Below are 112,139 nucleotides of genomic sequence, written 5' to 3' on the forward strand. Positions count from 1 at the left end.
TCCAGCATCGTCCTGGCGGTTGCCGTCACCGGTTGCGCGATGGGAGGGCAGCGCTCTTCCTTCGGCGGCCGGTCCGACAACAGCCACATCGGCACGGCCATTCGCGCCCAAGCCGCGCTCGAGCAGGGTGACGCCGTCTCGGCCGTCTCCTTCGCCGAGCGCGCGGTCGAGAACAGCCCGACCGACGCCGGTTTCCGCGCCTTGCTCGGAAACGCCTATTTCGCTGCGGGTCGCTTCCGCTCCGCCGAAGCCGCTTACGCCGACGCGCTGGCGATGATTCCGACGCTTCCGGGCGTTCCGCTCAAGCTGGCGCTGGCCCAGGCCGGGCAGGGCAAGGGCGATGCGGCCATGGCGACCCTCGACACCTATCGCGACTCGATCGACGCGGCCGATGCCGGCCTTGCGATGGCGCTTGCCGGTCGTCCCGGCGGGGCGGTTGAGGCGCTCGACCTTGCCGCCCGCGCGTCCGGCGCCGATGCCCGGGTCCGCCAGAATCTCGCGCTTGCGCATGCGCTCGCCGGGGACTGGGTCCGCGCCCGCAGCGTCGCGGCGCAGGACGTTCCGGGCGACCAGCTCGAAGCCCGGATGGCCGAATGGGCCAAGCTCGCGCAGCCCGGCCAGGCCGGCGCGCAGGTGGCGGCGCTGATCGGCGTCTCGCCCGCAGCCTCCGATCCCGGGCAGCCCGTTCGCCTTGCGCTCAAGACGCCCGACCCGTCGGTCCGGACCGCGATGGCCGACGTACCGCCGGCTCCGGTCGCGGAACCCGCTGCACCGGTTGAAGCCCCGGTCGCCGTCGCCAGCACCGCGCCCGCGCCGGCGCTGATCGCTCCGGTCGCCGAGCCGATGCCCGAAATGGCCGCCGCTCCGTCGGAGACCCAGGTCGCGACCGCCGCGCCCGACGTGGTCGAGATGGTCGACAGCCTTCGTGCCGAGCCGGTCCGCCCCAGCGGCGCGTTGCCCAAGGTCGCCGAGCTTCGCCGCTCCGCCGCCAGGCGCTTCGGCCAGAGCAAGGCCGTGGTCCAACTCGGTGCCTATGCCACGCAGGCGGGCGTCAAGATGGGCTGGTCGGTGGTCCGCAAGCGGCATCATCAGCTCGGCGCCTACGTTCCGGCGAGCGCCCGCTTCGACGGTCCGCGCGGGACGGTCTACCGCCTGAGCCTGCGCGGCTTTGCCAGCGATGGAGAAGCCCGCCAGCTTTGCATGCAGCTCAAGGCCAGCGGCGCCAGCTGCTTCGTCCGCAATGCCGCGGGCGATGCGCCGGTGCAGTTCGCCAGCCGCTAGGCGCTCGTCACCAGCAATTCGAGGACGGCCATCCGGGTCGCTACCCCGTTCGCCACCTGGCGGAGGATGAGCGACCGCCCGGGGAGATCGGCGACGGTGTCGGCGATCTCCACCCCGCGGTTCATTGGCCCGGGATGGAGCACCACGGCTCCCGGCGCGGCCGAGGCGAGGCGTTCCTCGGTCAGCCCGTAGAGCTGGAGATATTCGCCCGGGGCGTCGCCCAGCTCCTCGTCGAGGCGTTCGCGCTGGACCCGCAGCATCATCACCGCGTCCGCACCCGCGATCGCCTCGTCGATGGTGAGCGCGGTCATATCCTCGGGCAGGAGCGAGGGCGGTCCTGCCATCCGCACCTCGGCGCCGAGCCGCGGCAACAGCAGGGCATTGGAACGGGCGACCCGGCTGTGGCGGATGTCGCCGACGATCGCGATCCGGCGGCCGCGAAGATCGCCGAAATGCTGCCGGAGGGTCAACGCGTCGAGCAGGGCCTGGGTCGGATGTTCGTTGGTGCCGTCGCCGGCATTCACCACCGGACAGTCGACGAGCGCGGCGACCTCGGCCGCGGCGCCATTCTGGCGGTGCCGGAGGACCAGCGCGTCGGGTCCCATTGCGCCGAGGGTCCGCCCGGTGTCGGCCAGCGTTTCGCCTTTCTTCACGCTTGAATGCTCGACCGAAAGGGTGATCGCCTGGGCGCCGAGGCGCGCTGCCGCCTGGGCGAAGCTCATCGCCGTGCGGGTGCTGTTCTCGTAGAAGCAGTTGAAGATGGTACGACCGGCAAGGACGTCGCGCCCCGCCCTGCGATCGGAAGCGAATTCGGCTGCCCGGTCGAGCAGCGCGCTGATCTGGTCGTCGCCGAGCGACGTGATGGACAGTAAGTGCACGAACGCTGCTGCTAGCGTGCGGGCGGCGACATGCAAAGGGCGTCGAGCGCGCCCTGGAGGATATGCGCCGCCGCCATCTTGTCGACCGCCTCGGCTCGCTTGGCGCGGCTGACGTCGGCGGCGATCATCGCCCGCTCGACCGCCTGGGTCGACCAGCGCTCGTCCCACAGCAGCAGCGGAAGCGCGAGCGGCGCCAGGTTGCGGGCGAAGGCGCGGACCGACTGGGTGCGGGGGCTGTCGGTGCCGTCCATGTTGAGCGGAAGGCCGACCACCAGCCCGGCCACGCGGTGCCGCTCGCAGAATGTCCGCAGCGCGGCGAGGTCGGCGGTGAACTTGGTCCGGCGGAGCGTTTCGGCGGGACCGGCGAAGCTCCACCCGGAATCGCACAGGGCAAGGCCGACCGTCTTGGTCCCGACGTCGAGGCCGGCAAGGACGCCGCCCGCGGGGAAATGCTCACGGAATTCCCCCGCGATGGCGGTGATCAGCGCTCCTGCCATGCCTCGACCCGCTCCATCGCGTCACGCCGGATGTCGGCCCAGAACAGCGCCATGTCGTAGACATGATAATTGTTGCCCGGGAGGACATAGGGACCAAGCGCCGGCGGCTTGTCGTCGGCGAAGCTCAGCGACAGGAAGCCGCCACGGCATTCGGCGCCGACAAGGCCTTTCTCGAGCGTGGCATCGGCCAAGGTGTCGTCCGTCGGAATGAGCGAACCGGCATTGGCCGATGACGCGGCCTTGCCCGACTGATGCCCGCTGATCGGATTGACGCAGAGCAGGTCGCTGCGCTGCCGCCTGACGCCGGTGAACCCGGTCGTCCCGTCATAGACGGCGGCGAAAGGTTCGATGTTGGCGGGCTCGCCGAAGCTCATCCAGCTGAGGATGCAGCCGGCCTGTCCGCGGCTTTCGCAGGAGGGAAGGCCCATGGCCGGGACGTCGGCGGTCTTGCTGACCGGCCAGCCGACGACATAGGCCGCGACCACCCGTTTCGCGAGCGCGGGATCCCTCGCGATCCGGTCGCGCAGCAGGTGCGTCAGGTGGAGCGCCCCCTGGCTGTGGCCGACGAGGATGATCGGGCCGGTCGGCACCTGCGCGAGGAAGCGGTCGAAGGCCTTCTCGACGTCGCCATAGGCAAGGCCGAGCGCGGCGGTCGCATCCTTGCCGGTGTCGAGGAAGCTGCCGAAGGCGGCCTGGCGATATTTGGGCGCATAGACCTTGGTGAAGCTGAACGCGCTCGCCTGGCTGCGGACGAACAGCTGGGCCCGGTTCTGGCTTTCCTGGTCGCCGAGCGGCGCATTCCAGCGGTCGCGTTCGAGATAGGTGGTTGGGTGGATGTAGAAGGTCGCGGCGTAGCGGCCGGGCACGTTCTCGGGTGGCGCGCCTTTCGGCATCCAGGCGTCGGCGGGGCCCGGCGGGACGGTATCGGGCAGGTTGAGCCAGTTCTCGACCCGCACATAATTGGGGCCGGTGTCGCCCTTGGGCGCCTCGAACGGCACGGTTGGAAGGGACTGCTTGATGAGGACACTGCTGCCGAACTGGAACAGCGCAAAGGCGCCTGCGACCACGATCAGGGTCAGCAGGAAGATGACGATCAGGAAGCGGCGTGCGCACATGGCCGCGGACCTAGGGGAGGGGTGGCGGCCCCGCAAGGCGGTCCATCAGGCCCGGCGGAGGACGAAGAAATAAGGATCGTCGAAGCCACGGATGTCCATCGCCCCGAGCAAGATTTGCTCGTCGACCCGGCGGAAGCAGTCGACGATCGGCAGCTGGTCGTAGAGCATCGCCGCCGACGCCACCCCGCGATAGCTGACGACGCGGAGGCGGGCGCGGGGCTTGCCCGTCCTGAGGAGCGGCAGCACGAGGCGGAACAGCGCAGCGCTCAGAGGTGAACGGGCGAGCCTGGGAAAACGTCCGATCAGCCCGAGCGGGATCAGCCCGGGGTTGGCCGCGAACAGGCGATTGCCGCGCTTGAACAATAGCGGATCGACGTCATCGAGGTGGCGACATTCCTTGCCCCACCAGCCCGACGGCTCGAGCAGCCCGTCGAAGGCGTGACCCGTCGCCAGCTCGCTTCCCCTCCACCTCCCGAGCAAAGCGTCGGGCGCCACCGGCGGAAGGCTGTCGAAGAAGCTGGTTGCGTCGGTCAGATCGGCGCGGGGCAGCAAGGCGGCAAGGCGATCAGCGGCGGCGGTCACGGCCCCGAGCCTATCATCGCGAGCAGTCCAATTCACCTCCGGTTCAAGCGGCAGGGCAAATGAGGGTCGAGACCGGGGGCGGTTGTCTGGAGCGTTCCCATGTCCTTGTCTCAGCTACGAAATCTCGCGCTTGCCGCCGTCGGTGCCGCAAGCCTCGCCGGTTGTGCCAGCTTCGATCCCTATGGCGGTGTCGGAGTCGGGGTGGGCTACGGTTCGCCTTACTACGGCGGTTACGATAATTACGGCGGCTATGGTGGATATGGTGGCTACGGCTACGATCCCTATGCCGGCTATGGCTCGTACGGATCCTATGGCGGCTACAGCTCGCCCTACGGCGGCTGGTACCAGAATTATTATTATCCAGGCACCGGCACCTACGTCTACGATCGCCAGCGCCGCCGTTATCCGATCAGCGATGCCCATCGCCGCTACTGGCAGCAGCAGCGCGCGATCCGCGCGAACAATCCCGCCGTCCGCGAGAATGTCCGGCAGTATCGCGTCGAGCGTCGTGACGATCGCCGCGATTATCGGGTCGAGCGCCGCGAGGATCGCGCCGCCGTCCGCAACGGTCAGGTGACCCGCGAGGAATATCGCGCCGATCGGCGTGATGATCGCCGCGACTATCGCCAGGACCAGCGGCAGGACCGCCGCGAACTGCGCCGCGAAAACCGCAAGGATCGCAAGCCCCGCTAGGCGCTGAGCGCCCCGCGTCGGCGAGAGGGAGTTGAAGGCTCGGCTCCCCCTCGCTAACGCCGCGGCCATGTCCGTCGATACCGCCACCGTGCGGCACATCGCCAAGCTTGCGCGCCTCCAGATGAGCGACGCGGAAGTCGAGGCCTTGGTGCCCGAACTCAACAACATCCTCGGCTGGGTCGAGCAGCTCGGCGAGGTCGACACCGCCGGCGTCGAGCCATTGGCCACCGTCATCGATCAGAAGCTCCGGCTCCGCGACGACGTGATCGACGACGGCAATGTCCGCGACGCGGTCCTCAAGAACGCGCCCGATGCCCAGCACGGCTTCTTCGCCGTTCCCAAGGTGATCGAATAGTGGCCGAGCTCACCACCCTCACGCTGACGCAGCTCCGCGACGGCTTCCGCGCCGGCGATTTCTCCGCGCGCGAGATCGCCGACAGTTTCAACGCCGCAGTCGCCGCCGCCCGGGCATTGAACGCCTATACGGTCGAGACCCCCGAGGACGCCCTCGCCTGCGCCGACAAGGCCGACGCCGCGCGCCAGTCGGGCGACCTGAAGCCGCTTTCGGGCATTCCCCTCGGCATCAAGGACCTGTTCGCGACCGAGGGCGTCGACACGACCTCGGGCTCGAACATCCTCAAGGGTTTCAAGCCGCCCTACGAGAGCACGGTCTCGGCCAAGCTCCGGGCCGACGGCGCGGGCATGCTCGGCAAGCTTAACATGGACGAATTCGCCATGGGCTCGTCCAACGAGACCAGCGCCTATGGTCCGGTCATCAGCCCCTGGAAGCGCAATGACGGCGGCAATGCCGCTCTGACTCCTGGCGGAAGCTCGGGCGGATCGGCGGCGGCGGTCGCGGCGGGCCTCGCGCCGGGCGTCACCGGCACCGACACCGGCGGGTCGATCCGCCAGCCCGCGGCCTTCACCGGCATCACCGGCATCAAGCCGACCTACGGCCGTTGCAGTCGCTGGGGCATCGTCAGCTTCGCCTCGTCGCTCGACCAGGCCGGCCCGATGAGCCGCACGGTGCGCGACTGCGCGATCCTTTTGGAATCGATGAGCGGCTTCGATCCCAAGGACGCGACCTCGCTCGACGCGCCGGTCCCGGCCTGGGAGCAGGGTTTGTCGAGCGATCTCCGGGGCAAGCGCGTCGGCATCCCGAAGGAATATCGGATCGACGGCGTTCCCGACGAGATCAACGCTTTGTGGGACAAGGGCATCGACTTCCTGCGCGATGCCGGGGCCGAAATCGTCGAGATCAGCCTGCCGCACACCAAGTATGCGCTTCCGACCTACTACATCATCGCGCCGGCCGAGGCCTCGTCGAACCTCGCCCGCTATGACGGTGTCCGCTACGGGCTTCGCGAGGCGCCCGACGGCGGCAACCTCGATGCCATGTACGCCGCGACCCGCGCCGCAGGCTTCGGCGCCGAGGTCAAGCGCCGCATCATGATCGGCACCTATGTGCTCTCGGCCGGCTTCTACGACGCTTATTTCACCAAGGCGCAGCGTGTCCGCGCGCTGATCAAGCGCGACTTCGCGCAGGCCTTCGAGAAGTGCGACCTGATCCTGACCCCGACCGCGCCGAGCGCGGCCTTCGGCTTGCAGGAAAAGACCAGCGACCCGCTGGCGATGTATCTGAACGACGTCTTCGCCGTTCCCGCCAGCCTCGCCGGCCTGCCGGCGATGAGCGTGCCGGGCGGCCTCGACAGCCAGGGCCTGCCGCTCGGCCTGCACCTCATCGGCCGCGAGATGGACGAGCAAGGCGTGCTCAACGCAGGCCTCGCGATTGAAGATCGCGCGGGCTTCACGGCCCGGCCGGAGAAGTGGTGGTAAGCCTTGGCTTGGCTGGGCGAACTTGTCGGTCAGACGATCCTCGATGCGATCGTCGAGGGAATTGGCAGGGCACTCGGTCTCGGTCGCAAGAAGCGTAAGATCGCACATTATGAATCTGACCGGCGCTCGGGGAAGAGAGCGCGGCGAAGAAAGCGTGGGAAGCATGACTAACTACCGCATCAAGGGCGAAACCGGCGAATGGGAGGTCGTGATTGGCCTCGAAGTCCATGCGCAGGTGGTCAGCCAGGCCAAGCTGTTCAGCGGCGCCGCGACCGCTTTCGGGGCCGAGCCCAACACGCAGGTGAGCCTGGTTGACGCCGCCATGCCCGGCATGCTCCCGGTCCCCAACCGCGAGTGCATCCGCCAGGCCGTCCGCACCGGCCTCGCGATCGACGCCAAGATCAACAAATGGTCGCGCTTCGACCGCAAGAACTATTTCTACGCCGATCTTCCGCAGGGCTATCAGATCAGCCAGCTCTACCACCCGCTGGTGGGCGAGGGCGCGATCACCGTCCTCACCGACGAGAAGGACGAATCGAGCGCGCGCACAATTGGGGTCGAGCGGATCCACGTCGAGCAGGACGCGGGTAAGCTGATGCACGACCAGCACCCGACGATGAGCTACGTCGACCTCAACCGCTCGGGCGTCGCGCTGATGGAGATCGTCTCCAAGCCCGACCTCCGCTCGCCCGCCGAGGCCGGGGCCTATCTCCGGAAGCTGCGGGCCATTCTCCGTTACGTCGGCTCGTGCGACGGCAACATGGAGGAAGGCTCGATGCGCGCCGACGTCAACGTCTCGGTGCGCAAGCCCGGCGAGCCCTTCGGCACCCGCACCGAGACCAAGAACGTGAACAGCGTCCGCTTCGTCCAGCAGGTGATCGAGATCGAGGCGCGTCGCCAGATCGAGATCCTCGAGGAAGGCGGCGAGATCGTCCAGGAAACCCGGCTTTACGATCCGGACAAGGGGGAGACCCGGTCGCTCCGCTCGAAGGAAGATGCGCACGACTATCGCTACTTCCCCGACCCCGACCTGCTCCCGCTCGAGCTCGACGACCAGTTCGTCGACGACTGCCGCGCCTCGCTGCCCGAGCTCCCCGACGCCAAGCGCCAGCGCTACGAAGGCGCGGGAATCACGCCGTACAATGCCAGCGTGCTGACCGCCGAGGTCGAGACCGCCCGCTGGTTCGATGCGCTGCTCGACGCCGGCGCCGAGCCCAAGCAGGCGTCCAACTGGGTCAATGCTGAACTGTTCGGGGCGCTCAATCGCCTCGGCAAGGACATCACCGACTGCCCGGTCTCGCCTACGCAGGCCGCCGAACTCCTCGGCCTCGTCGCCGACGGCACGATCAGCGGCACCATCGCCAAGACCGTGTTCGAGAAGATGCTCGAAACCGGCGACGGCGCGAACGCCATCGTCGAACGCGAGGGCCTCAAGCAGACCAGCGACACCGGCGCGATCGACGCCGAGATCGACAAGATCCTCGCGGCCAACGCCGACATGGTTGCGCAGTACAAGGACGGCAAGGTCCAGCTGTTCGGCTTCTTCGTCGGCCAGACGATGAAGGCGATGGCGGGCAAGGCCAATCCGGGCGTCGTCAACGAGCGGCTGAAGGCGAAACTGGGCTAGTGACCCGGCCGGCGGCGGGGTAGGAGGGTGGCCATGCGTCACCTCCTCCTCGCCGCCGCCGCCACCTTCGTCGCCGCTCCCGCCATCGCCCAGGTCCCGGCGAAGGCACCCAAGCTGATCGTTGCCATCTCGATCGACCAGTTTTCGAGTGATTTGTTCGAGGCTTACCGGCCGCACTTCACCGGCGGCCTCAAGCGGCTCGCCGACGGCGGCGTGACCTTCGCCAACGGCTATCAGAGCCACGCCGCGACCGAGACCTGCCCCGGCCACTCGACCCTCCTGACCGGGCGCCATCCGGCCGCGACGGGGATCGTCGCCAATGACTGGACCGACCAGAATGCCCCGCGCGCCGACAAGTCGGTCTATTGCGCCGAGGATGAGCGCGTCGCCAGCAGCAGTTCGTCGAGCTATACCGTCAGCCCGCTCCACCTTCGGGTGACGACGCTCGGCGAGCGGATGAAGGCCGCCAATCCGCAGAGCCGCAACGTCGCCGTCGCCGGCAAGGACCGCGCGGCGGTCATGATGGGCGGGCATGTCGCCGACCAGCGCTGGTATTGGGACGGCAAGACCTGGGCGACCGATCTCAAGAATGCGCCCGTCCCGCGCACCATCACCGCCTTCCTCCCGGCCTTTGCCGCCGCCTTCGCCCAGCCGCGTGCGGGGCTCGCGCCGCCTGCGCTCTGCCAGGCCCGTGCCACGCCGTTCCAGGTCAGCCCGACGCTGACCGTCGGCAACGGCACGCTGGCGCGCGGCGCGGGCGACAATCGCAATTTCCGGGCGAGCCCCGAGATCGACGGCGCGACGCTGGCGATCGGGCTTGGCCTCGTCGGCGAGATGGGTCTCGGCAAGGGGCCGGCGACCGACGTGCTCAGCCTCAGCCTGTCGGGCACCGATTATGTCGGCCACAGCTATGGCTGGGGCGGGCAGGAGATGTGCCTCCAGATGCTCGCGCTCGATCGCGAGATCGCGGGTTTCCTTGCCGCCCTCGACGCGCAGAAGCTCGAGTATGCGGTCGTGCTGAGCGCCGATCATGGCGGGCTCGATCTGGTCGAGCGACTCCGCGCCGGCGGGATGGCCGACGCAGCGCGGCTCGATCCAGGCTTTACCGTCGAGGCGATCGGCAAGCAGCTTGCCGGTCGGATCGGACGTACCCAGCCGGTGCTGCTCGGCGGCTCGGTCGGCGACGTCTGGATCGACAAGACGCTGTCGGCGGCCGATCGCCGCACCGTCGAGGCGGGTGCGCTCGCCATCGCTCGGGCCCATCCCCAGGTGGAGGCGGCCTTCACGGCCGCGGATATGGTTGCCACCCCGATGCCGAGCGGTGATCCGTCGCAGTGGACCCTCCGCCAGCGCCTCCGCGCGAGCTTCGATCCGGCGCGCTCGGGCGATATCCTGATCGCGCTGAAGCGCCATGTGGTGCCGATTCCCAGGCCCAGCACCGGCTATGTCGCCGGCCATGGGTCGCCCTGGGATTATGATCGGCGCGTCCCGATCATCTTCTGGCGTCCGGGCCTCAAGCCCGCCTCGCCGAGCCAGGCCGCTGACACGGCCGACATCCTGCCGACGCTGGCCAGCTGGGTCGGGCTTCCGATTGCCAAGGACAGCATCGATGGCCGCTGCCGGGGCGAAGTGGCGCGCTGCCGCTGACCGAAGCCGGCGGCAGCGCTCCCTGATCGAAGGTTAGAAGACCTCGAACAGGCCGGCGGCACCCATGCCGCCGCCGACGCACATGGTGACGACGACATACTTGGCGCCGCGACGCTTGCCTTCGAGCAGGGCGTGGCCGGTGAGGCGCGCGCCGCTCATGCCATAGGGGTGGCCGATCGAGATCGCGCCGCCGTTGACGTTGAGGAGTTCGTCAGGGATGCCGAGCTTGTCCTGGCAGTAGAGGACCTGCACCGCGAAGGCCTCGTTCAGCTCCCACAGGCCGATGTCCTCGACCTTGAGGCCGAAGCGGTTGAGGAGCTTGGGCACCGCATAGACCGGGCCGATGCCCATCTCGTCGGGCTCGGTGCCGGCGACCGCCATGCCGACATAGCGGCCGAGCGGCTCAAGGCCCTTCTTCTCGGCAAGGCTCGCTTCCATCACCACGCAGGCCGAAGCACCATCGGAAAGCTGCGAGGCATTGCCGGCGGTGATGATGTTGTCCGGGCCCATCACCGGCTGCAGCTTGGCGAGATCCTCGAGCGTGGTCTGCGGGCGATTGCCCTCGTCCTTGGCGAGGGTGACTTCCTGCATCGAGGTCTCGCCCGTCTCCTTGTTCTTGACCGCCATGCGCGCGGTGACCGGCACGATCTCGTTGTCGAACAGGCCGTTTGCCTGCGCCTGCGCGGTGCGCTGCTGCGAACGGAGGGCATATTCGTCGCACCGCTCGCGGCTGACCGAGTAGCGCTTGCCGACGACTTCGGCAGTCTGGATCATCGGCATGTAGACCGCATTGTGCATAGCCAGCAGCTCGGGGTCCGAGCCGAGACGCATCTCCGGGGTCTGGACGAGGCTGATGCTCTCGACGCCGCCCGCGACGCAGACGTCCATGCGATCGACGATGACCTGCTTGGCGGCGGTGGCGATTGCCATCAGGCCCGAAGCGCACTGGCGGTCGATGCTCATGCCGGCGACGCCGACGCCGAGCCCGGCACGGAGCGCGGCGGTGCGGCCGATGGTGGTCTGCACGCCCTGCTGGAGCGCGGCGCCGATGACGCAATCCTCGATCTCATCCGGGCTCACGCCGGCGCGCTCGACCGCGGCGCGGATGGCGTGGGCGGTCAGCGTCGGCGAGGGAGTGGCGTTGAACGCGCCGCGATAGGCCCGGCCGATGGGGGTGCGGGCGGTGGAGACGATGACGGCATCACGAGCTGCGGTGGGCATTGGGGGCTCCTTGAGGGGTGCTTCATGGGTGGCTTTAGCGAACCGGTTTCCACCCGTCATGCTGAACTTGTTTCAGCATCCATCCCGTCGTCGCGATGTCGTCGCGGGTTGAGAAATGGACCCTGAAACAAGTTCAGGGTGACGGGAAATTCGTCACGCGAAGACCTGGCCGATCCACACGGCGTTGAGGGCGGGCTTGTCCTCGCCTTCGATCTCGACCGTGACGTCGTGGGCGAACTGATACTGGCCCGGACGCTTCTCCTCGAAGCTGACGAGGGTGAAGCGGCCGCGGACGCGCTTGCCGGCGCGGACGGGCGACAAGAAGCGGACCCGCTCGAAGCCGTAATTGACGCCCATTTTCGTGGTCTCGGGCACCAGCATCACGTCGGCGGCCATCCGGCTCAGCAGCGACAGGCTGAGGAAGCCGTGGGCAATGGTCCCGCCGAACGGGGTCTGGGCGGCGAGCGCCTCGTCGACATGGATGAACTGATGGTCTTCCGTGGCGTCGGCAAAGACGTTGATCCGGTCCTGCGTGACCTCGATCCAGTCGGAGACCCCGAGCTCCTCGCCGACCTTGGACTTGATGGTGTCGATCGATGCAACGGGCATGGCTGACCTTCCGGATGACGGGTTCGATGTTCCCTGTCAGGTGGAAGAAGCGCGCGGCCTTAGCAAGCCCGCTCCACGCTCAGCCTAGCGCGCCGCCGCCGCTGCAGGTCGCGGCCGTGCGGGCCAGTCGATCAGCTGCCCCGGCCTCGCCGCCTTGCGGGCCTGCGCGATCCAGCTCTCATAGGCTGCGACATCCGTATAGACGCCGGGCACGCCCGGAATGCCGCAGCCGCGCCCGAAGGAGACGAGGCCGACCAGCACCTTTTCGCCGCTGGGCAGGGTCCGGATGAGCGAACCGCCGCTGTCGCCCTGGCAGGCATCGACCCCGTCGGCGCCCAGCGCGCAGAGCTGTCCCCGGCCGACCTCGCTGGCGCCGGCAAAGGCCGCGTTGCCGTTGCAGACCGCGGCAGGTTTCATCAGGAGATTGGCTTCCTGAAGCACCGGGGTCGCCATCTTCGCGCCGCCGAAGCGATTGCGGAACTTGGCGCCGATCGCGGTCTCTGTGGTGTTGCCCCAGCCGAACACCGTGAGCGGCTCGGCCGTCCCCACCGCGGGATCGCGGCGGCGCGGCAGGCGGATGGCGCGAGCGCCCTGGTTGGCTGCCTCACTTGTCTGCGCATCGGGCTCGAGGACGAGCAGCGCAATATCGTTGCGCTGGTTGCTGTCGTAACCGCCGTGGCGGACGGCCGCGGCGATTCTCCACGTCGTCCCCCCATCACGAATGTCCTGCGTCCCCGTGCGGACCCTGCGGGTCTGGAGGAACGGGCCGGGCGGCGGATCCTTGACGCAATGAGCCGCCGTCAGGACCAGCCGCGGCGCGATCAGCGCGCCGCCGCAATGGTGCGTGCGCTGGTAGGGTTTGAGAGCCTGTCCGTAATTGTCGAACTCGCGCCGAAGCTCGAGCGGGGAAAGCGGGGCGGCGCTGGCCCCCGCCTTGTAGATCTGGACTTGAAAGGGCGCCGCCTCATCCTCCGCCGGCCGTGCGCGGGTCAGCGCTTCCGGCGGGTCCCAGAGGTAACGGAATGCGCGCCAGGCGGCCTCCGCTGCGGCATCCGCTTCGTCTTCGGGCGTGGTCGTGTAGCGTGGCCGCACGAACATGTCGTGATAAGCGCGATCCGGCTCGACGCTGCCGACGTAGGTCTTCAGCCCGTCGAGAAACGCGACGGGATAGCGTCCAAATCGGCCTGCGAGCTTCTCCACTTCTCCGTCGTCGAGCTTCCCCAGCAGCGTCACGAAACGGCGCCGCGTCTCCTCGGGCGCGGCGAGCAGCCCGGCGATAACGAAGCCGCGTCGGCCTTCGCCGAGCCTGTTCGTGAAGAGCCGCAGGCGCTCCTGTTCGGCCGGGGTCAGCCTCGTCAGCCAGATGAGCCAGGGCGGCCGCTCCGTAAGCTCGAGTTCGGGCGCGACCAGGTCGTCCGGGGCAGGCTGGGCACCGGCACGGGTCGCCGCCAGGAAGGCGAGACACAGGAGGCCAGCCGCGGCCGGCCAGCGATGCGGCGTCATCTTACCGGTCGTCGGGATTGGTCCGCATGTCGGCGGCGCTGCGGTCATCCGGATTGGTGCGATCGTCAGGGTTGGTGCGATCATCAGGATTGGTGCGGTCGTCCGGGTTGGTCCGGTCGTCAGGGTTGGTGCGGTCGTCAGGGTTGGTGCGGTCGTCGGGATTGGTGCGCTGGTCGGCGCCATTCCCGATCATCGAATTCGACGGCACCGCGGCATTGGCCGCAGCCTCGGCGGCGGCCTGGTTGGCATCGTCGCTCGCCGCTTCCTTCGCAGTCTTGCCGCATGCGCCGAGGGCGGTGGTCAGCAGCAGGGCGGCCGTCAGTCGGGTCAGGGTGCGTCCAGTCACGTGCATCTCCTTTTCGAACAATATCGACGGTCTCACGAGAAGCCGAGCCGCTGGGACAGTGCCGCGAACCGTGGATCGGCGCGGCAGGGATTGAGGAAGGGGTCGTTGCGCAGGCGCACGAGACCGGCGTCGCGGGCCGCCAGCGCCTGGTCGAGCTGGTCGAGCGCGGGCCCGACCTCGCCCCAGAAGGCGAGGATCTGGGCCTGCTGGTAATGGCTCTCCGGGCCGTGTTCGGCGACCAGTTCGGCCATGGCGGCCTTCGCCTCGGCGGTCCGGCCGCGCTTATGCTCGGCCATGGCGAGCCCGCGGAGCCGCGAGACATCGTCGGGCTCCGCCGCGAAATAATCGGCCGCGGCATTCGCATCGCCCCCCATCAGCGCGATGTCGCCAAGCAGGGAGCGGATGATGCTGCCCTTGGGCCGGAGATCGAGCGCGGTGCGAAGCGGGGGCAGGGCCGCGTCATAGTTTGCGGCGGCGAACTCGAGCAGGCCGGCATTGCGGAAGACCGTGGCGTTCAGCGGATCCAGCCGCTGCGCCCGCCCGATCGCCTTGCGACCGTCGTCGAAGCGTCCGGTCCGACCGGCGAAGACGGCAAAGGCCGAAAGGATGTCGGCATTGCCGAAGCCGAGTTCGAAGCTCCGCTGGTAGGGCTGCTCGGCAGCCCGTGCGTCGAGGTCGCCGTTGATGATCGCAAACCCCAGCGCACCATGTCCTTCGGCCATGTCGGGGGCGATGGCGACAGCCCTGGCGGCGGCCTTCTTTGCCTGGCCGTAGAGGCTTTCGCGCTGGTCCGCCTTGGCGCCATTATTGGCGGTGGCGGTCAGCACCCGCGAGCGGGCGGCATGCGCCGCGGCGTAGCGGGGATCGCGGCCAAGGGCGGCATCGAAGCGAGCGAGGGCGGCGCGGTCGCCCTCGGCCCCGCCAGCCTGGCGATAGAGCGCCATGCCCTTGAGATAATCCTCGAACGCCGTCGGATCACCGGTCCCGCCAACACGGGCAAGCTCGGGCGACTTCTTGAATACACCAGCAAGCAGCGAATCGGTGACCAGCGAGGCGATCTCCGCCTGCACCGCGAGGACGTCGGCGGCGACCCGGTCGAAGCTTTGCGCCCAGCTGTCGAAGCCGGTGCGGCCGTCAATGACGCGGGCGTCGATCCGCAGCGTCTGCCCGGCACGCCGGACGCTGCCTTCCAGGAGATAGGCGACCTGCAGGCGGCGGGCGATGGTCTTGGCGTCGGGCGGATCGTCGCGAAAGCTTTCTGAGCTCGTCTGCGCTGCCACTTCCAGCATTGGATTGCTGCTGAGGACCGAGCGCAATTCCTCCGCCAGCCCGTCACTGAAGAAGCCTTCGGCGGGATCGAGATTGCGGAAGGGCATGACCGCGATGCTGTTGGTTCGTGCGGTCGCGACGGGTCGCAGCCATTGCCAGGCACCGACCCCGGCCAGTCCGAGGACGGCGACTCCGGCCGTCCCGGCGAGCAACTGGCGACGATCAACCCCGCCTTCCTCGACGACGCCGGTCCGGCTGAGATGCTTGCCCGCCATGATCGCGGCGATCTCGTCGCGGAGGGTGGCGATGCGGTGGTCACCGGGGTCGCCCTTCCAGCCGACCAGCGACAGCGCCTGGACCTCGCCGAAGCCGAGCGGCGGCTCGACCCGATCGATCCGGACGGGGAGGTAGACGTGGCGGCGCAGCGCGCGTGTGGCCTCGTCGTGGACGAAGCCGCCCTTTTCGCCGATCGAGCGCCTCGACCAGACGACGATGACGCAGCGCGCGGCATCGAGCGCATCGCTGATTTCCTTGCGCCAGCCGGTGCCGGCGCCGATCCGGGCGTCCCACCAGACCGTCAGGCCGCCGGCTTCGAGCGCGTCGACGAGCGGCGCGACGCGGCGCCGGTCTTCAGCCTTGTAGGACACGAACACGTCGGTCACCGGGCGCCCCCTGCGGACGGCTGCTTGAAGCAATGTGCGGGAAGGGACCGGGCTTGGCAATAACGGTCGAAAACGGCGCTTATTTCGCTTTCTGGCCGTGACTTGCGTCGCGCCACCGGGGATGTAGTCTCGGCGCCTCATCCGGGGGGATAACCAGATCATGACCCATGCGTATCGGCTGCTGCTGTCGGCTGCCCTGTTGGCACTTGCCGTTCCAGGCGCCGCCAGGGCGCCCACCCCGCCACAGGAGGCGGGCCAGTCGATCGCTCAGTTCAAGAAGGGCCTCAGTCCCCAGACCGGGATCATCGCCATTCCCGAGGCCAAGGCGCGGCTGAACCTCGGACAGGCCTATTATTTCCTCGGGCCGAACGATGCACGAAAGGTGCTGGTCGACGCCTGGGGCAATCATCCGGATTCGGCCGAGGGCGTGCTCGGCATGATCTTCCCGGCGGGGGCGGATTTCTCCGACAGCTGGGGGGCGGTCGTCACCTATGAGGAAACCGGCCACATCACCGACGCGGATGCGGCGAAGGAAGATTATGCCGCCGTCCTCAAGGAGCTGCAGGAAGCGACCGAGGCGTCCAACGAGGCGCGCGTGAAGGCGGGCTACCAGAAGTTGCACCTCGCCGGTTGGGCGCAGGCGCCGACCTACGATCCCGCGAAGAAGGTGCTGGTCTGGGCCCGGGACCTTGCCGCCGACGGCGAGGCCGAGCACAGCCTCAACTATGACGTGCGCTCGCTCGGGCGGACCGGCGTCCTCAGCTTAAACATGGTCGACGGCATGAGCCGGCTGCCGGTCGTCAAGGCCGCGGCGGGAAGCCTCGGCTCGACCGTGCAGTTCGACGATGGCGCGCGCTATGCCGATTTCGTGCCTGGCACCGACGAGGAAGCGGGTTATGGGCTTGCCGGGCTGGTCGCGGCCGGCGCCGGCGTCGCTGCGGCCAAGAAGGTCGGGCTGCTCGGGCTGCTCCTGGCGTTCGGCAAGAAGTTTGCCGTGCTGGTGGCGGTGGCGCTCGGCGGCGCATGGCGCTGGCTCAAGGGTCGCTTCGGCAAGGATGACGATGCCGACGGCGAGCCACAGGAATAAGTGACGATGGCCGACGACGACTACGTCTATGACGAGGAAAGCGGTGAATGGCTGCCGGCGGCCGAGCTTGCCGAGCGCAAGCGCGCCGCCGCGGCGGTGGAGGTGCGCGATTCGGTCGGCAACCTCCTCGCCGACGGGGATCAGGTGACGCTGATCAAGGACCTCGACGTCAAGGGCGCCGGCCAGACACTGAAGCGCGGGACGCTGATCAAGTCGATCCGATTGACCGGCGACAGCCAGGAGATCGACTGCAAGTTCGACGGCATCCGCGGCCTCGTCCTGCGCGCGGAGTTCGTCCGCAAGCGCTAGGGCGTCCCCCCATGCCGGGGTCTCGGCGCGTGCCTTTAGAGGGCAGCACGAAGCCCGAAAGCGCTCGGCCGATCGGCACCGAGGTCACAAAGGTCTTGAAGTGGCCGCGCCAAATTCCGCCTAAGTTGACAAAGTTTACATAGGGCGGGGGGTGCGGCGTCGTATCTTTTCCTCTTTTCGCTGACGCGGGATGCAATTTCGAGCGCCGCGAGGTCGCAATGATCAACGAGTGGAAAGAGCCTCGCGGCGAACCGCTCCGGTGAGTTGAGCAGGTGAAATCCTACTTTGCAAGCGGTGGTGAGAATGTCCGCTTTGGGTGGAAAGCGGACACTCGGCATGCCACGATGACGCATATGAGAACGCCGCCAATCGTGGGTCGCCGCTGGTGGCTGGCAGGGCCGGTCATCATCGCAGTTGCGCTTGCCTTATGGCAGACCCAGTTCCGCTATGGCTGGCTTGAAATGGCGCTCGGAAGGTCCGCGTGGCTATTCTGGATTGCTGTCATTGCATGGGGTGCATTGATTGCGGCCGCGATCCGCCAGCACCGGGCATGGTGGCTGCTCATTACCGCCCCTGTCGTCCTTTACCCGGCTGTAATGGCAGCAGGTTTGCTTGGAGCGTGTGCTGGCGGCGATTGTCTCTGAGCATCAGCGGGAACGCCCGCAACGGGTCGGGGGCAGAGTTCGGCCAGAATGTCTGCAACGGGTGGAAAGCGGACATTGCAGATTGTGTGGTCTGACATTTCTCCTAGGCTGGTTGGATGGGAGTAGAATATCTGCACCTTCGCCCAGAAGAGACTCCACCACCAAGCCTCAGGAGCGAGCCGTTTCGAGCGGTGATCGTTTCCGACGAGGCAGTGTCCCAAGAATGGCGAAAACTCATCGCCGGTTGGCTGGTAGACAGCGGTTGCTTGTATGTCGTGGCTTGGGGCGTCGAGTGCGAGGAGTGGCACGACACAATCGATTGGTCTGTCCTTCAGGCTTTCGATTTTGATGACATCCCCCACGACAAGTTTGTGATGCCGACCTGGCATGACGATGAGCCATTATCCGAAGCGCTATGGTTCGCGGGACATGTGGCGCTCCACTCTGAAATTGACCTTAAAGAGACTCTGATCGTTCACGTCTCCAATGCACAAAAGCGAGATGAGATGATGGCGACCTATCTAAAAAGCCAGTTCTTGCCGGAGGAATGATTTCCGCAACGGGTGAAAAGAGGACATCATCTTCGGTAGCGGGAGGCTTGTCATTTTCCTGCCTTGCTACCTTTGCTCTCGTGCTACTGGCCGTTCCGCTCAGTGGCTGCGACAATGGAGACATTGTCGGAGGTGTTACGAAGCCTGACCTGTCGATAGCGGTTAGGATGGCAGCGGACCCGAAAGGGATTGGTGAACCCGCAAACCTGCTGAGTGAGAGCTGCGTGAAGCAGCAGCCGATTGTCGAACCAATCGACCAACGATGGTTCTGCCGCTTCACGTTCGAAACTCGCACCGGTATCCAAGACTGCTCCGCAACCCTATCCGTGCATGCAGACGACCATTTTGGCGTTTGGAGAACGGACAGGGATGGTCTCGACCCTTCAACAGGTGAATATCAGTCCGGAACCAAGTGTCGCACTCGGCCCCGCGCCTGAAACTTGATGTCCGCACTGGGTCGAAGTCGGACGCTCAGCCGCAATGTCGCGAATGGGTAGAAAGCCGACATCTAAGCGCGAGACCTAGCGACTGCGTCTCAGCATCGCCTTAAGCCCCGCAAACAGCAGATAGATTGCCGCACCAGCGCAAGGCAGTCCAATGCTCATGAGCAGAGCGAACACCTTTCTCATCTCGTAATCCGGCACCGGCGCACTGAGAAACTCGTAAGCCCACCAAGCTACCCAGATCAGAAGCAGACTGAGTGCGATGCGCTTGGATGTGAGCCTCATGTCGTCAGCATCACAGTCTAGGCCAATGTCCGCAATGGGTCGAAAGCGGACATTCGGGCCGAAGGTCGAAGGCGGCCATTCTTCGGTCGCCATAGGGTGGCTTTGTGCCGGGCGCCGAGGTCGTCCGTCGGGGTCAGGTCTGTTGCGGGACCGCGTAGGGCATGACCAAAGTCCCGTCGGGGGCGGCGGTGAAGGTGGTTTGCGTGGGGTAGGCGAATTCGATGCCTTCGGCGGCGAAGCGGCGGAGGAGGTCGAGGATGATCGCCGCCTTGGCCTGGAACAGATGGTCCTGGTCGAGGCCTTCGTGGCGGAAGACGAGGTCGTGGTCGAGGCTGCTCGCTCCGAAGGCGGTCATGACGCAGCGCTGGAGGTGGCAGCCGGGCTGGCTTTCGACCGCCGCGCGAGCGAGCGCGGGGACCGCCTCGAGCTTCGCCGGCGGGGTCTGGTAGGTGAGGCCGAAGCGCAAAGTCTCCTGGCGGTCGCTGCCGCCGGCGAGATTGCGGATCTCGCGCTCGAGCAGCTTGGTGTTGGCCATGATCACCGCTTCGCCGGTGACGCTGACGAGGCGGGTGGTCTTGAGCCCGATCTTCTCGACCGTGCCGGTGGTGGTGTCGAAGCGGATCGTGTCGCCCCGGCGGAAGGGTTTGTCGAACAGGATCGAGAGCGCGGCGAAGAGGTCGGAGAAGATGCCCTGCGCGGCAAGGCCGATGGCGATGCCGCCGATACCGAGGCCCGCGACCAGCGCGGTGACGTTCACCCCGAGATTGTCGAGGATGACGATGAGCGCGATGGCGAAGACCGCGACGCTGACCAGCACGCGGATGACGCCCATGGCATTGCCGACCGCGGTTTCTCCCGGCCGCTCGCCGACCCGGGTCCCGATGACCCCGAGGATGAGCTCGCGCGCCCAGATCGCGGCCTGGAGCGCGAAGGCGACGATGAAGGCGACGTTGCTCAGCCGCTCGATGCGGGCGGGCGGGCCGGCATAATTGAGGACGATGTCGATCGCCGCGATCGCCATGAAGGCGAGGCTGGTCTTGCTGAGGACTCGTCCGATCACGCCGGACCAGCCGAGCGTGCCCGGGTCGCGCCGGACCATCCGGTGACCGACGGCGCGGGCGATGATCATCAGGCCGACGAGGCCCACGGCAACGAGGGTCCCGACCAGCAGCGCCTCGCGGCTCTGCCACAGCCAGTCGGCGAGTTTCTGAAGCTCCGTCATGGTGCGGGAGGGATGGCGGGGGCGGGCGAGGGGGTCAAGCGCCGGGCGATCAGGCCGCGACCACCTCGTCGACCTTCTGCGGCGAGGTCCGGGCGGCCTTCACCACCTCGTCGACGGCCTTTGCCTTGCGCTTCTTCTTGCCCATCAGCCAGTCGAGCAGACCGACCTCGGCGCTCGACAGATATTTGCGCGACCGCGGCCGTTCGAAGCGACCGAGCGGGAGCTTGGGATTGTCGCGCGCGGCGTCGATCAGCTTGGGATGCACATAGGATTTGCGGCTGATCGCGGGCGTGTTGCCGAGCGCCTCGGCGACCGGCTCGAGCACGGTCTTGAGGCTGATCTTGCGGACCTCTTCCTCCTGGGCACCGAGCATCTGCTCGAACGCGATGACGCTCGCACCCCAAGTGCGGAAATTCTTGGCGGTGAAGTCGCCGCCCGTGCCTTCGCGAATATAGTCGTTCACGTCGGCGCTGGTGATCGGGCAGGGCTCGCCCTCGTCGGTGAGATACTGGAAGAGGTTCTGGCCCGGCAATTCGGTGCATTTGGCGACAATGCGCTTCAACCGGCTGTCCGAAATGGGAAGCTCGTGGGTGATGCCATGCTTGCCCTTGAAGCGCACGAGCAGCTTCGACCCCGCCTTGCGGAGGTGGCGGCTGCGCAGGGTGGTCGCGCCGAAGCTCTTGTTGCTCCTGGCATATTGCTCGTTGCCGATGCGGATATGCTCGGTGTCGAGGAGGCGCACGACGGCGGCGAGCACCGCCTCCCGGCTGGTAGCGCGGAGCTTGAGATCCGCCTCGACCTTGCGGCGAAGGCGCGGAAGCGCGGCGCCGAACTCGATCGTGCCGAGATATTTGCTCTTGTCCTGCCGGCTCCGGAAGGCGGCATGATAGCGATATTGCTTGCGGCCCTTGGCATCGCGGCCGGTCGCCTGGATGTGACCATTGGGATAGGGGCAGAACCAGGCGTCGGTGTAGGCCGGCGGAAGCGCGATGGCGTTCAGCCGGTCGATCTCCTCGCGGTCGGTGATGCGGTCGCCCTCGGGCGAATAATAGGCCCATTTGCCCTTGATCTGCTTGCGGGTGATCCCCGGCTGATCGTCGGTGCAGTGGCGCAGGCGGGTGGGTGCGGAAGAGGCCATCTTGAGGCTGAAGCGCCGCAAGCCTAGGGGTTGTTCCGCATGCGGCCCAAAGTCCTGATCATGGCGAGCGACGGGTTCGAGCAGGACGAACTGTTCGTTCCGCTCGAACGGCTTCGCGGCAAGGGGTGCGCGGTCAGCCTCACCGCTCCGGCGACGGCCCCGATCCGCGCGACCGTGCTCGACGATCCCGGCGAGTGGATCACGCCCGACCTCGCCATCGCCGAGGCCCGCGCCGACGAATGGGACGCGCTGCTTCTTCCGGGCGGGCTCATCAATCCCGATCACCTCCGCGCCCGGCCCGAGGCCGTCGCGCTGGTCCGCGCGTTCGTCGCGGCGGGAAAGCCGGTCGGCGCCATCTGCCATGGTCCCTGGCTGCTGATCGAAGCCGATGCGCTGCGCGGTCGCCGGGCGACCTCCTGGCGCTCGATCCGCACCGATCTTCGCAACGCCGGCGCCGCGGTGGAGGAGGGGCCGGTGGTCACCGACGGCCCGATCGTGACGGCGGTCGGACCGGCGGATTCCGCCGCCTTCGCCGACGCGCTGCTCGCGGCGATCATGGCAACGAAAGGCTAACCATTGTCGCTTACCCCTTCGTCCATGGACGGGAGCGGGGAAGACTGGATGGGCTGGAGCGCCGATGGCGTTGCAGCCGCAATCCTTGGCGCAGCGATTGGAACGGCCTTGCTTCTGCTCGGCTGGCCGCTGGTCGGCGTCGGCGTGGCGGCGGTGAGCGGGCTGATGACGCTCGCGCTCCTTCGTCAGGTCAAACCCGAGCCGCGGCGCTTCCGCCTGCGCTCCTTTGCGCTGCCACCGGTCGCGATCGTGGCAGAGGCCGACGCCGAGCCCGCGCCAGCCTCGCCGGTGCTCGAACTGATCGACGTCCTGCAAGACGAAGTCGCGCCGCTGGTCCTAGAGGATCGGCTCGATCCGCCGCAGGAGGACAGCCGCGTCGTGCAGCTGTTCGCGGCACGCGCACTCCCGACCCCTGGCGAGCTTCGTCAGCGGATCGAGGCCCATCTCGGCGAACGGCAGGACAGCCGCCCGGCGCCGGTGCTCGAACTCGAAGTGGATGCGGCGGCCGCCCTGCGCCAGGCGCTCGGCGAACTCCGCCGCAACCTCGCCTAGTCGTTCAGGGTCAGCGCCCCGATCTCCACCTCGACCGACCCGTCGGGCCGGTGGAGGAGGGGAGCGGTCACCGATACTTCCGCGACGAAACCGCGGGGAAGGTCGAACTCGGCATCTTCGAGCCCGGCGAGCCAGAGATCGGCGAACGCTGCCGCATCGTCGCCCGACACGGTGAAGCTCGCTTCATGCCGCTCGCCCTCCAACGTCAGCGACTGCCAGTCCGTTGTCGACCATCTACTAAGAAAAATCCTATTGCGGTCCTCGCCTGCCCGTTGCAGAAGCAGACGGAGCAGGGCCATCGCATAGGCCGTCATGCGCGGCCGGTTCATTGTCCCTGTTCCAGATAATCCCGCACTCGCCGAACCGTCTCAGCCCTCGGCTCTCGCCCTCGGCGAAGGTCGAAAACGAAGCGCGGATCCCGCATCACCTCGCGGCCGAAGCGGGCCGGGCTCTGGTTCGAACTGTTAAGAAATCTTTCAACGTCTCTGAGTAAATACACGTCTTGGCCCCCCGACCAATGACGACTCGGCTCATTTCTTGTCCCAGCCGCCATCCTACATGTCTAGGGGTTTTCCTATGATTGCGATGTCCAGTCCGCCTGACAGTCCCCGCGAGGTGCTGGCGCGCCTGTGCGCGGAGCGGGGCGAGGATTTCGCAGGCCTGTCGCGGCTGATCGGACGCAATGCCGCCTACATCCAGCAGTTCATCCGGCGCGGGACGCCGCGGCGACTGCCCGAGCGCGAGCGCGCCATCCTGGCGCGTCACTTCGGCATTCCGGAGCAGTGGCTTGGGGCGAGCGGGACTCCGCCGCCTCCCGACGCGCTCGTCGCACCGGCGGCGATCGAGGGAGGAAGCGGCGCCGACGTCCGGCTCGGCTTCCCGCGCGCCTGGCTCGAGGAACTCGGCAGCGATCTTGCCTGCCTCCGCCTCGCGTTGGTCGACGGCGACGCAATGGCGCCAACGCTTCAGGGCGGGGACAGCCTGCTGGTCGACCTCGGCGACGCCGCGGGGCGTCTCCGTGACGGGCTTTATCTCCTCGACATGGACGGGACGAAGCAGGTGCGCCGGCTGACGCTTCACCCGATCAAGCGGATGGTGACCGTCCAGGCGGACAATCCCGCTTACGCCGACTGGCCCGGGCTCGATCCCGCCGATCTGACGATTGTCGGCCGCGTACTATGGACCGGACGGCGGCTGCGCTGAGCTAGCGGCGGGCGCGGAGCCATAGGAGCAGCGCGATCAGTCCGCCGATCCCGACGCCTGCAATCGTCCCGATGCTCGGTTCGCCAAGAGCGATCCCGGCGACCGCGCCGACGAGGAAACCGACGAGGATGAGGCATCCTCCGGCATAAGCGGGCTTTTCGAGATCAGGCTGCATGGCGCGCCTTTGGCAGAGCCGTGCGCGAAGGCCAAGAAAACAAGGTGAATCCTTTCTCAATCCTGTTTGTTGGGCCGCTCTTACGGGCCCGGGGCGTAGCAGGCTCCCTGCAATGCACGCCTATATCGCCTCCCGCGCCGCTCTCGCGGACGCCGTCCAGCTGATCGACGTCTTCGGCGACGATGCCGCGCTCGAGGCGGCGGTGCGGGCCGAAGGCGCTCGGGACCTCGGCAACGTCCTCCGCTTCTGCCATTGGCGCCAGATCGAACGGGTGATCGTCGCCCTCTCGGCCGGCGCGGATGCCGCGACCATCCATTAGGTCGCACGCTTAGCAATTGACCTTGCCTTCCCGCTCGGCTTCCTTCGCGGCCGAACAGGGGGAGGCATGTCGTCTTGAGCAGCTGGAAGTATCGCAAGTCCGTCACCGCGCATGACGAGCTGCCCGAGCATCATCGCCTCGCCCGGACTTTGTCGTGGCCGCATCTCGTGGCCCTCGGCGTCGGCGCGATCGTCGGCACCGGCATCCTGACCCTCATCGGGGTCGGCGCAGGGAAAGCCGGTCCCGCGGTCATCCTTAGCTTCGCCATTGCCGGCCTGATCTGCGCCTGCGCCGCGCTCGCCTATGCCGAGGTCGCGACCATGATTCCGGCCTCGGGCTCGGCCTACACCTACAGCTATGTCGTCTTCGGCGAACTCATCGCGTGGATCATCGGCTGGAGCCTGATCCTCGAATATAGCCTGGTGGTGAGCGCCGTGGCGGTCGGCTGGTCGGGCTATGCGACCGGCTTCCTTGCCGGAACGCCCTTTGCGCTGCCGCCCGAATGGGTCGCGGGGCCCCATGCCGGCGGGATCCTCAATCTTCCCGCGGTCTTCATCATCGCGGTCGTCGCGCTGATGCTGAGCGCCGGCACCCGCGAGAGCGCGACGCTCAATGCCATCCTCGTCGTCATCAAGATGGCGGCGCTCGCGCTCTTCATCGCCGTTGCCCTGCCGCACTTCAACGCAGCGAATTTCCAGCCCTTCATGCCGTTCGGTTTCCCGCGCTCGGGCGCGAGCGGCTCGGAAGTCGGCGTCATGGCCGCCGCCGCGATCATCTTCTTCGCCTTCTACGGGTTCGACGCCATCGCCACCGCCGCGGAGGAAGCCAAGAATCCCGGCCGTGATCTCTCCATCGGGATCGTCGGCTCGATGGTCGTCTGCGTCGCCATCTACATGGCGGTCGCCGCTGCCGCCATCGGGGCGCTGAGCTTCACCCGCTTTGCCGACAGCCCCGAGCCCCTGGCGCTGATCCTTCGCGAGATCGGGTCGGGCTGGGCGGCGCGGATCCTCGGCGCGAGCGCGGTCATCGCCCTGCCGACGGTGATCCTCGCCTTCTTCTATGGGCAGAGCCGGATCTTCTTCACCATGGCCCGCGACGGCCTCCTCCCGCAGCCGCTGGCCAAGGTCTCGAAGCGTGGCAGCCCGGTGCGGATCACGCTCTTTACCGCAATCGTGGTGGCGGTGATCGCCGGCCTCTTCCCGCTCGACGAGATTGCGGCGCTCGCGAATGCCGGCACGCTCGCCGCCTTCGTGGCGGTCTGCGCGGCGATGCTGGTGCTGCGGCGCCGCTCGCCCGACGCCGAACGCAAGTTCCGCGCGCCGCTGGCGCCCGTCATCGGGACCGTCGGAATCCTTGGCTGTCTCTATCTCTTCTGGAGCCTGCCGCAGAAGACGCAGCTCTATTTCCTCTCCTGGAATGGCATCGGCCTGGTGGTCTACCTCGCCTGGGCCCAGTTCCAGGCCGCCAGGGTTCGTCGGCTAGCCGCCTGAGGCGGCCCGCCGGGCAGGGTCAGCCGCGCGGCGATCCCAGCTTGCGGTGAAGGCCGGCAAGGTCGCTTCGACCCCAGTGGCTCGCCCATGGGCTGTCGCTCGACCGGTCATTGCGAAGATAGTCGGGCGCGACCCAGCGCGCGCCGGCGATCTCGGGTCGTGCCTTCGCCAGGTTGCGCACGTCATAGGCTGAGTGGAACTTGAGTCCCGCGGCATCACCATGCGCCCAGACGACCGTCCCGAAGATGGTGCCAGCGTCGCCGAGGTCGAGCAGGAGTTCGGCGCCGACGGGGAAGGCCGCCGAAGCCTCGATCAGCGCGCCGCCGCTCGAGATGTTGCGAAGGCGGACGGGGGTCGTCTCGTGCGCATAATGGACCTCGCCGCTCCAGATGAGCGGATGGCGAATCTCGCGCTCGTCATGGTCACGCACATCGTCCGCAGGCGCATCCGCTTCCGCCGCGGGGGCGGCAGGCGGTGGCGGCGCGGGTTCGACGGCGGCGATCGCGACGTCCGGAAAGGAGCGCTGGAGCACCACGCGGAGCATGTCCGCCAGTTCCTCGGTGCCGGTGTCGACGCAGGTTTCGTGCGCGAATTCGAGCCCGATCCGTTCGCCCTTGATCCAGCGCACGGCGCCCTCGACCCGGTGCCAGTCCCCGAGCTGCAGCTCGACGCGGTCCCACAGGCGAAGCTTCTTGGCGCCCTCGATCATGGCGCCGCCACCCGACAGGTTGACCAACGTCACCTTCTGGCTGCGCCCCTTGTGATTGAGGATCGCGCTTTCCTGGTCGAGCCGGTGGCGGTCGCCGTCGCGATGGTCGGACTGGCGATGGGTTTCGCGCGGGATGACGAGCTCGGTGAAGCTCTCCTCCTCGGCGACGGGCATGTCCGCTGGGCGCGGGTCCTTGGTCTTGAGCAACGGCGTCTCGGTGCGCTTGCCGCGCAGCAGCCTGTCCCGGAATTCGTTCATGCCTGGCCGCCTTTGCGCCTCCTGATCGAGGCCGGACAGTAGAGCGGCGGGGTTACCAAAGGGCTAAGCTTGCCTTGCCGGCCCCTCCAAAACGGATCGGGCCGGAGCCTCGGGACATCACTGCCCCGGACCCCGGCCCGACCGTCAATCCGCTTTGAGCGCGGATCAGCTCGAATAATACATGTCGAATTCGACCGGGCTGGGGGTCGTCTCCCAGCGCAGCACTTCTTCCCACTTGAGGTCGATGTAGGCATCGATCTGGTCGGACGAGAAGACGTCGCCCTTGAGGAGGAAATCCTTGTCGGCGGCGAGGCTGCTGAGCGCCTCGCGCAAGCTGCCGCAGACGGTCGGCACGCTGACCAGCTCGGCGGGCGGCAGGTCGTAGAGGTTCTTGTCCATCGCCTCGCCCGGGTGGATGCGGTTCTGGACGCCGTCGAGCCCGGCCATCAGGATCGCGGCATAAGCGAGATAGGGGTTCGCCATGGCGTCGGGGAAGCGGAACTCTACGCGCTTCGACTTCTCGCCGGTCCCGTAGGGAATGCGGCACGAGGCCGAGCGGTTGCGGCTCGAATATGCGAGCAGCACCGGCGCCTCGAAGCCCGGGACCAGCCGCTTGTAGCTGTTGGTGGTCGGGTTGGTGAAGGCATTGAGCGCCCGGGCGTGCTTGATGACGCCGCCGATGAAGTAGAGCGCGGTGTCGGACAGGCCGGCATAGCCGTTGCCCGCGAAGAGGGGCTTGCCGCCGCTCCACAGCGAGAAATGGGTGTGCATGCCCGAGCCATTATCCTTGGCGATCGGCTTGGGCATGAAGGTCGCGGTCTTGCCATAGGCATGGGCGACCTGGTGCACGACATACTTGTAGACCTGCATCCGGTCGGCGGTCTGGACCAGCGTGCCGTAGGTCAGGCCGAGCTCGTGCTGCGCAGCGGCGACCTCGTGATGGTGCTTGTCGCAGGGAAGGCCCATCTCGAGCATGGTCGAGACCATCTCGGCGCGGATGTCGACGGCGCTGTCGACCGGGGCGACGGGGAAGTAGCCGCCCTTGGCGCGGGGCCGGTGGGCCTGGTTGCCGCCCTCATATTCGCGGCCGGTGTTGGTCGGCAGCTCGATGTCGTCGAGGTGATAGTAGCTGCCGTTATAGTCGTCGCCGAAGCGGACGTCGTCGAACATGAAGAATTCGGCTTCCGGCCCGACATAGACGGTGTCGGCGAGGCCGCTCGCCTTCAGATAGGCCTCGGCGCGCGTGGCGCAGGAGCGGGGATCGCGCGAATAAAGCTCGCCCGTGGCCGGCTCGACCACGTTGCAGCAGACGATCATCATCGGGGTGGCGCTGAACGGATCGACGTAGATGGCATCGAGATCCGGCTTGAGGATCATGTCGCTCTCGTTGATCGCCTTCCAGCCGCCGATCGACGACCCGTCGAACATGAAGCCGTCCTCGAGCATGTCCTCGTCGATCGCACCCGCGGCCATGGTCAGGTGCTGCCACTTGCCCTTGGGATCGGTGAAGCGAAGATCGACCCACTCGATCTCCTCATTCTCGATGCGCTTCATGATGGACGCGGCGGTGGCGGAATCGGCCATGAGAATCACTTCCTCGCTGGGATACTGGACTGGCTCCGCCTTTCGGGCGGCGGACGGTGGAGGCCAAGGGCGGGGTGAAGATTTCGCGTGGGCGAAAAGCGGAACGAATTCGCTTGGCCGTACTCAGAAGATGAGGAGGTGCGGACCGGCGGCGGCGAGCCCGATGGCCGGAAGGAGACCGGCAAGCGTGGCGGCGGCAAAGACCGGCGTCCGCATGGTCGTCAGCGCGGCTCCGGCGGTGATGAGGGGGCCTGGTGCGCCGACGACCCGGAGCCCGACCACCGCGGCCGGCCCATAACGTCCAAGCCGCGCTTCGAGGACTTCCAGCCGGGCGCCGAACCGCGAGCGAAGCCGCGCCGCCCCGAACCGCCGGGTAAGCCCGAACAGGAGCAGGCTTCCGGTGAGCGCGCCGCCCGCGACCGACGCCACGCCGAGGCCCGGACCCAGCAGCACACCGCTGGCCAGGCTCATCGGGATGAGGAGCCCTGGGATCGAGCTGGCCGTCAGCAGGGTGGTCGCGAGGAAGATAAGCAGGGCACCGCCAATTGCGCCGCCGATGAGCGGCATGAAGGCAAGGAGATCGAGGTGCAGGGCGGCAAGGTCCATCGCGATTCTCCAATGCCGGATAGGGGCCTGCGTTCCGTCGGGGTGGCCATTGGCCGCCGCAGCTTCGCCACGTCTTGCCTCGACCGGGCGGCGGGCTAAGGACCGGAGCCATGGGAAGCGAGACAAACGGGCGGATCGAGGCGCTCGAACACCAGCTGATGCGCGCCTGGGCGACCGGCGATCGCAAGGTTCTCCGGGCGCTGTTGTCGCGGCGGTTCCGGATGGTGGTGGCGGCCGGCACGCCGGTGCTGCTCGACCGCAAGAGCATGCTCGAGGCGGCGGGCGAGCGCTGGCGCCTCGAGCGCTATCGCTTCGGCCAGGCCGTCTATTCGCGCGAGGCCGAAGGGGTCGCGGTGTTCGCCGCCGAACTCGAGATGGAAGGGGCCATCGAAGGCCGGAGCGTCGAGGGGCGCTGGTGGCAGGTCGACGTGTGGAAGAAGGGCGGGCTCAGCCGCAAGTGGAAGCTGCTCGACCGCCAGCTCGCCCGGATCGACGGGGAGCATCAATTCCCGCAGGCGGTCCGTTCGCTCCAGCTCTGGCGCTAGAAGACGCGGCGCTGGGCCGCGACGAGCATCCGCAGCAGCATGGCCACGGGGCGTGGCACTCCGACCTTGCCTTCGAGCCAGAGCGAGACCGCCGAGCGGCTGACACCGATCGCATTGGCGAGCTCGTTCTGCGTCCGGTAGCCGAGCGCGCGCATGTGGGTGCGCAGCTCGTCCGGGCTCATCGAGGCAAGGCGGGGATCGTTCGACACCTTCAGGCTCAGATCGCGTCCGTGCCCTCGTCGCCGGTGCGGATCCGGACGGCATGCTCGACCGGCGAGACGAAGATCTTGCCGTCGCCGATCCGCCCGGTGCGCGCGGCATTGGCGATTGCCTCGACGACATTGGCGGTCAGGCTGTCCTCGACCACCACCTCGATCTTCACCTTGGGCAGGAAGTCGATGACATATTCGGCGCCGCGGTAAAGCTCGGTGTGGCCTTTCTGGCGGCCGAAGCCCTTGACCTCGGTGACGGTCATGCCGCTCACCCCGACTTCGTGAAGTGCGTCCTTCACGTCGTCGAGCTTGAACGGCTTGATGATCGCTTCGACCTTCTTCACTTCATCCTCCCCTGGGGCTGATGCCACCTTAGGCGGCGTCTTGGCTTTGCCGCAATTCCCCGGCAAGCGCCCCGCCCATGCGTCAGGCAATCATTCTTTCCGCAGGCCAGGGATCGCGGCTCGGTTCGCTGACCACCGACCGGCCCAAGTGCCTCATCGAATTCGGCGGCCGGACCCTGCTCGACCGCCAGCTCGACACGCTCGCGGCGAACGGCATCGAGCAGGCGATCATCGTCACGGGCTTTCGCGACGACCAGATCGAGGCTGCGCTCGAGCGGCGCCGCGCGGCCGGGGAGGGGCCGGAGACGCGGACCGTCTTCAACCCCTTCTACAAGGTGGCCGACAATACCGGCTCCCTCTTCATGGCGCGCGAGGCGCTGAGCGGCGACACTTTGGTCTGGAACGGCGACACGATGGTTTCGCCCGCGCTCATGGCGAAGGTGGTGGCGAACGACCGGCCGGGCATCTGCGTCACCATCGACCGCAAGGCCGAAGGCTATGACGCCGACGACATGAAGGTGGTCGAAGAGGGCGGACGCCTTCGCGCCATCGGCAAGCGGCTGGCGAGCACCGACGGGGTCAATGCCGAATCGATCGGCCTGCTCGCCTTCCGCGGCGACGGCGCCGAGCGCTTCCGCCATGCGATCGAGGAGGCGATGCGCTCGCCCGAGGGGACTCAGATCTGGTATCTTCGGGTCATCCACCACCTTGCCCAGTCGAGCGACATCTGGACGCTGTCGATCGAAGGCGAGGAGTGGGGCGAAGTCGACTTCCCCGAAGACGTCGCGGCGGCGGAGAAACTGGTCGCGAGCTGGTAGCTCCCCTGCGCAAGCAGGGGCCCAGTGACCTTCAAATAAAAAGCGAAACTGGGCTCCTGCCTTCGCAGGAGAACAGCTTAATAAGGTGGGCGGTCCAGGCCCTTGGGGCTTTGCGTGAAGATCTCGCAGCCGTCCTCGGTGATCCCGATCGAATGCTCGAACTGGGCTGAAAGCGAGCGGTCGCGGGTGACCGCGGTCCAGCCGTCGTCGAGCATCTTGCAGTCGGCCCGACCGATGTTGATCATCGGTTCGACCGTGAAGAACATGCCGGGCTTCAGTTCGGGGCCCGTGCCCGCGCGGCCAGCGTGGACGACTTCCGGGCTGTCGTGGAACAGTCGGCCGAGACCGTGCCCGCAGAAGTCGCGCACGACCGAGTAGCGGTTCTTCTCGGCATGGCGCTGGATCGCGGCCGAGACGTCGCCAAGACGGTTGCCGGGACGGGCCTGCTCGAGGCCAAGCATCAGGCATTCGTAGGTGACGTCGACCAGCCGCCGTGCCTTCACCCCGACATCGCCGAGCAGGTACATCCGGCTCGAATCGCCGTGCCAGCCATCGAGGATGGGGGTAACGTCGATGTTGACGATGTCGCCTTCCTTGAGCGCCTTGTCGGCCGGGATGCCGTGGCAGACGACATGGTTGATCGAGGTGCAGCAGCTGTGGGTGTAGCCGCGATAGCCGAGCGTCGCGGGGACCGCGCCCGCCTCGCGCATCATGCGATAGACGAAGGCGTCGATCTCGGCCGTGGTGATGCCGGGAACCACGATCGGCGCCAGCGCATCGAGGATCTCGGCGGCAAGCCGGCCCGCGGCCCGCATCCCGGCAAAGCCATCCTCGCCATGCAGCTTGATCACGCCGCTGCGCGCCTCGCTGCGATCGTCCGCCGACACCGTCACATATTGAGTCATTCCTGCTATCTAGGGGGTACAAGGCCAAATGTCGAAGGAGCGCGGGGGTGCGGCGCAGAAGCTTCCTGAAAGCAAGCGGTGGCGTTGCCCTGACCGGCTGGTCGGCGCGCAGCGCGGCCGCCGATCTCCCCACCCGCCGCGACCTTGGCGGCGACGTCGCGATCGTCCGGCAGGCGCTGACCCTGCACCCCGGCCTCCATCGCTACCAATCTCCCCGCGAAGCGGAGCGACGGCTCGAAATGTTTGCCGCCGAATATATTCGGGCGGGCGACATGGCCGGACGTTATCTGGCCCTTGCAAGGCTGACCGCCGCCATCCGCTGCGGGCACAGCTATGGCAACTTCTTCAACCAGAAGACGGCCGTGCAGACCGCTCTGTTCGACCGGCCGACCCGCCTGCCGTTCCTGTTCAACTGGGTCGACCGGTCGATGGTCGTCACCAGCGACCCCTCCGGCACCCTTGCCAGAGGAACGCGCATCACGCGCATGAATGGCTTGGATCCGGCCATGCTGCGCGACCGGCTGATCCCGCTGACCCGCGGCGACGGCCACAATGATGCGAAGCGCGTGTCCCTCCTCGAGGTGCGGGGCGACGACGAGTTCGAGACGTTCGACGTCCTGCAAGGGCTGGTCGCGCCACCGCCGAGCGGCACCCATCAGCTGGAGGCCCTCACGCCGGGCGGCAAGCGCCTGGCCCTTGCCCTTCCGGCCATCGCTCTCGCCGCGCGCCAGAAGATGATGCGCGCGTCCCCGCCCGATCAGGACGGAGCGGTCTGGTCATGGGTGATGCGGCCCGATGGCATTGCGGTGCTGACCATGCCCGGCTGGGCCCTGTGGAACAGCAAATGGGACTGGAAGAGCTGGCTCTCTGAGCGCCTCGACAGCCTGGAGCGCGCCCCCGGTCTCGTCATCGACCTTCGCGACAACGAAGGTGGCGACGAGAGTTGCGGCGCTGCGATCCTCGCCCGCCTGATCGACCGGCCGGTCGCTACCAATGATTGGGAACAGCGCCTTCGCTTCCAGCGCACCCCTCCGGCGCTCGATCCCTATCTCGATACGTGGGACCCTTCCTTCCGGACGCTTGGCGAGGGTGCGGCCGCATTTGGTGGCGGCTTCTATCGCCGGCCTCCGTCCGCCGAGGACGCGATGCTGGTTGCGCCAGCGGGCAAACGCCTCGGCCTGCCGGTGCGCGTGCTCGTGTCGCCGGTGAACAGCAGTGCGACCTTCCAGTTCGCATCGACCGTGCAGCGCCTCGGGCTCGGCCGCCTCGTCGGCGGTCCCACGGGTGGAAACCGCCGCGGCATCAATGGTGGAAGCTTCTTCTTCGTCCGGCTCCCCGCAAGCGGCCTCGAATTCGATCTTCCGCTAATCGGCTATTTCCCGCGATCCCCGCAGCCGGACGCCGGCCTCATGCCCGACCTGCTGGCCCGGCCGGGCATCGCGGACATCGCGGGCGGCCATGATCGGGTCCTCGCGGCGGCACTTGTCGACATCGTCCGAGGGTGAGGTTGCGGGGCGGCGGGGCAGGGCCTAGCTGCCGGGCCATGGCTTCGACCAAGACCTATACCGCGGCCCTGTGCATCATCGGCGACGAGATCCTCTCGGGCCGGACCCAGGACAAGAATGTCGCCCAGATCGCGACCTGGCTCAACGTGCAGGGGATCCGCCTTGCCGAGGTGAGGGTCGTCCCCGACGTCGAGGAGCGGATCGTCGAGGCGGTCAACCAGCTGCGGGCGCGCAACGACTATCTCTTCACCACGGGCGGCATCGGCCCGACCCACGACGACATCACGGTCGACGCGATCGCGGCCGCGCTCGGCGTGCCGGTGATCGTCCATCCCGACGCCCGCGCCATCCTCGAGCGCTATTACGAGACACGTGGGGGCCTCACGGAGGCGCGGCTGCGAATGGCGCGCGTGCCGGGAGGGGCCGACCTCATCGTCAACAAGGTCTCGGGCGCGCCCGGCATCCGCCACGGCAATATCTTCATCCTCGCCGGCGTGCCGCATATCACCGCCGGGATGCTCGACGCGCTGACCGGGACGCTCGAGGGCGGGCGTCCGCTCGTCAGCGTGACCATCGGCGGAATGGTCCCGGAAAGCGAAGTCGCCGACCTCCTGCGCGAAACCGAGCGCGCCCACGAAGGCATCGCGATCGGCTCCTATCCCTTCTTTCGGGAGGGCAAGGTGGGCGCCAATTTCGTGATCCGGTCCGAAGATATGGAAAAGGCCGAAGCCGTTGCCGGCCTCCTTTCCGCGAGCATGGAGAGCGCGGGCTATCTGGTGGTGCCGGGCGGCATCTGAGCTGCCCACCAGTCGGCATAAGGCGTATTCCTGGCGAGGTGGCGGTTCCAGTCGGGGGCGCCGTCCTCCCACCAGACGGGGCCGCGCTCGCCCAGCGCCCGTTTCGCGGCGTCGACCCGCACGCGGTCGCGCTTGCGCCGCGCATCCATCAGTTCGCGCACCAGATGCTCGCGCCGCTCGGGATCGAGCGCGGGATTGCTGAGGCGCCAGAGGCGACCCCGGACAACGAAATAGCGGCCGTCCGGGGTGCGGGGATATTCGTCGCTCAGGCGCCCTGAACCCCGGCCTTCGGCGGCACGATCTGGCTGTGCGCGACCACCGTCCAGTCCTCGTGTCCGCGCCGCATCAGGGTCGAGCTCGCATAGCAGCGATAGCGCTCGTCGCCGCGCGATGCCTCGACCTGATAGCCGATGACGATCAGGCCCTCCTCGGGGCGGGTGACCTTCTGGTCGGAGAAGCGCACCTCCTCCCACCGGGGCGTGTCCTTCACCGCGGCCTTGGCCTGGTCGCGGGTGAAGAGGAACGGCTCGGCGGGGAGGGCCATCACCACATTCTCGTCGACGAGGCGGTCATAGACCTCCGTGCCGCCGTGCCAGAGCTTCTCTTCCATCGCCCAGATCCGCTCGTCTTCCATGCTTCGTCTCCTTCTTCGAGGAGGCAACGGTCCGGCGCCGGCAGGGTTCACCCGGCCTTTCGGACAGGAGCGTTGATTTAGTAAGGATGCTTACTATATGCGGCGTCCATGGAACAGCTGGCCTGGGATATTGGCGAGACCTCGCATGCGCTTCGCCGCGCCTTCGATCGGCGCGCCGCCGCGCTCGGAATCACCCGCGCGCAGTGGCGGGTGCTCGCCCATCTCGACCACAATCCAGGGCAGCGGCAGGTCGAGCTTGCCGACCGGATGGACATCGAGCCGATCACGCTCTGCCGGATCGTCGACAAGCTTGAGGAGAATGCGCTGGTCGAGCGCCGCCGCGATCCCGGCGACCGTCGCGCCTGGCAGCTCTACCTGTGCGATCAGGCCAAGCCGCTGATCGCCAAGCTCCATGCGGTGGCCGAGGATTTTTCGGCTGACGCTTTCGGTAACATCGATCCGGCGGAGATCCGCGCGGCGCAGGCCCTGCTCGCCAGGGTGCGCGCGAACGTCGCGGGCATGGACCCGCGCAGCAGCAATACGAACAGGGCATTGGCATGAACCAGGAAACGAGGATCGGCGCCGCCGAGGAAGTCGAAGCGCCCGCGGGCGTCGCGGCAGGCAGCGACAGCGGAGCGTCGGCGAAGGCGCCCAGCAAGGCGAAGCGCATCGCCCTGATGCTGGTTGTCCCGCTGCTGCTGCTCGTCGGCGGCGCCTATCTGTGGTTCTCGGGTCAGGGCACCGTCTCGACCGACAACGCGCAGGTGAAGCAGGACATCACCAGCGTCGGCGCGCAGGTGAGCGGGCCGATCGCCGAGGTGCTGGTCAAGGAAGGCCAGCGCGTCCAGGCCGGACAGATCCTCTTCCGGATTGATCCCGAACCCTATCGCGTCGCTTTGATGCAGGCCGAGGCGCAGCTGGCGCAAGCCCAGCTTGCCGAGCGGCAGGTGGTGACGCAGGCGCAGGGGACGGGCTCGGACATCGCCGGCGCGCAGGCGCAGCTGACGATCGACCAGCGCGCGTTGAGCCGTCAGGCCGAGCTGCTCGCCAAGGGTTTCACCACCCGCGTCCGCTACGATGAGGCGCTGGCCGACGTCGAGCGCGACCGCACGGCGCTGGCCGATGCGCAGGCGCGTGCCGCCAATGCCCGTGCGGCGATCGCGCCCTCGGGTGATCAGCCGAGCGAGCAGGCGGCCCGCGCCGCCATCGCCCAGGCCCGCCTCAACCTCAGCCGGACCGAGGTTCGAGCCCCGACCGCGGGCGTCGTCTCGAATACCGACCGGCTCCTTCCGGGGCAGCAGGCGGTGCCGGGCATCGGCCTCCTCTCGCTGGTCGCGTCGAGCGATGCTTGGATCGAGGCCAATTTCAAGGAGAAGGACCTCGAGGCGATGGCCCCGGGCCAGGCGGTTGAAATCGCGATCGACGCCTATCCCGGGCTGAAGCTCAAGGGCCGGGTGCAGAGCATCGGCGCGGGGACCGGCAGCGAGTTCGCCATTCTCCCGGCGCAAAATGCCAACGGCAACTGGGTCAAGGTCACCCAGCGCGTGCCGGTCCGCATCCGCTTCGAAGGCAAGCCCGCCCGTCCGATGATCGCCGGCCTCAGCGCCGACGTCACCGTCCGCACGGGCGACTGAGGCAAGGACCGCGCGCGAAGCGCGTCGTCGAAAGGCACTAGGCGTGGACCAGACCAGAGCCGCCACCCCGCTCGATCCGATGCGGCATTTCCTCGTCACCGTCGCGGTGATGCTGGCGGTGCTGATGCAGGTGCTCGACACGACCATCGCCAACGTCGCGCTGCCGCACATGCAGGCGAGCCTCGGCGCCACGCAGGAGAGCATCAACTGGGTGCTCACCAGCTACATCGTCGCCTCGGCCATCGCCATTCCGATCGCCGGCTGGCTGGCCGAGCGTATCGGCCGGCGCAAGCTGCTGCTGATCGCCGTCGTCGGCTTCACCGCGGCGAGCATGCTCTGCGCCATCGCCACCTCGCTCCCCGAGATGGTCGTCTTCCGGATCCTGCAGGGGATCAGCGGCGCCTTCCTCGTGCCACTGGCACAGGCGACGATGTTCGACATCAATCCCCCGGCCAAGCATGCGCAGGCAATGGCCCTGTTCGGCGGCGGCATCATGATCGGGCCGATCATGGGGCCGGTGCTCGGCGGCTGGCTGACCGACAGCTTCGACTGGCGCTGGGTGTTCATCGTCAACCTGCCGGTCGGGATCCTCGCCACCTTCATGCTCTGGCGGACCATGCCTGAGAGCCCGACCAGCAGGCGACCCTTCGACCTTGCCGGCTTCGCGCTGATCGCCCTGGCGCTCGGGTCGCTGCAGATGTTCCTCGACCGCGGCGAAAGCCAGGACTGGTTCCAGAGCTGGGAGATCATCATCGAGCTCGGGCTCGCGATCGCCTTCTTCTGGATGTTCACCATCCACACGATGACGGCGAAGCATCCGATCTTCGAGAAGCCGATGTTCGCCGACCGCAACTTCGCGACCGGGCTATTGTTCATGGCAGTGACCGGCGTCCTGCTGCTGGCCGGCCTCGCGCTGCTGCCGCCCCTGCTTCAGCGGCTCTACGGTTATTCGGTGCTCCAGTCGGGCGTGCTGACCGCGCCGCGCGGAGTCGGGACCCTCATTTCCATGCTCGTCGCCGGAAGGCTGGTCGGCAAGATCGACAGCCGTCTGCTGGTGGTCGCCGGCATCTCGCTGATGGCGACCAGCCTGTGGATGATGACCGGCTTCGCGCTCGACCAGCCGGCCGGACCGGTCATCTGGTCGGGCGTGGTCCAGGGGCTCGGCATCGGGCTGATCTTCGTGGTCATGCAGAGCCTCGCCTTCGCGACCCTCGCCCCGGCGCTTCGCACCTCGGCGGCTTCGCTCCTCAATCTTGCCCGAAACATCGGCGGCTCGGTCGGGATCGCGATCGTCGGCTCGCAGCTGGTGCGGATGACGCAGGTCGCCCACGCCGACCTCGCCAGCCATGTCACCGACAGCACCATCCCGACACTCGACCCCGGGCTGCTCGAGCGGATCGGGCAGGGCGGTGACGTCGCCCTCGCCGTCATCAATGCCGAAGTCACGCGGCAGGCCCTGTTTATCGCTTATCTCGACGATTTCTGGCTGATGATGTGGGTCACGATCGCCGCTCTTCCGTTGGTGCTGCTGTTGCGCAAGGCCAAGAGCGATGGCGGAGCGCCGGTACACGCGATTGCCGACTGACAGGAGAGAAGACCCCATGCAGACTCGTACGCTCGGGCCCAATGGCCCCACGGTTTCCGCCATCGGCCTCGGCTGCATGGGAATGAGCGAATTCTACGGGACCGGCGACGATGCCGAAAGCATCGCCACCATCCACCATGCGCTCGAGCAGGGTATCAATTTCCTCGACACGGCGGACATGTACGGCCCGTTCAAGAATGAGGAACTGGTCGGCCGCGCCATCGCCGACCGCCGCGACCAGGTTTTTCTCGCGACCAAGTTCGCCAATGTCCGCGGCGAGAAGGGCGAGTTCCTCGGCGTTCGCGGCGATCCCGATTATGTCCGCTCGGCCTGCGATGCGAGCTTGAAGCGCCTCGGGGTCGAGACGATCGATCTCTATTATCAGCACCGCGTCGACCCGAACGTGCCGATCGAGGACACGATCGGCGCGATGGCGCGGCTCAAGGAAGAGGGGAAGATCCGCTTCCTCGGCATGAGCGAGGCCGCGCCCGCGACCATTCGTCGCGCCCATGCGGTTCATCCCATCACCGCGCTCCAGACCGAATACAGCCTGTGGAGCCGCGACGCCGAGGCCGAGGTGCTCCCGACCGTGCGCGAACTCGGCATCGGCTATGTCGCTTATTCGCCGCTCGGCCGCGGCTTCCTGACCGGCGAGATCAAGGCGCCCGAGGACTTCCCGGACGACGATTATCGCCGCTTCCACCCGCGCTTCACCGGCGAAAATTTCGAGCGCAACATCGCCATGGTGCACGAGCTTCAGAAGCTCGCCGCCGACAAGGGCGTCAGCGCGGCGCAGCTCGCGCTCGCCTGGGTGCTTCATCAGGGCGAGGACATCGTGCCCATCCCCGGGACCAAGCGCCGCAAGTGGCTCGACCAGAATATCGCGGCCGTGGACCTCGAGCTCAGCGCCGACGAGCTCGCTCGGCTCGACCAGATCCTGCCGCCAGGCGCCGCCGCGGGCGACCGCTATCACGCGCAGGGCATGGCGACGGTGAATCGGTAGTCACGAACTGTTCCCCGGCGAAGGCCGGGGCCCAGTGACTTTCGAGGCACTGGGCTCCTGCTTTCGCAGGAGAACGGCTAGGACGCGGACATGACCACCACCACCCACCACTTCACCGCCTCCGACGGCGTCTCCCTCGCCTGGCGCGAGACGGGGGAGGGGCGTCCGGTCGTGCTCGTCCATGGCCTGTTCTCGGACGCGCACCTCAATTGGGTGAAATTCGGCCATGCCGAAAAGCTCGTGGACGCGGGCTTTCGGGTGATCATGCCCGATCTTCGCGCCCACGGCCTCAGCGACAAGCCGCACGATCCCGCTGCCTATCCGCCTGGCGTCCTCGGCCGCGACCTCGTTGAACTGGTCGCGCACCTCGGCCTCGCCGACTTCGACCTCGGCGGCTTCTCGCTCGGCTCGCGGACCAGCGTGCACGGAGTTGCGCAGGGCCTGACACCGCGGCGGCTGATCCTCGCCGGCATGGGGCTCGAAGGCTTGCTCGGCTGGGAGAAGAGGCATCACTTCTTCATCGAGGCATTCGAGAAGTTCGAGACCGCCAGCCGCGGCGACCGGCACTGGTTCGCGGTCCAGTTCATGAAGAGCCAGAAGGTCGACCGCGTCGCCGCCCGCCTGCTCCTCGAGAGCAACAGCCATGTCGACGAGGCGATGCTGGCGCGGCTGACCATGCCCACGCTCGTACTGTGCGGCGACGACGATCGCGATAATGGCTCGGCCCCCGCGCTCGCCGAAGCGCTGCCCAATGCCTCTTATGCCGAGATTCCCGGCACCCACACGACCTCGGTCACGCAAAAGGCGCTCGGGCAGGCGATGGTGGACTTCTTGACGGGCGAGTGATGCGGGCGCACGAACGCCGCCAGTTCCTCAGATGAAGGCGTCAACCGCATGAAATTGGCCGCTTCCGTTTCAATTCTCGCACTTTCCCTCGCCGGTTGCATGACCGCGCCCGACGGTACGCCGCGGATGACTCAGGCGCAGACCGACGCCATGGTCGAGGCCGCCCCGGCCGACGCCGATGCCGCCGTCAGCGCGCGCACCCCGGAGGGGGCCCGCCAGTTCATCGCCAAGGTCGAGAAGGATCTCTTCGACCTGTCGGTGATCGGAAGCCGCGCCTCGTGGGTCAACTCGACCTACATCACCGACGATACCGATGCGCTCGCCGCCTATTTCGGCACCATCGGCACCGAAAAGGGTGTCGCCTACGCCAAGGAAGCGGCCGAATGGTCGAAGGTGCAGGGGCTCGACCCCGATACCGCCCGCAAGCTCAACATCCTGCGCGGCGCGCTGGTGCTGGCGGCCCCGTCCACGCCCGGCGCCGCGGCCGAGCTCAACAATATCTCGACCAAGCTCCAGTCGACCTACGGCAAGGGCCGGGCGACGCTCGACGGCAAGGTCATCACCGGCGACGTCGCCGAGGAGCAGATGGGCGAGCTTCGCGATCCGAAGCGGACCGCCGAAGTGTGGACCAGCTGGAACAACAATGTCGGCCGCCCGATGCGCCCCGACTATGTCCGGATGGTCGAGATCGCCAACCAGGGCGCGAAGGAGCTCGGCTACGCCGACACCGGCGCCATGTGGCGCTCGGGCTACGACATGACACCCGAGGAATTCTCGGCCATGTACGACCGGCTGTGGAGCGAGGTGAAGCCGCTCTACGACCAGCTCCACTGCTACACCCGCACCAAGCTCAACCAGAAGTATGGCAATGCCGTGCAGCCTGCCAACGGCCCGATCCGCGCCGATCTCCTCGGCAACATGTGGGCGCAGGAATGGGGCAACATCTACGACGTGGTCGCGCCCAAGGGTGCCGGCGACGTCGGCTATGACGTGACCGAGCTCCTGAAGGCCAAGAAGAAGACTCCGGTGGACATGGTCCGGATGGGCGAGGGCTTCTACACCTCGCTCGGCTTCGCCCCGCTGCCCGCCAGCTTCTGGACCCGCTCGCAGATCGTCCGTCCGGAAGGCCGCGAAGTCGTCTGCCACGCCTCGGCCTGGGACCTCGACAACAAGGACGACCTGCGCATCAAGATGTGCACCAAGGTCAATGGCGACGACTTCGTCACCATCCACCACGAGCTTGGCCACAATTTCTACCAGCGGGCCTATAACCAGCAGCCCTATCTCTACCTCAACGGTGCCAACGATGGCTTCCACGAGGCGATCGGCGACTTCATCGCGCTGTCGGTGACGCCTGAATATCTGGTCCAGATCGGGCTGCTCGACCGCAAGAAGGTGCCCGACGCGAGCAAGGACACCGGCCTTCTGCTGCGCCAGGCGATGGACAAGGTCGCCTTCCTCCCGTTCGGCCTGATGGTCGACAAGTGGCGCTGGGGCGTGTTCGACGGCTCGATCCCGTCGAGCGGCTACGAGGCCGGCTGGAACCAGCTCCGCCTCCAGTATCAGGGCATCACCCCGCCGACCCAGCGGACCGAGGCCGACTTCGACCCGGGCGCGAAATATCACATCCCGGGCAACACGCCCTATGCGCGCTATTTCCTCGCCCGGATCCTGCAGTTCCAGTTCTACAAGGCGGCCTGCGACATGTCGGGCTGGAAGGGCCCGCTCCACCGCTGCTCCTTCTACGGCAACAAGGAGGTCGGTCAGCGGCTCGACGCCATGCTGAAGCTCGGCGCGTCCAAGCCCTGGCCCGAGGCGCTCGAGGCCTTCACCGGCACGCGCGAGATGAGCGGCAAGCCGATGCTCGAATATTTCGCGCCGCTGCAGCGCTGGCTGGAGCAGCAGAACCAGGGCAAGACCTGCGGCTGGTAAATGAAAAGGCCCTCTCTCCGTCGCGGGAGAGGGCCTTTTCTTCTTTTCAGCTCATTCCTGCCGCGCGGATTCGCCGGCGCGCCTCGGCGGTGCCGACGTCCTCGTCGTTGCGACGCGCCAGCAGGAAGGCCCCGACCGCGGCGCCGCCCACGAGGGCTGCCGTCGCGACCGGGTGCATCTGCGCCTCGAGGAATAGCGACGTCTTGCGGGTGAAGGGCTCCTGGTTACCCGCCACGCGGCCGTCGACGCGGTGCTCGAAGAGATTGTCGCTGGTCCCGGGCGCGGGCGGAATGTCGCTCGTCTGGCTGAGTTCGCCGCCGATCAGCTCCATCCCCTTGTCCGCAAGCCGCGGCAGCGAGGGTGCCAGCGCGGTCAGCGCGAGCCCGCCACCACCGACGATCAACGTCCGGCGCCGGTTCTCGGCGGCGAAGCAGATTGCCTTGGCGACCAGCGACGCATCGTAGAGGGGCGGGGGCAGGCGGGCAGGCTTGTCGAGCTTGTTGCGGGCATGCTCCGGATACATGGTGTCGATCGCCGCGGGCTTGATCAACGTGACGCTGATCGACGCGCCTTCCTGCTCGAGCTCCATCCGCAGGCTGTCGGTGAATTGCATCACCGCCGCCTTCATCGCGCAATAAGGGCCCTGGAGCGGGATGGCGCGGTTGCTGAGCACCGAGCCGATGTTGATCAGCGCCCCGCCCGAGCCGCGGAGGTGGCGCACCGCCACCATGCTCGCCTCGACCAGTCCGAAATAGCCGACGTCGAACACGCGGCGATGTTCGTCGAGCGCTACATCCTCGAGGCGGGCGTAGATCGCCGCGGCGGCATCGTTCACCCAGCTGTCGATCCGACCGAACCGTTCGATCGCAAAGGCTGCAAGCCTGTCCGCCGCGCCCTCGTCGGCGATATCGAGGTCGAGCGCGGTCGCGTCACCACCCTTGTTGCGGATCGCGACCACCGCTTCGTCGAGCGCTTCGCTGTTGCGCGCCGCGAGCACCACCTTGGCACCGCGTTCGGCCGCCCGGCGTGCGGTCGCGAGACCGATCCCGCTCGATGCGCCGACAATGACCATCACCTGGTCCGACAAGGGCTTCAACGACACCGCCATCAATTTCTCCGCCTTAAAGGAAAGGGGCGCCGGGTGACCCCGACGCCCCTCATACAATCACCGAACCGCGCTCAGGCTCCGTAGGCGATGCTGCCCACCTTGCTCTGATCGTCGGCGGTCTCGTCGAGCCCGGTCGAGCCCGACTTTTGGACATTCGGTTTGGCCTTGTCGGCACCGACGACGGGCGTGGTCGAGCCGCTGCTGCTGCTCGTGTCGTTCGATTGCGAGAGCTTCGCGGCGGCGGCGCTGCTCGGGGAGGCGGTGGCCATTTCCGAAGTCCGCGCGCCGCGGGCGCTGTCCTGCGTTTTGGTGACCGTCGCGCTGCCGGTGTCGCCTTCCTGGCCCCACTTCATCAGCGGCTTGTCGCTCTTGCCGCGAGTGAGGAAGAAGGCGGCGGCGCCGGCTGCCACCGTTGCGGCCGCTGCGGCGGCATAGGGGCGGCTCTTCACGCCCTCGACGATGCGGTCGCGCTTGCGATCGCGGCTGTTGCTGCCGTGGGCGCGCGCGCTACCGCCGTGGGTGCGCTCGCCATTGTTGCGACTGTCACTGCCTGCCATGCCATTTCCTCCGTTACGCGTAGGGATCGGCGGGGAAACGAAACAGGCAGGTGTTGGATGCCCCGTTTGCGACGGAGCGAAGGATAGCGTCGCCCCGGCGCGAACCGGGGCGACGCTGATGCTCAGAGCTGCTCGAGCAGGGTCTCGGCGCTCGACGCCTTATATTCGCCCGGCGCCTCGACGTTCAGCTGCTCGACCACGCCGTCGTTGACGATCATCGAGTAACGCTGCGAGCGGACCTGGCCCATGCCGAACTTGGAGCCGTCCATGGTGAGGCCGAGCGCGTCGGCGAGCTGGCCATTGCCGTCGGCGATCATGGTGATGTCCTCGCTGCCCTGGTCCTTGTTCCAGGCGGCCATGACGAAGGCATCGTTGACGCTGGTGCAGGCAATCTCGTCGACGCCCTTGGAGCGGAGGTCGGCGGCCTTCTCGACATAGGACGGAAGATGCTTGGCCGAGCAGGTCGGGGTGTAGGCGCCCGGGACCGCGAACAGGGCGACCTTGCGGCCACCGAAATAGTCGCCGGTGGTGGTCGGCTTGGGCCCTTCGCTGGTCGCGATGGTGAGCGGCACGTCGGGAAGGCGGTCGCCGATCTGGATTGTCATTGGGGAGGCTCCTTGGCTGAAGGTCGTCGTGGCGGCCGCTCTACTAAGCGTTCGTTTCACCAACAAGACTTGTGCCGCGCCGCGGCAATGCCAAGATGTCGGGACATGGCCGCGGATCCCCCGTTTCTTTCCGGAAAATTGCTGCTGGCGATGCCCGGTATGGCCGATCCGCGCTTCGAGCGATCGGTGACGGCGCTCTGCATCCACGACGAGAATGGCGCGGTCGGAGTCGGCATCAGCCACAAGCGGGCCGGGATTCGCCTGCGCGGGCTGCTGAAGCAACTCGACCTCGATCCCGGCGTCGCGCCCGACGAGGCGATCCATCATGGCGGCCCGGTCGAACCGGGAAGGGGGTTCGTTCTCCACAGCAGTGACTGGGGCGGCGAGGACACGCTGCAGGTCGTCGGCGCGTCGGGCAAGCTGTGGGCGATGACCGGGACGATCGACGTCCTTCGCGCGATCGCCGAGGGCCGGGGACCGAGCCGCTGGCTGGTCGCGCTCGGTTATGCCGGCTGGGATGCGGGCCAGCTCGACGAGGAGATGACCCGCCACGGCTGGTTCGCCGCTAGCGGTCGCCCGGAAATCCTGTTCGACACGCCGACCGACGAGCGCTGGGCCGCCGCCTTCAAGGCCGAGGGGATCGACCCCCGCCTTCTCGCCAGCGAGACCGGCGCGGCCTGATCCGCCCCGCGACGACCTTCGGGCCGTCCAAGTTCAAATGCGCAAACGAAGAAGGGCCCCGGTTTCCCGGAGCCCTTCCCGTTGCTCGAGGCCGTGAGGCTTAGAGCTTGACGTTGACGTTGGCGAAGAAGCTCCGGCCCACCAGGTCGTAACCCGAGTAGAGCGGCGCGTTGCCGACGGCGTTGAAGATCCCGCTGGTGATCCGCGGCGGGGCCTTGTCGAACAGGTTGCGGACGCCGACCGTGAACTCGAAACGATCCGACACGTCGAACTGAACCGACGCATTGTGAAGGAAATAGTCCTTCGTATCGAGCAGGTAATTGTCGCGGTAGAACTGCTCGGTGGCCGGATCGACCTCGCCGGTCAGGTTGTCAAAGGCGAGATACTTGTAGGTCTTGCCCTTGCTGCCGCCGATCCAGTCCAGACCGTAACGGAAGGTGATGTGCTTCGTCGCATAGGTCGCGTCGAAGTTACCCACCCAGTCCGGCGTGGAGACGATGCCGTTGGCGTCCGAGAGGAATTCCTCGGGGAACAGGCGGCTCGACTGCTCGGTGTACTTGGTGACGTTGGCGTTGAGGATCAGCGTGCCCGGCCCGACCGCCTTGGTCGAGAAGCGCCCGTTGAACTCGTAACCCTTCACGATCGATTCCGACAGGTTCACGAAGCTGCTGACGACCGTCAGCGCGTTGTTCGAATCACGCGTGACGAAGCGGCAGAAGCCGGCGTTCGGGTCGAAGTTCTCGGCCGTGTAGCAACGGTTGAGGATGGTCTCGCCGGAAAGGTCCGACACGCCGTTCTCGACCTTGATGTTGAAGTAGTCGAGCGCGAGGCTCAGCTGACCGATCGAGGCCGGGATCGGAGGACGGGCGACGACGCCGACCGACCAGTTCTTCGAGGTCTCGGCTTCGAGGCCCGCATCAGCGCCACCGACCCGGAAGACGGTGATGCCGCTACGCTGCTCGAAGTCCGGCGCCAGACCGACGGCCGCGCAGTTGCGGGCGAGGATCTGCTGGGCCGGCGACTGCGCACCCGGCGCCGGCAGGGCCGAGCAGGGGTCGCTGTTGCTGCCGAGGAAGCCGCTGGTGGCACCCAGGAACTGCTCCGCAAGCGCCGGGGCGCGATAGGAGGTGCCGTAGCTGCCGCGGAAGCCGAAGCCACGGACCGGCTCCCACTCGCCGGCGATCTTGTAGGTCGTCTGGCCGCCGTACGACTTGTAGTCGGTGTAGCGGACCGAGCCGTCGACGTTCAGGCGGTAGAAGCCCGGCGTGTCGCGGAGGATCGGGACGAACAGTTCGCCGAACACTTCGCGGACGCTGTCGCTGCCAACGGTCGGCGTGCCGGCGGTGAGGCCGAACAGGTTGCCGTTGATGCTGTTGGGATCTGGCTGATCGTTGATGCGCTGCTTGCGATACTCGGCGCCGAGGGCGAGCTGGACGTCACCGCCCGGCATCGCGAACAGCGGACCGTCGACACCGAACGCGGCCGTGGTCTCGCGGAACTTGGTCGTGCCAATCGTATTGTCGACGATATAGTCGCGGAACGCTTGCGGAAGCTGGCCGCCGATGACCGCCGCGCTGAGCGCCGGAGCGGCAACGCAGTTGGGGATCGAGGCCTGCGCCGCGCAGCTGAAGCTGCCGTCGGCATTCTGGACGACGTTGAGCGAGGTCGCGAGACGATCGGTCAGGAACGATTCGATCTCGTAGGTCGCGTCGTTCCACGACTTGCCGAGATAGAGGTCGTAGCGCCAGTCCTTGAAGAAGAAGTCGCCGCGGATGCCGCCCGAGGCGCGGACATAGTCGACTTTCTGGCGGCTGTCGGTGAGGCCGTAGCCGATGAAGGCGCGGGCCGCGATCGTCTGGCCGCTCGAGGTTTCCGTCGGGTTGGCGAAGACGCCGTCACGAAGGTCCGCCGGGAGCAGCGGGCTGCCGGTCAGATAGTCGAGGCTGAGCTGGCGATAGAGCGGCGACGACGACTTGCGGCGGGTGGCCAGAAGTTCGCCGTACAGCTCCGAACCGCCGAGGACGCCGAGGTCATAGGTGCTCGACAGGTAGCCGGTGATGATCTCGGCACCGGTGATCAGGGGCTCGCGCTCCTGCTGCGGATCGAAGGTGTCGCGGTCGTAGAAGCCGACGCCGAGATAGCCCGGGAACGGACCGGTGGTCTGGCCGGGGGCCGGGACGAAGCGGTTGAAACGGCCCGGGAGGCCGCTGGTGCGACCGATGCCGTCACGGGTCGGGATGCCGAGCGTGTTGATGGTCACGCCGCCATTGTCGAGCGTGAAGCAGGCCGGCTCGCCGGTGACGGGATCGATATAGTCGCCCGAACCGAATTCCGTGCCTTCGCCGCTGAGGAAGCCACCGATCGGGCAGCGGAAGAAGTTCGACTGGTTGCGGGCCAGCGCCGAACGCTTGCGATACTCGACCGAGCCGATGACGCTGAGGCGCGGAGCCTGGATGCCGAACGAGGCGGCGATGCGACGATCAACGCCGGCGCCGAGCTCGGGGACATTGACCTGCGCGTCGATGTTGAGGCCGGTCAGCTTGCGGTCGGTGATGATGTTGACGACGCCCGCGATCGCGTCCGAACCGTAGATCGACGAGGCGCCGGCCTTGAGGACTTCGATGCGCTCGACGATGGCGGTCGGGAGGACATTGAGGTCGGCCGCGAGGACCGAACCGCGGCTGCCGCCCGGCGCCAGGCGGCGGCCGTTGAGCAGGATCAGGGTGCGGGCCGGCCCGAGGCCGCGCAGGCCGAGGGTGTTGGCGCCGGTGCCGCCGTCGGTGACGTAGCCGCCGAACGCGTTGTTGATCTGGCCGGCGCCCTGGGTGACGGCGGCGCTCTGCAGCGCGTCGGTCGAGCTGTTGAAGCCCGACTGGGTGATTTCTTCCGCGGTGATGACGGTCAGCGGCTCGGTGGTGCTGAATTCGTCGCGACGGATGCGCGAACCGGTGACGGTGACCGTCTGGTCATTCTGCGCGCTGGTGTCGGCGTTGCTGAGCGTCGAGGCCGGATCGCAGACGCCATCCTGGTTCTCGTCCGGGCAGTCCGGATTCTGCGTCTGGACCGGAACGTCCTGTGCCGTCGGGGCCGGGGTGGTCGCGTCCTGCGCCGCGGCGGGCGAGGCAATGAGAGCGCCGAGCGCGAGCGCCAGCGTCGAGGTGGTCAGCGTAAGCCGAGTAGTTCGCATGTGGGTCCGTCTTTCCAGGGATTTGAAGAGAGCAGAGCCGCTTCAAGCCGCTGGAAAGGCAAAGGGCAATGCGGAGCGACGATATCTTACAACTTAATCCATGTTGTTGCCTGACAGCAACGGTAAGCCCGATTTGGGCTTGACAGCCTTTTGCGCGCTTGCCGCCCTGGCTCGCATTTGTGACTGTGGTCCCCAGAGCACATCGGCGCCGTAACGACTGCCCTTTAGGGCATGGCGGCTTGTGCCGGTGTCTGCGTGCTGAAATACAACATGCTGGGCAGAAAAACGGGGTTGTACTCATGATTAAGCGCGAGCTTCTCAACGCCACCGCTCTTCGCGGTCTTGCGGTGGCAGCCTTGGTGACCGGCTTCAGTTCGACAGCGTTCGCGCAGACGACCCTGCCGCCCGAGACTCCGGCCGACGAGCAGACGGCGGCGGGCGAGACTCAGCCCGAGAACGAGACCATCACTAATGCCGACGGGTCGCCGGCCCCGGCCGCGAGCGACGAGGTCGTCGTCACCGGTTCGCGCATCCGCCGCTCCGAATTCTCGAGCCCGGATCCGATCGCGATCATCAATCCCGAACTCGCCGAGAAGAAGGGCAAGATCGACCTTGCCCAGACGCTGCAGAGCTCGCCGATCGCCGCCGGCTCGACCCAGATCACCTCGGCCCTGTCGTCGAACTTCGTCACCAACGGCGGTCCCGGCGCCTCGACGCTCGACCTTCGCGGTCTTGGTCCAAACCGCACGCTGATCCTGCTCAACGGCCGTCGCGCCGGCCCGGCGGGTACCCGCGGCGGCGTGTCGAGCTTCGACCTCAACGTCCTTCCGCAGTCGATCGTGCAGAATGTCGAGATCCTCAAGACCGGCGCGTCGTCGGTCTATGGTTCGGACGCGGTCGCGGGCGTGGTCAACCTGATCACCAAGCGCGACACCGACGGCCTGCAGCTCGACCTCAACGGCTCGCCGACCCAGCGCAGCGGCGGCAACCAGTATCGCGTCAGCGCGATCTGGGGGAAGGATTTCGGCCGCGGCTATCTCACCGTCGCCGCCGACTATTACAAGCAGCAGGAGCTGAAGCGCGGTGACCGCAGCTTCCTCAGCTGCCCCGAGGCCTATACCTTCCGTCCGGACGGTAGCCGCGCCGACCTCGTCGATCCGCGCACCGGCTCGTACAAGTGCGAGGACCTGCGCTGGGGTCACGTCTGGACCTACAACCTCATCGACAACCTGCAGCTCGACGGACCGGGCGGACCGGACACCGGCCCGAACACCTCGATCGGCGGCGGCACGGTGCTGATCCAGTATCAGTATCCGGGCGAGAATCTCGGCCTGCCGGCCTATGGCGCGCCGTCCTACTTCGGCGACTTCGGCGCCCCTCCGGGCTGGTTCCCGACGGGCTATGACGCGCGCAGCCTGGCGGTGCAGAACAGCTACCACCCGTTCATGCTCGAGCAGACGATCATTCCGAAGACCGAGCGTGCGACGGGCTACCTGACGGCTGGCGTCGACATCAGCGACAATGTCGAGGCGTTCGCCGAATTCCTCGTCAACCGCCGCAAGACCTACCAGAATGGCTGGCGTCAGTTCTGGAACTTCGGCTTCACCGGCGACCTCTACGGCACCGGCAACCTATACGGCACCGGCACCATCTGGGCGCAGGGCTGGGAGGGCGTGAACTTCCTTTCGCCGACCGGCATCACCAACCTGTCCGACAGCAGCCAGACCGTCGATTATTATCGCGGCGTCGGCGGCCTCAAGGGCGACATCGGCTTCATCCCGGGCTGGAAGTTCGACAGCTACGTCCAGTACAGCCGCTCCAACGGCAAGTATCGCACGCAGCAGATTCTCCAGGACGTCTATGACAGCGGCTATTTCCAGACCGCCTCGTGCGTCGGCCAGATCCTGCCCGTCTCGAAGAAGCAGTGCATCGACCTGCCCTGGACCGATCCCTATTTCCTCGCCGGGCAGCTGACCCAGCAGCAGGCCGACTTCCTGACCAGCTGGGAAACGGGCAAGACCCGCTACACTCAGCTGAACGGCGAAGTGTCGGTCTCGGGCAACCTCATCAAGCTGCCCTACGGCACCGTCGGCCTCGCGCTCGGCGCCTCGGTCCGTCGCGACCGGATCAACGACGTCCCGGGCGAGATCACCCGTGCGGGCAATGCCTGGGGTGCCTCGACCAGCGGCATCACCGCGGGCGAGTCGATCACCAAGGAAGCGTTCGGCGAAATCAACGTCCCGCTGCTTCGTGACCTTCCGGGCGCACGCGACCTGACGATCAACGCCGCCGCGCGCGTCACCAGCGTCACTGCCACCCGCAAGTCGGACGGCGTCAAGGACCGCGACAACGGCAACTGGACCTACAAGCTCGGTGCCAATTACGCGCCGACCCGCTGGCTCCGCTTCCGCGGCACCTACGGCACCTCCTACCGCGCCCCGGCGCTCTTCGAGCAGTTCCTCGCCAACGAGACGAGCTTCACGCCCGTCCGCAACATCGACCCCTGCACCAACTATGCGGCGGCCTTCGCCTCGGGCGCGATCAACCAGCGCATCCGCGATAATTGCGCCTCGCAGGGCATTCCGGGCAACTTCAGCGGCGGCTCGATCACGGCCACCGTCTTCAGCCAGGGCGGCCTCGGCCTGCTCGAGGCCGAAACCTCGAAGGCCAAGACCGCGAGCATCATCCTTACCCCGCGCTTCGGCTTCATGCCGCGGACCCGGGTCGACTTCGCGGTCGACTGGTTCGACATCGAGGTGAAGGGCCAGATCTCGCAGCTCGGCGCCGGCAACATCGTCTTCGGCTGCTACAACAGCGAGTTCTTCCCGACCGATCCGCTCTGCTCGCTGTTCAACCGCTCGACCAGCGGCGCGACGCAGTTCGTGATCCAGACGGTCCAGAACAAGTATATCAACATCGCCAGCCAGCGGACCGCGGGCTTCGACTTCACCACCAGCGTCCGTCACGACGCCGGTTCGTGGGGCGACTTCAACATCGTCGGCAACGCGACCTACACGACCAAGCAGAACTTCGCTTTGTTCGCGGACACGCTGCAAAAGAATGTCGGCGAGGTCGGTTCGCCGCGGTTCGTCGGCGACATCAACCTGACCTGGTCGTCGCGCAACACCGGCTGGTCGCTGTTCTACGGCCTCGACATTATCGGCAAGTCGAGCAGCAAGCGCGACCTCAGCCAGATCGACGATCCGGTCCAGACGGGCTGCTTCGTGACCACCATTCGCGGCACCTATTGCCCGAAGGTCACGACCCCGACCGTGCTCTACCACTCGGCCTCGATCACCAAGGAGATCGAGAATTTCGACTTCACGCTCGGCGTGTCGAACCTGTTCGACAAGCGGCCGCCGCGGATCTCGGTGCTGAACGGTGGCGTGATCGGTACGCTCGGCCAGGCGCCGGCCGTGTCGCAGTATGACTGGCTCGGCCGCCGCTTCTTCGTCAACGTGACGGCGAAGCTCGGCTCGAAGAAGCGCTAAGCAGCGTTCGACAGGGGGAGGGGCGGCGAAGTCATTCGTCGCCCCTTGCCATGTCGGCGCGGCGCGCACACTCCTTGGCGATGCCGACGGTGACCCTCAAGCGCGACCGCCTGGACGAGGAAGCCGGGCGTTTTGCGCAGGTGCCGCTCGAGCAGCCGCTGTTCGTCAATTCGGTGCCCAAGAGCGGCACGCACCTGCTCCGCAACATCCTGCGGATGTTCGTGCCGCCCGCGCAGCATTACGATCGCGACTTCGTCCAATATCCCAACCTCGCGCAGACGCAGGAGGCCTTCCACCGGCCCATGCTGTCCTGCGGCCACCTGCTCTTCACCGATACGACGGCGATGGTCACCGCCCATGTCCGGCGCCTCCTGCTGGTGCGCGACCCCTATGATTGGGTCCTCGCCCGAGCACGCTTCTTCCTGTCGGAGAATTTCGACGGCGACATGGCTGAATTGCGCGATCCCCGGCTTCCGCTCGGCGACCTGCTCAGCCTGATGATCTTCGGCGTCTACCGGAAGGCCCCGTCGCTCAACGAGACCTACAGCCACAATGCCGCGGCCTGGCTTCCGGGCGCGGCCCTGCTGGTCCGGTTCGAGGAATTGAAGCGGGCCGTCGCGACGCTGGAGAGCGAACAGTCCGAGCACTATTTTGCGACCTTGCTCGAAGCCGCCGGGATCGCTCGGCCCGACGACTGGCGCGAGCGGGTCCGGATCGGCGCGGACCCCGCGCACAGCGGGACCGCCCGCGCCAATCTCGCCGGCGTCGCGCGCGCGCTTCCCGAGACGCTTCCTGAGGAACATCGCCGCCTGGTCGACTATGAGGCGCCCGGCCTTCGCGCGCTGCTCGGCTACGCCTGACAAGACAGGAACTCATGGTCGACGCTTTCCCCCTCCTTGCCCGCGCGCAGCAGAGCTTTCGGGCCGACCGCCACGACGAGGCGGCGCAGCTTCTGGTCCAGCACCTCCGCCAATATCCGGGCGAGCCGCGCGGCCTTGCCCTGCTCGGCTCGGTCGCCGCCGCGACGGGCGCGCTGTTCCAGGCGGAGATCTTCTACCGCCAGTCGCTCGGCCGTGATCCCAACAGCCGTGAAACCCGGCTCGAGCTCGCCCGCTGCCTCAACCAGCAGGAGAAACTTCCCGAGGCGCTCGCGCTGTTCGAAACGATGCGGCGCGACGAGGACAGTTCGACCGAGGTGATCGTCAGCCTGATCCTCGACAAGCTCGGCCGTCACGACGAAGCCCGCGCGATCCTCGCCAGGGCCGCCGAGCTTCATGGCGACCGCCCCAACGTCTGGCTCGCCTACGCCCACAATCTGCGCAGCGCCGGCCAGACCGCCGATGCGGTCGACGCCTATCGCAAGGCGATCGCGCTCATGCCCGATCTCGGAGATGCCTGGTGGGGCATTGCCAGCATCAAGCAGAAGGTCTTCACCGACCGCGACATCGCCGCGATGGAGGAAGCCGCGGAAGGCGCGGTCGACGTCAACAATCTCGCGCCGCTGCACTTCGCGCTTGGCCGCGCCTTCCAGGCCGAGAAGGACTATGACAAGGCCTTCCATCATTTCGCCGAGGCCAATGCGATCTGGGCGCGCTCGCTCGACTATGATTCGACCCAGCTGACCCGCGAGGTCGCGGAAAGCGAACGGCTGTTCACCGCCGAGAGCGCGGCGACGCTGGGGGAGGGCGGGGTGCATGACCCGTCCCCCATCTTCATCGTCAGCCTTCCGCGCTCGGGCTCGACCCTGCTCGAACAGATGCTCGGTTCGCATCCCGAAATCGAACCGCTTGGCGAACTGCCGCACATCCCGGCGCTGCTCCGGACGATGATGGAAGGCGCGACGCGCGCCGGCATCCGCTCGGTTCCCGAGGCCATCGCCCGCCTGTCACCCGCCGACCGCCACGGCATGGGGCAGGAATATCTTCGCCGGGTCGCCGCGCACCGTACGACCGACCGGCCCTATTTCGCCGACAAGATGCCGCACAACTGGAGCAACGCGCTCCTCCTTCGCGCCATCCTGCCCGACGCCAAGATCATCGACATCCGCCGCGACGCCATGACCTGCTGCTGGTCGAATTTCAGCCACAGCTTCAGCCGTGCCCACGCCTCAAGTTTCACGCTCGAGGGCATCGGCCAAGCCTATGTCGATTATGTCCGCTTCATGGATCATCTCGACAAAGTCCTGCCCGGCTGGATCAGTCACGTCCGCTATGACGAACTGATCGAGCGGCCTGAGCCCGTGCTCCGCGCGCTGTTCGAGCAGATCGGCATCACGTTCGACGACGCCGTGCTTCGCTTCCACGAGAGCAAGCGCGAGGTCCGCACCCCGAGCGCGGAGCAGGTCCGCCGACCCCTCAACCGCGAAGGCGTGGGGACGTGGCAGCCCTATGCGCAATGGCTCCAGCCACTGCGCGCCGTGTTGGGCGACCTCGCCGCCTGAGGCGCTCGCAAAAGAAAGGCCCGGCGCCTGCTTCCGCCCCGAAGGGCTAAGCGGGCACCGGGCCAATAATTCTGCGAGAAGCGCCGCTTAGTAGCGGTAGTGCTCAGGCTTGAACGGGCCCTGCTGCTTCACGCCGATGTACGACGCCTGCTTGTCGCTGAGCTGGGTCAGCTTCACGCCGAGCTTTTCGAGGTGAAGCGCGGCGACCTTCTCGTCGAGGTGCTTCGGCAGAACGTAGACGTCGTTGCCGTACTGCTCCGACTTGGTCCACAGCTCGATCTGCGCGAGCGTCTGGTTGGTGAAGCTCGCCGACATGACGAAGCTCGGGTGGCCGGTCGCGTTGCCGAGGTTCACGAGGCGGCCCTTCGACAGGACGATGATCTTCTTGCCGTCGGCGAATTCGACCTCGTCGACCTGCGGCTTGATCTCGGTCCACTTCATGTTGTTCAGCGACGAAATCTGGATCTCGCTGTCGAAGTGGCCGATGTTGCAGACGATCGCCATGTTCTTCATCGCGCGCATGTGGTCGAGCGTGATGACGTCCATGTTGCCGGTCGCGGTGACGAAGATGTCGGCGCGCGGAGCGGCCTCTTCCATCGTCACGACTTCATAACCTTCCATCGCGGCCTGGAGCGCGCAGATCGGATCGACCTCGGTCACGAGCACGCGCGCGCCGCCGTTGCGGAGCGAAGCGGCCGAACCCTTGCCGACGTCACCGAAGCCGGCGACCACGGCGACCTTGCCGGCGAGCATCACGTCGGTGCCGCGACGGATCGCGTCGACGAGGCTTTCCTTGCAGCCGTAGAGGTTGTCGAACTTCGACTTGGTCACGCTGTCGTTGACGTTGATGGCGGGGAAGGGGAGCTTGCCCTGCTTGGCGAGCTCGTAGAGGCGGTGAACACCGGTGGTGGTCTCTTCCGAGACACCCTTGATGTTCTGGACGGTCTTGGTGAGGTAGCCCGGACGCTCCTTGAGGAAGCGGTTGAGCGTCGCGACGAAGATTTCCTCTTCCTCGTTCGACGGGGTGAAGAGGGTCTCGCCCGCTTCGACGCGCGCGCCCCACAAAGCGAACATGGTGGCGTCGCCGCCGTCGTCGAGGATCATGTTGCAGGTGGTGTCGTCACCGTCCTTCGACCAGTCGAAGATGCGGACGACATAATCCCAATATTCCTCCAGCGTCTCGCCCTTGACGGCGAAGACGGGAACGCCGGTCGCGGCAATCGCGGCGGCGGCATGATCCTGGGTCGAATAGATGTTGCAGCTCGCCCAGCGGACCGTCGCGCCGAGCGCAGTGAGGGTCTCGATCAGGACGGCGGTCTGGATCGTCATGTGGAGCGAGCCGGTGATCCGCGCGCCCTTCAGCGGCTGGGATTCGCCATATTCCGCACGCAGCGCCATCAGGCCCGGCATTTCGGTCTCGGCGATCTCGATTTCCTTGCGCCCGAAATCGGCGAGGGAAAGGTCCTTGACCAGATAGTCGCGGGTCAGGGTCTGGGTGGCCACAATCAGTCTCCAAGCATGGAAGGCCGCGCGCAGGAAAGCGGGCAGCCGGTCGCCCGCGCCCATAGCGGGACATCAGATATAAAGAAAGCTTTATGTCTGCTCTCGGGCGGGCGGATCGCGCCCAAAGGAAAAGGCCGCCCCTTGCGGGACGGCCTCTCCTTGCGATGCGGCTGAGGCTTAGAAGCTCAGGCCGGCACCGGCGTAGAAGTAGCGACCGGTCGGGCCGTACGGGCTGCCGGCTTCGAGGCCGGTCAGGTCGTACGGGGGCCGCTCGTTGGTGATGTTGTCGACGCCCATGTAGAAACGATAGGTCTTGTTGACTTCGAAGTTGACGCGACCCGAGTGGGTGATCCCCGCCGGATACCAACGGAACGGACGGGCGTCCGGGTTGGTCGGGCCACGGCCCTGGTGGGTGAACTGGGTTTCCCAGGCCAGGATCGACTGACGGCCAACATAGGTGCCCGAGTAGCTCAGGTCGATCACGCCGAAGTCGAGGCCGGCATTCCAGCTGGCCGCCCACTTCGGATCGCCCAGACCCTCGTCGATCTTGTCCGAACGGTCAGGCTGCGTGAGGTAGGAGAAGTTCTCCGACTTGCGCAGGTAGCTGACGATGCCGCGGAGCGAGAGCGTCTTGTTGCCGAAGATCTTGCGACGGTAGCTGGCGTCGAAGTCGACGCCCGACCGGACCAGCGCGGCGAAGTTGTACGGCTGGTTGATGAAGGCCGGGCCGACGAACGGCAGGTTGTCCTGCAGCCGGTTCTCCAGGCGACGGGTCGTCTGGCCGGTGAAGGTGCCGTTCAGGATCGGATCGGTGCTGGTCCGGCGGAAGATCGCCGAGCAGAACTCGTTGTCGATGCCGGTCGGATCGTCATAGCAGCGATTGAGGATCGCCTGGCCGGTGAGGCCCGAAATGACGTTCTTCACCTTGATGTCGTAATAGTCGATCGTCAGCGCGAAGCCCGGGAGGAACTCCGGCTCGAACACCGCACCGACCGTGTAGCTGTCGCTGGTCTCCGGCACGAGGTTCGGGTTGCCGCGGTTGATGCCCGAGACGCCCGAGCCCGGGACGTTGGTGAACGGACGGGTGACGACCGTGCCATCCGACTGGGTGTAGGTGACCGTGGTCGGAACGCCCGCCGCCGCGCAGTTTGCAGCACGCGCCGGATTGGCGGTGATGTTGTTGCTGGCGTTGGTGCCGCCGGGCTGATCGCACGGATCAGTCAGGCCGTTGGCGAAGGTCTCGGTCGACGCCGCGAAGGCGTCGCTGAGGTTCGGCGCACGGACCGAGCGGCCGAAACCGGCGCGCATGCGGACACCGCGGACCGGCGACCAGAGTAGACCGGCGTTGTAGGCGTTGACGCCGCCGAAGGTGTTGTAGTCCGACCGGCGGGCCGCACCCTCGACCGTGAGCTCACGGAAGAAGGGGACGTCCTTGACCAGCGGAACGCGAAGTTCGCCGAACACTTCCTTGATCTTCTGCTTGGGCGGCAGGAAGGGCTGGAAGGCGTTCAGGAAGGTCTCGCCGCGCTGGGTCCGCTCGTCATAGACCGACTTGGCGGTCTCGCGGCGATATTCGCCACCCACCGCGAAGCCGATCGGGCCGCCCGGAAGCTCGAAGATGCCTTCCGAATCGCCCGACAGGTAGCCGGTGATGTTGAGCTGGCTGGCGCTCTGGCGACGCGACGAGGTGTAGAGGACATAGTCCTTCGCCGCCTGGCTGGCGTTGCCGCGACCGAACAGGTTGATCGGAACGCAGGCCGGGTCGTTGTTGGCGGTGTTGGTGCTGGTCACGCCGCCGACGGTGATCGTGTCCTGCGTCGAGTTGATGAAGCAGACGATCTGGCCGGTGGCGGTGTCGCGCACCGCGTTCGCCGCATTGTTGAAGTTGTTGACGATGACGTTGCCGCCCGTCTCGTAGAAGGTCTTGGTCTTCCCGTAGTTGACCGCGACTTCGTAGCGCAGGTTGCCGGTCTGGCTGAGATCGCCGCGGAAACCGCCGACGATGCGATAGGTGTCGCGGCGGTGATCCTCGGCGCGGGTGCCGAGGTCGTTGTTGAAGCGCAGCACGCTGAAGGTGGTGCCGGTCGGGTTGATCGTCAACAGCTGGTTGCGCGCCTGCGCCGACAGGAACGGGTTGTTGATGCTGAAGGTCGACGACAGGCGGCCGCTGGTGAAGGTCGGCTGGGTCGACTGCTGGGTCGCATTGACCCGCACCCACTTGGCTTCGAGGAACGGCTGGAAGGCCGTGCTCACGTCACCGTTGAGGAAGATGTTGCCGACGATGCGCTCCAGGCCCGGGAGGAGCATGGCGTCCTCGAGGCCGGTCGCCGAAAGGCCGCCGAACACGCCGCCACCGATCGAACGATTGTCGAAATAGGGGATGTCGGGCGCCAGCGTGCCGTCGGGCAGGAAAGCATAGTTGCGGGCGATGCGGCCGCCGGTCGGAGTCAGCTGGCCGGTGCAGGCCGCCGCCACCTGGGCGGCGTTGGTCGCCGTCAGCGCCGGGCAGACCGTCGAGACATAACCGCCGGTCGAGATGTTGCCGAAGGTGATGCCCGGGATCGAGCCGCCCTGGTTGTCATAGAAGCTGGTGTTGGGAATGCCGTCGAAGTTGCGGTTCGGGGCATTGGTGATCTGGGTCGTGTAGAAACCCGACGGGCCGGTGTAGGCGCCGAGGTATGGACGGTCCGAATAGAAGACCTCGTCCGAGTTCGAATATTCGGCATGGGCCGTGATGTTGAAGCGGCCGTCGGCGAAATTGTGGCCGGCGACGATCGAGCCGAACACGTTCTCGCGGTCGCCATAACCGGAAATGCCGGCCTGGGCGCGCAGGCGGACGCCGGTAAAGTCCTTGCGGAGGATGAAGTTCACGACGCCGGCGACGGCGTCCGAACCGTAGACGGCCGAGTTGCCGCCGGTCACCACGTCGACGCGCTCGAGCAGGTCGACCGGGATGGTGTTGACGTCGACCTGGGTGCCGCCCGGGGTGGCGGTGACGTGACGGCGGCCGTTGACCAGCACGAGGGTGCGGACGGTGCCGAGACCGCGAAGGTCGAGCAGGCTGAGGCCGGCGGTGCCGATCGAGGTGGTCGAGTTCGCCTGGCTGAAGGTCGAGCGGAGCGCCGGAAGGTCGTTCAGCGCGTCGCCGAGCGAGACTTCACCGCGCTGCGACAGTTCGGCGGTGCTGATCGAGGTGATCGGAACCGACGAATCCAGGTTCGGGCGGCGGATGCGCGAACCGGTGACGACGACTTCGCCGGTCCCGGTCTGGCTCTGCTCGGCTTCGGCCGAGGTGACGGGCGCGGGCTTCTCCGGGCACGCTTCGCCGGCGGGCGGGACGGTGCCGTCGTCGCACTGGACAGCCGGGGTGGTCGACGTCGTGGTGGTCTGGGCAGCAGCACCGGTGCCGAACGCAAAGGTCGCGCCGAGCAGAACGAATGTGTTGAGCGCGGTCGCGCCGAGCAGGCTTGTCTTCCTCATGAGTCCGAGATTCCTTCGAGGGGGATGGCAAAATCCGCGGACCTTGTTCCCGGCTCGTTGGGCAAAGACAATGTTACGGGGGGCGGGTCTGTTTTCTTCCCGTTCATCTGTCACAGAAATGCAACATCGGACTCAAGCGTGTTGTTAACCTGGATTAGTTTTTGGGTCAGAACCGTAGTGGATACAGTACTTAGCCAACGCCAGCCGCGCGGATGGGGTGGGTGCAGAGCCTGCCGGACTAGGCGGATTCGCTGCTTGTTAATGGCCTGCCCTTGCCTGCACGCGGGGCCATTGTATCGCAGGCGGGTGAGGGGGCGTCGGTGATCCGAATCTGGGACCAGGACATGGTGCAGGCAGCAGCGCTGGCACTTGCCGCTCTGTGGGTCCCGGTCGCCGTCTTCCTCTCCTGGCGTGCCGTCCGCCAGAGCCGCCGGGCCCGCGAACTGGCCGGCCACGCGCGGGCGATCGGCGCCTTGCTGGCAAGTGCGCCAAGCCGGCCCCTGTTGATAACGCCGGACCGAAAGCTCGATTGCGAGCCGTCGCTCCTTCGCGAGCTCGGCAACCCGGGGGCGCAGGTCTTCGCGGACCTCTCGAGCGACGGCGCGATTGCGCCTGCCGACTTTGCCGCCCTCGAGCATGAACTCCCGGCCGCAGCGCTGGGCCCGGGGCGGATCATGCACACCGTTCGTGTCCAGTCGTCGGGCCGGCTGTTCGACGTTCGCGGCGGTCCTGCGCCGCCTCCGTCGCCGCCCGGCTCGGTCCTCCTCTGGATCGCCGATTGCAGCACCGCCGAGGGAGCCAGGGCCCGCACGGCCGAACAGCTTACGGCGACCGAGCAGGCGCTCGAAGCGCTGACCCAACTGATCGAGGCCGCGCCTTTCCCGATGTGGGTGCGCGACAGTGACCTCGGCCTCGCGCTGGTAAATCGCGCCTTCGTCGACGCGGTCGAGGGAAGCTCGGCCAACGAGGTCGTCGCACGCGGCATCGAACTGATCGAGGAAGGCGCCCGCGCAGGGGCGGCCGACGCGCTCGCCGAGGGCAAGCCCGTGGCTCGTGTCCGCCCCGCGACCATCGGCGGCGAACGCCGCACCCTGCGCCTCGTCGACGTCCCGCTCCCGGGCGGGGCCGTGGCCGGCTATGCGGTCGACATCCAGGAGCTGGAGGATGCCCGCGGCGATCTCCAACGCTATGTCGAAAGCCAGCGCGAACTCAGCGACCGAATGACCGCGGGCGCCGTCCAGTTCGACCCCGACCGCACCTTGTCCTTCTACAATACGCCGTTCGCCATCCTGTCGCAGATCGAGACCGAGTGGCTCGACGAGGCTCCCGAGTTCGACCGCCTGCTCGAGCGGATGCGCGAGAACCACCGCCTTCCCGAAGTGCGCGACTTTCCCGAATGGAAGGCCGAGCGCCGCGGCTGGTTCACCAGTGCCGAGGAACTGCACGAGGAAGAATGGATCCTCGCCAATGGCGACCATCTCAGGGTGGTCGGTCAGCCGCTTCCCGATGGCGGGCTTCGGATCATCTTCGAGGATCGTACCGAACAGGTCCGCCTCGCCAGCGCCCGCGACACCTTGCTCCGGGTGCGCACCGCGACGTTCGACAATCTGTTCGAGGGCGTCGCCGTCTTCGCGTCCGACGGCCGCCTCTACCTCTGGAACCGGCGCTTCGGCGACTTCTGGAACCTCGACGAAAGCTGGCTCGCCGAGCATCCGCGCGTCGACGAACTGGTCCCGGCGTTCGCTGGCCGCCTCGTCAATCCGACCGCCGCCGCAAGGCTGCGCGAGCTGGTCCGCGCGGCGACCACCGAGCGCCGGGCAGAACGCGGCCGCCTCAGCCTTGCCGACGGCCGCCAGTTCGAATTTGCCGCCGTCCCGCTGCCCGATGGCAATGCGCTCTTCACCATGGTCGACGTGACGGACTCGAGCCGGATCGAGGCCGCGCTTCGCGAGCGTGCCGAGGCGCTCGAACAGGCCGACCGAGTCCGCACCGACTTCGTCGCCAACATGAGCTACGAATTGCGCACCCCGCTGACCTCAATCGGCGGCTTCGCCGAGATGCTCCGCGACGGCTATGCCGGGGATCTCAGCGGGTCGGCCCGGGATTATGTCGCCGCGATCCTCGAATCCGTCGCCCGCCTGTCGCGCCTGATCGACGACGTCCTCGACCTCACCCAGGGCGCCAAGGGCGATGTCGTCCTCGAACGCGAGCGGGTCGACCTTGCCGGTCTTGTCCGCAGCGTCGCAGAGGGCATGGAGGGCGCGGCCAAGGCCAAGCGCCTGCGCTACAAGGTCGTCATCGGCGAAGGGACGGGCTCACTGCAGGGCGACAGTCGCCGCCTCCGCGAAAGCGTCGAGCATGTCCTTCGCAATGCCATTGCCTACACCGACAAGGGCGAGGTCCGGCTGGTCACCCGCGGCGACGAGCAGGGCGCCGAGATCCTCGTCAGCGACACCGGGCCCGGCCTCGCGCCCGAGCATCAGGCCCGCGTCTTCGAGCGCTTTACCCGCTTCGGCGAGAGCCGCGGCGAGGCGGCGCTAGGTCTCGGCCTGCCGCTGACCCGCCAGTTCATCGAGGCGCACGGCGGCACGGTCCAGCTGTCGAGCACGCCGGGGCAGGGGACGAGCGTCCTCATCAGCCTGCCGCGAGGCAATCGCTGATGTGGCTCCTCGACGAGCCGGCCATGGCCCGGGCGGGTGAAGCACTCGCGGCACAGCTTCGGCCTGGCGACGTGGTGCTGCTGTCGGGGCCGCTCGGCGCCGGCAAGACCACGCTCGTCCGCGGCCTGCTTTCGGCGCTCGGGCACGCGGGCGAGGTGCCATCGCCCACCTTTGCCATCGTCCAGCCTTACGACCGGACGCGGGTCCCGGTAGCCCACGCTGACCTCTACCGGATCGAAGATCCCGCGGAACTCGAGGAGATCGGGCTCGACGACATGCTTTTCGACGGCGCGATCCTGGTCGAATGGCCCGAGCGCGCGGGTGCGGCGGCCTGGCCACAGGCCTTGCGCCTGTCGCTGGCCATCGCAGACGACGGCCGCCGTGCCTTGACTTGGAAGGTGCCGGGGGCATGGGAGGGGCGATGGCCACCGGCGCAGCTCCCAGCATGATTCCCCCCGCTTCGGCGGATGACTTCCTCGCCCGCGCGGGCTGGCACGGAGCGCGGATCAGCCCGCTTGCTGGCGACGCCAGCTTCCGGCGCTATTTCCGGGTCCATCATGACGAGCATGGCGCCGCCGTGCTGATGGACGCACCCCCGCCACACGAGGATCCCCGGCCGTTCGTCGCGGTTGCCGAATGGCTGTGCGGCCATGGCTTCAGCGCGCCCGACATCCTCGCCCGCGACCTCGACGCCGGGCTGCTGTTGCTTGGCGACTTCGGCGATGCGCGGCTGCGCGAGACGCTCGACGACCTCCCGGCGCGCGAAGAGGAATTATACGCGCTGGCGACCGACCTGCTCGTCGACCTTCACCGGCATTCGCCGATGGACGGCCTTCCGCCGCATGGCCTTGCCGAGTGGCTGGCCGAGGTCGACCTTTTCCCCGAATGGTATGCGCCCGCAGTCGGGATCGAGGTCGATCGCGCTTCCTATCGCGCCGCGTGGGAGGATGTGCTCGCGCCGGTCGCCGCCGATGGCCTCGGCCCGGTTACCGTCCTTCGCGACTTCCATGCCGAGAACATCATGCTTGTCGGCGGACGCGAGGGAACCCGGCACCTCGGGCTCCTCGATTTCCAGGACGCGCTTGCCGGTCATCCCGCCTACGACCTCGCCTCGGTGCTCGAGGACGCGCGGCGTGATGTCGATCCCGCGATCGAACGCCTGATGCTCGACCGCTACAAGGCCGCGACCGGGCAGGGCGACGGGTTCGAACATGCCTATTGGGCGCTCGCCGCGCAGCGCAACACGCGCATCCTCGGCGTTTTCTGCCGCTTGTGGAAGCGCGACGGAAAGCCCGGCTACCGCCGCTTCCAGCCGCGCATGTGGGGTCTCCTTGAGCGTGACCTCGCCGCCCCGGGGCTCGCTCCGGTCAAGGCCTGGTTCGATGCGAACGTGCCCGCTTCGGCCCGTGCCGCCGCCTGGCAGGAGGGCTGAGCCATGGACGGACAGGTTCGCCGCACCCTTCGCATCCGCCCCGACATCTCGGCGGCGGTCCCGCGCACCGCGATGGTGATGGCCGCCGGCCTCGGCAAGCGAATGCGCCCGCTGACCGCGACCAGGCCCAAGCCTTTGGTTGAAGTCGCCGGAAAGCCTCTGCTCGACCATGTCCTCGACCGCCTCCGCGCCGCGGGCGTCGAGAAGGTCGTGGTCAACGTCCACTATCTCGCCGACGCGCTCGAGGCGCATCTCCAGGCGCGGGTGAAGGATCTCGAGGTCGCGGTCAGCGACGAGCGCGAGCTGTTGCTCGAGACGGGCGGCGGCCTCGTCCGCGCCCGGCCGCTGATCGACTGCGATCCCTTCCTCGCCGTCAACAGCGACAATTTCTGGGTCGACGGGCCGAGCGACGCGCTGAAGCTGCTCGCCAGCCAGTGGGACGCCGAGCGGATGGACGCGTTGCTCCTCCTCGTCCCGCTCGCCCGTGCCGGCAATCACAGCGGTGTCGGCGACTTCCACATGGATCGCGACGGCCGTCTCCGCCGCCGCGGCAAGGCGCGCGTCGCGCCCTTCGTCTACACCGGCATCCAGCTGATGGCGCAGCGCCTGCTCGACGGCGCCCCCGACGGGGCCTTCTCGACCAACATCCTGTGGGACAAGGCGATCGAGGAAGGCCGCTGCTTCGGCACGGTCCACCAGGGGCTGTGGTTCGACGTCGGCACGCCGGGCGCGATCCGGGCAACCGAGGAAGCCCTTGCCCGCGAGTGAGGCGCCTTTCCCGGGCGTCTATTCCATCCCGGCCGAGGCAAGCTTCGCCGACGCCCTCGCGGTCGAACTGGTCAGGCGCCATGCCGGCGACCCGCTGTCGCTGGCCCGCGGGCGGATCCTGCTTCCCAATGCCCGTGCGGTCCGCTCGGTCACCGAGGCCTTCGTCCGCGCCAGCGGCGCCGGATTGCTCCTCCCGCGGCTGATCCCGATCGGCGATCCCGCGCTCGACGAGCGGGTCGGCGGCGCGCTCGATCCGCTCGGCGGCGATCCCATCGCACCGGCCATCGATCCGCTGACCCGGCAGGCCGAACTCGCCGCGCTCGTGCAGGCGGAGCGGGGGACGGGCACGGCCGAGAGCTGGCGGCTTGCGGGAGAGCTTGCCCGGACGCTCGACCAGCTGCTGATCGAGGATCGCTCGCTCGCCGACCTGCGCGATGCCCTCGGTCGCAATGCGGAGCTTGCCGCCCATCAGCAGAAGGCCATCGATCAGCTGGCCGTGCTGCTCGACCGATGGCCACGCCGGCGGGAGGAACTGGGCGGGATCGAGCTGACCGAGCGGCGCAACCTGCTTCTCCAGGCGACCGCGCGGCGCTGGCGGGCCAATCCGCCGGCAGGCTTCACCGTCGCCGCCGGGATCACGACTGCGGCCCCGGCCATCGCCGGGCTCCTTTCGGTCATCGCGCGAAAGCCGGATGGCGCGGTCGTGCTTCCCGGCCTCGCGTCCGAGGCTCTGATGCCCGAGGAGCAATGGCAGGCGCTCGGCGGCGATCGCGAAGGCGACGCCCGGCCCGAGCCGACCCATCCGCAATATCATCTGAAGCTGCTGCTCGAACGCATGGGGGTCGGTCGCGCCGAGGTGAGAGCATGGCCCGCGGCCAGCGCCGCGCCCGACGGCCCGCAGCGCAGCCGGGCCGCCGCGCAGGCGCTGACGGCGGCTTCCTTCAGCAACAGCTGGAGCATGCTTTCGGACGAGGAACGGCGGATGGAGAATGTCCGCCTGGCCGTCCTTCCGGATCCGGCGACCGAGGCGCAGGCCATCGCGCTTGCGCTCCGCCAGGCGCTGGAAACGCCCGAGCGGACCGCGGCGCTGGTCACGCCCGATCGCCAGCTCGCGCGGCGGGTCGGCGAGCATCTGAAGCGGTGGGGGATCGAAGCCGACGATAGCGCGGGTACGCCGTTGTCGCTGACCGCCCCGGGCGCCTTCCTCCTCGCGCTGGTCGGCGCTTCGGCCGAACGGCTCGCGCCCGTCGCGTTGCTGGCACTGCTCGGCCATCCCCTGGTGAACGCGGGGGACGAACGGCAGAAATGGCTCGATGACGTCCGGGCGCTCGACCTCGCGCTGCGAGGACCGCGTCCGCTGCCGGGCCTCGCCGGTGTCGAACGGGCCGTTGCCGACAAGGTCGCCGAAGGCCGCCCTCGCGGTCTTGCGGAAGCCTGGCAACGGCTCCGTTCCGCGGCCAAACCCCTGGAAGACCTGCTGGGCCCGGGCACCAGCCTATCGGCGCTTGCCGCGGGCCTTCGCGACATCGGCACGACCTTGTGCGGCGAAAGCCTCTGGAGCGGTCCGGCCGGGCGGGCCGCCGCCGACATGCTGGCCGACATCGAAGCGTCGCCGAGCACTGCGCGGCTCAGGCTCGGGCCCGACGACGCCTTGCCCTTGCTCCGCACGCTCCTCGACGGGGTCGCGATCCGGCCGCCTTATGGCCAGCATCCGCGGGTCCGGATCCTCGGCCTGCTCGAGGCGCGCCTGATCAAGACCGACCTGATGATCCTGGCAGGCCTCAACGAGGGCGTCTGGCCGGCACCGCCGAGCCCGGACCCTTGGCTACCGGTCGCGGTTCGCCGTGCGCTCGGACTTCCCGGCGCGGACCTGCGGATCGGTCTTTCCGCCCACGATTTTGCCTCGATGCTCTGTGCGCCTGAGGTGCTGCTGACCCGCGCGCGCCGCGACGGACGCTCGCCGACCGTCAGCTCGCGGCTGCTGCTCCGGCTTGAGGCGCTGACCGGCGGGCTTCCCCGGCACGAGGCGCTCGAAGCGCTGGCGATCGCGCTCGACGAACCAGAGCGCGAACAGCCCGCGACCCGCCCGGCGCCAAGCCCGCCGGCCGCTCAACGTCCCCGGCGGATCCGAGTCACCGACCTCGACCGGCTGAAAGCCGACCCCTTCTCCTTCTACGCCAAGGCGATGCTTCGGTTGCGCCCCTTGCAGGACCTCGGCGCCGAACAGGATGCGGCCTGGAAGGGCACGATCGTCCATGCCCTGTTCGAACAATGGTTCGACGAGGATCAGTGCGCTCCGGCGCGGCTGCTCCCCCGTGCTCGCGAGCTTCTGGCCCGCGACGACATCCACCCCCTGATGCGTGCGCTTTGGGGACCGCGCTTGCTCGAGGCGATCGAAGCGCTTGCCGAGGAAGAGGCGGCCAACCAGGAGCATGGACGCCGGCCTGGCGGGGCCGAAGTCGACGGTGAGGCCGAGATTGCGGGGGTCAAGCTGATCGGCCGTGCGGACCGGATCGATCGCCTGGGCTCGGGCGAGCTTGCGATCCTCGACTTCAAGACCGGCAAGCCGCCCGCCAGGAATCAGGTCGAGGCAGGGTTTGCCCTGCAGCTGGGCCTGCTCGGCCTGATCGCCGAGGCCGGGGGTTTCGCAGGGATCGATCGATCCCCGTCGCAGCTCGAATATTGGTCGCTGGCGAAGAAGGATCGGAGCGATCGCCGCGGCTATGTCGAGGAAGTCGGCCCGGCCGACCTCATCCTCGAGGAAGCCCGGCGCCACTTCAGCGAGGCGGCCGCGCGCTGGCTGACCGGCAACGAACCCTTCTCCGCCAAGCTTCAGCCGCGCTTCGCCCGTTATGGCGACTACGACCAGCTTATGCGGCTCGAGGAGTGGCTGGGGCGGAGCTGACCCCGCCCCGGCAGAGGCTTATTTCTTCTTCGACTTGCCCGAGCGGGCGTAGAGGAGCGCGGCGACGAGCGCAGCCGAGCCCACGCCGACGGCGATCCCGGCCTTGAAGTTGCGGCTCTCGCCTTCCTTGGCGTTGCCGTTGCCCGTCTTCTTGCTGTCGTCCGCCACGTGTCGCTCCTTGGTGAATGGGATCTCTTGCCGCGCCCCATAAACGCATGGCGCCGCCCAGCGGAAGCGTTATGAACATAACGTCCATGTCGCGTCCCTCTGCCCTGAAGCTGCTCGACCCCGATCAGGCCGCGGCGGCCGACCCGTTCATCCACGCCTCGCTCTCCGCCAGCGCGGGAACCGGCAAGACGCAGGTGCTGACCGCCCGCGTGCTCCGGCTGCTCCTCGAGGATGCGTCGCCCGAAAGCATCCTCTGCCTGACCTTTACCAAGGCGGCGGCGGCCGAAATGGCCGAGCGTGTCGGCGGGCGGCTGGCCCACTGGGTCGGGCTCGATGACGAGGACCTCGGCGCGGAACTCGAAGCGCTCGGGGTCACCCCGACGGACACCATGCGCGCCCGTGCCCGGCAATTGTTCGCGACCGTCCTCGACTGCCCGGGCGGGCTTCGAATCCAGACCATCCACAGTTTCTGCCAGACCCTGCTCGCGGCCTTCCCGACCGAAGCGGGGATCAGCCCCGGCTTCCGACCGGTCGAAGGGCGCGAGGAGGAAGCGCTGATCGAACGCACGCTCGCCAGCCTCGCCGAACAGTCGGCCCATGGCGACGGGGCGTTCCTGGCCGATCTCGAGATGCTCGCCGCGCGGCTCGGCGAGGGCGATGTGCGCAAATATCTGCGGCGCTGCGCGGGTTCGGTCGAGGGAATGGCGCGCTTCGACCGGCTCGAGAATGTCGAGCGCAACCTTCGTGACCTGATGGGCCTTCCCGAGGACAGCATCGAGGATTTGGTCGCCGCGCGCTGCTCCGACGACGAATTTGACTGCGATACGCTGCGAACGCTCGCCGAGACCTATCGCACCTGGGGGGCGAAATCGGGTGTCCCGATCATCGCGGGCATCGAGGAATGGCTTGACCTTCCGCCGGGACAGCGCTGCCGCGACCTCCGTCGCTTCGCGCATGCGACCGTCCTCACCGGCAGCGGCAGTCGCCGGTCGGTCAAGAATCTCGTCAAGCACTGGCCCGACGTCCAGGAGGAATGCGACGCGCTCTGCGAGAAGGTCGAGGAATTGCTCGCCCTCCTGCGCGGTAACGCACTGGTGCGGGTTCTCGCGGCCGGGCTTCGCGCGGGCAAGCGCTTCGCCGATGCCTATGCCGCGGCCAAGCGAGCCGAGGGCGTCGCCGACTTCGACGACCTCATCCGCTGGTCGCGCAATCTTCTTGCGCAGGACGGTATCGCCGAGTGGATCCGCTTCAAGCTCGACCGCCGCACGGACCATCTCCTGGTCGACGAGGCGCAAGATACGAATGAAAGCCAGTGGGCGATCGTCAAGGCGCTGACCGAGGAATATTGGAGCGGGCAGGGGGCTGGCCCCGAGCATCGTACGCTTTTCATGGTCGGCGATTTCAAGCAGGCCATCTATGGCTTCCAAGGCACCGATCCGGCCGAATTCGAGAAAGCGCGAACCTATTTCCGCGACGCGGCCCTTGGCGGGCCGATGCCGTTCAGGATGCTGTCGATCAGCCGCAGCTTTCGTTCGGCGCAGGCCGTGCTCGACGTCGTCGACATGGTGCTCGGCCAGCTCACCCACGACCGGATCGGGCTTCCCGAACCCGCCGAGCCGCATCGCAGTTTCCATTCGGCCCGCGCCGGCCGGGTCGAGGTTTGGCCACCCTTCGCGCATGCTTCTCCCGAGGAGGAAGACGATGCCGAGGAGAAATGGGAAGACGAGGCGCGTCGCCGATACGCGAGCCACCTTGCCGACTGGATCAAGGCCGAGATCGATCGCGCGCCGATCCTCGCTTCGACCGGGCGGCCGCTGAGCCCCGGCGATATCCTCGTCCTCGTCCGCAGCCGCGCCAATCTCGCGCCGTTGCTCGTCTCGCGCCTGTTCGAGCGAAAGGTGAGGACCGCCGGGCTCGACCGACTGGTCCTGTCCGAACCGCTTGCGGTCCAGGATCTGCTCGCCGCCGTCCGCTTTGCGGTCCAGCCGCTCGACGACCTCACGCTCGCCAATCTCCTCGTTTCGCCGCTCCTCGGATGGAGCCAGGACGACCTCTACGACCTTGCCGGGCCCGAACGGCGTCGTCCCCTGTGGGAGGAGCTCGGCCACCGCGCCGACGAGCGCCCGCATTTCCGTGCCGCGCGCGATACCTTGGTGGATCTGCTGCGGATAGCCGGTTTCGCCGGACCCCATGCCTTTCTCGAGCGGATCCTGTCGGGGCCGATGGACGGGCGCCGCAAGTTGCTGACCCGCCTCGGCCGGCAGGCGCGAGACCCGATCAACGAGCTGGTCGCCGCCGCCATCCAGTTCGAGGGCGGGGAGCCCGTCACGCTCCAGCAGTTCCTCGCCTGGCTGTCGCATGGCGCGCTCGAGGTGAAGCGCGATCCCGAAGGCCGCGGCGACGCCGTCCGGATCATGACCGTGCATGGCGCCAAGGGGCTGGAGGCGCCGCTCGTCATCCTCGCCGACGCCACCGCCAACCCCGACGAGCTAGGCGGCAACAGCCCGATCCTCGACGTACCGAGCAGCGCCGGGCGCTTTCCCGTCATCCGCCCGCGCAAGGACGAGATTTCGCCGCCCTTCGACGAGGTGCTCGCGGCCGAAAAGGAGCGCGACCGCCAGGAGCATTTCCGCTTGCTCTATGTCGCGCTGACGAGGGCGGGGGAGCGGCTGATCGTGTCCGGCCTGAAGCCCGCGAAGAAGAAGATTTCGGACGACAGCTGGCACAGCGTCGTCTCTGCCGCGATGCAGGCCGCAGGGATCGAGCCCGACGCGGCCGGGATCCTTGCACATGCGACAGGGGAAAAGGCGATCACCGTGGTGGACGCGCCTCCGACCTCGGCAACCAGCACGACCGTCCCGCCCTGGGCTGTCGCGCAGGCGCCGGCAGAAGCGAAGCCACCGCGCCCGCTCGCGCCCTCGCACTTCACCGCCGACACCGACAGCAGCCCGCCGCCGACCCCCGAACTGGCTGCGGCGGCCGAGCGGGGCCGCCTGCTCCATGCGCTGTTCGAACGGCTGCCCGCGACCCCGGCGGGCGATCGTCGCCAGGCCGCTTTCGCCTGGCTGCAGCAGTCGGCCGGGATCGGCGACGCAGCGCTCCGCGGCCAGCTGGTCGATACTGCGCTCACCATCATCGAAGCGCCCGAACATGCCGAACTCTTCTCGCCGGCGGCACTTGCCGAGGCGCCGATCGCGGCGACGCTGGAGGACGGGACCGTGGTGGTCGGCACCGTCGATCGCCTGCTCGTGACCGACACGGCGGTGCGGGTGGTCGACTTCAAGACGGGCCGGCGGGTGCCGAGGAGCGCCAGTGACATTCCCGAAAGCCACCGCCGCCAGATGGTCGCCTACGGCCGGGCGCTTCAGGTCATCTTTCCCGGACGCCGTGTCGAACTGGCACTGCTCTACACCGAGGCGCCCTTGCTGGTCCTTGTGCCGCTTGTCGGTGTCGGCTCCCCGACCCATATCGGCAGTCAATCGAATCAGGAGTCGCTTTTCCCATGACCAAGACCGTTACCGACCAGAGCTTTGCCTCCGATGTGCTCGGCGCCGACAAGCCGGTGCTGGTGGATTTCTGGGCGGAATGGTGCGGGCCGTGCAAGATGATTGCGCCGGCGCTCGAGGAACTCAGCCAGACGATGGGCGAGCAGGTCACCATCGCCAAGCTCAACATCGACGAGAACCCCGACACGCCGGGCAAATATGGCGTCCGCGGTATTCCGACGATGCTGCTGTTCAAGAATGGCGAGCCCGTCGCGCAGAAGGTTGGTGCGCTTCCCAAGAGCCAGCTCGCCGCCTGGCTCGAAGGCGTCCTCTAGGCTGGTCCCCGGCGAAGGCCGGGGCCCGGTGTTCTTTGGCGCCGGCCGTGAAACAAGCCGGTCTCCGGCTTTCGCTGGAGAACGGCGCGGTCTGATTGACTACCCCCGACCCCAACCCTACATCGCCCGGCACTTGAAAACGCTCGCGCGCGGGCGTGTGAACCCTTGCCCACGCGCCCCAAAGGAAGTCTGATGCTGCAATCGCTGGCCAAGTCGCTCTTCGGCTCGAGCAACGACCGTTATGTCGCCAAGCTCCGCCGGATCGTGGAGGCGATCAACGCGCATGAGCCGACCATCTCGGCGATGAGCGACGAGGAATTGTCGAACCAGACAGTGCTCTTCCGCCAGCGGCTGGCCAACGGCACCAAGCTCGACGACCTCCTTCCCGAGGCCTTCGCCACCGTCCGCGAGGCCGCCAAGCGCACGCTTGGCCAGCGCCACTACGACGTCCAGATGATCGGCGGCATCGCGCTTCATCGCGGCGAGATCGCCGAGATGCGCACCGGTGAGGGCAAGACCCTCGTCGCGACGCTCGCGACCTACCTGAACGCGCTTCCGGGCAAGGGCGTCCACGTCGTCACCGTCAACGACTATCTTGCCAAGCGCGACGCCGAGTGGATGGGCCAGGTCCACAATTTCCTCGGCCTCACCGTCGGCGTGATCGTGCCCAACCTCAACGAGGACGAGCGCCGCGCGGCCTACAATGCCGACATCACCTACGCGACCAACAACGAGCTCGGCTTCGACTACCTGCGCGACAACATGAAATATTCGCGTGAGCAGATGGTCCAGCGGCCGTTCAATCACGCCATCGTCGACGAGGTGGACTCGATCCTCATCGACGAAGCCCGCACCCCGCTGATCATCTCGGGCCCGACCGACGACAAGAGCGACCTCTACATCTCGGTCGACCGCCTCGTGAAGCAGCTTGGCGAGGGCGACTACGAGAAGGACGAGAAGCAGCGCAGCGTCGTCCTCACCGAGGAAGGCACCGAAAAGGCCGAGCGCCTGCTCGAGGAAGCCGGGCTGATCGAGGGCCAGAACCTCTACGACATCGCCAACACGCAGGTGGTCCACCACCTTAACCAGGCGCTCAAGGCGAACACCATGTTCCGCCGCGACATCGATTACATCGTCAAGGACGGCAAGGTCGTCATCATCGACGAATTCACCGGCCGCATGATGGACGGCCGGCGCTGGTCGGACGGCCTTCACCAGGCGGTCGAGGCCAAGGAAGGCGTGGCGATCGAGCCCGAGAACCAGACCCTCGCCTCGATCACCTTCCAGAACTATTTCCGCATGTATCCGAAGCTGTCGGGCATGACCGGTACCGCGCTCACCGAAGCGCCCGAATTCTTCGACATCTACAAGATGAACGTCGTCACCATCCCGACCCACAAGGCCATCAGCCGGATCGACGAGGACGACGAATTCTACAAGAACATCAACGACAAGTTCGCGGCCATTGCGAAGTCGTTGAAGGAGAAGCAGCAGTTGGGGCAGCCCGTCCTCGTCGGCACCGTCTCGATCGAGAAGTCCGAACTGCTCAGCGAATATCTCCACAAGGAAGGCGTCGAGCACGCCGTCCTCAATGCTCGCTTCCACGAGAGCGAAGCGCATATCGTGGCGCAGGCGGGCCGCCTCGGCCGCGTCACCATCGCCACCAACATGGCCGGCCGCGGTACCGACATCCAGCTCGGCGGCAACGTCGAATTCCGGGTCGAGGACGAGCTCAAGGACATGCCCGAAGGGCCCGAGCGCGACGCCGCCATCGCCCGCATCCGCGAGGAGGTCCAGGCCGAGCGCGAGGAAGTGCGCGAGCGGGGCGGGCTGTTCGTGCTCGGCACCGAGCGCCACGAGAGCCGCCGCATCGACAACCAGCTGCGCGGCCGTTCGGGCCGCCAGGGCGACCCGGGCCTGTCGCGCTTCTACCTCAGCCTCGACGACGACCTTCTGCGCATCTTCGGCCCGCAAACCGCCTTCGCGCGACTGATGGAGAAGAACCTCGAGGACGGCGAGGCGATCGTCTCGCCGTGGATCTCCAAGGCGATCGAGACCGCCCAGAAGAAGGTCGAGGCGCGCAACTACGACATCCGCAAGCAGGTCGTCGAATTCGACGACGTGATGAACGACCAGCGCAAGGTCATCTACGAGCAGCGCGCGGAGATCATGGATGCGGCGCACGTCTCCGATGTCATCACCGACATGCGCGGCGACACGGTCGAGAGCCTGATCAATGCCCATTGCCCGCAGGGGACCTATCCCGAGCAGTGGGACGTCGCCGGCCTCAAGGAGAGCCTCGACGAGGTCCTCGGCCTGCAGCCTGCGCTTGACGACTGGCTCAAGGAAGAGGCCGTCGACCAGGAGCTGCTGATCGAGCGGATCGGCGCCATGGCCGACGAGGTCATGGTCAACAAGACCAGCGAGGTCGAGCCCGAGCGCTGGCAGGAGGTCGAGAAGAACATCCTGATCCAGACCCTCGACCACCACTGGAAGGAGCATCTCGCGACGCTCGACGCGCTGCGTCAGGTCATCCACCTGCGTTCCTATGCGCAGAAGAAGCCGATCGACGAATATAAGCAGGAAGCCTTTGCGCTGTTCGAGCGCTTGCTGGTCGCGATCCGCGAGGACGTGACCAAGACGCTGCTCCGCGCGCAGGTCGCGCTCGAGCCGCCGCCGCTGCCCGAGCTTCCGGCCTTCCTCACGCAGCATCTCGATCCACTGTCGGGCTTCGACGATACCGCCGACCTCGACGCCGCCGCGCGCGGGCTGCTGGGATCGAACGGGCCGATGCTCAACATTCCCCAGCCCGACCTTCCCGAAGGCGCGCTGGCCGAACCGATCAGCCGCAACGCGCCGTGCCCCTGCGGCTCGGGCAAGAAGTTCAAGCATTGCCACGGCCAGCTGGCCTGAGGCGCTGACATGAACCTGTCCGCGCCGGTCCGCGCCGCTTCGCTCGACCGCTCGGCCGTCCGCCGGGACTATCGCCGGGACGAGGAAAAGGTCGTCGCGGAACGGCTCGAGCAGGCCCGGCTCGGCCCGGCGCGCGAGCGCGAGGCGGAAGCCATCGCCCGGGCGCTGGTCGCCCACGTCCGGTCGAGCAAGCCCGCCGGGCTCGATGCCTTCCTCAAGGCCTATGATCTCGGCTCGGAAGAGGGCGTCGCCCTCATGTGCCTCGCCGAGGCGCTGCTCCGGATTCCCGACAGCGAGACCGCCGACGAGCTGATCCGCGACAAATTGTCCGGCCCCGACTGGTCGGACAAGCTCGGCGACAGCCACTCGCCCTTCGTCAACGCCGCGACCTTCTCGCTGCTGCTGACCGGCAAGGTGCTCGACGCGGCCGAGGATCGGACCGTCAGCTGGAAGGCCGCGCTCGGCCGCGCCGTCGGGCGTCTCGGCGAGCCCGTCATCCGCACCGCCGTCGGTCAGGCGATGAAGATCCTCGGCGGCCAGTTCGTCTTCGGCCGCACGATCGCCGAGGCGCTCTCCCGCGCCGCGCCCGAGCGCAAGAAGGGGCTCAGCCACAGCTTCGACATGCTCGGCGAAGCCGCCCGCACCATGGCCGACGCCGCTCGTTATGCCGAAGCCTATCGCGGGGCGATCCGCCGCATCGCCAGCGAAGCGGGCGAGGGCGTGGTCCGCTCGCCCGGTATCTCGGTCAAGCTTTCGGCGCTGCACCCGCGCTATGAGGCGCTGCACGCCGAGGAGGCCAAGGCGTTCATCCTGCCGGTCCTTCGCGAACTTGCCGCCATGGCGAGCGGGGCCGACGTCCACCTCACCATCGACGCCGAGGAATCCGACCGTCTCGAGCTGCAGATGGACTGCCTCGAAGCCCTGGTCGCCGAAGACAGCCTTTTCGCCAACGGCTGGACCGGCCTCGGAATCGCGCTCCAGGCCTATGCCAAGCGCGCGCGTCCGGTAACGGAATGGGTCATCGACCTTGCCCGCACGCACCGCCGAAAGCTGATGGTCCGCCTGGTCAAGGGCGCCTACTGGGACAGCGAGATCAAGGTCGCGCAGGTCGGCGGCTATGACGATTATCCGGTCTTCACCCGCAAGGTCGCGACCGACGTCTCCTATCTGTCCTGCGCCAAGCTGATGCTGGCGGCGTCCGACGCCATCTATCCGGCCTTCGCCACGCACAATGCGACCACCATCGGCGCAATCAAGGCGCTGGCCGGCACTACCCCGTTCGAATTCCAGCGCCTCCACGGCATGGGCGAGGAGCTTTACGAAGGCCTTGCCAAACTCGAGCGTGAGATGGGTCAGCCCCAGACCCCGGTGCGCATCTACGCGCCGGTCGGCAGCCACAAGGAATTGCTCGCCTATCTCGTCCGGCGCCTCCTGGAGAATGGCGCCAATTCGAGCTTCGTGAACCGCATCGCCGACGCCGAGGTGCGGGTTGAGGAGCTGACCGGCGATCCCGTCGCGCAGCTTGCCGCCCTCCAGCCGCGACGCAATCCGGCCATTCCGCTTCCCGGCGAGATGTTCGGCAGCGCCCGCGCCAACAGCTCGGGCTGCGACCTTAGCGACCCGACCATCCTCCATTCCCTGCTTCGCCGGCTGGCCGAGCTCGAGGTGAAGCGCTGGACGGCCGGTGAGGGGAGTGGTCCGCGTCATTCGATTACCGCCCCCTTCGATCACCGGATCGTGGTGGGTGAGGCGATCGAAGCGACCGACGCCGAGCTGGATGCGATGCTCCGCCGCGGACATGCCGCGCAGGGACCGTGGGACGCGCTCGGCGGTGACGCTCGGGCCGACCTCCTCGATCGCACCGCCGACCTGTTCGAGGCGCACCGCGAGGACTTCTACTCGCTCTGCATCCGTGAGGCGGGCAAGACCCTGCCCGACGCCATCCTCGAGGTGCGCGAAGCGGTCGACTTCCTCCGCTATTACGCCGCCGAAGGCCGTCGCCTGTTCACGGTCGCGCATCGCCTGCCGGGACCGACCGGCGAGCTAAACGAGCTTCGGCTCCACGGCCGCGGAGTCTGGACCTGCATCAGCCCGTGGAATTTCCCGCTGGCGATCTTCACCGGCCCGGTCGCCGCCGCGCTTGCCGCGGGCAATGCCGCCATCGCCAAGCCTGCCGAGCAGACGCCGCTGATCGGCGCGCTGGCGGTTCGCCTCATGCACGAGGCGGGCATTCCTGCCGACGTCGTCCAGCTCGCGGTCGGCGACGGCAAGGTCGGCGCGGCGCTGGTCTCTCACCCGCTCACTGCCGGAGTCGCCTTCACCGGCTCAACCGGCGTCGCCCGGGCGATCAACCGCAGCCTTGCCGACCGCGATGGCCCGATCGTCCCGCTAATCGCCGAGACGGGTGGGCAGAATGCAATGATCGTCGACAGCTCGGCGCTTCCCGAGCAGGTCACCCGCGACGTCGTCGCCTCGGCCTTCCAGTCGGCCGGCCAGCGCTGCTCCGCCTTGCGCGTCCTGTTCGTCCAGGAAGACGTCGCCGACACGATGGTGACGATGATCCGCGGCGCGATGGAAGCGCTGACGATCGGCGATCCGCGCCTGCCGACGACCGATGTCGGTCCGGTCATCGATGCCGAGGCCAAGGCGTCGCTCGATGCTCATGTCGCCGACATGCGCGCCGCCGGCCGGATCGTCGCCGAGCTCGCCCTGCCTGCTGACAGCGAGAAGGGCAGCTTCGTCGCGCCCGTCATCGCCGAACTTCCAGACCTCTCCGCGCTCACCGACGAGCATTTCGGCCCCGTCCTCCACGTCATCCGCTGGAAGGCGGGCGAACTCAACCAGGTGATCGACCAGATCAATGCGACCGGCTTTGGCCTGACGCTCGGTCTGCAGAGCCGGATTGATACCGTCCACGCCCAAGTCGCTGCCCGCGCGCGGGTCGGCAACCTCTACGTCAACCGCAACCAGATCGGCGCGGTGGTCGAGAGCCAGCCATTCGGCGGAGAGGGCCTGTCGGGCACGGGTCCCAAGGCCGGCGGTCCGCATTATGTCGCGCGCTTCGCGACCGAGCGGGTGACCTGCGTCGACACGACGGCGGCGGGCGGAAACGCGACCCTGATGGCGGCGATCGACTAGCCTTTCGTCCAGCCTGAACAGGAATGGCCGCGGTGCGTTCAGCCGGAAACGTTCCGGAGCAGCAACCATGGACATTACCGATCTCGTTCTCGACCAGCATCAGGAGCAGCGCCGCCTGTTCGGCCTGATCCAGCAGATGCGCGGCGCCAAGCCCGACGAGCTCAGCGCCGTCTGGAATTCGCTGAAGGGCCTGCTCGACGCGCACGCCGAGGCCGAGGAGCGCTTTCTCTATCCGCGCCTGCTCGAAGTCGGGAAGGGCGAAGCCGACGCCGACAGTGCGGAGGACGAAACCAAGGACGCGATCGAAGACCATAATGAGATCCGCGACGCGGGCGAGGCGGTCGACAAGGAGAAGGTCGGCTCGGACAAATGGTTCGAGGCGGTGACCAAGGCCGATGAGGAGAACAGCAAGCATCTCGCCGAGGAAGAGCGCCAGGGGCTCGCCGACTTCCGCGAACATGCCTCGCTGGACGAGCGCCACCAGCTTGGCATCCGGTTCATCGCCTTCGTCAGCAAGCATCGCCACGGCATTGCCGCGGTCGACAAGGATCCGGACGATTATGTGAAGGACCCGGAGGCCGAGCTCGAGAAGGCCTGAGCGTCAGATATCCAGAAGGGCGAGGGCAGGGCGATATCCGCGTCCGCCGTCGCCCTGAAGGCCTTCGATGCTGGAAGAAGTGGCTCCCCGAGTTGGATTCGAACCAACGACCAAGTGATTAACAGTCACCTACTCTACCGCTGAGCTATCGGGGAACGATTGCCTCGGCGAGCGGGCCTATGGCGCAGCCGATTTGGCTTGGCAAGACCCTCAGGTGGCAAATTGCTCGGCGGCGATGCGTTCGTCGAGCGCATGGTCGGGATCGAACAGCAAGGTGAGCGAGCGGCTGTGGTCGAGACTGATCTCCACCGTCCGCACGTCACGCACCTCGAACTGGTCGGCGACCGCGGCGACCAGCCGGTCGGTAGGCTCCAGCACCCGGAAGCGGATCCGCGCTTCGTCGGGCAGGATCGCGCCTGCCCAGCGGCGCGGGCGGAAGGGCGCGATGGGGGTCAGGGCGAGCAGGGGCGCAGACAAGGGCAGGATCGGCCCGCGCGCCGAAAAATTATAGGCGGTCGATCCCGCCGGGGTTGCCACCAGCACGCCGTCGGCGACGAGCTCGGGAAGGACGACGCGCCCGTTCACCACCACCTCGATCTTGGCCGCCTGCCGGGTTTCGCGCAGCAGCGACACCTCGTTGATGGCGGCATGCGTCCATTCGTCGCCATGGACCGTCTCGGCGGTCATGGTGAGCGGCGCGACCTGCACCGCCTTGGCCGCCGCGATCCGCTCGCCGAGATTGTCGAGCCGCCACTCGTTCATGAGGAAGCCGACCGTGCCGCGGTTGATCCCGAACACGGGCAGAAATTCGCCGCCGTCGAGCATCTGGTGGAGCGTGTGCAGCATGAAGCCGTCACCGCCGAGCGCGACGAGGATCTTCGCGTCCCGCTCGTCGCAGAATTGGTAGCGCCGGCGGAGCATCGCGGCGGCGGCCTGCGCCGTCTCGCCGTGGCTCGCGACCAGGGCGATCCCGGCCCCGGTCAGGTCCTGGCGTGTCGCCGCGCCCTGTCGCACGTCCGCGTTCACCCAGGCTTCCCCTCATCCACTGCGTTGCGTCGCGAGCATAACGGGCGAGGGGGCACCTCGCTACCGTCCCGTTTCGGAGCAGCACAAATGCGGACCGCTGCACGAGTTCATGCTATGATTTAGCAAGCAGCCATGAACCGTCCCGCCGTCCGTCATGCCCGCCGCGCCAGCGACGCACCGCCCTCAGTCCCGGCGATGCCGCGCGCGGACGAGGAATTGCTGGCGATGCTGGTCGAGGACCGGGTCGGGCTGGCCTTCCAGCCGCAGTGGAGCGTCCGCACGGGCAAGGTGGTCGGGGTCGAGGCGCTTGCCCGGGCACCCGAAGGCCTCGCGCCCGAGGATCTCTTCGCTCGCGCCGCCGCTGCGGGCCTCAGCGAACGCATGTCGCGCGCGGTCCAGCGCAAGGCCTTGCAGTCGGCAGGAGGCTGGGATGGCGCCCGCGCAGGGCTTCGCTTGTCCCTCAACCTCCTTCCCGAGGACCTTGCCCGTGACGGCTACGAGCGCTGGCTGCTGAGCGAGATCGCGGCCGCGGGGCTGCAGCCGGGGCGGGTGACCGCCGAAATCACCGAATCCAGCCTGATCGCCGACCCGGTCGCCGCCGCCGCCCGGCTCGCCTGCCTCCGCGCCGCGGGGGTCCGGATCGCGGTCGACGACTTCGGCACCGGCTATGCGAGCCTCGCGTGGCTCACCACGCTCCCGCTCGACCTCATCAAGATCGACCGCGGGCTGATCCTCGACCTGGTCGGCGGTCGCCGCGCGCAGATCGTGGTCAAGGCGCTGATCGCCCTCGCACGCGAACTCGAACTGCAGGTGGTCGTCGAAGGCGTCGAGGAGGAGGAACAGCTCGCCCTCCTGCGCGACTGGGGCTGCGACTATTACCAGGGCTTCCTTGGCGCCCGCGCGATGGGCGAGGAAGAGCTGGCGGAATTCCTCCGCTAGGGCATCATCGGCCCATGCGCTTCACCGACCTCTTCTCGGGCCACGCCGAACTCTACGCTTCGGCCCGGCCGACCTATCCCGAGCATTTCATCGCGCAGCTAACGGGGCTCGCCCCCGGGCGGACCCAGGCGTGGGACGTGGGGACCGGCAACGGCCAGTCCGCCCGCAGCCTCGCGCGCTACTTCGACCAGATCTTCGCGACCGACCCGAGCGAAGCGCAGATCGCCGCCGCGGCGCCTGCCGAGCGCGTCCGTTACGCGGTCGAACCGGCCGAGCGCTGCAGCCTGCCCGATGCGAGCTGCGACCTGATCCTCGCCGCGCAGGCCGCCCATTGGTTCGAGCCAGCCGCCTTCGGGGCCGAAGTCCGCCGCCTGCTCCGGCCGGGCGGGATCGCCGCCGCGATCGGCTATGGCTGGTGGTATGTCGATCCGGAGGTCGATGCGATCATCGGCGAGCTTTTGCTGAAGCGCGTCGAAGCGCACTGGCTGCCCGGCAACTGGCTGTTGATCGACGGTTATCGCTCGCTCGAGCTCCCGGGCGAGGAGATCAGGACCACGCCCGCGGCCATCCACCTTGGCTGGGAACGGGCCGAGGTCGAAGCCTATGTCCGCAGCTGGTCGGTCGTCCAGAAGCTCGGGGAAAGCATCACGGACGACGCGTTCGAAGCCCTCCGTAAGATCTGGCCCGACGGGCAACGACGGCACGTCACCATGCCGATCGTCAGCCGGGTCCATCGCTTCTAGGCCGCGACCTTCTCGCGCTTCTTCGCCGCTGCGACCCGGGCAAGCCCGCGGCTCAACTGCAGCGCGCCGTTGAGGCGCTGCGCCGGGGTCGCCCAGTCCCTGCTGACGACGAGCTTCTGGTCGGGCCGGAGCTTGGCCGTGCCCTTCAGCCGCTCGATGTAGCTGAACAGCCCGCCGACATCGGGGAAGCCCGACGCCGAGAAGGTGACCACCGCGCCGCGGGCGCCGACATCGAGCTTGGCGATGCACGCCGCCCGGCAATGGATCTTGGTTTCAACCACTTGGAGGAGGTTGTTCGCTTCTTCCGGAAGCTTGCCGAAGCGGTCGATGAGCTCGGCCGCAAATTCCTCGACTTCCTGCGGGCTCTCCAGTTCGCCGAGGCGACGATAGAGGCCCATGCGCAGGTCGAGGTCGGGGACATAATCCTCCGAGATCATGATCGGCGCTTCGACATTGATCTGCGGCGAGAATTCGTCCGGCTTGTCCTCGCGCGTCCCGCCCGCCTTCATGTCGAGGATCGCGTCCTCGAGCATCGACTGGTAGAGCTCGAAGCCAACTTCCTTGATGTGCCCCGACTGTTCGTCGCCGAGCAGATTGCCGGCGCCGCGGATGTCGAGATCGTGGCTGGCGAGCTGGAAGCCCGCGCCGAGGCTGTCGAGATTGCTGAGCACGGTCAGGCGCTTCTCGGCGGTCTCGGTGATCTGCCGATCGGGCGGGGTGGTCATATAGGCGTAGGCACGGGTCTTCGAGCGCCCGACGCGTCCGCGCAGCTGGTAGAGCTGGGCAAGGCCGAAGCGCTCGGCGCGATGCACGATCAACGTATTGGCGCTGGGAATGTCGAGCCCACTCTCGACGATGGTGGTCGACAGCAGCACGTCATATTTGCGGTCGTAGAAGGCGCTCATCCGCTCCTCGACCTCGGTCGGCGCGAGCTGGCCGTGGGCGACGATCGGCTTCACCTCGGGCACTTCCTCGCGCAGCCATTCCTCGATGTCGGGGAGGTCGGAGATGCGCGGCACCACGAAATAGCTCTGCCCGCCGCGATAATGTTCGCGCAACAGCGCCTCGCGGATGACCACCGGGTCCCATGGGGTGACATAGGTCCGCACCGCCAGTCGATCGACCGGCGGGGTCTGGATGACGCTGAGTTCGCGCAGACCGCTCATTGCCATCTGCAGCGTCCTGGGGATCGGCGTCGCGGTGAGCGTCAGGACATGGACGTCGGCCTTCAGTGCCTTCAGCCGTTCCTTGTGCGTAACCCCGAAGCGCTGCTCCTCGTCGACGATGACGAGGCCGAGCTTCTTGAACTTGATCCCCTTGGCGAGGATCGCGTGGGTTCCGACGACAATGTCGATCTGCCCTTCCTCAAGCAGCTCCTTGGTCCGCTTGGCCTCGGTCGAGGAGACCAGTCGCGAGAGGCGCCCGACTTCGATCGGGAAGCCTTTCAGGCGATCGACGAAATTCGAATAATGCTGGCGAGCGAGGAGGGTGGTCGGGCACACCACCGCGACCTGATAGCCCGCCATGGCCGCAACGAAGGCGGCGCGGAGCGCGACCTCGGTCTTGCCGAAGCCGACGTCGCCGCAGACCAGCCGGTCCATCGGCTTGCCCGCAGCCAGATCGTCGAGGACATCGCCGATCGCCCGGTTCTGGTCGTCGGTCTCCTCATAGGGAAAACGATCGACCATCGCCGGATAGGCGCTGTCGGGCTCGGCCACCGCGCCCTGCCGCATCGCGCGCATCGCCGCGGTCTTGATGAGCTCGCCCGCGATTTCGCGGATCCGCTCCTTCATCCGCGCCTTGCGCCGCTGCCACGCCTCGCCACCGAGACGATCGAGCGCCACGCCTTCCTCGCCGCTGCCGTAGCGCGACAGGACGTCGATATTCTCGACCGGCACGTAGAGCTTGTTGCCGCCGGCATATTCGAGCGCGACGCAATCGTGGGGCGACTTTCCGACCTGGACCTGCGTCAGCCCCTCGTAGCGGCCGATGCCATGTTCGGCGTGGACGACGAGGTCGCCGGGGGTGAGCGTCGCCAGCTCGCTGAGGAAGGCGTCCGCGCTCTTCCGCCGCTTCCTCCGCCGCACGAGCCGGTCGCCGAGCATGTCCTTCTCGGTCAGCACCGCAATGCCGGGCGTGGTGAAGCCGTGATCGAGCGGGAGCACCAGCAGCGCCGCATCCTGCGACGCGCCGAGCGCTTCCTGCCAGCTGCCGGCCATCCCCTGGCTGATCAGCCCATGGTCCTTCAGCAGGCCCGACAGGCGCTCGCGAGCACCGACGGTATAGCTTGCGAGGATGACCTTATGCCCGCCTTTCCGGAGCTTGGCGGCGTGCTTGACCACCGCTTCGTAGACATTCTCATTCTGCGTCCGCTCGGGCGCGAAGTCGCGCGCGGGGACGACGCCGAAGTCGATGACCTTGTCCGAAGAGGGCTCGGGGAAGGGGGAGGTGAGATGGGCCGGCCGGTCGGCGAGCAGGCCCTCCCATTCCTTCGACGAGAGGTAGAGCTCGGACGGGGCGAGCGGGCGATAGCTGCCCGGCTCGGCGACCATCGCTCGCTCGCGGTTGGTGTAATAATCCTGGATCGCCTCGCGGCGGCTCCTGACTGCCCCGTCGACCCCACTCTCGCGGATGACGATGTCGCTGTCGGAGAAATGGTCGAACAGGGTCGCGAGCCGCTCCTCGAACAGCGGCAGCCAATGCTCCATTCCGGCCAGCCGCCGGCCGTCGCTGACCGCCTGGTACAGCGGATCGCCGGTCGCGGTGGCGCCGAAATGCTCGCGATAGCGCGCCCGGAAGCGCTTGACGCTCTCCTCGTCGAGCAGGGCCTCTGACGCCGGCATCAGGGTGAAGGCCTCGGCCGGGCCGATGGTCCGCTGATCGGCGGGATCGAACGCGCGCATCGTCTCGATTTCGTCACCGAAGAAATCGAGCCGGATCGCGTGCGGGAGACCCGAAGGATAGAGGTCGAGAAGGCCGCCGCGTACCGCGAACTCGCCCGCTTCCGACACGCTGTCGGTTCGGTGATAGCCGTTGGCCGTGAGCAGCTGGATCAGCCGGTCGCGCTCGATCCGTTCGCCGGGCGCGAGGCGCCGGGTCAGCTGGCGGATGCGAAAGGGCGTGAGCGTCCGCTGGGTCGCGGCATTGGCGGTGGTGATGAACAGCTGTGGCTTCTTCACCGGCTCCTGCAAGCGGTGCAGCGCAGACAGCCGTTCGGCCATGACCCGCAGTGCCGGCGAGGCACGGTCATAGGGGAGACAGTCCCAGGCCGGGAAGGTGATGACCTCAAGCTCGGCAGCAAAGGCCGGCGCGGTCTCGGCCAGCGCGCGCATCGCGGCTTCGTCGGGCGCGATGATAACCGCGCGCCCACCGCCGCTCTGCCCGAAGGCGGTGCGCGCGAAATCGGCGGCGAGCCAGGGAAGGAAACCCATCGGCACGCCCGACAGCGTCAGCGGCTCACCCGCCTTGAGTATGCGCTGGAGGTCGATCACCGGTCGATCGGAAGATAGTCGAGGCGCTTCATGGCGGTCATCAAGTCTCCCTGGAAGCGCTCGGGCACTTCCTGGGTTCCGATCGCCCAGGCCATGATGTCCACATCCTGTTCCTCGAGGAGGGCCTCGAACCAGGCACGCTCCTCGGCCGTCCACGAGGCGCCGTGGCGGTCGAGGAAGCCGCCGATCATGCGGTCGGCCTCGCGCGTTCCACGGTGATGGGCGCGCCAGTGGAGGCGCTTCATGGCCGGATCGTCGAGCATGGTCGCCAGATAGGGATTGGTGGCCATTCTGTCACCTCCGCGCCCCCTGTGCTATGGACCGGGTCGGGGGAGGGCGCCTGATGGCCGAAGCGGGACCTGCATCCGACCGGATCGCCTGGCTCGACGCGCTGCGCGGCTTCGCCCTGCTCGGGATCCTCCTCGCCAACATCCTTTATTGGTCGGGATGGCTATTCACGCCCGAGCCGCAACGGATCGCGCTTGCCGGCGATGTGCAGACCTCGTGGGAAGTTTTCCTTCACAAGCTGCTGATTGACGGGAAGTTCTACACCCTGTTTGCGACGCTGTTCGGGCTCGGCTTCTCGCTCCAGCTCGAACGGTTGAGCAATCGCGGCGTGGATGGCGTGCGGATCTTCCGGCGACGCATCCTCGGCCTCCTCGCCATCGGCCTCTTCCACCTCTTCTTCATCTGGGACGGCGACATCCTGACGCTCTATGCCTTGATCGGCCTGCTCCTGCCGTGGTTCCGGCACTGGAGCGACCGCCGGCTGCTCGTTGCCGCCGTTGCGCTGCTTGCGCTCCCGCTCGTTGGCGTACCCCTGTTCAAGGCACTCGGCTGGGCGCCGCATCTCGCTTTCTACGGCCTCTCGTCGCGGATCGCACAGGCGATCGGGGCGGGCGCGCTCGAGCAGAATCCGGTCGCCTGGCTCCAGCAGGACGGCGCCCGGGCCTATTGGGGCTGGGTGCTGAGCGGATGGCCCTACGCAATCGGGACGAGGCTCGAGGGCTGGCGCATTCCGAAGGTCCTCGGGCTGATGCTGATCGGAATGGTGCTCGGACGCCGCGTCGCCCGCGGCCTTCCACCCGTCGAACGCCCGCGGCTCTGGCTCGTCCTCGCACTTGGCCTGCTGGTCGGGGTTCCGTTCAGCTACGCCTACGCCCGCATGCCCGCGCTCGGACAGGACAGCAGCACCGCGGTGATCGGGACCGTGCCGCTGGCCTATGCCTATGCCGCGGCCTTCCTCCTCGCCTGGCCTCGGGCGCATAGGGTGCTGGGCATCCTCGCACCGGCGGGCCGGATGGCACTGACCAACTACCTTGGTCACAGCCTGCTCGGAATCCTCATCTTCTACGGCATCGGCTTAGGGCTGATCGGCCGCCTCCCGCCGACCGGCTTCTACACAGTCGCGCTCGGCATCTTCGCCGCGCAACTGATCTTCTCGCACTGGTGGCTTTCCCGACACGCGCAGGGACCGATGGAGAAGCTCTGGCGGCGGATGACTTATGGCAAGCTGACGAAGCCGCTGGAGCACGCTAACGCCGACTGATGCGTCCCGAGCTGCTCAATCCCCTGTTCGCCGAAGTGGAGACGCTGAAAGGCGTCGGGCCGCAGGTCGCGAAGCAGCTCGGCAAGCTTGGCATCTCCCGCGCCGTGGACCTTCTCTTCCACCTGCCGACCGGCGCGATCGAGCGGATCCGCGCGCCCGGCGCGAGCCCAGTGCTACTTGGCCGACAGGTCATCCTCGATGTCACGCCGACCGATGTCCGGCAGAGCCGGGGCCGCGGTCCGACGCGGGTCTTCGCGACCGACGGCGAGGGCAACATGCTGACGCTCGCCTTCTTCAATAATGGCGGCTGGGCGGCGCGGCAGCTCCCGCTCGGCGAAAAACGGACCATCACCGGCAAGCTAGAAGCCTATGGCGACGAATGGCAGATGATCCACCCCGAGGTGACCGAGCCAGGCAAGGGCGAGCCGGCGCTGAAGGAGACGGTCTATCCGCTGACCGAGGGCATGACGAGCCGCCGGCTGCGCGAACTGGTCAATGCGAGCCTCTCCCATGCGCCCGGCCTGCCCGAGTGGATCGAGCCCTCGGTCCTCGCCCGCGAAGGCTGGCGCGACTGGCGCACGAGCCTTGCGACGGTCCATGCCGAGCCCGCCGACAGCGCCGCCCGCCAGCGGCTCGCCTATGACGAAATCTTCGCCAATCAACTTGCGCTGCAGCTTCTCCGCCAGGTCAGCCGGCGCAAGCGCGGGCAGCCGCTACGCGGCGACGGGCGGCTGACCGGGGCGCTCAGCCTGCCCTACGCGCTGACGGGCGCGCAGCGGCGCGTGGTCGAAGAGATACGGGGCGACATGGCACAGGAGGTGCCGATGCTCCGCCTGCTCCAGGGCGACGTCGGCTCGGGCAAGACTTTGGTCGCATTGCTGGCGATGCTCGAAGCGGTCGAGGCCGGCGCCCAGGCGGCGATGCTCGCGCCGACGGAAATTCTTGCCAGGCAGCATCATGCAACCTTGCTCAAGCAACTGGATTCGCTCGGCGTTCGTGTCGCCATCCTGACGGGCCGCGAAAAGGGAAGGGCGCGCGATTCGACCCTGATGGGGCTCGCCGACGGGTCCATCGACATCCTCGTCGGGACCCACGCCATCTTCCAGGAGAAGGTCGCCTACCGGCGCCTCGGCCTGGTCGTGATCGACGAGCAGCATCGCTTCGGCGTCTCCGAGCGGCTCCTCCTCTCGTCGAAGGCCGAGCGTCCGCCGCACCTCCTCGCCATGACCGCGACCCCGATCCCGCGCACCCTGACGCTGACCCAATATGGCGAGATGGACGTCAGCCGGATCGACGAGATGCCGCCCGGTCGCACCCCGGTCGAGACCAGGGTGATCGCGGAGGAGCGGGTCGGCGAGGTGGTCGAGGGTCTTGCACGACACGTCGGCGCGGGCGGCCAGGCCTATTGGGTGTGCCCGCTCGTCGCCGAAAGCGAAACCAGCGACGCCGCCGCCGCCGAGGACCGCGCCGCCGCCCTGGCGTTGCGCTTCCCCGGCCAGGTCGGCCTCGTCCATGGCCGGATGAAGGGTCCCGAGAAGGACGCGGTCATGGCCGAATTCGCCGCCGACCGTCTGAAGATCCTCGTCGCCACCACCGTCATCGAGGTCGGGGTCGACGTCCCCAATGCCGCGCTGATGATCATCGAGGGGGCCGAGCGCTTCGGCCTTGCCCAGCTCCACCAGCTGCGCGGCCGCGTCGGGCGAGGGGCGGCCAAATCGACCTGCCTCCTGCTTCGCGGAAGTACGCTAAGCGAAACCGGCCGGGCTCGGCTGGCCCTGATGCGCGAGACCAACGATGGTTTCCGCATCGCCGAAGAAGATCTGAAGCTGCGCGGCCCCGGTGAGATCCTCGGCGTCCGCCAGAGCGGTGAGGCGCAATTTCGCCTCGCCACCCCCGAGCAGGTGCAGGAACTCGTGCCGATGGCGACCCAGGACGCCCGCCTCCTGCTCGACCGCGACGGCGGTCTCAAGGGCGACCGCGGCGAGGCGGCGCGCCTTTGCCTCTACCTCTTCGAACGTGATCAGGCGGTGGATCTGCTCCGTTCGGGTTAGGGCAGGAGAAGCCCGTGCTTCTTCTTGCCGAGGCTGAGCTTGCGCTCGGAAGGCACGGAAATCACGAGTGCAATGTCGCCGACAGGCTCCCCGTCGAGCTTCACCGCGCCTTCCGCGACTTTGCGCTTGGCTTCGCCGTTCGAAGCGCAGAAACCGAGCGCCACCAGCGCCGCCAGCACGCCGATCTCGCCGCCGGTAGTGACGCTCGGCAAGGCTTCGCCCGAGCCGCCCCCGGCAAAAGTCGCCGCCGCGGTCGCGGCCGCTGCTTCCGCCGCCTCGCGCCCGTGCAGGAGCGTGGTCGCTTCGGTCGCGAGCACGACCTTGGCGCGGTTGATCCCGGCCCCTTCCAGCGCCTCCAGCCGGCCGATCTCCTCCAGCGGGAGATCGGTGAACAGCCGCAGGAACCGTCCGACGTCGGCATCGGCCGCGTTGCGCCAGAATTGCCAGTAGTCGTAGGCGCTTAGGGTGAAGCCTTCAGGCCCCTCGGCATTGAGCCACACCGCGCCATTCGCCGTCTTGCCCATCTTGCCGCCGTCGGCCGTGGTGATGAGCGGCGTGGTGACACCATAGACTTCGGCGCCCGCGACTCGGCGGGTCAGCTCGATCCCGTTGACGATATTCCCCCACTGGTCCGACCCGCCCATTTGAAGGCGGCAACCGACCCGGCGGTTGAGTTCGAGGAAATCATAGCCCTGCAGGATCATGTAGTTGAATTCGAGGAAGGACAGCGACTGCTCGCGGTCGAGCCGGAGCTTGACGCTGTCGAAGCTCAGCATCCGGTTGACCGAGAAATGCTGCCCGATCTCGCGCAGGAAGGGGATGTACTCGAGCTTGTCGAGCCAGTCGGCATTGTCGACCAGCACCGCGTCGGTCGGACCGTTTCCGAACTGAAGGAAGCGCCCGAACACCTTGGCGATGCCATCGATATTGGCTTTGATGGACTCGTCGCCGAGCAGCTTTCGCGCCTCGTCCTTGAACGAGGGATCGCCGATCTTGCTCGTCCCGCCGCCCATCAGCACGATCGGCTTGTGACCGGCCTGCTGGAGGCGCCGCAGCATCATGATCTGGACCAGACTGCCGACGTGAAGCGAGGGCGCGGTCGCGTCGAAGCCGATATAGCCGGTGACGATCTCCTTCGCGGCCAAGGCATCGAGCGCCGCAGCATCGGTGGCCTGGTGGATGTAGCCGCGCTCGCTGAGAAGGCGGAGAAGATCGGAGGAATAGCTCGTCATGATGGGTGAGGCGCTTAGCGTAGCGGCGCGAATATCGTAAGATGGCCCATGCGTTTCGAACTCCAGCCGCACCCGACGACGGTCCCGAGCCCGCCCTTCACCCTCTGGGCGAGCGCCGAGCGAAGCGGAGCCTTCGGGGACACTGCGACCCTCAACCTGTGGTTCGGGATCAGCGCACCGATCGGCCGCTTCCTCGTCGCGTCGCCGTCCGAGGACCCCGCGCGCAAGGACGAATTGTGGCGCACCACCTGTTTCGAATGCTTTCTCAAGGAGGAAGGGCAAGTCGGGTATCAGGAATGGAATTTCGCGCCCTCGGGCGATTGGGCAGCCTATGATTTCGTCGAGGAGCGCGAAGGCATGCGTCCCTCCGGCATTGCCAACGCGCCTTATGTCCGGGTCGAGGACAATCTCACCTGGTGGGGGCTCGGCGCGACGCTCTCGATCCCCGCCGAACGCCGTTTCCGCCTCGGCCTGTCGGCGGTGATCGAGGAAGAGGACGGCCGCCGCAGCTTCTGGGCGCTCCATCACCCCGGCCCGCAGCCTGATTTCCACCATCCGGATTGCTTCGTCGCCAAGCTTGCCTAGAGCATGCTTCCATGACGACCCAGTTCGGTATCGACCGCCTCCTCAGCCAGCCCGAGCTCCGCCGACCGCTCGAGGGAAAGCGCATCTGCCTCGTGGCCCATCCCGCCTCGGTCACGGCCGACCTCAGCCACAGCATCGACGCGCTGATCGCCGCCGGGCTCAACGTGACCGCCGCCATGGGGCCCCAGCACGGGCTCAAGGGCGACAAGCAGGACAATATGGTCGAGACCGCCGACGAGCTCGATCCGCGCCTCGGCATCCCCGTCTTCAGCCTCTACGGCGAAGTCCGCCGCCCGACGGCCGCGATGATGGACAGCGCCGATATCTTCCTGTTCGACCTCCAGGACCTCGGCTGCCGCATCTACACCTTCGTCACGACCCTCCTTTACCTGCTCGAGGCCGCCGCCGCCGCAGGCAAGGAAGTATGGGTCCTCGACCGTCCCAACCCCGCCGGTCGCCCGGTCGAGGGAACCTTGCTCGAGCCCGGCTGGGAGAGCTTCGTCGGCGCCGGCCCGATGCCGATGCGCCACGGCCTCACCATGGGCGAGATGGGCTGCTGGTTCATCCGCGAGTTCAAGCTCGACGTTGCCTATCATGTCGTCGCGATGGAGGGTTGGGAGCCCGAGGCGGCGTCCGGCTTCGGCTGGCCCACCGACCGGATCTGGATCAACCCGTCGCCCAATGCCGCGACCCTCAACATGGCTCGCGCCTATGCCGGCACCGTGATGCTCGAAGGCACGACGCTGAGCGAGGGCAGGGGCACGACGCGCGCGCTCGAGCTGTTCGCCGCGCCCGGCCTCGACGCCCGCGCGATCCACGCCGAGATGCAGCGGATCGCGCCGCACTGGCTTCACGGCTGCGCTTTGCGCGAGATCTTCATCGAGCCGACCTTCCACAAGCATGCGGGAGCGCTCTGCTCGGGCCTCTTCATCCATGCCGAGGGGCCGGCCTACGACCATCACGCTTTCCGCCCGTGGCGGCTTCAGGCGCTCGCCTTCAAGGCGATCCGCAATCTCGCGTCCGACTACGACCTGTGGCGCGACTTCCCCTACGAATATGAATTCGACAAGCTCGCGATCGACGTCATCAATGGCGGTCCGGCGCTGCGCACCTGGGTCGATGATCGCGCCGCGCAGGCCGACGACCTCGACGTCCGCACGCGCCCCGACGAACAGGCCTGGGAAGAACAGACCGCGGGCCTTCGCCTTTACTGACGCGGGTTGAGCCGGACGATCTGCCAGTTGAGCCAGGCAGCGAAGCTGACCCAGGCGAGATAGGGCAGGATCAGGAGGCTCGCGAGCGTGGATAGGGGTGCAAGCCCGACCATTAGCGCGACCAGCGAGGCCCACAGGAAGGCGACCTCGACCAGGGCCCAATCCGGCCGCTTCAGCTTGAAGAAGAGCGGGCTCCACAGGAAGTGGAAGAGGGCGTTCGCCCCGAACAGCAGGATGACGAGGCGCCGCTCGGCCTCGCTGTCGGCGGCATTCCACGCGAGCACGGCCGACCAGGCGGCGAGACCGAGGATGATCGTCCAGGCCGGGCCGAACAGCCAGTCGGGCGGCTGCAGGCGCGGCTTTTGCAGGCCCCGGTACCAGGGGCCGATCTCGGTCAGCAGCCCGCCGCCGATCCCGAGAAACACCGCCACGCCGGCACTGATCCAGACTGCAGTCGGCATGGACGTGTCTTCCTTCCAGGAGGCCCCGGCCAAGTGCCGCCAGGCTTGCTCCGGAGCATGAACCCGATCCGGTCGGCAAGGCAAATCATCGGTCTGCTCTACTAACGTCGATTAAGAGAATGGCGGATTTTTGCCATTTCTTTGTTGGGTGTCGGTGGTATATTTCGCAAAGGTCGCCTCGCCGAGCCGAACGAGAGGATGGATGACCGACGCCGAAGGTCCCAAAACCGAGCCTGAGCGGCGTCGTGCCGATGACGGTCGCTTGTCCTCCCAATTCCCGATCTTCGGCAATGACGCCTTCCTGCAGATGGCCGAATATACCGGGGACCTCATCGGCATCTGCGACAATGACGGCCGGCTGCTCTATCTCAACCCGGCCGGGCGCCGGATGGTGGGGATCGATGACGCCGACATCTTTCCGCTCCAGCTGACTGACTTTGTCGCTGAGGAACAGCGGCAGCGGGTGACGGACGAGATCGTCCCGACCGCCCGCCGCCACGGCTACTGGCAGGGCGAAATGCAGCTCGAGCATCGCCGGACCAAAGTTCGGATCGACGTCGAGCGTTCAACCTTCGCGAACCGCAGCCTCGACGGCGAGTTGCGCGGCTTCGTCTCGCTGATGCGCGACATCACCGAGCGGAAACGGCGCGAGAAGGAACTCGCATTCCAGACCGAAGTCTTCCGCTCGCTGATCGCGCGCGATCCCTTCGGCGTTTATCTCGTCGATGCGGACTTCCGACTGCAGGTCATCAGCCGCGGCGCTGCCGCGGTGTTCGAGGCGGTCCCCGGCGCCATCGGCAGCGATTTTGCCGCGGTGACCCGCACCATCTGGCCGGAGCCGCTGGCCTCCGAGATCATCGCTCGGTTCCGACATACGCTGGCGACGGGGGAGCCCTTCGAAAGCGCCAAGACCGAGGATGTCCGGGCCGACAGCGCGGTCCGGGAAAGCTATCACTGGCGGATTGAGCGAACCCCCATGCCCGACGGGCGCGACGGGATCGTCTGCTATTTCTACGAACTGACCGAGGCCGAGACGCTCCGCCGGACCATCCTCGCGCGCGAGGCCGAGCTCCGCCAGGCCGCAACGGAATTGGAGGAACGGGTCCGCCAGCGCACCTCCGCGCTCCACCTCGCGCACGAACAGCTCGCGGCCGAAGCCGACCGCCGGGAAGCGCTCCAGGCCGCCCATGCCCATGGCCAGAAGCTGGAGGCGATCGGCCAGTTGACCGCAGGCATCGCGCACGACTTCAACAACATTCTCGGCGCGCTGGTGGGAGGCCTCACCATCATCGAAGGCCGCATCAGCGATCCTCGGGTCCAGCAGGTCGTCCAGATGAGCAAGGCCGCCGCCGAGCGCGGCGCCTCGATGGTTCGCCAACTGATGGACTTCGCCCGCCACGAGGAGCTCAGTCCGACGCTGGTCGACGTCGGCAGCCTGCTCCTCGAAGTGGTAGAGTTCGTCACGCAGACCCACAGCAATGCCTTCGAGATCGTCGCCGACATTCCCGCCGACCTCAGTTCGGCGCTGGTCGACCGGGCACAGCTCCAGTCGGCGCTCCTCAACCTCGCCAACAATGCCTGCGATGCCATGCCCGAAGGCGGCAAGCTCCTGCTGCGGGCCCGCGACAGCCGGGCTGACGAGCCCGACGCACCGCTTGAGCTCCTCGGCGAAGATGCCGTGCTGGTCGAGATCATCGATTCGGGCACCGGCATGGACGGCGCGACCCTGCAGCGCGTCACCGAGCCCTTCTTCACCACCAAGGAGAGGGGCCGCGGGACCGGGCTCGGCCTCGCCATGGTGCAGCGCTTCGTCGCCCAATCGCGCGGCGCGCTGCGGATCGCCAGCCAGGTCGGCAAGGGCTCGACCTTCGGCATATATCTTCCCCGGGGCGACGGGCCGGCGGGACGAAACGGGTCGAGCGACGCGCGCGAGCGCGGTGGGATCGAGCAGGGCTTCGAGGCCGTCCTTTTGGTCGACGACAGCAACGAGCTTCGCGAAATCCTCGCGGCAGGCCTTGCCGAGCGCGGGTTCGAGGTAACTACCGCGCAAAGTGGCGAGGAAGCCCTGGCGCTCAGCCGCAGCCGCCGCTTCGACGTGCTGGTCAGCGACATCGATCTGCCCGGTATCAACGGCGGCGAACTGGTCGAGAAGCTGCGCGCGGAGGGGATGTCGCTGCCCTGCCTCTACATGACCGGTGGGGCCGCTCTTGGCGCGGAGGGGCTCAGTCCCGTCCTGCGCAAGCCGTTCGGCGCCGACGAGCTTCACCGGGCCATCCGACAATTATTGGTCGGGCAAGGACGCCAGACCGCGAACGAGGACAAGCTCGATCGCCTGTTGCTTCGTTTGCACTCCGACTGTGCCCGATCGCTCTTTGGTCATTGGCGCGCAATCGGGGGCGCCGATGGCCTCCCGTCCTTTGCCGACTTTCGGCTCGATGCCTGCAGCGAACCGCACCGCCTGATCATTGCCAAGGTCGATCTTGGCCGGGTCCCCGTCGCCTTCGATTACATGCTGATCGGAGACACTCTTCGCGCCGGAATGCCCGGTCCGATCACCACGAAGGACCTGCCCGTCACCGGCAGCGACACGCCCGCGGCGCGAGAAGCGGCCTATCGCCGCTGCGCGCTCACCGGGCGCCCCTCCTTCGAATATGCCCGCTTCGACCTGGGCGAAGCGGAAATCGAGACGTTCGAGCGCCTGCTCCTGCCTTTTTCGAGTAACGGTAAGATCGTCGATCGGATCGTCGGGGCGGTGGTGATCGAGCGGCAGTCGCGGGAGGGGGATGATGGACGACAGGAGGAATGAGCCGCCGGACTTCGACGAGCCGCACCTCGCACAGCGGATCGAGAGCCTTGCCGACGAGCAGATCGACCGCCTGCCGTTCGGCTCCATCCGCCTGTCGGACGATGGACGGGTGATCTTCTACAGCGAGGCGGAGCGGCGGCTGTCGGGGTCGGGGGAGCTTCCGCGGCTCGGCCTCGACTTCTTCAGCAAGGTCGCGCCCTGCATGGACAATCCCGACTTTCGCGGCCGGCTCGAGAAAGCGCGTCAGGCCGGACGGCTCGACCTCCAGTTCCGCCACGTCGGCGACTTCGAGGATCGCAACCGCGAACTGTCGATCCGCATCCAGTCGGCGAACTACGGCGGTTACTGGATATTCCTCCGCCGCGAGCAGGAGTAGGAGCAGCGGCGCTGCCGCTCACTTCTTCCGGCTGAGCGCCCGCATCGCCTGTTCGAGGCCGGCAAGAGTCAGCGGGTACATCCGCTCGTCCATCAGCTGGCGGATGATCGCGGTCGAGGCGGTATGGCCCCAATAGGCCTCGGGCGTGGGATTGATCCAGGCCGCGCTCGGATAGGTATTCGTCAGCCGCTTCAGCCAGGTCGCGCCGGCTTCCTCGTTCATATGCTCGACCGAGCCGCCGGGATGGGTCACTTCATAGGGGCTCATCGAAGCGTCGCCGACGATGACGAGCTTATGGTCGTGGCCGAACTTGTGGAGGATGTCCCACGTGTTCGTCCGCTCGGTCCAGCGTCGGCGGTTCTCCTTCCACAGGCCTTCGTAGATGCAGTTGTGGAAGTAATAATGTTCGAGGTGCTTGAACTCGGTCCGGCAGGCGCTGAACAATTCCTCGACCAGCCGGACGTGCCCGTCCATCGACCCGCCAATGTCGAGGAAGAGCAGGAGCTTGACCGCATTGTGCCGCTCGGGCCGCATCCGGACGTCGAGCCAGCCACGCCGCGCCGTGCCGTCGATCGTCCCGTCGATGTCGAGCTCGTCGGCGGCGCCTTCGCGGGCGAAGCGGCGCAGGCGACGAAGGGCGACCTTGATCGAGCGGGTGCCGATCTCGCGCCGGTCGTCGAGATCCTGGAATTCGCGCTTTTCCCAGACCTTGATCGCGCGGCCGTGGCGGCCCGGGCCGCCGATGCGGATGCCTTCAGGGTTGTAGCCCCCATGGCCGAAGGGGGAGGTGCCCCCCGTGCCGATCCACTTCGAACCGCCCTCGTGCCGGCCCTGCTGCTCCTCGAGCCGCTTCTTCAGCGTCTCCATGATTTCGTCCCACGAGCCGAGGCTCTTCACCTTCTCCATCTCTTCGGCGGTGAGATATTTCTCGGCGACGAGGCGCAGCCATTCCTCGGGAATGGCCTTTTCCTCGCCCTCCTCGGGGATCAGACCCTTGAAGACCTCACCGAAAACCCGGTCGAAGCGATCGAGCTTGCTCTCGTCATGGACGAAGACGGCGCGGGCGAGATAATAAAATTGCTCAGGGGTGCGGTCGATCACCTCGGCGTCGAGCGCTTCCAGAAGCAGCAGATGCTCCTTGAGGCTGGCCGGAATTCCGCCCTTTCGAAGGGCGTCGACGAACGAGATGAACATGGACGTGCCGGTAGCATGACCGGGGCCGGGGACGAAGCGGCACGGCCACGCTGCTGATAAAAGGCGCAAACCATCCGCTGTCCCGTTATGGGATGCTTAACGCCGATAGTCTTTTCGAGACGTTAACCGCACTCCATTGCTCACCTCGTGTCCACTCGCGCGCGAAAGACCTGCCTTCTTGCGATATGACGACCGCCTGGCGACCGTGCTCGACCAGCCCGCCGCGGATCCGCGTGACCGGGCGGTCCAGTGGCGCCAGCTGGTCGAGCTGGTCGCTCGCGGGCAGGGCGAGGTCAGCCCCGAGCTGACCGACCGGGCGCTGGCCCGCATCGCCAGCCTGATGGAGGAACTTCCCGGCGATATCCTCGCCGCCACGGCCCGGGCGATCGCCGGACCCGCGGTCCCGGCCGAACTTGTCGCCCTCTTTGCGGCGCGCGGAGCGGCGGTCGCGGCGGCGCTGGTGACGGCGGCCGACCTCGATCCTGCCGGCTGGCGCGCTGTCCGCGCCGTCGCCGCACCCGACGTCCTCCCCTTCCTCCAGCCGCTTGCCGAGCCCGAAGTGATTGCCGCTACGGCTACCGACCCGGCGCCTGCGCCGGCGCTTCCGGTCGTGGCGCCGCCGGCCGAACCCGCCAAGCCCGCCGCGCCGCTCCCCGCCGGCCTGTTCCGCTGGGAGTGCGGACCGACCGGCGAGATCGACTGGGTCGAGGGCGCGCCCCGCGCCGCGCTCATCGGCTGGAGCCTGACCGAGCCCTTCGCCGACCGCTTCGCCGCACGGCTGCCTTTCTCGGACGAGGCGCTGGTGCTTTCGGCCGAGGGCGAGCTTGCGGGCGAATGGCGGTGGAGCGGCACGCCGGCCTTCTTCCCCGACACCGGCCGCTTCGCCGGCTATCGCGGGATTGCCCGGCGCGACGGCGCCGAACCCGCGGCCGACGCGGCGGTGGCGCAGCTTCCCGAGGACGACGACCTTCGCGAACTGATGCACGAACTGCGCACGCCCCTGAACGCGATCATCGGTTTCGGCGAGATCATCGAGGGGCAGTATCTCGGGCCCGCCCACCGCGCCTATCGCGAGCGCGCGGGAGAGATCGTCCGCCAGGCCCGGCGCCTCGCCGAGGCGGTCGACAATCTCGACCTCGCCGCGCGCCTTCGCTCCGGCCGTGCGCAGGGCGAGACGGTGACCGGCCTCAACACGGTCCGCGACGTGGTCGCCGACCTTGGCCGGCACGCCGAGGAGCGTGCGGTCTTCCTCGCAGTGCAGGATCGCTCGGGCGTCGGGTGCCTCGCGCTCCAGCCGCTGCTCGCCGAACGGCTCATCCGCCAGTTCGCGGCCGCGATGCTCGAGCCCGCGGTCGCCGGCGAGCGGATCGGGCTGGTGGTCGACCGCTTCGGCAGCCAGCTAGCAATCGGGATCGACCGCCCGCGCGCCCTTCAGTCGTTGAGCGAGCGGCGGATGATGGATGATCGTGGGCAGACCGGGATGCGCTTCTCGCTCCGGCTGGTGCAGGGCCTGTCGGCAATGATCGGCGGCCGCCTCGACGTCGGCGCCGAGCGCCTCGTCCTGCTTCTGCCGTTCGACACCTGACGATCGAGGAAAAGTGGTCGGGGAGACAGGATTCGAACCTGCGACCCTCTGCTCCCAAAGCAGATGCGCTACCAGGCTGCGCTACTCCCCGACGGCGCGCCCCTAGCAGGTGGCAGGCAGTGGCGCCAGCGCTTGCGGAGGTGCTTGGCCGAAGCGGCGCGAGGCTCTAGAGCCTCGCCCGGGGCCTGTAGCTCAATGGTAGAGCCAGCCGCTCATAACGGCCAGGTTGGGGGTTCGAATCCCTCCGGGCCCACGTCCCCTTAGTTGCTCTTGGGCGGCGGCGGGTTGTCGCGGGTTTCCTCGCGCACGTCGGCCGCCGCGCGATCGGCACTGTTCTCGACCTTGTCGCCGGCCTTCTTGGCGGCATCGCCGACATCGTCCGCGGCATTGCGCAGGACCGGACCGGCATCCTTGGCCGCATCCTTCACGTCGGAGGCGACATTGCCGATCGCGTCGCCAGCCTTGTCGAGCGTCCGGTCGACCTTCTGCTCGTTGACGGTGAACGAGGTGGTGTCGTTGCCGGCATCGCGCTCCACGTTGCAGGCGGCTAGGCCCAGCGGAAGAGCAAGGAGCAGGAGCGCACGGGTCATCGTTTCACCTCTTTGTTGATGGTTTCGCTGCCCGAACGTCCGGACCCCCGGTCGGGCTCCACGCCGTTCGCCGCATTGGCCGCGGCGCGCTCGGCCTCGGCCATCAGCGCATTGGCGCCCTCGGCGGTTGGCTCTGGCAGGGGCGGGATCTCATTGCGCTCTTCCTGGCTGCACGCTGCGGTGAGCAGGATGCAGCCGAGAAGCAGCACCGTTCCCTTCATCGACGACGCCGCGCCGGAGCAGCTGACTTGGGGACGATCGGCCCGGCGAGCACCGCGACGGTCGCGGTCCAGGCGGCGACATTCTGGCGCAGCTGGACGGGGTCGACCTTGTCGAGCGTGTCGTCGGGCGTGTGGTGATAGTCGAAGTAGCGGGTGCCGTCCTGGCTGAGCCCGACGCCCGGCTGTCCGGCTGCGAGCATCGGCCCGATGTCCGAGCCTTCGGCTTCCTCGAACGAGCCGCTGACGATGCCCAGCGGGGCGAGCGCAGCGGCGATGGTCCGCGCCTCGGTCCGCCGCTCGGCTCCGAGCTTGCTGTTGACCTGCCAGATGCGATCGGCGCCAAAGTCGCTTTCGAGCATCGCCCAGTGCGGCTGGCCGCCCAGTTCCTTCTGATAGGCGATACCGCCGAACAGGCCCGGCTCTTCGGCGCCGAACCAGACGATGCGGATCGTGCGGAGCGGCTGGCCCGCGTCCATGATCCGCTTGGCGGCAGCGGCGGCGATGGCGACCCCGCTCGCATCGTCGATCGCACCGGTGCCGAGGTCCCAGCTGTCGAGGTGGCCGCCGACGAGCACGGGCGCGAGCGAGGGATCGCGGCCCGGGACTTCGGCGATGACATTGCCGCTGGTCTGATTCTCGAGCTGACGGCTGACGAGCGTCAGGTTCATCCGCACCGGCTGCCCACGCTTCAGGATGCGCGCCATCTGCTCGGCATCGGGGACCGACAGCGCGCCTGCCGGTATCGGTCGCGCGCCATTGGCGAAGCTCTGCGTGCCGGTATGCGGGTTGCGATGATAGTCGGTGCCGATCGAGCGGACGACGATTCCGACCGCTCCCTTCTGGCTGGCGAGGGTCGGGCCTTGGCGGCGCGGCGCGCCGAACTGGCCATAGCCCGAACCGTCCTGGGTCGGGCTCATCTTGTGGTCTATGAAGACGATCTTGCCGCGAACCGCCGCGTCGGGCGCGAGTCGAAGTTCGTCGATGCTGTTGAAGCCGACGACCTCGGCGGTGACGCCCTCGGGCCCGGTCGAACCGCTGTTGCCGAGCGCCGCCACCACCATCTTCTGCGGGAAGGGCCTGAGAATGGCGGCGCTTTCGGTCCCGCGGATCCAGACCGGCATGGTGAAGGGCTGTACCCGGACGTTCTTGAAGCCCATCGCGGTGAGCTTGCGCACCGCCCACTCACGGGCGCGCGCTTCGGCCTCGGTCCCTGCCTGGCGCTGCCCGACCTCGGTGGTCAGGCCTTCGGTAATGTCCCAGGCATAGCTGTCGTTGAGCGCCGCGTCGCGAAGCGCCACGACCTCCGCCGGAACGGTGATGGGCGGTGGCGGCGGGGCGGGCTGCGCGATGGCAAGGGCGGGGAGGGCGACGGCGGCGAGCAGGGCCGGGGAGAGGATACGCATGGGCAGGGTGTGTAAACCTGTCGCGCGGGCACGCAACCACCATCGTGGGCGCTCACAGCAGCCGCATCTGCCGGCCTTCGGGCGGGCGGAACAGGTCACGGCGAAGCTTCAGCCGCTCGGCGCCTAGCCCTGCCTTTCGCGCCGCTCGCTCGAAGCGCGTCCGGAGGAGCTCGGCCCACGGACCCTGACCGCGCATCCGGCTGAAGAAATTGGGATCATTGTCCTTGCCCCCGCGAAGCGACTGGATGGTCGCCATCACCTTGGCCGCTCGGTCGGGATAATGTTCGTCGAGCCAGGCGCGGAACAGCGGGGCGACCTCGTGCGGGAGCCGGACCGGCAGGTAGAAGCCGGCCCTCGCGCCGGCCGCGGCGCCGGCGGCGACAATGCTCTCGATCTCGTGATCGGTGATCTGCGGGATGATCGGCGCAACCGCGAGCAGGGTCGGCACGCCGGCCTCGTTGAGCTGCCGGATCGCGTCGATCCGCTTTCGCCCCGCCGGCGCGCGCGGTTCGAGTGTCCGGCTAATCGCGGGATCGAGCGAAGTGACCGAAACCGCCACCGCCGCCAGCCCCTTGTGCGCAGCGGGCGCGATAAGGTCGAGGTCGCGCAGCACCCGGTCGGACTTGGTAGTGATGGTGAAGGGATGATCGGTCTCGGTCAGCAGTTCGATCACCGAGCGCGTCACCCGCCACTTGCCCTCGATTGGCTGATAGGGATCGGTGTTGGTCCCGAGCGCGATCGGCGCGCAATCATAGCCCGGCCGCGACAGCGCGGCGTGAAGAAGCTTCGCCGCATCGGGCTTCACGAACAGCCGGCTCTCGAAGTCCACCCCTGGCGACAGGTCATGATAGGCGTGGGTCGGCCGCGCGAAACAGTAAATGCAGCCATGCTCGCAACCGCGATAGGGATTGACCGACCGGTCGAAGCCGATGTCGGGCGAGCTGTTGCGGGTGAGGATCGACCTCGGCCGCTCGACCGTCACGCTGGTCCGGCGGTGCGGGCTCCCGTCGAGCGCTTCGACCTCGTCGAGCCAGTCGCCCTCGACCAGCCGCTCGGGCAGGTTGAAGCGGGTAGGGGCCGCATTGCGGGTCGCGCCCCGCCCGGAGATCGACTCGACCGGCATGAGGTCATTTTAGCGCACCCATAGAACAGAACAAGAACGACATGCGGATGCAACATAAGTGCGGGCAGGGGGTCACGTTGGGACGCTAGGCGCATCTCATGGATAAGGAAGGCTTTTCGCCCGCTCCCCGCCCTGCCGACCGGCTCAGCCTCGCCGAGGAACAACGGCGTGCGTTCGAGGACGACCGGCGCAAGGCGCCGCGCGGCGGGCTCATCCGCTGGTCGATTTGGCTGCTTCGGAATTAGGTTCAGCGCTTCTCGGGAAAGCTCGGCCAGCGGTGCTGGGCGAGTTCGGTCAGCGTCACCGTCGGGGTGTTGGCGAAGCCCTGGTAGACCCACAGGTTGCGCATCACAGCCGGGACATAGAAGCGCGTTTCCCAGAAGGGCATGGACTCGATCCACAGCAGGGGGTCGCCGCGATCGTTCACCGCCCAGCGCCCGACCGGTAGCGGCCCGGCATTGTAGCTGGCGATGATCTTGGGGAGCTGCCCGCCCGTCGCACCATGGCCGCGCATCCACTGAATCCAGGCCTGTCCGAAGCTGAGGTTGACCGCCGGGTCCTTGAGATTGCCCGTCGGCAGCCCCCGGCTGCGGCTGATGAGGTCGCGGGTCGAGGGCAGGACCTGCATCAGCCCGACCGCACCGGCCTGGCTGACCGCTTCGGCCCGGAAGGAGGATTCCTGGAGCGCGTGGGCAAGGCCGAGCGCAGGATCGATCTTCCACCCGTCGCGCGGCGCCCAGGTCGGATTGGGATAGCGCGAAGCCACCGGGACCTGCGCCCCCGGCTGGCCGAAATGGCCGAGGAAATGCTGGGTCGCGGCAAGCTCGAGCTTGCGGGCGACCGCGACCAAAGCGGGCTGGTCCGCCGGCGCGCCGATCCGCGCCTGGTGGCGAAGGAGTTCGCCGGCAAGGTCGCGCTCACCAATTGCGACCAGGGCCTGGGCGCGGGCGACGTTCGGTAGCCCTTCGACTCGTGACGCCATCCGCAGATCAAGCGGCGCGATCCTCGTGTCCATGCCCAGGGTCTTGCGGGCGAGCAGGCCGTAGAAGGTCTCCGGGCTGCGCGCCGCGGCCTTGAGCAAGGGCTGGACGGCGGCCGGGCGGCGGCAGAGCATCTCGGCCCGCGCCGACCAGTAATAGCCCGCCGCCGACAGGCTTGGTTCGCCCGCGCGCTGGCCGACCTCGCGGAAGGCGCGCGCGGCATTGTCGCAGTCGTTCAGCCGCCAGCTGGCGAGGCCACTCACCCATTCGGCCTGGACGCCCCACGGGCCCGTCGCGCCGGCCCGCGCGATGTCGGCGACGCGCTTCGCCTCGGCATCCTCGCCGCGGACATAGTAGATCCAGGCGACCCGCTGGCCAAGTTCGGCCCGGGCCTCCGGGGTCAGCACCGCCGCCTTTTCGGCGAGCAGGTTTTCCGCGCTCAGCGCGTCGTCGACCTTCACCAGCGGTTCGAGCGCCTTGCGCAGCGCATCGGCCTCGACATCGCCGGTGACCGCGCCGGTCCGCCCGCGTCGCGGCGTCGCGCCGATCGGGACCAGCGCCGCGCGCCGCGCCACTGCCGGCGCCTGGAGCGCACCGCGGCCGATCGCCATGCGCTGGAGCTGTTCGGCCTGCGGCAATTCGGGAGCTTCGCGAAGGAGGGCGAGCACCTGCTCCGCGGTGACCGTCGGCGATCCCTTCGCCGTATAGAGCTGTGCCTTGGCGAGCGCGGCGAGCGGGGAGGCCGGCATTGCGGCAATCCCCGCCTGCGCCGCGGCCCACTGACTGCCGCGGATCGCGGCGAATACGCCCGGCCAGTCCTTCGGCACGACGATCACTGCCGTCGGCGGGGCCGGCGTCGGCGTCGGGGTCGTGTTTTCCTCGTGCGGCTCGGTCAGCGGCGCGAGCGGATCTTCGGGCGGAGTGGAGGGCTGGCCGGCGGACGCGAACAGGGAAGCAAGCAACAGCGACGCAATCAACGATCGTCCCCCATGAGGAGCAGGAGATCGGCCCAGGCGAGCTTCTTATGCTCGCTGTGCCGGAGAAGGTGGCGGGGCGGGAAGGTGACGACCGCCGGAATTCCGCCGAGCTGGTGAAGCCGTCCCCGTGCCGTCGCCATCGGCTGGCCGAGCAGCAGCTTGGCCGGCGCGTCGCCAAGCAGCAGGAGGCGCTTCGGCGCGACCAGCCGTATCTGGTCCAGCATCGACTGGCGGCAGGCTTCGGAATCGGCCTCCGAGAAGCGGCTCCCCGTTCCCGAGAAGCAGGTCAGCGCGGCGACATAGGCCTGCTCGGGCTTGATCCCGATGGCGGCGAGCATGCGGGTCGCGAGGACCCATGCCTCGCCTCCGATCGGCTGGCCCGCCGCGCTGTCCTCGGGCTGCGGGATTCCGGCGATCACCATCAGCTCGGCGTTGGCCGGCCCGTGCGGCAGCGCGCGCGCGGCCCCCGCGCGGAACAGTGGCAGGTCCGCGCTCTCCGCGAGCCACGCATGAAAGGCGTCGAGCGTCGTCGGGCGCTCGACCGGGGCAGAGCGCGCCGACGGGGGTGGCGTTTCGGCCGGAATGTCGGCGTCAGGTGGCGGGGCGAGGGCCTGCGGCGCGCTCCGGCGCCAGTCGCGCGCCTCGTCCTGCACCGCGACGTCGACGCCCGCGTCGAGCCACCAGCCGAGCAGGCTTGCCGCCTCGGCCCGGCTCAGCGCGCCTGCATCTTCCCACCCTTCCATCGTGCCCAGCATAGTCCTTGCGGCCATTGACGGAAGGGGCCGCGAACGCCAAGCCGACATCAAGCTATTTGCAAGGACTTGAGCGACTGATGAGCGACCGGGAGTCGATGGAATATGACGTCGTGATCGTGGGTGCGGGGCCGGCCGGCCTCAGCGCCGCGATCCGCCTGAAGCAGCTTGCGACCGAAGCCGGGCGCGAGCTCAGCGTCTGCATCCTCGAGAAGGGGTCGGAAGTCGGCGCCCACATCCTGTCGGGCGCGGTGATCGATCCCAAGAGCCTCGACGAACTCCTCCCCGACTGGCGCGAGGACGGCAGCTGCCTTCTCAACCGCGTGCCCGTCACCAGCAACCAGCATTGGGTGCTGACCAAGAAGAAGCACTATCACTTCCCGCATCTCATGATGCCGAGCTTCATGGACAATAAGGGGACCTTCACCGGCAGCCTCGGCAATCTCTGCCGCTGGCTCGCGGGCAAGGCCGAGGAACTGGGCGTCGAGATCTTCCCCGGCTTCCCGGCTGCCGAAGTCCTCTACAATGACGACGGATCGGTGAAGGGCGTCGCCACCGGCGCGATGGGCATCGGCCGCGATGGCGAGCCCAAGGCAGACTACCAGCCGGGGATGGAGCTCCACGCCCGTTATACCTTCTTCGCCGAAGGCGCGCGCGGCTCGCTGACCAAGCAGCTCAAGAAGCAGTACGACCTCGAGGCCGACTGTCAGCCGCAGGTCTATGGCATCGGCATCAAGGAATTGTGGGACATCGATCCCGAAAAGCACAAGCCGGGCACGGTCATCCACACCCAGGGGTGGCCGCTCGACGACAGCTGGGGCGGGGGCTGGATCTACCACCAGGACAACAACCAGCTGTCGATCGGCTTCGTGCTCGCGCTCAACTATAAGAACCCGCATCTGTCGCCCTTCGACGAGATGCAGCGCTGGAAGCAGCATCCGGCGATCCGCTCGCTGCTCGAAGGCGGTCGCCGCGTCTCCTATGGCGCCCGCGCCATCAACGAGGGCGGCTGGCAGTCGATTCCGAAGCTCGCCTTCCCGGGCGGCGCGCTGATCGGCTGCTCGGCGGGCTTCGTGAACGTGCCGCGGATCAAGGGCACGCATACCGCGATGAAGTCGGGCATGCTCGCCGCGGAGGCCGCCTTCGCCGCCGTCGCCGCAGATCGTCGTTCGGACGTTCTCAGCGATTATGAGCCGTCGGTTCGAAATGGCTGGATCGGCGAGGAACTTCGCAAGGTAAAGAATGTCGAGCCGGCGGTCGCCAAGTTCGGCGGGACGATCGGCACCATCCTCGCCGGGGCCGACATGTGGATGCGCCAGCTCGGGCTCGGCCTGCCGGTCGAGATGAAGCACCATCCCGACCACACGACCCTGTGGCGCCGCGACATTGCGCCGCCGATCAACTATCCCCGGCCTGACGGGGTGATCAGCTTCGACAAGCTCTCCTCGGTGTTCCTGTCGAACACCAATCACGAGGAAGACCAGCCGATCCACCTCCAGCTGAAGGATCCCACGATCCCCACGCGGGTCAATCTTCCCGAATATGACGGGCCCGAGCAGCGCTACTGCCCGGCCGGCGTCTACGAATATGTGCTCGAGGGCGGGGCGCCGCGGCTGCAGATCAACGCGCAGAACTGCGTCCACTGCAAGACGTGCGACATCAAGGACCCGTGCCAGAACATCAACTGGGTGACGCCGGAGGGCGGCGGTGGGCCGAACTATCCGAACATGTAGCCTGGCGCTGGCGTTCGGCCTCATCGCCGGCACCGTTCCGGCCGGCGCGACCGACGTTCGCCTCGGCACCTTCCGCTCGGGCGCAAGCACCTTCGTCGCGGCCCGCGCCGCGGCCGAGGCGGGCGACGCCCGGCGTGCGGCGGTCCTCTACGCCAGCCTCGCGGCGGCCGACCCGACCGACCGCATCGCCGCCTCGCGCGCGCTGGGCCAGGCGATCCTCGCCGGCGATATGCCGCTCGCGCTGCGCCTTGCGCGCTCGCAGGAGGAGAGCCGGCTTGCGGTCGACGCGCGGCTGCTGCTCGCCGCCGACGCGCTCCGCTCGGGCAAGGGCGAGCAGGCGCTCGGTCGCTCCTGGCCGGAGGAACTCGGCTTCACCAGCCCCTTCGTCCGGGCCTGGGCGCGGGCCGAGCGGGGCAAGTGGCGCGATGCCGTCGCCCTCCTTGATGCCGTTCCGCAGGGCCAGTCGCTCGCCCAGTTCGTGCCCGAGCACAAGGCGCTGATCCTCCTTGCCGCGGGGAAGGACAAGCAGGCAGCACCGCTCCTCCAGACCGCCATCGAACGCGCCGGCGGGCGCGCAGACCGGGTGCGGATCGCCTTTGCCACCGGCTTGCTGCGCGCCGGCGACCGGGCCGGCGCCGCTGCCCTGCTCGAGCCGCGCGACGTCACCCAGCAGCGCGCCGCTGCCCTGCTCGCCGCCGAGCGCAAGCCTCGGCTGGCCATCAGCACCGCCGCCGAGGGCTTTGCCGAGCTGCTCGCCGCGCTGGCCGTCACGCTCAACGACAGCGACCGCCGCGCGCTTCCGCTCGCGATCACCCAGATCGCCCGGCATGCCGACCCCGCCAATGACGAGGTTCGCATCCTCCTCGGCCTTCTGCTCGAACAGAATGGCCGCTCGGACGACGCGCTGGCGGTCCTTCGCGGAGCGCCCGAGACCTCGCCTTACCTCAGCGAGGCGCGCGACGCGGAAATCCGCACCCTGCTCCGCGCCGAGCGCCGCGACGAGGCACTGGCCCGCGCGCAGGCCTTCGTCACCGACACGATGGTGACCGCGGACGACTGGAGCCGGCTCGGTGACGTCAACGATGCCGCCGGTCGCCACCCCGCCGCCGCCGATGCCTATGCCAAGGCGCTGACCTTGGTCGAGGCCGGCCGGCCCGGAGCCGATGCCTGGTCGCTTCACCTGCTGCGCGGATCGTCGCTCGAGGAAGCGGATCGCTGGGCCGAGGCGGAGCAGTCGCTCCAGGCCGCCTACCGGCTTGCGCCGGAAAATCCGATCGTCCTCAACTATCTCGGCTACGCCCGCCTCGAGCGCGGCGTGCAGCTTGACGAGGCCGAGCGGCTGATCCGCGAAGCCAGCCGCCGCGCGCCCGACGATGCGTCGATCACCGACTCGCTCGGCTGGGCGCAGTTCAAGCGCGGCCGGGTCGACGAGGCTATCGCCACGCTCCAGCGCGCCGCCGCGGCCGATCCCGCCCAGGCCGAGATCAACGAGCATCTCGGCGACGCCCTCTATACCGCGGGCCGCAAATATGAGGCGCGCTTCGCCTGGAACGCCGCCCTCGTCACCGCCGAGGATGAGGTCAGATCGCGGATCGAGGCCAAGATTGCGGGCGGGCTGACCCCGGCCACCGCCGCCCCGTGACCCGCCCGCCGCTGGTCGAGATTGCCCCGGCCAAGATCAATCTCGCGCTGCATGTCCGCGGGCGCCGGCCCGACGGGCGCCACGACCTCGAAACGATCTTCGCCTTCTGCACCGATGGCGACAAGCTGACCGCGCACGAGGCGGACGATCTGTCGCTGACCATCACCGGGCCGTTCGCCGCCATGCTCGACGACGGGCCCGCCAACCTCGTCCATCGCGCGGCCAGCGCTCTCGCCGCCGAGGCGCGGGTGGGGAAGGGGGTGCAGCTGACCCTCGAGAAAAACCTCCCCGTCGCGTCGGGCATCGGCGGCGGCTCGGCTGACGCGGCGGCCGCGCTTCGGCTGCTGACGCGGATGTGGGGCACCGATCCCGAGCTTGCCGCAAGCATCGCGCCCGATCTCGGCGCGGACGTCCCCGCCTGCCTTCTCAGCATGACGGCGCGCGGGACCGGGGTGGGCGACGAACTGGCGCTGGTCGATGCGGGTGTCGCCGACACGCCGGTTTTGCTGGTCAATCCCCTGCTTCCGCTGTCGACCGGCGCGGTGTTCGCGGCCTGGGACGGGATTGACCGCGGTCCGCTCGACCAATGGCAGGAGGGGCGCAACGATCTCGAAGCCCCGGCTCGCCGACTGGTGCCGGAGATTGGCGAAATGCTCGATTGGTTATCGCTTCAGCCAGGGGTCGGGACCGCGCGCATGTCGGGGTCTGGCGCGACCTGCTTTGCCCTGTTCGCCGACGAGGAGGCACGCGACCGCGCCGCAAGCGTCTGCCCGCCCGCCTGGTGGCATCTTGCGAGCTTCCTTCGATGAGCCGGCCGATCCTCACCGCCGCGGCCATGCGCGCCGCCGAGGAAGCCGCCCCCGTGGGCCTTGAGGCGCTGATGGAGCGGGCTGGCCGGAGCCTTGCCGAGGCCGCCTTCCGCTTCGCCGGGCCGATGCCGGCTTTGGTCCTCTGCGGCCCCGGCAATAATGGCGGCGACGGCTATGTCGCCGCCCGCCATCTCCAGTCGCGCGGGATCGCGGTCACCGTCGCCGCCCTTGGCGATCCCGTCACCGATCTCGCCCGAGCCGCGCGGGCCCAGTGGACGGGGCCTTTGGTCCCGCTCGCGGAGGCCGAGCCGACTCCGTTGCTGGTCGACTGCCTGTTCGGAACCGGCCTCAAGCGCGGCCTCGAACCCGCTGTTTACGAACGCTTCCTCGCGCTGTCAGCGGCCGCTCAATTGGTCGTCGCCGCGGATGTCCCGAGCGGGACTGACGCCGATAGCGGTGCCCTTCTGTCGGAGGTCCCCACCGCCGATCTCACGGTCGCCTTCGGTGCCTTGAAGCCCGCGCACCGGCTGATGCCGGCGATGGCGCGCATGGGGCGGCTGGTGGTCGCCGACATCGGCATCGATGCGCACTCCGACTGGCAGGAGATTGGTCCGCCTTACCTTCCGCCGCTCGATCCCGCGGGACACAAGTTCAGTCGCGGCCTCGTCCATGCATTGGCCGGGACCATGCCCGGCGCGATCGCGCTCGCCGCGACGGCCGCTGCCCGGAGTGGTGCGGGCTATGTCCGCCTCTCGACCAGCCGCGCGATCCACGGCCTCCCCCTCGCGGTGGTCCAGACCGGCGACGCGCAGCTGAACGACCCCCGGATCGGCTGCATTCTCGTCGGGCCCGGCCTTGGCGACCTTCCGCAATTGCTGACGCTCGCGCTCACCAGCCGCGCGCCGAAGGTGATCGACGCGGGAGCGATCGGCCATGTCGGCGAGCCCGCGCGGCTGAAGGGCCAGGATGCGATCCTCACCCCCCATGCGGGCGAGTTCGAAGCCCTGTTCGGCAGCCTGCCCGGAACCAAGGCCGAGCAGGCGCTGGCCGCGGCCGCGGCCTCGGGCGCAGTGATCGTCTACAAGGGGCCCGACACTTTGGTCGCGACGCCCGACGGCCGTCTCGGCTTCGCTCCGCCTGCGCCGGCCTGGTTGGCGACCGCGGGGACCGGCGATGTCCTTGCCGGGATCATTGCCGCCATGCGCGCGCGCGGCCTTTCCGCCTTCGACGCGGCCTGCGCCGGCGTCTGGCTTCACGGCCGCGCCGCCGAGCGCGCCGGCCCCGGCATGATTGCCGACGACCTTCTGGAGCATCTGTGAGCGAACCCATCATCCGCATCGCCGCGCGCGGCGACGGCGTCACGGCGAGCGGACGGCATTTCGCCTTCGCGGCGCCGGGCGACCGCGTCGACGAGGCGGGCGTCGTCACTCCCGGCCCGCACCGCCAGCTGCCGCCATGCCGCCATTTTCCCGAATGCGGCGGCTGCCAGCTCCAGCATGTCGATGACGCGGCCTTCGCGGCTTACCTCACTGCCCGGGTTGAGGGTGCGCTTGCCCAGCAGGGTATCACCACCGAGCTTCGCGTGCCGCACCTGTCGCCGCCGCGCTCACGCCGCCGCGCCGCGCTCCGGGCGCTAAAGGCGGGGGGCAAGGTGGTAATCGGCTTCAACGCCGAAAAGTCGAACCGGATCATCGACCTTCAGGAATGCCACGTCCTACGGCCTGAGCTGTTCGCGATGGTTGCGCCGCTGCGGACCTTGCTTCGCCTGCTCCTTGCACCCAAGCGCACCGCCGAACTCCAGCTGACGCTTGCTGACCAGGGCGTCGATCTGCTCATCAAGGGGGTGCGCGCCGAGGGATTCGAGGCGGCGCAGGGGCTGATCGACTTCGCGCAAGACCATCGGCTGGCCCGTCTCAGCATCGACGAGGGGCTCGGACCCGAGACGCGCTGGGAGCCCGAGCCTGCGACCGTCACACTGTCGGGCACCCCCGTGCCGCTTCCGATCGGCGCCTTCCTCCAGGCGACCGAGGACGGCGAGCAGGCGCTGGTCGAGGCCGCGCTCGAGGCGGTGGGACATGCCGGCCAGTCCGCCGACCTCTTCGCCGGGATCGGCACCTTCGCTTTGGCCATGCCCGGCAAGGTCCTCGCCGCCGAGGCCAGCCGCGATGCCGCGCTCGCCCTGAAGCGCGCTGCGCCGGGCGTCGCGGTCGATCACCGCGACCTTTACCGGCGCCCGGTGACCGGCGCCGAACTTGCTGGCTTTGACGCGGTCGTCCTCGATCCGCCGCGCTCGGGCGCCGAGGCACAAGTCGCGGAACTTGCCGCTTCGAGCGTCCCCAGGATCGCCTACGTCAGCTGCAATCCCGCGACCTTCGCGCGCGACGCGGCGCTGCTGGTCGCTGGCGGCTATCGCTTGCTCTGGGTCCGTCCGGTCGGCCAGTTCCGCTGGTCGACCCACGTCGAACTGGCGGCGGCATTCGCCCGTCAGTGAAGCAGGGGAATGGCCGCGTGCAGGGTGAGCGCTGCCAGCACGAGGGTGCTCAGCAGGAATAAGGGAAAGCGGATCCGAAGGTCATTCACCGTCACCTGGACGATGCTGTGGATGATCCGCAGCGCGACGTAGGTCCAGGCAAGGACCAGGTTGAAATGATGGTCCTGGCCCATCAGCGCCAGCGTCAGCACGATCGCATAGAAGAGCGTCGGCTGCTCCATCAGATGCGCGTAATTGTGCGCCGGCCAGTTGGCCCTGGAGTCGAGCACGCCCTCCAGGTCCTGTCCGCGGCCGCCGCGCTTCGGGTCGACCCGAAGCCCGGCGCGCTTGATCGCGCTGAACCGCACATAAGCGAGATAGACCAGCATCAGGATCGACCAGGCGACGAGGGCGACGACGGGTCCGAGCAGCGAAACGGCGATCATGGTGGCTCCGTCAGAAGAGATGGACGAGGGCAAGGACGATCATCGCCAGCAGACAGAGGCTGGCGGCGAAGAAGAGGAGGAAGCGGATGCGGGTGATGTTGACCGTCACCTGCACCAGGCTGTGGGCGATCCGCAGCGCCGCATAGCCCCAGGCAAGCTGGACCGCGGGCACGCTCTCGCCGCCGGTCGCGATGAGCAGCAGCGCGACGGCATAGAAGAGCGTCGGCTGCTCGAGCAGATGGTTGTAATTGTGCGCCTTCCACTGGACCTCGGGCGGAAGCCGCTGGTCGAGGCTGGCGCCGGTGCCCCCGCGCAATGTCTTGAGGTCGATGCCGGCGCGCAGCATCGCCGGGATGCGGGTCGCATACATCCAGAAGAAGATGACGAAGGTCCAAGCCGCCAGCACGGCGACCGGTTGACCAAGCGAATGAGCGGACATGAAAAACCCTCCCCCCAGAGGTGATCCGGGGGGAGGGTAGAGATTTGTTGCGCTAGTGCAACCGTATCGTCAGGCGAACAGCTTGGCGAACGCGCGCTTGGCGCGGGTCTTCCAGTGGCCGCGGTGATAGGCGTCGCTGGCGAGCAGCGGGAGCACCGAGGTCGCCTCGGCGAAGACCATCTGCTCGAGCGCGGTCGAGACCTTGCCCCAGCTGGCGGCTTCCTGAAGCGTGGAGGACGAGCAGGCGCCGTCGCGCACGTCGGCGACGGTGATCTGCACGGCATATTTGTGCACCTCGACATCCTCGTGGCCGAGGATCTCCGCGCAGACGACGGTGTCCTGCGTGAAGTTCTTCGGCACGCCGCCGCCGATCATCAGCAGGCCGGTGGTGCCGGCCTTGATCTTGATGTCGGTCAGCTCGCGGAAGTCGGCGATCGAATCCATCGTCATGTAGCGACGGCCCGCCTTCATCGCGTCGACCTGGTGCTTGACGAGACCGAAGCCCGCCGAGCTGTCGGTGAACGCCGGGCAGAAGATCGGCACGTCATGCTCGTAGGCGAGCTTGACGAGGCTGTTGTCCTTCTTGCCGTTGCCCTCGGACAGCCACTTGCCCATCTCCTTGATGAACTCGCGGCTCGAATAGGGGCGCGGCTCGAGGCTGTCGGCGATGCGGCCGATGGTGAAGTCGCAATCCTGCAGCTGCTCTTCGTCGATATAGGTATCGTAGATACGGTCGATGTAGAGCGAGCGGAGCGTGTCATCGTCAGGGATTTCAAGCGCTTGATAGTGCTTGTGACCAAGGGCTTCGAAGAAGTCCATGTCGACAATGGTCGCGCCCGTGGCAACGATCGCGTCGACCATGTTCGAGCGCACCAGCTCGGCATAGAGGTCCATGCAGCCGCCGGCCGAGGTCGAGCCGGCGATCACCAGGATGACCGAGCAGTCGGGATCGGCGAGCATCTGGTTGTAGATGTCGGTCGCGCGCGCGAGGTCGCGGCTGGTGAAGCTCATCTTGCCCATCGCCTCGACGAGCGGACGCGCGTCGAACTTGGTGATGTCGATATGCTCGACGGTCGAGCTGAGCAGCTCCGCCTTGCGGGTGTCGTTGGTCTTGGTCTCGGTATTCATGGTGCTCCAATAGCTCCAGCAATTCCCCTCCCGCAGGCGGGAGGGGCCAGGGGTGGGCAGGTGCCCGCTATTGGCCGTCGTTGGTTACATTGGGGGGACAGGCCCACCCCCAGCCCCTCCCGCAAGCGGGAGGGGGGATAAGGCTTACAGCTTGACCACGTTCGACCGGGCCGGAGCCGCGGCGTCGCCGTAAAGGCTGGCCATCGGCGCGTCGGTTACGGTCACCGCCCAGCCCGAGGCCGAGCCGAAGCCGTTGAACCCGGTCCGCATCGCCGCGCCATAGGCGCCGAGCATGCCGATCTCGATATAGTCACCGGGACCGACGTCGGCGGGCAGCTCGAACGGGCCTGCCATGCGATCGAGGTCGTCGCAGGTCGGACCGTAGAAGCTGAACGCCGCCTCGCGGACGTCGCTCTCCTCGTCGCGGACCAGCCGGACGGGGAAGCGCCAGCCGATGTGCGCCGCATCGAACAGCGTCCCATAGGCGCCGTCGTTGATGTAGAGCTCGTCGCCGCGGCGCTTCTCGACGCGGACCAGCACGGACGCATATTCCGCGCACAGGGCCCGGCCCGGCTCGCACCACAGTTCGGCCGAATAGCTGATCGGCAGCTTCTCGAAGGCTTCGTGGATGACCGCGAAATAGGTCTCGAGCGCGGGCGGCTCCATCCCCGGATAGGAGGAGGGGAACCCACCGCCGACGTCGACGATGTCGACCGTGACTGCGGCCTCGACGATCGCATCGCGGACGCGCGCCATCGCTTCGGCATAGGCGGCCGGGGTCATCGCCTGGCTGCCGACGTGGAAGCAGAGGCCGAGCGCATCCGACGCCTGACGGGCGGCCATCAGCAGCGCCTTCAGTTCCGCCGGATCGGCGCCGAACTTCGACGCGAGACTGAGCTTGGCATGCTCGCTCGAGACTCGCAGGCGGACGAGGAGGTTGAGGTCGGCCGCGGGGACACCGTCGGTGGCGGTCGCCGCGACGATCTTCTCCAGCTCCTCGAGGCTGTCGAGGCTGAAGGTGCGCACGCCATGCCCGTGATAGGCCT

Annotated in this window: 98 protein-coding genes and 3 tRNA genes (2 of these 101 cut by a window edge); 55 read left to right on the plus strand and 46 right to left on the minus strand. The window is 67.6% G+C overall.

The window, feature by feature from the left end; all coding sequences use genetic code 11:
* Positions 1-1,281, plus strand: the 3' portion of a protein-coding gene (locus AC4GYU_RS08780) for an SPOR domain-containing protein (RefSeq protein ID WP_491086506.1). Its footprint begins 33 nt before the window's first position; 1,281 of the gene's 1,314 nt are visible here — the last part of the coding sequence; its start codon lies off the left edge, out of view; the stop codon is at positions 1,279-1,281.
* Here the strand turns inward: AC4GYU_RS08780 and AC4GYU_RS08785 are convergent.
* Genes AC4GYU_RS08785 through AC4GYU_RS08800 form a run of 4 tightly spaced genes read right to left on the minus strand, consistent with a single transcriptional unit; the run spans position 1,278 to position 4,353 of the window.
* Positions 1,278-2,159, minus strand: a complete 882-nt coding sequence (locus AC4GYU_RS08785) for an aspartate carbamoyltransferase catalytic subunit (protein ID WP_491086507.1) — start codon at positions 2,157-2,159, stop codon at positions 1,278-1,280. The genes AC4GYU_RS08780 and AC4GYU_RS08785 overlap by 4 nt on opposite strands.
* A gap of 11 nt (positions 2,160-2,170) precedes the next feature.
* Positions 2,171-2,656: a Holliday junction resolvase RuvX gene (gene ruvX, locus AC4GYU_RS08790; RefSeq protein ID WP_491086508.1), complete on the minus strand. Its 486-nt coding sequence runs from the start codon at positions 2,654-2,656 to the stop codon at positions 2,171-2,173.
* Positions 2,641-3,771 (minus strand): DUF3089 domain-containing protein, encoded by a 1,131-nt coding sequence (locus AC4GYU_RS08795; protein WP_491086509.1) that lies wholly within the window; start codon positions 3,769-3,771, stop codon positions 2,641-2,643. The genes ruvX and AC4GYU_RS08795 overlap by 16 nt, the downstream gene beginning before the upstream one ends.
* A 45-nt stretch (positions 3,772-3,816) precedes the next feature.
* On the minus strand, positions 3,817-4,353 hold the full coding sequence (locus AC4GYU_RS08800; RefSeq protein ID WP_491086510.1) for a DUF4334 domain-containing protein: 537 nt from the start codon (positions 4,351-4,353) through the stop codon (positions 3,817-3,819).
* 99 nt (positions 4,354-4,452) lie between these two features.
* Between AC4GYU_RS08800 and AC4GYU_RS08805 the strand changes: the two genes are divergently transcribed.
* The 5 genes from AC4GYU_RS08805 (at position 4,453) to AC4GYU_RS08825 (ending at position 10,156) form a co-directional block, all read left to right on the plus strand.
* Positions 4,453-5,046 carry a hypothetical protein gene (locus tag AC4GYU_RS08805; RefSeq protein ID WP_491086511.1) on the plus strand — a complete coding sequence of 198 codons (594 nt, stop codon included), beginning with the start codon at positions 4,453-4,455 and terminating at the stop codon, positions 5,044-5,046.
* A gap of 67 nt (positions 5,047-5,113) precedes the next feature.
* Complete coding sequence (gatC, locus tag AC4GYU_RS08810; protein WP_491086512.1) at positions 5,114-5,401, plus strand: Asp-tRNA(Asn)/Glu-tRNA(Gln) amidotransferase subunit GatC; 288 nt, start codon at positions 5,114-5,116, stop codon at positions 5,399-5,401.
* Positions 5,401-6,882, plus strand: coding sequence for an Asp-tRNA(Asn)/Glu-tRNA(Gln) amidotransferase subunit GatA (gene gatA / locus AC4GYU_RS08815; protein ID WP_491086513.1), 1,482 nt, complete (start codon positions 5,401-5,403; stop codon positions 6,880-6,882). Before gatC ends, gatA begins: the two co-directional genes overlap by 1 nt.
* A gap of 163 nt (positions 6,883-7,045) precedes the next feature.
* A complete protein-coding gene (gene gatB / locus AC4GYU_RS08820) occupies positions 7,046-8,509 on the plus strand; it encodes an Asp-tRNA(Asn)/Glu-tRNA(Gln) amidotransferase subunit GatB (protein WP_491086514.1) in 1,464 nt (487 codons plus the stop codon).
* 33 nt (positions 8,510-8,542) lie between these two features.
* The gene (locus AC4GYU_RS08825) at positions 8,543-10,156 is read left to right on the plus strand and encodes an alkaline phosphatase family protein (protein ID WP_491086515.1); all 1,614 of its coding nucleotides are present in this window, start codon (positions 8,543-8,545) and stop codon (positions 10,154-10,156) included.
* Positions 10,157-10,189: 33 nt separating this feature from the next.
* Here AC4GYU_RS08825 and AC4GYU_RS08830 read toward each other — a convergent pair whose 3' ends face one another.
* The 5 genes from AC4GYU_RS08830 to AC4GYU_RS08850 form a co-directional block, all read right to left on the minus strand.
* Positions 10,190-11,377 carry an acetyl-CoA C-acyltransferase gene (locus AC4GYU_RS08830; protein WP_491086516.1) on the minus strand — a complete coding sequence of 396 codons (1,188 nt, stop codon included), beginning with the start codon at positions 11,375-11,377 and terminating at the stop codon, positions 10,190-10,192.
* A gap of 153 nt (positions 11,378-11,530) precedes the next feature.
* Positions 11,531-11,986 carry a MaoC family dehydratase gene (locus tag AC4GYU_RS08835; protein ID WP_491086517.1) on the minus strand — a complete coding sequence of 152 codons (456 nt, stop codon included), beginning with the start codon at positions 11,984-11,986 and terminating at the stop codon, positions 11,531-11,533.
* 84 nt (positions 11,987-12,070) lie between these two features.
* Positions 12,071-13,489, minus strand: a complete 1,419-nt coding sequence (locus AC4GYU_RS08840) for a serine protease (RefSeq protein WP_491086518.1) — start codon at positions 13,487-13,489, stop codon at positions 12,071-12,073.
* Position 13,490: 1 nt separating this feature from the next.
* Positions 13,491-13,835 (minus strand): hypothetical protein, encoded by a 345-nt coding sequence (locus AC4GYU_RS08845; RefSeq protein WP_491086519.1) that lies wholly within the window; start codon positions 13,833-13,835, stop codon positions 13,491-13,493.
* 32 nt (positions 13,836-13,867) lie between these two features.
* Positions 13,868-15,766, minus strand: coding sequence for a TIR domain-containing protein (locus AC4GYU_RS08850; RefSeq protein WP_491086520.1), 1,899 nt, complete (start codon positions 15,764-15,766; stop codon positions 13,868-13,870).
* 160 nt (positions 15,767-15,926) lie between these two features.
* Here AC4GYU_RS08850 and AC4GYU_RS08855 point away from each other — a divergent pair, with 160 nt between their 5' ends.
* From AC4GYU_RS08855 to AC4GYU_RS08870, 4 genes are all read left to right on the plus strand, one after another.
* Positions 15,927-16,853 (plus strand): DUF2167 domain-containing protein, encoded by a 927-nt coding sequence (locus AC4GYU_RS08855; protein ID WP_491086521.1) that lies wholly within the window; start codon positions 15,927-15,929, stop codon positions 16,851-16,853.
* Between the two features lie 6 nt (positions 16,854-16,859).
* Complete coding sequence (locus AC4GYU_RS08860) at positions 16,860-17,162, plus strand: alkylphosphonate utilization protein (protein ID WP_491086522.1); 303 nt, start codon at positions 16,860-16,862, stop codon at positions 17,160-17,162.
* Positions 17,163-17,533: 371 nt separating this feature from the next.
* Complete coding sequence (locus AC4GYU_RS08865; protein WP_491086523.1) at positions 17,534-17,806, plus strand: hypothetical protein; 273 nt, start codon at positions 17,534-17,536, stop codon at positions 17,804-17,806.
* A 116-nt stretch (positions 17,807-17,922) separates the two neighbouring features.
* Entirely contained in the window at positions 17,923-18,357 is a 435-nt protein-coding gene (locus AC4GYU_RS08870; RefSeq protein ID WP_491086524.1) for a DUF7684 family protein, read from the plus strand.
* An 861-nt stretch (positions 18,358-19,218) separates the two neighbouring features.
* On the opposite strand, the gene AC4GYU_RS08875 is transcribed toward AC4GYU_RS08870, so the two are convergent.
* Together AC4GYU_RS08875 and AC4GYU_RS08880 are read right to left on the minus strand one after the other, a co-directional pair.
* A complete protein-coding gene (locus AC4GYU_RS08875) occupies positions 19,219-20,307 on the minus strand; it encodes a mechanosensitive ion channel family protein (protein WP_491086525.1) in 1,089 nt (362 codons plus the stop codon).
* 49 nt (positions 20,308-20,356) lie between these two features.
* Complete coding sequence (locus AC4GYU_RS08880) at positions 20,357-21,445, minus strand: DNA topoisomerase IB (protein WP_491086526.1); 1,089 nt, start codon at positions 21,443-21,445, stop codon at positions 20,357-20,359.
* 39 nt (positions 21,446-21,484) lie between these two features.
* On the opposite strand from AC4GYU_RS08880, the gene AC4GYU_RS08885 reads away from it, so the two are divergent.
* Together AC4GYU_RS08885 and AC4GYU_RS08890 are read left to right on the plus strand one after the other, a co-directional pair.
* Positions 21,485-22,018, plus strand: a complete 534-nt coding sequence (locus AC4GYU_RS08885; protein WP_491086527.1) for a type 1 glutamine amidotransferase domain-containing protein — start codon at positions 21,485-21,487, stop codon at positions 22,016-22,018.
* 24 nt (positions 22,019-22,042) lie between these two features.
* Positions 22,043-22,570, plus strand: coding sequence for a hypothetical protein (locus tag AC4GYU_RS08890; protein WP_491086528.1), 528 nt, complete (start codon positions 22,043-22,045; stop codon positions 22,568-22,570).
* Here AC4GYU_RS08890 and AC4GYU_RS08895 read toward each other — a convergent pair.
* Complete coding sequence (locus AC4GYU_RS08895) at positions 22,567-22,899, minus strand: hypothetical protein (RefSeq protein WP_491086529.1); 333 nt, start codon at positions 22,897-22,899, stop codon at positions 22,567-22,569. The genes AC4GYU_RS08890 and AC4GYU_RS08895 overlap by 4 nt on opposite strands.
* A 256-nt stretch (positions 22,900-23,155) precedes the next feature.
* Between AC4GYU_RS08895 and AC4GYU_RS08900 the strand changes: the two genes are divergently transcribed.
* Complete coding sequence (locus tag AC4GYU_RS08900; RefSeq protein ID WP_491086530.1) at positions 23,156-23,773, plus strand: S24 family peptidase; 618 nt, start codon at positions 23,156-23,158, stop codon at positions 23,771-23,773.
* A 1-nt stretch (position 23,774) separates the two neighbouring features.
* On the opposite strand, the gene AC4GYU_RS08905 is transcribed toward AC4GYU_RS08900, so the two are convergent.
* On the minus strand, positions 23,775-23,948 hold the full coding sequence (locus AC4GYU_RS08905; RefSeq protein ID WP_491086531.1) for a hypothetical protein: 174 nt from the start codon (positions 23,946-23,948) through the stop codon (positions 23,775-23,777).
* A gap of 112 nt (positions 23,949-24,060) precedes the next feature.
* Between AC4GYU_RS08905 and AC4GYU_RS08910 the strand changes: the two genes are divergently transcribed.
* A complete protein-coding gene (locus tag AC4GYU_RS08910; protein WP_491086532.1) occupies positions 24,061-24,267 on the plus strand; it encodes a hypothetical protein in 207 nt (68 codons plus the stop codon).
* Between the two features lie 74 nt (positions 24,268-24,341).
* Positions 24,342-25,757 carry an amino acid permease gene (locus tag AC4GYU_RS08915; protein WP_491086533.1) on the plus strand — a complete coding sequence of 472 codons (1,416 nt, stop codon included), beginning with the start codon at positions 24,342-24,344 and terminating at the stop codon, positions 25,755-25,757.
* Positions 25,758-25,776: 19 nt separating this feature from the next.
* Here AC4GYU_RS08915 and AC4GYU_RS08920 read toward each other — a convergent pair whose 3' ends face one another.
* The 3 genes from AC4GYU_RS08920 to AC4GYU_RS08930 all read right to left on the minus strand — a co-directional run bounded on the left by AC4GYU_RS08920 (position 25,777) and on the right by AC4GYU_RS08930 (position 28,914).
* Positions 25,777-26,724, minus strand: coding sequence for a PilZ domain-containing protein (locus tag AC4GYU_RS08920; protein WP_491086534.1), 948 nt, complete (start codon positions 26,722-26,724; stop codon positions 25,777-25,779).
* Positions 26,725-26,889: 165 nt separating this feature from the next.
* Positions 26,890-28,308, minus strand: a complete 1,419-nt coding sequence (glnA, locus tag AC4GYU_RS08925) for a type I glutamate--ammonia ligase (protein ID WP_491086535.1) — start codon at positions 28,306-28,308, stop codon at positions 26,890-26,892.
* A gap of 123 nt (positions 28,309-28,431) precedes the next feature.
* Positions 28,432-28,914 (minus strand): VTT domain-containing protein, encoded by a 483-nt coding sequence (locus tag AC4GYU_RS08930; protein ID WP_491086536.1) that lies wholly within the window; start codon positions 28,912-28,914, stop codon positions 28,432-28,434.
* Between the two features lie 110 nt (positions 28,915-29,024).
* On the opposite strand from AC4GYU_RS08930, the gene AC4GYU_RS08935 reads away from it, so the two are divergent.
* A complete protein-coding gene (locus AC4GYU_RS08935; RefSeq protein ID WP_491086537.1) occupies positions 29,025-29,459 on the plus strand; it encodes a nuclear transport factor 2 family protein in 435 nt (144 codons plus the stop codon).
* Here AC4GYU_RS08935 and AC4GYU_RS08940 read toward each other — a convergent pair.
* Positions 29,456-29,668 carry a transcriptional regulator gene (locus AC4GYU_RS08940; RefSeq protein WP_491086538.1) on the minus strand — a complete coding sequence of 71 codons (213 nt, stop codon included), beginning with the start codon at positions 29,666-29,668 and terminating at the stop codon, positions 29,456-29,458. The two genes, AC4GYU_RS08935 and AC4GYU_RS08940, sit on opposite strands and share 4 nt — an antisense overlap.
* A gap of 8 nt (positions 29,669-29,676) precedes the next feature.
* Entirely contained in the window at positions 29,677-30,015 is a 339-nt protein-coding gene (locus AC4GYU_RS08945; protein ID WP_491086539.1) for a P-II family nitrogen regulator, read from the minus strand.
* Positions 30,016-30,092: 77 nt separating this feature from the next.
* On the opposite strand from AC4GYU_RS08945, the gene AC4GYU_RS08950 reads away from it, so the two are divergent.
* Positions 30,093-30,833 (plus strand): phosphocholine cytidylyltransferase family protein, encoded by a 741-nt coding sequence (locus AC4GYU_RS08950; protein ID WP_491086540.1) that lies wholly within the window; start codon positions 30,093-30,095, stop codon positions 30,831-30,833.
* A gap of 77 nt (positions 30,834-30,910) precedes the next feature.
* Here the strand turns inward: AC4GYU_RS08950 and map are convergent, their stop codons facing one another.
* A complete protein-coding gene (gene map, locus AC4GYU_RS08955; protein ID WP_491086541.1) occupies positions 30,911-31,738 on the minus strand; it encodes a type I methionyl aminopeptidase in 828 nt (275 codons plus the stop codon).
* A 47-nt stretch (positions 31,739-31,785) separates the two neighbouring features.
* Here map and AC4GYU_RS08960 point away from each other — a divergent pair, with 47 nt between their 5' ends.
* Together AC4GYU_RS08960 and AC4GYU_RS08965 are read left to right on the plus strand one after the other, a co-directional pair.
* Positions 31,786-33,243 carry a S41 family peptidase gene (locus tag AC4GYU_RS08960; RefSeq protein WP_491086542.1) on the plus strand — a complete coding sequence of 486 codons (1,458 nt, stop codon included), beginning with the start codon at positions 31,786-31,788 and terminating at the stop codon, positions 33,241-33,243.
* 38 nt (positions 33,244-33,281) lie between these two features.
* Entirely contained in the window at positions 33,282-34,040 is a 759-nt protein-coding gene (locus AC4GYU_RS08965; protein WP_491086543.1) for a competence/damage-inducible protein A, read from the plus strand.
* Here the strand turns inward: AC4GYU_RS08965 and AC4GYU_RS08970 are convergent.
* Positions 34,013-34,201, minus strand: a complete 189-nt coding sequence (locus AC4GYU_RS08970) for a hypothetical protein (protein WP_491086544.1) — start codon at positions 34,199-34,201, stop codon at positions 34,013-34,015. The genes AC4GYU_RS08965 and AC4GYU_RS08970 overlap by 28 nt on opposite strands.
* A 104-nt stretch (positions 34,202-34,305) precedes the next feature.
* Positions 34,306-34,674: a DUF4440 domain-containing protein gene (locus AC4GYU_RS08975; protein WP_491086545.1), complete on the minus strand. Its 369-nt coding sequence runs from the start codon at positions 34,672-34,674 to the stop codon at positions 34,306-34,308.
* Between the two features lie 108 nt (positions 34,675-34,782).
* Between AC4GYU_RS08975 and AC4GYU_RS08980 the strand changes: the two genes are divergently transcribed.
* The 6 genes from AC4GYU_RS08980 to AC4GYU_RS09005 all read left to right on the plus strand — a co-directional run bounded on the left by AC4GYU_RS08980 (position 34,783) and on the right by AC4GYU_RS09005 (position 41,674).
* Positions 34,783-35,235, plus strand: a complete 453-nt coding sequence (locus AC4GYU_RS08980) for a MarR family winged helix-turn-helix transcriptional regulator (RefSeq protein ID WP_491086546.1) — start codon at positions 34,783-34,785, stop codon at positions 35,233-35,235.
* Entirely contained in the window at positions 35,232-36,308 is a 1,077-nt protein-coding gene (locus tag AC4GYU_RS08985; RefSeq protein ID WP_491086547.1) for an HlyD family secretion protein, read from the plus strand. Before AC4GYU_RS08980 ends, AC4GYU_RS08985 begins: the two co-directional genes overlap by 4 nt.
* Before the next feature lie 43 nt (positions 36,309-36,351).
* Positions 36,352-37,893, plus strand: coding sequence for a DHA2 family efflux MFS transporter permease subunit (locus tag AC4GYU_RS08990; RefSeq protein ID WP_491086548.1), 1,542 nt, complete (start codon positions 36,352-36,354; stop codon positions 37,891-37,893).
* A 16-nt stretch (positions 37,894-37,909) separates the two neighbouring features.
* Positions 37,910-38,896 carry an aldo/keto reductase gene (locus AC4GYU_RS08995; protein WP_491086549.1) on the plus strand — a complete coding sequence of 329 codons (987 nt, stop codon included), beginning with the start codon at positions 37,910-37,912 and terminating at the stop codon, positions 38,894-38,896.
* Positions 38,897-38,986: 90 nt separating this feature from the next.
* Positions 38,987-39,742, plus strand: coding sequence for an alpha/beta fold hydrolase (locus tag AC4GYU_RS09000; protein ID WP_491086550.1), 756 nt, complete (start codon positions 38,987-38,989; stop codon positions 39,740-39,742).
* Between the two features lie 48 nt (positions 39,743-39,790).
* On the plus strand, positions 39,791-41,674 hold the full coding sequence (locus AC4GYU_RS09005) for a M2 family metallopeptidase (protein WP_491086551.1): 1,884 nt from the start codon (positions 39,791-39,793) through the stop codon (positions 41,672-41,674).
* A gap of 46 nt (positions 41,675-41,720) precedes the next feature.
* On the opposite strand, the gene AC4GYU_RS09010 is transcribed toward AC4GYU_RS09005, so the two are convergent.
* The 3 genes from AC4GYU_RS09010 to AC4GYU_RS09020 all read right to left on the minus strand — a co-directional run bounded on the left by AC4GYU_RS09010 (position 41,721) and on the right by AC4GYU_RS09020 (position 43,944).
* Positions 41,721-42,782: an SDR family oxidoreductase gene (locus tag AC4GYU_RS09010; protein WP_491086552.1), complete on the minus strand. Its 1,062-nt coding sequence runs from the start codon at positions 42,780-42,782 to the stop codon at positions 41,721-41,723.
* A 71-nt stretch (positions 42,783-42,853) separates the two neighbouring features.
* On the minus strand, positions 42,854-43,339 hold the full coding sequence (locus AC4GYU_RS09015; RefSeq protein ID WP_491086553.1) for a hypothetical protein: 486 nt from the start codon (positions 43,337-43,339) through the stop codon (positions 42,854-42,856).
* Between the two features lie 122 nt (positions 43,340-43,461).
* Positions 43,462-43,944 (minus strand): peroxiredoxin, encoded by a 483-nt coding sequence (locus AC4GYU_RS09020; RefSeq protein WP_491086554.1) that lies wholly within the window; start codon positions 43,942-43,944, stop codon positions 43,462-43,464.
* 105 nt (positions 43,945-44,049) lie between these two features.
* On the opposite strand from AC4GYU_RS09020, the gene AC4GYU_RS09025 reads away from it, so the two are divergent.
* Positions 44,050-44,625, plus strand: coding sequence for a YqgE/AlgH family protein (locus AC4GYU_RS09025; protein ID WP_491086555.1), 576 nt, complete (start codon positions 44,050-44,052; stop codon positions 44,623-44,625).
* A gap of 100 nt (positions 44,626-44,725) precedes the next feature.
* Here AC4GYU_RS09025 and AC4GYU_RS09030 read toward each other — a convergent pair whose 3' ends face one another.
* Positions 44,726-47,812, minus strand: a complete 3,087-nt coding sequence (locus AC4GYU_RS09030) for a TonB-dependent receptor plug domain-containing protein (RefSeq protein WP_491086556.1) — start codon at positions 47,810-47,812, stop codon at positions 44,726-44,728.
* 299 nt (positions 47,813-48,111) lie between these two features.
* On the opposite strand from AC4GYU_RS09030, the gene AC4GYU_RS09035 reads away from it, so the two are divergent.
* From AC4GYU_RS09035 to AC4GYU_RS09045, 3 genes are all read left to right on the plus strand, one after another.
* Positions 48,112-51,303, plus strand: coding sequence for a TonB-dependent receptor domain-containing protein (locus AC4GYU_RS09035; RefSeq protein ID WP_491086557.1), 3,192 nt, complete (start codon positions 48,112-48,114; stop codon positions 51,301-51,303).
* A gap of 80 nt (positions 51,304-51,383) precedes the next feature.
* Positions 51,384-52,163: a hypothetical protein gene (locus AC4GYU_RS09040; protein ID WP_491086558.1), complete on the plus strand. Its 780-nt coding sequence runs from the start codon at positions 51,384-51,386 to the stop codon at positions 52,161-52,163.
* A gap of 14 nt (positions 52,164-52,177) precedes the next feature.
* Entirely contained in the window at positions 52,178-53,743 is a 1,566-nt protein-coding gene (locus AC4GYU_RS09045; RefSeq protein WP_491086559.1) for a sulfotransferase family protein, read from the plus strand.
* 87 nt (positions 53,744-53,830) lie between these two features.
* Here AC4GYU_RS09045 and ahcY read toward each other — a convergent pair whose 3' ends face one another.
* Together ahcY and AC4GYU_RS09055 are read right to left on the minus strand one after the other, a co-directional pair.
* Positions 53,831-55,246, minus strand: coding sequence for an adenosylhomocysteinase (ahcY, locus tag AC4GYU_RS09050; protein ID WP_491086560.1), 1,416 nt, complete (start codon positions 55,244-55,246; stop codon positions 53,831-53,833).
* 177 nt (positions 55,247-55,423) lie between these two features.
* A complete protein-coding gene (locus AC4GYU_RS09055) occupies positions 55,424-58,726 on the minus strand; it encodes a TonB-dependent receptor domain-containing protein (protein ID WP_491086561.1) in 3,303 nt (1,100 codons plus the stop codon).
* Positions 58,727-59,046: 320 nt separating this feature from the next.
* Between AC4GYU_RS09055 and AC4GYU_RS09060 the strand changes: the two genes are divergently transcribed.
* Genes AC4GYU_RS09060 through addB form a run of 5 tightly spaced genes read left to right on the plus strand, consistent with a single transcriptional unit; the run spans position 59,047 to position 66,491 of the window.
* On the plus strand, positions 59,047-61,386 hold the full coding sequence (locus AC4GYU_RS09060; RefSeq protein WP_491086562.1) for a sensor histidine kinase: 2,340 nt from the start codon (positions 59,047-59,049) through the stop codon (positions 61,384-61,386).
* Positions 61,386-61,835: a tRNA (adenosine(37)-N6)-threonylcarbamoyltransferase complex ATPase subunit type 1 TsaE gene (tsaE, locus tag AC4GYU_RS09065; RefSeq protein ID WP_491086563.1), complete on the plus strand. Its 450-nt coding sequence runs from the start codon at positions 61,386-61,388 to the stop codon at positions 61,833-61,835. The genes AC4GYU_RS09060 and tsaE overlap by 1 nt, the downstream gene beginning before the upstream one ends.
* Positions 61,808-62,818 carry an aminoglycoside phosphotransferase family protein gene (locus AC4GYU_RS09070; protein WP_491086564.1) on the plus strand — a complete coding sequence of 337 codons (1,011 nt, stop codon included), beginning with the start codon at positions 61,808-61,810 and terminating at the stop codon, positions 62,816-62,818. Before tsaE ends, AC4GYU_RS09070 begins: the two co-directional genes overlap by 28 nt.
* A gap of 3 nt (positions 62,819-62,821) precedes the next feature.
* Positions 62,822-63,586, plus strand: coding sequence for a nucleotidyltransferase family protein (locus tag AC4GYU_RS09075; protein ID WP_491086565.1), 765 nt, complete (start codon positions 62,822-62,824; stop codon positions 63,584-63,586).
* Positions 63,573-66,491, plus strand: a complete 2,919-nt coding sequence (gene addB, locus AC4GYU_RS09080) for a double-strand break repair protein AddB (RefSeq protein WP_491086566.1) — start codon at positions 63,573-63,575, stop codon at positions 66,489-66,491. Before AC4GYU_RS09075 ends, addB begins: the two co-directional genes overlap by 14 nt.
* 18 nt (positions 66,492-66,509) lie before the next feature.
* Here addB and AC4GYU_RS09085 read toward each other — a convergent pair whose 3' ends face one another.
* Entirely contained in the window at positions 66,510-66,659 is a 150-nt protein-coding gene (locus tag AC4GYU_RS09085; protein ID WP_491086567.1) for a hypothetical protein, read from the minus strand.
* A gap of 86 nt (positions 66,660-66,745) precedes the next feature.
* On the opposite strand from AC4GYU_RS09085, the gene addA reads away from it, so the two are divergent.
* From addA to AC4GYU_RS09110, 5 genes are all read left to right on the plus strand, one after another.
* Positions 66,746-70,165 carry a double-strand break repair helicase AddA gene (addA, locus tag AC4GYU_RS09090; protein WP_491086568.1) on the plus strand — a complete coding sequence of 1,140 codons (3,420 nt, stop codon included), beginning with the start codon at positions 66,746-66,748 and terminating at the stop codon, positions 70,163-70,165.
* A complete protein-coding gene (trxA, locus tag AC4GYU_RS09095; protein WP_491086569.1) occupies positions 70,162-70,479 on the plus strand; it encodes a thioredoxin TrxA in 318 nt (105 codons plus the stop codon). The genes addA and trxA overlap by 4 nt, the downstream gene beginning before the upstream one ends.
* 192 nt (positions 70,480-70,671) lie before the next feature.
* Positions 70,672-73,392 carry a preprotein translocase subunit SecA gene (gene secA, locus AC4GYU_RS09100; RefSeq protein WP_491086570.1) on the plus strand — a complete coding sequence of 907 codons (2,721 nt, stop codon included), beginning with the start codon at positions 70,672-70,674 and terminating at the stop codon, positions 73,390-73,392.
* A 9-nt stretch (positions 73,393-73,401) separates the two neighbouring features.
* Positions 73,402-76,530, plus strand: a complete 3,129-nt coding sequence (gene putA / locus AC4GYU_RS09105; RefSeq protein WP_491086571.1) for a bifunctional proline dehydrogenase/L-glutamate gamma-semialdehyde dehydrogenase PutA — start codon at positions 73,402-73,404, stop codon at positions 76,528-76,530.
* A 67-nt stretch (positions 76,531-76,597) separates the two neighbouring features.
* Positions 76,598-77,128 carry a hemerythrin domain-containing protein gene (locus AC4GYU_RS09110; protein ID WP_491086572.1) on the plus strand — a complete coding sequence of 177 codons (531 nt, stop codon included), beginning with the start codon at positions 76,598-76,600 and terminating at the stop codon, positions 77,126-77,128.
* 80 nt (positions 77,129-77,208) lie between these two features.
* Here the strand turns inward: AC4GYU_RS09110 and AC4GYU_RS09115 are convergent.
* Positions 77,209-77,283 (minus strand) — tRNA-Asn (locus AC4GYU_RS09115).
* Between the two features lie 55 nt (positions 77,284-77,338).
* Positions 77,339-78,154 (minus strand): NAD kinase, encoded by an 816-nt coding sequence (locus AC4GYU_RS09120; protein ID WP_491086573.1) that lies wholly within the window; start codon positions 78,152-78,154, stop codon positions 77,339-77,341.
* Between the two features lie 132 nt (positions 78,155-78,286).
* Here AC4GYU_RS09120 and AC4GYU_RS09125 point away from each other — a divergent pair, with 132 nt between their 5' ends.
* Both AC4GYU_RS09125 and AC4GYU_RS09130 read left to right on the plus strand, forming a co-directional pair.
* Positions 78,287-79,093 (plus strand): EAL domain-containing protein, encoded by an 807-nt coding sequence (locus tag AC4GYU_RS09125; protein WP_491086574.1) that lies wholly within the window; start codon positions 78,287-78,289, stop codon positions 79,091-79,093.
* Positions 79,094-79,107: 14 nt separating this feature from the next.
* Positions 79,108-79,836, plus strand: coding sequence for a class I SAM-dependent methyltransferase (locus tag AC4GYU_RS09130; protein WP_491086575.1), 729 nt, complete (start codon positions 79,108-79,110; stop codon positions 79,834-79,836).
* On the opposite strand, the gene mfd is transcribed toward AC4GYU_RS09130, so the two are convergent.
* The gene (gene mfd / locus AC4GYU_RS09135; protein ID WP_491086576.1) at positions 79,833-83,327 is read right to left on the minus strand and encodes a transcription-repair coupling factor; all 3,495 of its coding nucleotides are present in this window, start codon (positions 83,325-83,327) and stop codon (positions 79,833-79,835) included. The genes AC4GYU_RS09130 and mfd overlap by 4 nt on opposite strands.
* Positions 83,324-83,617: an FAD assembly factor SdhE gene (locus AC4GYU_RS09140; protein WP_491086577.1), complete on the minus strand. Its 294-nt coding sequence runs from the start codon at positions 83,615-83,617 to the stop codon at positions 83,324-83,326. The genes mfd and AC4GYU_RS09140 overlap by 4 nt, the downstream gene beginning before the upstream one ends.
* A 53-nt stretch (positions 83,618-83,670) precedes the next feature.
* On the opposite strand from AC4GYU_RS09140, the gene AC4GYU_RS09145 reads away from it, so the two are divergent.
* Complete coding sequence (locus tag AC4GYU_RS09145) at positions 83,671-84,876, plus strand: DUF418 domain-containing protein (protein ID WP_491086578.1); 1,206 nt, start codon at positions 83,671-83,673, stop codon at positions 84,874-84,876.
* A complete protein-coding gene (gene recG / locus AC4GYU_RS09150) occupies positions 84,876-86,927 on the plus strand; it encodes an ATP-dependent DNA helicase RecG (protein ID WP_491086579.1) in 2,052 nt (683 codons plus the stop codon). Before AC4GYU_RS09145 ends, recG begins: the two co-directional genes overlap by 1 nt.
* Here the strand turns inward: recG and tyrS are convergent.
* Positions 86,924-88,159, minus strand: coding sequence for a tyrosine--tRNA ligase (gene tyrS, locus AC4GYU_RS09155; RefSeq protein WP_491086580.1), 1,236 nt, complete (start codon positions 88,157-88,159; stop codon positions 86,924-86,926). The two genes, recG and tyrS, sit on opposite strands and share 4 nt — an antisense overlap.
* A 48-nt stretch (positions 88,160-88,207) precedes the next feature.
* Between tyrS and AC4GYU_RS09160 the strand changes: the two genes are divergently transcribed.
* Both AC4GYU_RS09160 and AC4GYU_RS09165 read left to right on the plus strand, forming a co-directional pair.
* Positions 88,208-88,744 carry a DOMON-like domain-containing protein gene (locus tag AC4GYU_RS09160; protein WP_491086581.1) on the plus strand — a complete coding sequence of 179 codons (537 nt, stop codon included), beginning with the start codon at positions 88,208-88,210 and terminating at the stop codon, positions 88,742-88,744.
* A gap of 11 nt (positions 88,745-88,755) precedes the next feature.
* On the plus strand, positions 88,756-89,958 hold the full coding sequence (locus AC4GYU_RS09165) for an exo-beta-N-acetylmuramidase NamZ family protein (RefSeq protein WP_491086582.1): 1,203 nt from the start codon (positions 88,756-88,758) through the stop codon (positions 89,956-89,958).
* Here AC4GYU_RS09165 and AC4GYU_RS09170 read toward each other — a convergent pair.
* Positions 89,952-90,419 (minus strand): TspO/MBR family protein, encoded by a 468-nt coding sequence (locus tag AC4GYU_RS09170; RefSeq protein ID WP_491086583.1) that lies wholly within the window; start codon positions 90,417-90,419, stop codon positions 89,952-89,954. The genes AC4GYU_RS09165 and AC4GYU_RS09170 overlap by 7 nt on opposite strands.
* A gap of 202 nt (positions 90,420-90,621) precedes the next feature.
* On the opposite strand from AC4GYU_RS09170, the gene AC4GYU_RS09175 reads away from it, so the two are divergent.
* Both AC4GYU_RS09175 and AC4GYU_RS09180 read left to right on the plus strand, forming a co-directional pair.
* Positions 90,622-93,225: an ATP-binding protein gene (locus AC4GYU_RS09175; protein WP_491086584.1), complete on the plus strand. Its 2,604-nt coding sequence runs from the start codon at positions 90,622-90,624 to the stop codon at positions 93,223-93,225.
* Complete coding sequence (locus tag AC4GYU_RS09180; RefSeq protein WP_491086585.1) at positions 93,206-93,601, plus strand: hypothetical protein; 396 nt, start codon at positions 93,206-93,208, stop codon at positions 93,599-93,601. Before AC4GYU_RS09175 ends, AC4GYU_RS09180 begins: the two co-directional genes overlap by 20 nt.
* An 18-nt stretch (positions 93,602-93,619) precedes the next feature.
* Here AC4GYU_RS09180 and AC4GYU_RS09185 read toward each other — a convergent pair whose 3' ends face one another.
* The gene (locus AC4GYU_RS09185; RefSeq protein WP_491086586.1) at positions 93,620-94,795 is read right to left on the minus strand and encodes a vWA domain-containing protein; all 1,176 of its coding nucleotides are present in this window, start codon (positions 94,793-94,795) and stop codon (positions 93,620-93,622) included.
* A gap of 178 nt (positions 94,796-94,973) precedes the next feature.
* On the opposite strand from AC4GYU_RS09185, the gene AC4GYU_RS09190 reads away from it, so the two are divergent.
* Positions 94,974-96,380 (plus strand): histidine kinase dimerization/phospho-acceptor domain-containing protein, encoded by a 1,407-nt coding sequence (locus AC4GYU_RS09190; protein WP_491086587.1) that lies wholly within the window; start codon positions 94,974-94,976, stop codon positions 96,378-96,380.
* 14 nt (positions 96,381-96,394) lie between these two features.
* On the opposite strand, the gene AC4GYU_RS09195 is transcribed toward AC4GYU_RS09190, so the two are convergent.
* A tRNA-Pro gene (locus AC4GYU_RS09195) sits at positions 96,395-96,471 on the minus strand.
* A gap of 90 nt (positions 96,472-96,561) precedes the next feature.
* Between AC4GYU_RS09195 and AC4GYU_RS09200 the strand changes: the two genes are divergently transcribed.
* Positions 96,562-96,633, plus strand: a tRNA-Ile gene (locus tag AC4GYU_RS09200).
* Positions 96,634-96,640: 7 nt separating this feature from the next.
* On the opposite strand, the gene AC4GYU_RS09205 is transcribed toward AC4GYU_RS09200, so the two are convergent.
* The 4 genes from AC4GYU_RS09205 to AC4GYU_RS09220 are packed head-to-tail and all read right to left on the minus strand — an operon-like array spanning position 96,641 to position 99,717.
* Complete coding sequence (locus tag AC4GYU_RS09205; protein ID WP_491086588.1) at positions 96,641-96,970, minus strand: hypothetical protein; 330 nt, start codon at positions 96,968-96,970, stop codon at positions 96,641-96,643.
* Complete coding sequence (locus AC4GYU_RS09210) at positions 96,967-97,191, minus strand: hypothetical protein (protein ID WP_491086589.1); 225 nt, start codon at positions 97,189-97,191, stop codon at positions 96,967-96,969. Before AC4GYU_RS09210 ends, AC4GYU_RS09205 begins: the two co-directional genes overlap by 4 nt.
* The gene (locus AC4GYU_RS09215; protein WP_491086590.1) at positions 97,188-98,594 is read right to left on the minus strand and encodes a M28 family peptidase; all 1,407 of its coding nucleotides are present in this window, start codon (positions 98,592-98,594) and stop codon (positions 97,188-97,190) included. Before AC4GYU_RS09215 ends, AC4GYU_RS09210 begins: the two co-directional genes overlap by 4 nt.
* Positions 98,595-98,646: 52 nt before the next feature.
* A complete protein-coding gene (locus AC4GYU_RS09220) occupies positions 98,647-99,717 on the minus strand; it encodes a PA0069 family radical SAM protein (RefSeq protein WP_491086591.1) in 1,071 nt (356 codons plus the stop codon).
* A 98-nt stretch (positions 99,718-99,815) separates the two neighbouring features.
* Here AC4GYU_RS09220 and AC4GYU_RS09225 point away from each other — a divergent pair, with 98 nt between their 5' ends.
* Positions 99,816-99,962, plus strand: coding sequence for a hypothetical protein (locus tag AC4GYU_RS09225; RefSeq protein ID WP_491086592.1), 147 nt, complete (start codon positions 99,816-99,818; stop codon positions 99,960-99,962).
* 2 nt (positions 99,963-99,964) lie between these two features.
* On the opposite strand, the gene AC4GYU_RS09230 is transcribed toward AC4GYU_RS09225, so the two are convergent.
* Both AC4GYU_RS09230 and AC4GYU_RS09235 read right to left on the minus strand, forming a co-directional pair.
* Positions 99,965-101,659 (minus strand): lytic transglycosylase domain-containing protein, encoded by a 1,695-nt coding sequence (locus AC4GYU_RS09230; protein ID WP_491086593.1) that lies wholly within the window; start codon positions 101,657-101,659, stop codon positions 99,965-99,967.
* Positions 101,660-101,670: 11 nt separating this feature from the next.
* Positions 101,671-102,444 carry a uracil-DNA glycosylase gene (locus AC4GYU_RS09235; protein WP_491086594.1) on the minus strand — a complete coding sequence of 258 codons (774 nt, stop codon included), beginning with the start codon at positions 102,442-102,444 and terminating at the stop codon, positions 101,671-101,673.
* A 62-nt stretch (positions 102,445-102,506) separates the two neighbouring features.
* Between AC4GYU_RS09235 and AC4GYU_RS09240 the strand changes: the two genes are divergently transcribed.
* The 5 genes from AC4GYU_RS09240 to AC4GYU_RS09260 are packed head-to-tail and all read left to right on the plus strand — an operon-like array spanning position 102,507 to position 109,101.
* The gene (locus AC4GYU_RS09240; RefSeq protein WP_491086595.1) at positions 102,507-104,159 is read left to right on the plus strand and encodes an electron transfer flavoprotein-ubiquinone oxidoreductase; all 1,653 of its coding nucleotides are present in this window, start codon (positions 102,507-102,509) and stop codon (positions 104,157-104,159) included.
* A complete protein-coding gene (locus AC4GYU_RS09245) occupies positions 104,134-105,801 on the plus strand; it encodes a tetratricopeptide repeat protein (protein ID WP_491086596.1) in 1,668 nt (555 codons plus the stop codon). The genes AC4GYU_RS09240 and AC4GYU_RS09245 overlap by 26 nt, the downstream gene beginning before the upstream one ends.
* A complete protein-coding gene (locus AC4GYU_RS09250; RefSeq protein ID WP_491086597.1) occupies positions 105,798-106,610 on the plus strand; it encodes a 4-(cytidine 5'-diphospho)-2-C-methyl-D-erythritol kinase in 813 nt (270 codons plus the stop codon). Before AC4GYU_RS09245 ends, AC4GYU_RS09250 begins: the two co-directional genes overlap by 4 nt.
* A complete protein-coding gene (locus tag AC4GYU_RS09255) occupies positions 106,607-107,929 on the plus strand; it encodes an NAD(P)H-hydrate dehydratase (protein ID WP_491086598.1) in 1,323 nt (440 codons plus the stop codon). The genes AC4GYU_RS09250 and AC4GYU_RS09255 overlap by 4 nt, the downstream gene beginning before the upstream one ends.
* The gene (locus tag AC4GYU_RS09260; protein ID WP_491086599.1) at positions 107,926-109,101 is read left to right on the plus strand and encodes a class I SAM-dependent RNA methyltransferase; all 1,176 of its coding nucleotides are present in this window, start codon (positions 107,926-107,928) and stop codon (positions 109,099-109,101) included. Before AC4GYU_RS09255 ends, AC4GYU_RS09260 begins: the two co-directional genes overlap by 4 nt.
* Here the strand turns inward: AC4GYU_RS09260 and AC4GYU_RS09265 are convergent.
* The 4 genes from AC4GYU_RS09265 to AC4GYU_RS09280 form a co-directional block, all read right to left on the minus strand.
* Positions 109,095-109,526: an MAPEG family protein gene (locus AC4GYU_RS09265; RefSeq protein ID WP_491086600.1), complete on the minus strand. Its 432-nt coding sequence runs from the start codon at positions 109,524-109,526 to the stop codon at positions 109,095-109,097. The genes AC4GYU_RS09260 and AC4GYU_RS09265 overlap by 7 nt on opposite strands.
* Positions 109,527-109,536: 10 nt before the next feature.
* Complete coding sequence (locus AC4GYU_RS09270) at positions 109,537-109,965, minus strand: MAPEG family protein (RefSeq protein ID WP_491086601.1); 429 nt, start codon at positions 109,963-109,965, stop codon at positions 109,537-109,539.
* Positions 109,966-110,034: 69 nt separating this feature from the next.
* Positions 110,035-111,093 carry a 1,9-bis(guanidino)-5-aza-nonane synthase gene (locus AC4GYU_RS09275; protein WP_491086602.1) on the minus strand — a complete coding sequence of 353 codons (1,059 nt, stop codon included), beginning with the start codon at positions 111,091-111,093 and terminating at the stop codon, positions 110,035-110,037.
* Between the two features lie 144 nt (positions 111,094-111,237).
* Positions 111,238-112,139 carry the 3' portion of a type III PLP-dependent enzyme gene (locus AC4GYU_RS09280; RefSeq protein WP_491086603.1) on the minus strand. It continues 352 nt past the right edge of the window, so only the last 902 of its 1,254 coding nucleotides appear in the window; its start codon lies beyond the right edge, outside the window; its stop codon occupies positions 111,238-111,240.

The sequence above is a fragment of the Sphingomonas sp. SP2 genome (genome assembly GCF_058313385.1).

What these genes read in the sequence shown, in the direction of transcription:
- AC4GYU_RS09215 (WP_491086590.1), bottom strand. Translation starts at nt 98,594, where the DNA reads ATGCGTATCCTCTCCCCGGCCCTGCTCGCCGCCGTCGCCCTCCCCGCC.
- AC4GYU_RS09025 (WP_491086555.1), top strand. Translation starts at nt 44,050, where the DNA reads ATGGCCGCGGATCCCCCGTTTCTTTCCGGAAAATTGCTGCTGGCGATG.
- AC4GYU_RS09270 (WP_491086601.1), bottom strand. Translation starts at nt 109,965, where the DNA reads ATGTCCGCTCATTCGCTTGGTCAACCGGTCGCCGTGCTGGCGGCTTGG.
- AC4GYU_RS09145 (WP_491086578.1), top strand. Translation starts at nt 83,671, where the DNA reads ATGGCCGAAGCGGGACCTGCATCCGACCGGATCGCCTGGCTCGACGCG.
- AC4GYU_RS09175 (WP_491086584.1), top strand. Translation starts at nt 90,622, where the DNA reads ATGACCGACGCCGAAGGTCCCAAAACCGAGCCTGAGCGGCGTCGTGCC.
- AC4GYU_RS09070 (WP_491086564.1), top strand. Translation starts at nt 61,808, where the DNA reads ATGGCCACCGGCGCAGCTCCCAGCATGATTCCCCCCGCTTCGGCGGAT.
- AC4GYU_RS08995 (WP_491086549.1), top strand. Translation starts at nt 37,910, where the DNA reads ATGCAGACTCGTACGCTCGGGCCCAATGGCCCCACGGTTTCCGCCATC.
- AC4GYU_RS09035 (WP_491086557.1), top strand. Translation starts at nt 48,112, where the DNA reads ATGATTAAGCGCGAGCTTCTCAACGCCACCGCTCTTCGCGGTCTTGCG.
- AC4GYU_RS08840 (WP_491086518.1), bottom strand. Translation starts at nt 13,489, where the DNA reads ATGACGCCGCATCGCTGGCCGGCCGCGGCTGGCCTCCTGTGTCTCGCC.
- AC4GYU_RS08965 (WP_491086543.1), top strand. Translation starts at nt 33,282, where the DNA reads ATGGCTTCGACCAAGACCTATACCGCGGCCCTGTGCATCATCGGCGAC.
- AC4GYU_RS09170 (WP_491086583.1), bottom strand. Translation starts at nt 90,419, where the DNA reads ATGCCGACTGCAGTCTGGATCAGTGCCGGCGTGGCGGTGTTTCTCGGG.
- AC4GYU_RS08985 (WP_491086547.1), top strand. Translation starts at nt 35,232, where the DNA reads ATGAACCAGGAAACGAGGATCGGCGCCGCCGAGGAAGTCGAAGCGCCC.
- addA (WP_491086568.1), top strand. Translation starts at nt 66,746, where the DNA reads ATGTCGCGTCCCTCTGCCCTGAAGCTGCTCGACCCCGATCAGGCCGCG.
- map (WP_491086541.1), bottom strand. Translation starts at nt 31,738, where the DNA reads ATGACTCAATATGTGACGGTGTCGGCGGACGATCGCAGCGAGGCGCGC.
- AC4GYU_RS08795 (WP_491086509.1), bottom strand. Translation starts at nt 3,771, where the DNA reads ATGTGCGCACGCCGCTTCCTGATCGTCATCTTCCTGCTGACCCTGATC.
- AC4GYU_RS08860 (WP_491086522.1), top strand. Translation starts at nt 16,860, where the DNA reads ATGGCCGACGACGACTACGTCTATGACGAGGAAAGCGGTGAATGGCTG.
- AC4GYU_RS08885 (WP_491086527.1), top strand. Translation starts at nt 21,485, where the DNA reads ATGCGGCCCAAAGTCCTGATCATGGCGAGCGACGGGTTCGAGCAGGAC.
- AC4GYU_RS09140 (WP_491086577.1), bottom strand. Translation starts at nt 83,617, where the DNA reads ATGGCCACCAATCCCTATCTGGCGACCATGCTCGACGATCCGGCCATG.
- AC4GYU_RS09165 (WP_491086582.1), top strand. Translation starts at nt 88,756, where the DNA reads ATGACGACCCAGTTCGGTATCGACCGCCTCCTCAGCCAGCCCGAGCTC.
- AC4GYU_RS09275 (WP_491086602.1), bottom strand. Translation starts at nt 111,093, where the DNA reads ATGAATACCGAGACCAAGACCAACGACACCCGCAAGGCGGAGCTGCTC.
- recG (WP_491086579.1), top strand. Translation starts at nt 84,876, where the DNA reads ATGCGTCCCGAGCTGCTCAATCCCCTGTTCGCCGAAGTGGAGACGCTG.
- AC4GYU_RS09130 (WP_491086575.1), top strand. Translation starts at nt 79,108, where the DNA reads ATGCGCTTCACCGACCTCTTCTCGGGCCACGCCGAACTCTACGCTTCG.
- AC4GYU_RS09000 (WP_491086550.1), top strand. Translation starts at nt 38,987, where the DNA reads ATGACCACCACCACCCACCACTTCACCGCCTCCGACGGCGTCTCCCTC.
- AC4GYU_RS09125 (WP_491086574.1), top strand. Translation starts at nt 78,287, where the DNA reads ATGAACCGTCCCGCCGTCCGTCATGCCCGCCGCGCCAGCGACGCACCG.
- AC4GYU_RS08880 (WP_491086526.1), bottom strand. Translation starts at nt 21,445, where the DNA reads ATGGCCTCTTCCGCACCCACCCGCCTGCGCCACTGCACCGACGATCAG.
- AC4GYU_RS09040 (WP_491086558.1), top strand. Translation starts at nt 51,384, where the DNA reads ATGCCGACGGTGACCCTCAAGCGCGACCGCCTGGACGAGGAAGCCGGG.
- AC4GYU_RS08935 (WP_491086537.1), top strand. Translation starts at nt 29,025, where the DNA reads ATGGGAAGCGAGACAAACGGGCGGATCGAGGCGCTCGAACACCAGCTG.
- AC4GYU_RS09010 (WP_491086552.1), bottom strand. Translation starts at nt 42,782, where the DNA reads ATGGCGGTGTCGTTGAAGCCCTTGTCGGACCAGGTGATGGTCATTGTC.
- AC4GYU_RS08875 (WP_491086525.1), bottom strand. Translation starts at nt 20,307, where the DNA reads ATGACGGAGCTTCAGAAACTCGCCGACTGGCTGTGGCAGAGCCGCGAG.
- AC4GYU_RS08975 (WP_491086545.1), bottom strand. Translation starts at nt 34,674, where the DNA reads ATGGAAGACGAGCGGATCTGGGCGATGGAAGAGAAGCTCTGGCACGGC.
- AC4GYU_RS09205 (WP_491086588.1), bottom strand. Translation starts at nt 96,970, where the DNA reads ATGACCCGTGCGCTCCTGCTCCTTGCTCTTCCGCTGGGCCTAGCCGCC.
- AC4GYU_RS08855 (WP_491086521.1), top strand. Translation starts at nt 15,927, where the DNA reads ATGACCCATGCGTATCGGCTGCTGCTGTCGGCTGCCCTGTTGGCACTT.
- AC4GYU_RS09020 (WP_491086554.1), bottom strand. Translation starts at nt 43,944, where the DNA reads ATGACAATCCAGATCGGCGACCGCCTTCCCGACGTGCCGCTCACCATC.
- gatB (WP_491086514.1), top strand. Translation starts at nt 7,046, where the DNA reads ATGACTAACTACCGCATCAAGGGCGAAACCGGCGAATGGGAGGTCGTG.
- tsaE (WP_491086563.1), top strand. Translation starts at nt 61,386, where the DNA reads ATGTGGCTCCTCGACGAGCCGGCCATGGCCCGGGCGGGTGAAGCACTC.
- glnA (WP_491086535.1), bottom strand. Translation starts at nt 28,308, where the DNA reads ATGGCCGATTCCGCCACCGCCGCGTCCATCATGAAGCGCATCGAGAAT.
- AC4GYU_RS08905 (WP_491086531.1), bottom strand. Translation starts at nt 23,948, where the DNA reads ATGCAGCCTGATCTCGAAAAGCCCGCTTATGCCGGAGGATGCCTCATC.
- AC4GYU_RS09075 (WP_491086565.1), top strand. Translation starts at nt 62,822, where the DNA reads ATGGACGGACAGGTTCGCCGCACCCTTCGCATCCGCCCCGACATCTCG.
- AC4GYU_RS09240 (WP_491086595.1), top strand. Translation starts at nt 102,507, where the DNA reads ATGAGCGACCGGGAGTCGATGGAATATGACGTCGTGATCGTGGGTGCG.
- AC4GYU_RS08910 (WP_491086532.1), top strand. Translation starts at nt 24,061, where the DNA reads ATGCACGCCTATATCGCCTCCCGCGCCGCTCTCGCGGACGCCGTCCAG.
- gatC (WP_491086512.1), top strand. Translation starts at nt 5,114, where the DNA reads ATGTCCGTCGATACCGCCACCGTGCGGCACATCGCCAAGCTTGCGCGC.
- AC4GYU_RS08980 (WP_491086546.1), top strand. Translation starts at nt 34,783, where the DNA reads ATGGAACAGCTGGCCTGGGATATTGGCGAGACCTCGCATGCGCTTCGC.
- AC4GYU_RS09220 (WP_491086591.1), bottom strand. Translation starts at nt 99,717, where the DNA reads ATGCCGGTCGAGTCGATCTCCGGGCGGGGCGCGACCCGCAATGCGGCC.
- secA (WP_491086570.1), top strand. Translation starts at nt 70,672, where the DNA reads ATGCTGCAATCGCTGGCCAAGTCGCTCTTCGGCTCGAGCAACGACCGT.
- AC4GYU_RS09005 (WP_491086551.1), top strand. Translation starts at nt 39,791, where the DNA reads ATGAAATTGGCCGCTTCCGTTTCAATTCTCGCACTTTCCCTCGCCGGT.
- AC4GYU_RS08950 (WP_491086540.1), top strand. Translation starts at nt 30,093, where the DNA reads ATGCGTCAGGCAATCATTCTTTCCGCAGGCCAGGGATCGCGGCTCGGT.
- AC4GYU_RS09110 (WP_491086572.1), top strand. Translation starts at nt 76,598, where the DNA reads ATGGACATTACCGATCTCGTTCTCGACCAGCATCAGGAGCAGCGCCGC.
- AC4GYU_RS08830 (WP_491086516.1), bottom strand. Translation starts at nt 11,377, where the DNA reads ATGCCCACCGCAGCTCGTGATGCCGTCATCGTCTCCACCGCCCGCACC.
- tyrS (WP_491086580.1), bottom strand. Translation starts at nt 88,159, where the DNA reads ATGACGAGCTATTCCTCCGATCTTCTCCGCCTTCTCAGCGAGCGCGGC.
- AC4GYU_RS09255 (WP_491086598.1), top strand. Translation starts at nt 106,607, where the DNA reads ATGAGCCGGCCGATCCTCACCGCCGCGGCCATGCGCGCCGCCGAGGAA.
- AC4GYU_RS09265 (WP_491086600.1), bottom strand. Translation starts at nt 109,526, where the DNA reads ATGATCGCCGTTTCGCTGCTCGGACCCGTCGTCGCCCTCGTCGCCTGG.
- AC4GYU_RS08930 (WP_491086536.1), bottom strand. Translation starts at nt 28,914, where the DNA reads ATGGACCTTGCCGCCCTGCACCTCGATCTCCTTGCCTTCATGCCGCTC.
- AC4GYU_RS08805 (WP_491086511.1), top strand. Translation starts at nt 4,453, where the DNA reads ATGTCCTTGTCTCAGCTACGAAATCTCGCGCTTGCCGCCGTCGGTGCC.
- AC4GYU_RS09015 (WP_491086553.1), bottom strand. Translation starts at nt 43,339, where the DNA reads ATGGCAGGCAGTGACAGTCGCAACAATGGCGAGCGCACCCACGGCGGT.
- trxA (WP_491086569.1), top strand. Translation starts at nt 70,162, where the DNA reads ATGACCAAGACCGTTACCGACCAGAGCTTTGCCTCCGATGTGCTCGGC.
- AC4GYU_RS09045 (WP_491086559.1), top strand. Translation starts at nt 52,178, where the DNA reads ATGGTCGACGCTTTCCCCCTCCTTGCCCGCGCGCAGCAGAGCTTTCGG.
- AC4GYU_RS08825 (WP_491086515.1), top strand. Translation starts at nt 8,543, where the DNA reads ATGCGTCACCTCCTCCTCGCCGCCGCCGCCACCTTCGTCGCCGCTCCC.
- ruvX (WP_491086508.1), bottom strand. Translation starts at nt 2,656, where the DNA reads ATGGCAGGAGCGCTGATCACCGCCATCGCGGGGGAATTCCGTGAGCAT.
- AC4GYU_RS09180 (WP_491086585.1), top strand. Translation starts at nt 93,206, where the DNA reads ATGGACGACAGGAGGAATGAGCCGCCGGACTTCGACGAGCCGCACCTC.
- AC4GYU_RS09225 (WP_491086592.1), top strand. Translation starts at nt 99,816, where the DNA reads ATGGATAAGGAAGGCTTTTCGCCCGCTCCCCGCCCTGCCGACCGGCTC.
- putA (WP_491086571.1), top strand. Translation starts at nt 73,402, where the DNA reads ATGAACCTGTCCGCGCCGGTCCGCGCCGCTTCGCTCGACCGCTCGGCC.
- AC4GYU_RS09210 (WP_491086589.1), bottom strand. Translation starts at nt 97,191, where the DNA reads ATGAAGGGAACGGTGCTGCTTCTCGGCTGCATCCTGCTCACCGCAGCG.
- AC4GYU_RS08920 (WP_491086534.1), bottom strand. Translation starts at nt 26,724, where the DNA reads ATGAACGAATTCCGGGACAGGCTGCTGCGCGGCAAGCGCACCGAGACG.
- AC4GYU_RS08895 (WP_491086529.1), bottom strand. Translation starts at nt 22,899, where the DNA reads ATGAACCGGCCGCGCATGACGGCCTATGCGATGGCCCTGCTCCGTCTG.
- AC4GYU_RS08890 (WP_491086528.1), top strand. Translation starts at nt 22,043, where the DNA reads ATGGACGGGAGCGGGGAAGACTGGATGGGCTGGAGCGCCGATGGCGTT.
- AC4GYU_RS09055 (WP_491086561.1), bottom strand. Translation starts at nt 58,726, where the DNA reads ATGAGGAAGACAAGCCTGCTCGGCGCGACCGCGCTCAACACATTCGTT.
- AC4GYU_RS08870 (WP_491086524.1), top strand. Translation starts at nt 17,923, where the DNA reads ATGGGAGTAGAATATCTGCACCTTCGCCCAGAAGAGACTCCACCACCA.
- AC4GYU_RS09185 (WP_491086586.1), bottom strand. Translation starts at nt 94,795, where the DNA reads ATGTTCATCTCGTTCGTCGACGCCCTTCGAAAGGGCGGAATTCCGGCC.
- AC4GYU_RS08835 (WP_491086517.1), bottom strand. Translation starts at nt 11,986, where the DNA reads ATGCCCGTTGCATCGATCGACACCATCAAGTCCAAGGTCGGCGAGGAG.
- AC4GYU_RS09160 (WP_491086581.1), top strand. Translation starts at nt 88,208, where the DNA reads ATGCGTTTCGAACTCCAGCCGCACCCGACGACGGTCCCGAGCCCGCCC.
- AC4GYU_RS09030 (WP_491086556.1), bottom strand. Translation starts at nt 47,812, where the DNA reads ATGCGAACTACTCGGCTTACGCTGACCACCTCGACGCTGGCGCTCGCG.
- AC4GYU_RS08900 (WP_491086530.1), top strand. Translation starts at nt 23,156, where the DNA reads ATGTCCAGTCCGCCTGACAGTCCCCGCGAGGTGCTGGCGCGCCTGTGC.
- AC4GYU_RS09235 (WP_491086594.1), bottom strand. Translation starts at nt 102,444, where the DNA reads ATGGCCGCAAGGACTATGCTGGGCACGATGGAAGGGTGGGAAGATGCA.